Genomic DNA, 115,343 nt, shown 5'->3' on the forward strand with positions numbered 1-115,343 from the left:
CGCCGCCGACGCCCGCACGGCCGACCACCTGCCCAGCCTCGAGGCTCAGCACCACCGCCTGGCCGCTCGCCGTGTCGACCAGCCCCGTCGCGCCGGCATTGAAGCCCAGCGCATAGGTGGTCGTGCCGGCGCCATCGGCGCCATAGCTCGAGGTGAAGGCGCTGGCGAAGCTCGCCGTCGCATTCGTCGTCAGATCCGTCTCGTCGACGCTTAGCGACGGCAGCTTCACATCCGCCATCGCGACCGTCGGAGCATCATCGTTGAAGGTGATGGTCAGCGTGCCTGGCGCCGTCGAGCCATCGGCGTCGGTGATCACGTAGCCGAGGTTGACCGTCGCATTGTTCTCGTCGTTCGGACCCTGTGCCTGGAGCACGTTGTCGAGCAGCGTCACCGTGTAGGCGCCGGTGGCCGGATCGGTCACATGCACCGTGAACAGGTCGCCGCGTGGACCCGTCGCCGTCAGCGTGTCGCTGGCGGCGTTCCAGCTGTAGGTGACGTTCTCCTGGCCGACCGTCCCGCTGGTGCCGTCCAGCGTCGCGAACGAGAAGCCGTTGGAACCGGCGCCGTCGCCGCCGACGCTGCCGCCCAGCGTGCCGTTGTAGGTCGCTTCACTGGCGCTGAGCGGAACCTCGCCGGCATTGGCGTCGATGTCGCCCGCCGTGCTTGCCGCATTGCCGCCGGCCAGCCCGTCATCATCGACCGTGGCCGCCGCCGTGCCGGTCGTCGGATGGTTGGCGTCGGTCACCGCAAAGCTGATGCCGGCAGTCGCCTTGTCGCCATCGCCGTCCGTCACGGTATAGGTCGCCGAGGCCGCACCGGCCCCGATGACCGGACTGTTGGCCGTGAATGCATAGCTGCCGTCGGCCTTGACCTTTATAAAGCCGTCACCGATGTCGATCGCCTGCGAGTAGCCGTCGCCGCCAAAGACCAGGGCGGTGGCGCCAATATGCGTCACCGTAGCGCCGTCGGCGCCGGCGACGAAGTCCAGCGTGCCGGTGATGGTCGCGCCTTCAAGAACATTCTGCGAAGCCTCGGTCGTGGCCGTCGGCACATCGTCGACGATGTTGACCGACAGCGTGCCGTTGACGCTCTGCGCGTCCTGGTCGGTGAGCGTGACGGTGAAATTCTCGAACAGGCTGTTGGTGCCCTGGACGGCGGGATGCGCCTCATTGTCGAGGAGCGTGTAGGTGTAGCTCACCTGACCGGTCGCGGCGTCGTAGGCCGTCACCGTCAGCGTGTTGCCCAGCGCCGTCGTGAACGAGCCCGCCGTGAACACGCCATTGGTGATGAAATTGTGGCCGTCGATCGCCAGCGAGGCGATGCCATCGGGCGAGGAAATGGCAAAGGTGCCGCCTTGTGTGTTGCTTTCCTTGGAAGTGTCGGAGCCGTCCGACTCACCGGATCCACGGTTGGCCAGCAGGTCATTTTCGTTGACGACGACGTCGCCGCCACCGGCCGCCGGCGTCAGGTCGCTGATCGTAGGTGTCGAATTGCCGATCGAAATCGTCAACGTCGTGTGCGACAGGTCTCCGTCGCCGTCCTTGATCGTATAGGTGAACACGTCGTGGACGCCGCCAGGCGTGCCGGCATCGCGCACATAAGTGTAGGAGCCGTCCGCCTGCAGCGTCAGCGTGCCATAGGCGCCATGGATCGGCGTGTTCAGTGTGACCCCGCTGTCCAGATCGGCATTGGTCGTGCCGGCGGCAACGCCCGCAACCTTCGCGTCATCGGCGCCCTTGGTGTCGGCTCCTGCCGCATTGCCGTCGCTGCCGGCGCCGCTTATCACATTGCCGCCTATAGGCGCGTGCGAACCCGCCGCCACCGCGTCGGTGTCGGCAACTGCCGTCGGTGCGTCATCGATGATGTTGATGACCAGATTGCCGCCCGGGGCCGGATTGCCATTTGCATCCGTCACCGCGACCGGGAAGCTCACATTGGTGGCGTTGCCGGCGGTGTTGTCGAGAAGCGTGTAGGTGTAGTGGATGGTGCCGATACCGGTCGCCGCATCGAAGACATAGCTCGCCGTCAGCGAGCCGGTCCCATCGGTGAAGGTCTGAGCCACACCGCTCAGCACATGGCCGTCGAGCGAGACCACCGACACGCCGTCAGGCGAGGTGAAGCCGATGTTGCCCGAGGTCGTCTCCGACGACGCGGACGCGTCCGAGCCGGCGGGCTCGCCGCCACGCGCCGGCAGACCGGCCTCGTTGACTGTTGCCGAGCCTATGAGATCGATCGAGGGGGTGGAGTCTTCCTTTTCCGCAACGCCAATCGTCAGCTCGCGCCGGTCCAGCAACCCGAACTGCAAGTCTGTCGGGGGCAACAAGGCCGAAAGGCCGAACCCGTCACCGATGCCGCCGGGGGGGATTTCGAAATTCCCGCCTGCACTGGGTGGCGAACCGCCCGTGCCGGCCGACATGGAACCGTCGGCGCCGAAGGCAACGTCGACATGGCTTGCCTCGAGCGCGGCCAGCAACGCAACGCGCGGCACCTCGACGTCGCCGATGACGAAGGTCGGCACGTTCAAGGCGCCGTCCTTGATCACGATCACCGAGCCGTCGGCCTGCTCGAGCACAAGGTTGTGGCCGTCGACCTTGATGTTGTCGATGGAAACGTTGGACGGAAGTTTCACGATGTTGCTGGCGTCAGCCACATATTCATGGGGTGCCGCGGGTGCGTTCGCCGTCGCCGGCGCTTCCGGCTTGACAGGTGCTCCGCCGCCGACATCGACCGGCACCGGTTCGGCCGCTGCCGGCGCGGGCTGCTGGGTCGAAGTTGCTTGTGCGACCAGGATCTCTCCCGGCGATGCCTGACCATTGTGTTCGCTGGACGCGGAATGCTCGTTCAAGGAACCCGAAGAACTGTCCAACTCATTATTGGTGATCATTGCTGAAACCCCTCCGACATTTCCCGGCAAGAGACATTGGCCACTTCTGCTTTGCAACAACCCCGCAATCTGTTTCATATACTCCGATATGCTTGCCCCAGCATTTTTTACACGTTGGTAAACCTCGAACATATAACCTGATATATGCCGGCTTCTGCGTAGCGCGCCCGGTGGAGGTTCGACGCGGTCTCTTGGTAAATGGGAGTATAAAATCGAATAAAATTTTAAATAAAATAGACAAAGCCACTTGCCGTAAAGTTATCCACCTTCCTTTCCAATAATTTGAGACAAGATTGGTAGCGTCCACAGTCAAAGGTGGGCGTTATGAAAAAAGAAAAATCAGTTCTGGGAAAAACCAGGCTCAAGGTGCTCCTGCTGGCAATCGGCCTTGTCGGCCTGGCAGGACCTTCATTCGCAAGTGCCGTTTCCGGGGAGGCTGCCGCTATTGGCACGCCTCTGGAAAGGGTCCTGACGCCACCCTGCCTCGGCGGTGTTTCGCTGGCGAGGCCGCAGCCCTGGCAGCCTTTGGCGCCTTACCGGATCAGCATGGTTTTCGGCAGCTACGGCCCGGCATTTGCTGATCGCGGGGATGGTTCGTCAACGGCGCGAGCTGATGCCGGGATAGATCCGGTGCAGACGGCATCGATTATTCCCGGCGTATTCGGATCGGTCGCCTTGTCCATGCGCAATTTCCCCGTCTCGGCTCGTTGGGCACCCGTCTACCAGGCAATCACCAGTTGCTCGGCGGGCAGCGCCTGCGAGCGCAAGAGTGCGGCTTTTGCCAGCATGGTCTCCGCCGCCCAGGGCAAGGGATTCAGCGAGAAGCTATCCTTCGTCAACAGCAGCGTAAATCACCTGATTGCCTACAGGAAAGACAGCGACGTCTACGGCAAACTCGACTATTGGGCAAAGCCATCGGAAATTCTCGAACGGCGAGCCGGCGACTGCGAGGATTTTGCCATCCTCAAGATGACGGCTCTGCTGAGGGCCGGTATTCCAACGCAAAGCATGGCGCTCGTTGTTCTCCAGGACCGCAAGCGAGGCTTCTTTCACGCGGTGCTGTCGGTGAGCACAGGCAGCGGCACCTTCATTCTCGACAGCCTCAGCAACACCGTCGTGCGCGACAGCGATCTTCCCGACTACGTTCCGCTCTATTCGTTCAGCACGGACCGGGCCTGGATCCACGGCTCGAAACCGGGCGCAGCCCAGATGGCTGAGATCAAAGGCGGCTTCGCGACCGTTGCGCCGGGCGAAGGCGTTCAGCGATAGATTTTCCGGCAAGATCACATGTCGCCAAAAGTGACTTTGGGACAATGGTTTGCATGAAAACCAGAGCGCGAACGCTTCGGCTGCATCTAGGTCAAGGTGACGCGCCTTAGCCGCCGAAGACGAACGCCATCAGCAATTCCGGCTCGACCACCGGGGCTCGCACGACATTCAATTGACCCCGGTAGCGACGTTCACCGGCGCCGATGACAAAGCCCGTAGCCACCGGCGCTTGGCCATTGGCGTCGAGCCGCGCGAAAATGTCGGCTACATTGAGGTCCAGCGCCAGCTTGAGGTCATGGCGCGCATCGTCGTTTGGAGCTATCGGCAATTGACGCTTGACCAGTTGCTGGAACGGCGCGTTGAACGTCAGGATCTTCTTCGACGATGCCAAGGCAAAGGCCGGCGACGGGCAGGCGACCACTATGGCGTTGATGGTGTTGATCGAGGCAAGCCTTCGCAAGGTCAGGTTTTCCTCCCCCAATCCACGCATGCAGGCCACCCTGATCGCAGATGTCAGGTTACCTGTCTGTGCCTGACTTTCGGCGATCTCATCGATGAGCATCCCGATCGTGCACTTCCTGCTTTCGGCCATCTGCTTCAGCGTGACCCAGAAAGCCCGTTCCAAACGGATGCCGCGTCGTACGCCGCCGCGTGCCACAACCCGAAATTCCAGCCCAAAATCCTCAGCCGTGACAGGAGGCAGCAGCCGCTCGCGATCGGGAAGAGGAGAGCTGGCGCTACCGCTCACTCATCGCCTCCTGACGTGCCTTGTTGATCGGCTTCAAGAGGTAATTCAGGATCGTCTTGCGCCCGGTCTTGATGTCGACGGAACAGATCATGCCCGGGATGATCGAATAGGCCTTGCCGTCTCTCTCGAGTGTCGATTTGTCCGTCGACACGCGCACTTGGTAATAGGGTTCGCCTGTCTTCTGGTCGACCAGGCTGTCGGCTGTGATGTTGGAGACCTTGCCTTCGATGCCACCAAAGATCGAGAAATCGTAGGCGGTGACCTTGATGAGCGCGTCCTGGTCCGGCCGGATGAAGGCGACATCTCGCGGTGAAACCCGGGCCTCGACCAGAAGGGTCTCGGAGGTCGGGACGATGCCGGCCACGACCGCTCCAGGCTGGACGAAGGCGCCGACCGTGTTCAGCTCCAGCGTGTTGACAATCCCATCCACCGGAGACCGGATATCCGTGCGCGCGACCTTGTCGGTGGCGCCACGTATGGTCTCATCCACCACCGAGAGATCGGCCAGCGCCTCCGTCAGGTCGCTCAGGGCTTCCTGCTGCAACTGCAGACCTAGCTCGTCGACCTGAAGCTGGGCTTCCGTGATAGCCCCCTTGGTTTTCTTGATGGTTTCACCGGCGAGGTTCAACTGCCCTTGCAGTTCGGTATGCTCACGCTCGACGCGGATCTGCTCGGTCCTCGCCATCAGCCCCTTCTTGACCATGGAATCGACCAGCTCCTTTTCCTGGTCGCTAACAGCCAGGTTCTTGGTGAGACGATCGAGATTGGCGGTGGCTTCGTCCAATTCATTCTGGCGCTGATCGAGGCGCGACTTGAGAACCGACAGCTTGACTTCGAAGTTTTCGCGGCGCGCGACGAGCAGCTTCTGCTCGTTTTCGCAGATTTCCGGCGCTGCCTTCTGGATCTCGGGCGGACAGGGAAATGCGCCTTCGAGATTGCCGCTCTGCTCGAACTGGAGCCGCGCAATGCGCGCCTGCAGGGCTCGCGCCTTGGCCTGCTGCTCACCAAGGCTGGAGGTGTTGAGCGTGTTGTCGAGACGGATGATGAGATCATTCTTCTTGACGACCTGGCCAATCGTAACTGCGATTTCCTGGACGACACCGGCTTCACTCGCCTGAATGATCTGGGTCTTGGAAGCGGGTATCACCTTGCCGTCTCCCCGCGCGATCTCATCGACTTCGGCAAAGGCTGCCCAGGCGACAAATACAACGAAAAGCGCTCCTATGATGAATATGGACGCCGACGCAAAGAGCGGCGGCCGATCTTCCCTGGCAAGCATTTCCTACGCCCCAACGCATTGGATGCATTCAATTTGTTCGATCAGGCGCTTGTTTTCTGCAACGCCTGTATAACCTGGTCCTTCGGTCCGTCAGCAACGATCTTGCCCTGTTCGATAACGATCAGGCGGTCGGCCAGTTCTAGCATGCTGAAGCGATGTGTGGAGACGATCAGCGTGGTGTCGCGGTCAAAGGCGACCTTGAGCTGCTTTATCAACTGGCGTTCCGATGCGAGATCCATCGAGCCCGATGGTTCATCTAGAAAGACGATTTTCGGCTTGGTCAGCAGCAGGCGTGCGATCGCCACTGTCTGCCTCTGGCCGCCTGAAAGATTGGTGCCACGCTCGCCGACACTCATGTCGTAACCACGCGGATGGCGTGAGACGAAATCGTCGACGCCAGCCGCCTTTGCCGCGTCGATGATCTGCTCATCGGTAGCCTCCGGGCAAGCCATCAGGAGATTTTCCTTGATGGTCCCCGAGAACAGATCGCCAGCCTGCGCAACGATGCCGACAGCGGCCCGAACTTCTGACGGGTGATACTGGCGAATATCGATCCCATCCAGCAGCAGCTCACCGGAGGTCGGCAGGAACAGCCGGCCGACCAGCCGACCCATCGTCGTCTTTCCCGATCCTATGCGACCGATGATGCCGATCCGCTCTCCCGGCTTCACCGTGAAATTCAGACCGGTCAAAACCTCGTTTTCCGCGCCGGGATAGACAAACCCGACATTCCTGAACGCCATCGCCCCGTTGCGAATGGGTCGGTTGACGAAACCCACCGTGTCCGGCCGGTCCTCCGGTTGCTCCATGATCGAGTTCACCATCCTCAGCGAGAGCATGGCCTGGCGAAACCGGGACAGCGTGATGGCGATCTGGCCGAGCGGAGCCACCGCCCTGCTCGCCAGCATGACCGTTCCTATGATTGCTCCTGTCGAAACATGCCCTTCCGAGAAGGCGTAGGCGCCGGCCACCACCAGGGCGACTGTCACCAGCTGTTGTATCGACTGGGTTATGTTGCCTGCGGCCGCCGAGAGTTGCTTGATCTTCTCGGACGTGTTGGCGGCGTTCTTGGAGTGCTCTCCCCATTTTCGCAGCAGATACGCCTCGGCGCGCAGCGACTTGATCGTCTCCAGCGTCGAGATGGATTCGACCAGCAAGGCCTGGCGTTGCGAAGCTTCGTTCATCGAGGCGGCGACGCGCTTGCCGATGCGGCGCTGGGTAATCAAGCCGACGATGACGGACATCACAAAGGCCAGCGCCGGTATGATCACCAGCCAGCCGCCTATCGCATAGATGACGAGAAGAAAGACGAAGACGAATGCCGTGTCGATGAACACGCTGATGGTGTTCGAGGTGAAGAACTCTCTGACGAACTCATATTGCGTGACCCGGTTTGCGTATTCGCCGGTCGAGCCGGGACGCGCCGACAGTGACGAGTTCAGCACTTTTTCGAACAGAAGATACGATATCCGAAGATCCGCCTTGCGCCCGGCATAGTCGATGAGGGAAGCCCTGGCCGTCTTCAAAAGCAGATCGAACAGGATGACGGCGCCGATGCCGATGGCCAGAACCCACAGTGTGGATATTGCCTTGTTCGGCAGGATCCTGTCGTAGACGTTCATCGTGAAGATGGGTGAGGCGATGGCCAGAACATTGATGAATATCGCAGCAAGGACGACTTTCGAATAGGTGCGCCAGAAGGCGCCCATCGTCCCCGTCAGCCAATGGCGCCTTTCGATCTTCTGTGCGGAGCCGACCTTCATCGCCTCGGTGGCATTGGCATAGGTGATCGAGAAGGACGCGCCGCCGCTGATATAGCTGGCAGCCAGCTCGGATCTGCTGATCGTGGTGCGGCCGTCTTCTTGGGGCGCAGTCAGGTATTCGCCCGCTTCAATCTCCGCGAGCAGGGCGACAGGCAGCTGGCTGGCGCGAAACAGAATGGCGGGCAGATCGACGCGCCCGCGCAGGAAATCGCGATGACTGACGTCCTTGACCTCGAGGCCGATGCGCTCGGCAAGGTGCCGAATATCCTCTACCTCAATTCGCGTCTCTGAAATCGGCACCCCGGCAAACAGCACTGTCTCGGCGCTCGGCCTGCCAAGATAGCCGGCGACCGCTGAAAAGCAGGCTTTGAATGCCTCCTTGGGGGAGAGGATGTTGGGTTGCTGGTTCACGATATGCCCGTAAGGACCCTCGCTGGACCCTGCACCGTCCTACTTCTTCCTCACTGGCGCAAGGATATCGAAAGGCAGGTCGTTCTTCTGCTCCGATGGCGTCCGCGCATAGGTCTCAGTGTCCGCGGTTTCTGGTGCGTTGAACTCGGATCGTGCATAGGCCGTCGCTTGCTTTGCCGGCTGAAGACCCATCGTTTTCAGCAATTGACCTGTCGCGGCCAGAAGCCGGTATTGGGCGAATAGCGATGCATAGGATGCTGTGTCCGCCAGCGTTGCCGTGTTGAATCGCGTATTCTGCGCATCGAGCACGTCGAGCAGCGACCGTTGCCCTACCTTGAATTGCTCGCGGTAGGACGAAACCAGCTTTTCACTGGAAGCGGCCTGCAGCCTCAGCGTCTTTGCCAAGTCGGCTTGCCGGAAACGGCGATCCCATGACGTGCGGACAGCCTCCTCGATTTCACGCAAGACCTGGTGATAGGCAAGCCGCTGTTCGCTGGCACGGCGGATCTGCTCCTGTTCATTGGCCTTGTCTATGCCGCCTCGATACAGGTTCCAACGCAGCACCAGACGCGCCTGCAGGTCACTGGCGTCGCCATTGTCGCCGTCAATATCATACCCTCCCCTGGCACGGCCTTCGGCCAAAACTTCGGGGCCGTATTTCGCCCGGGCCGCATCCACCATGGAAGCAGCAGCGGCGATATCGCTGGTGGCCATATGAACGCGTGGATTGTTCTGTCGTGCCAGGCCCAGCGCATCGTCAAGTGACCTCGGCAGTGCGGCGGCGACATCACCGGGCCGCGAAGCATTGACCAGCGGTTTGCCGACGGTCTTGAAGAACCGGATCCTAGAGGCTTCCAGTTCTTCGCTCGCCTCCTGCATGCGTGCCTGGGCTGCGAACAGACGCTCTTCGGCCTGCTGCCGGTCGGCCTCGTTCAGCGCCCCGCCCGAGATGCCTTGCCGGATGTCGCCGAGTATCGCCTGATGGAAACCGAGGTTCTTCTTGGCTTCGGCGACGATCGAAGCCTGCAGCATGTATTCAAGGTAGTCTTGGACGACCGACAGCCCGATGAATTCCGAGCGTTCCAGCACCCGAAAGGACGCTCCGTCGACCCGCGATGCCTGGCGGTTCAATTCCGCCCGCCGCGCGCCGCTGTCAAACAGCTTCTGTGTGACCACCAGATCCGCTTCCGCCGGATAGAGCGAATCGTCCTCTATCGACAGTGCGCGCCGGGACGTATTGTCGAGGCGACGAACTCCAGCCGATGCCTCGACATCGACACTGGGAAGATAAAGGCCCTTGGCCTGTCGCAACTCGAACTCGATTGCTTCGCGGTTTTCAATTGCCTGTCCAATCTCGGGATTGGATTCCACCGCGACAGCCATCGCCTCCTTGAGCGTGAGCGCATGAGCACTCGCGCAAGTCAGCATTGTAGCCGCCATCAAAAGACCAAGGCGCTTGCCGACGGCCGAGATGCTTGTCTTATTCATATAACCCACCCTAAAGTTTCCCCCAGCACCCTTATTCGAGAGCGCTACGCCAAGCCAAGGCCTGCCTCCGAGAACTATCCACAGTTTCACGAAATGTGTGAGGAATTATTGAATTAGCTCCTGCTAAATCGATGATTCAGGCGACAAGATTGTTAGATGTAGCAAAAATGGCACATAAGCATAGACCCCCTGCGATCGTATCCTGACGCTGTCAGTTGGGAAAAGGACCAAAAACGGAAGGTGGTTAACCAAGGCAGGGAGAATCAAGCAGGGATAGCCGCTATTTGCGACCAAACCGAAGGCAGATCGCTATTGCGGCAATCTTTTCGGGGGATCAAGGATTGCGACGGCGCCGTGAACTAGATGTTCTCGCGGGTGTAGATCTCGAAGGGCAGGATCGTCGTGAAGTTGCCGCCTTCGTTCGGGGCCGAGACGGCGCGGACCATGCCGGCCAGCGCTTCTTGTGCGATGCGCGCCAACGGGTGCGAAATGACGAAGGTCAGCGTGCCGTCGAGAAGTGCGGCGCGGGTCGTGTCCATCAGTTCATAGCCGACGACCACGACGCTGCCGGCCCGCCCGGTGGACCGCAGCGCCGCTATGGCGCCGGTGATGCCGCCGCCGGCGACATAGAGGCCAGACAGATCCGGATTTTCGTTCAGCAGTTTTTCGGTCATCTCCTGCGCGATGGCGCTGGACTCGAAGGTCAGCAGCGGCTCCAGCAGCGAGAAGCCAGGAGCATGTTCGCGGAAATAGGAACGGAAGCCGCTTTCGTTCATCTCCTGGCAGCGGTAGCGATGGTTTCCGACCAGGATGCCCAGTCTGCCGGGCGCCCGGCAGACATGCTCGAACACCCAGGCCGCGGTGCGCCCGACCTTCCAGTTGTCCAGGCCGATATAGTTGATATGGCCGGTCGCCGAGATCTGCGAGATCAGCGCAAAAACCGGCACGTTGCGGGCCTGCAGCGCGTCCACCGCCTGGGTGACCAGAGGATGGACCGCGGCAACGACGCCGACGGCGTCGCATTCGGCGCCCAGTGCCAGCATCCGCGAGGCGACGTTCTGCGGCGACAGATCGTCGAGAAACTCAGTACGCAACTCTATTTCGCAGTCGGGCATCTTTTGGGCCGCAAGGCGCAGTGCCTCGGCCATGTTGCGGTAGAAGGCTCGGCCGGGCTGGTGCAGCAGGAAACCCAACCGGTAGCGCGGCCAGGCGGCCGCTATACGGCTGCGCAGCGCGCCCATGCCGTAGAAACCGATCTGCTCCGCCGCCAGCATGACGCGCTCGCGCGTGCCCTGGCGCACGGCGCCCGAGCCGCTCAGCACCCTATTGACGGTGGCCACCGAAACATTGGCCTCGGCGGCAACATCCTTGATGGTCGGCCGCTTGTTCTGATCCATTTCGTGTCATCAGCCTATAGCAATTGATACGAAAATATCATTCATCAGGCAATGCTGAGACGAATGATACAATTAATTTGGAATAAGCATTCTATTCTTGATTCATTTTGGATCAAGATGTTTATCTCGGGAAGAAGCAAAGAAGGCGCAAGCACCGCCAGCCCAGGGATAGAAGCAGCACAGCGCAGACAAGGTTCTGACCCTCCGCCCGACGGCGGTGCGAGGCAGCGTGCGCGTGCGAGCCATCCCAGGCACTGCGGGTGGAGGATCCGGGATGGACGATCTCAAATACGGCGTGCGCGACAAGCGCGGCGACTGGAAGCCGAACGGGCGCATCGAGGCCGTGCCGTTGTGGAACTGGCCACCGAGGCTGCCGAAGATCCTGGCATGGTTGCCCGGTTATATCTGGCCGTGGAATGCCTTCCACATGGCCACCGCCCTCCTCTACTGGTTCTATGTCGTCCCCGGCGTCGAGACGATGAAGACGCTGAGCTGGGGTTGGGCGCTCTGGCTCTACGCCGTCAACGCCGGGGCGATCCTTGTCTTCTACGGCATTTTCGAGCTGCGCTATTACGTCAGGCGCGCGCAAACGACACGCTTCAAATACAACCACAAATTCCCCGCCGATGCGCCTTCCGACGTGTTCTGGTTCCAGAGCCAGAACCTCGACAACTTCCTGCGCTCGTTCTTCATCACCATCCCGCTATGGACGGTGGTCGAAGTCATCTTCCTGTGGTGCTTTGCCAAGGGTTACGTGCCATGGGTCGGCTGGCAGGACCACCCCGTCTACCTCGCCGCGCTGGTGCTGGTCGCACCGGCGATTCACGAGGTGCATTTCTTCTTCATCCACCGCCTGATCCACTGGGGTCCGCTCTATCGCTGGATCCACTCCGTCCACCACAATTCGATCAACCCGTCGCCCTGGTCGTCGCTGTCGATGCACCCGGTGGAAGGGTTCCTCTATCACGCGGTCGCCTTCTGGCATCTGCTGATCCCGTCCAACCCCATCGTTGCACTGTTCCAGCTGCACGTCGCCGGCTTTGGTGCCGTCAACGGCCATCTCGGCTTCGAAAAGCTGGAACTCACGCAGGACACAGCCGTATCGAGCCACGCCTACGCGCATTACCTGCACCATAAATATTTCGAGGTGAACTACGGCGGCGACGGGCTGATCCCGCTCGATAGATGGTTCGGCACCTTGCACGACGGCACCAGAGAGGGCGACGCCATGATGGACGCCCGGTTCCAGAAAAAGAAGCAGCGCATGAACGCCAGGGCGTGACCGACGCCGGGCGAAGCATTGATCACGCGACGCACCGGGAGGGGAGCGTCGGGACGAAGTTTTCCAATCCGTCTGATGACGGCAACCGGGAGGAAATGAAATGAACCATATAACGAAGCTTTTGACGGCGGTGATGACGGCAGCTGTGGTGGCGACAGGTTCCACAGCCGCAATGGCCGATGGGGCGAAGATCTTCGTCATCGGCGGCAAGGCGGACGACCCGTTCTGGTCGAAGGTCAAGAAGGGTGCGGACGACGCCGGCAAGGTCGCCGAACTGACCGGCGGCTCGGTGACCTGGCTCGGCCCGCAGAACTACGACAATCTCGGCCCGGACGCCGCCAAGCTGATCCGCACCGCGCTCAGCCAGAAGCCGAGCGCCATCGTCGGGCCGGACTGGGTACCCGAGGCCATGGACGACGCCTTCAAGGAAGTCGTTGCCGCCGGTGTTCCGCTCATCATCTACAATTCCGGCGGCATGGACGCAGCCAAGCGGCTCGGCGCCATGAACTATGTCGGCAACGAGGAATACGCGGCCGGTCTCGGTGGCGGCGCCTATTTCGGCAGCCATGGCGCCAAGAACGTGCTGTGCGTCAACACCTTGCCGGGCTCCACGAACACGGAAGACCGCTGCAAGGGCATCGCCGACGCCATCGCCAAGAGCGGCGGCAAATCCACCCAGCTGCCGCTGCCTTCATCCAGCTTCGGCAACCCGACCGCGGTCGCCGAGGCGATCAAGGCCGCCGTGCTGAAAGACAACACCCTCGACGGCCTCATCACCATCAGTGCCGGCGACGCCAACAGTGCGGCCAACGCCATCAGCCAGGCCAATCTTGGCGACAAGGTCAAGCTCGCGTCGTTCGACATGGACGAAACCGGCCTGCAGCGCATCAAGGACGGAACGCAGATGTTCTCGATCGACCAGCAGCCTTACCTGCAGGGCTATCTCGCGGTGTCGCTGCTCAACGGCTTCGTCAACTATGGGCTCGACCTGCCGACGAAGCCGGTGCTGACCGGACCGGGGATCGTCGATGCTGCCAACGTCGGCGCGACGATGGGTGGTGCGGCGGCCGGCGCCCGCTGATTGCGCAAACCGAGTGTCCGGCCCGCCGTGGGCCGGACATCGCCGGCCGGCGCCCCTCCGAGGGCCGCGCCAGGCACCCCCATTGTTCAAGCCAGGGACCACTTCGATGACATCCCAAGCCCATGACCAACCTGCCGTGGTAGCGACTGCGCTACCCGCCCCGCATTCCTCGATGCCCTCGATCGGTAGGCTCGTGCGTCGCCCAGAGGTCGGCTCGCTGATCGGCATGATCGCCGTGCTGGTGTTCTTCTCGATCTTCGGCGGCGCCAACTTCATGTCGGCCGGCGGTGCCGCGAGCTGGCTCAACGTCGCCTCGGAACTCGGCATCATCGCTCTCCCGGTGGGGCTATTGATGATCGCCGGACATCTCGATCTCTCGGTCGGCTCGATGATCCCCGCCAGCTCGATGACCATCGCCATCATCTCGGGCCACTACGGCCTGCCGATCATCGTCGGCATCCTCGCGGCCCTCGCCCTTGGCCTCATCGTCGGCTTCATCAACGGGCTCCTGGTAATCCACACCAAAGTGCCGTCCTTCGTCGTCACACTGGCAACGCTGTTCGCGCTGGCCGGACTGACGCTCGGCCTTTCGATCATCCTGTCCGGCAGCACCAGTGTCGCGCTGAAGAGCGGGCCGATCGCCAAGCTTGTGTTTGGCGACTATCTCGGCGGCAAGTTCCAGGTGACCCTGTTCTGGTGGATCGCCATCGTCCTGATCGTCGGCTTCATCCTGAACTTCTCGCGCTTCGGCAACTGGATCCTGGCCATGGGCGGTGACGCGGTCAGCGCCCGCAATGCCGGCATCCCGACGGACCGGGTCACCATCGCGCTGTTCATGAGCAGCGGCCTGTGCGCCGCCTTCGTCGGCATGTCGCAGGCGATCCTCTACAACAGCGCCCAGGTGGCTGCGGGGCAGTCCTTCATCTTCAACTCGATCATCGCGGTGGTCATCGGCGGCGTGCTGCTCACCGGCGGCTATGGTTCGGTGGTCGGCATCGTGCTTGGCACGCTGACCTTCTCCATCGTCAACCAGGGCATTTTCTACACCGGCTTCGACGCCAATTGGGCAAGCCTGATCATCGGGGTCCTGCTGCTGGCGGCCGTGCTGATGAACAACACCTTCCGCACCATGGCGCTGACCTACGCGCCGCGCACCAAATCGAGGGTTCGCTCATGACCCCGCCCCTGCTCAGGCTGACCGGGATCAACAAGTCGTTCGGTCCGATCGACGTGCTTCACGACATTTCGCTGGAGGTCAACAGAGGCGAGGTGTTGTGCCTGCTCGGCGACAATGGCGCCGGCAAGTCGACGCTGATCAAGATCCTGTCCGGCGTCCACAAACCGACATCGGGCACGATGGACATGGATGGCAAATCCGTCGCCTTCGACAGCCCGCGCGACGCCAGCGACCACGGCATCGCGACGGTCCACCAATTCGGCGGGACGTTCCCGCTGATGAGCATCGGCCGCTCCTTCTTCGTCGGCGCCGAGCCGACACGGCGCTGGGGACCGCTCACCATCTACGACCGCAAGCGGGCCAACGAGATCGCCGTCACCGAGATGCGCCAGCTCGGCATCACCCGCATCGACGACGGCGATCGCCTGGTCGGTGGACTGTCCGGTGGTGAGCGGCAGGCGCTGGCGATCGCGCGCGCCGTGCATTTCGGCGCCAGCGTGCTGATCCTCGACGAGCCGACCGCCGCACTTGGCGTCAAGGAGGCGGCGCATGTCCTGCGCATCGTCCTGCAGGCACGTCGCAAGGGCATCGCAGTCATCTTCATCACCCACAATGTCGTTCATGCCCTGACCGTCGGCGACCACTTCGCCGTCCTCATCAGGGGCGCCAAGGTCGCCGACTTCCGCAAGGGCGAGAAAAGCCGTGAAGCGATCACCGACCTGATGGCAGGCGGCGAGCAGATGGCTGAACTCGAAGCCGAGATCGAGAGCTTCTCGGCGGCTGACGACAGGCATGCGCCGCATGGCGCAAGCCATGCATGAACCCAGTGAAGACGCCCATCTCCTCCTCCCGGGCATCTTCCTGTGCGGCCGGCGGAACACGTGGTTCCGCCGGCTGTCTTTTCGACCAACCCAAGAACAGACTGCAGGGCGACAATGGCAAGGTGGATTGATGCGTGTGCAGCCGATGATATCGAGGAAGAGGACGTTATCCGCTTCGATCACGATGGCCGGACATTCGCCATCTACCGCAGCCCCGACGATGCGTTCTTCTGCACCGACGGGCTGTGCACGCATGAGAAGGTGCATCTGAGCGACGGGCTGGTTATGGAATACAGGATCGAATGCCCCAAGCATAACGGCGTGTTCGATTACCGGACCGGCGAAGCGCTGCGCGCACCGGTCTGCGTGAACCTTAATATCTACAACACCAAGGTCGAGGACGGCCGCGTGTACATCGAGGTCTGACATGTCCGATCCCTTCACCCTTGCGGCTTGCGCCGAGATGCTCTGGCGCGACCGGCCGATGGAATGGCGCGTGCGGCGCCTGACCGAAATGGGCTTCCAGGTCGGCCTCTGGAACTGGCCTGATCACGACCTCGCAATGCTCGAGAAATCCGGCGCGACCTTCTCGATCATGAACGGCTATCTGCGCGGCCGTCTCTCCGATGACGAGGGCGCCGCGGAACTGCTGAAGACGGCAAACGAGACGGCGGCGGTCGGCAAACGCCTCGGCGTCGCGCGGCTCAACCTGCACGGTACCGGGTTGGGTGACGGCGGCCTGCCGGTCGCACCCCGCGAGACCGTCACCGGCGCGATGTGGCTCAAGGCACACGACACGCTGAACCGGATTGCGGATCTCGCCGAGTCGGAAGGCGTGACATTCACGCTGGAGAATTTGAACCTTCCGGTCGACCATCCCGGCGTGCCTTTTGCACGAGCCGAAGACACGCTTGCGCTAGTGTCGAGCGTCAACCGGCCGGGCCTGCGCCTCAACCTCGACCTCTACCATGCGCAGATCGGCGAAGGGAACTTGATCGCGCTGTGCCGCGCCTGCCTGCCATGGATCGGCGAAGTCCAGGTGGCCGACGTGCCCGGCCGAATGGAGCCCGGCACGGGCGAGATCAACTATCGCGGCATCGCCCGCGCGCTGAAGGACATGGGCTACCGCGGGCCGGTGGGCATGGAAGCGTTTGCCTCGGGTGATCCCGAGCCGGCACTGCAGGCCTTCCGTGAAGCTTTCACCGTCTGAGGAACAAGAATGGTCACCAAGAGCAGCCGTCCCACCGTCGCCGACATCCGCGCCATGAAGGGCCGCGGACAAAAGATTTCCATGCTCTACGTCACCTCTCTCGAAGAGGCGGCGGCAGCGGATGCGGCCGGCATAGACATGCTTTCGATCGAGGGGCGCTTCTTCTCGCCCGAGATGCGCGAGGCGGCCGGCCGATGCTTCGTGCAGGTCGGGCTGCCCTACGGTCCCGCCGGCAATCTGGTCACCTCGGAGGATTATCTGAAAACCGCCTACCAGTTCATGCGCATCGGCGGCGACTGTTTCTACTGCGCCGCCTCGCTCGATATCCAGAAGGCGCTCTGCGACAACGCCGTGCCGGTCGTCGCCCATGTCGGCCTGATCCCCTCGCAATGCACCTGGACCGGCGGCTTCAAGGCCGTCGGCAGGACGGCCGAGAGTGCGCGTGCGGTGTGGGATCACGTCAAGCGCCTGGAGGCCATTGGCTGCTTCGGCGCCGAGCTGGAGGTGGTGCCCGACCGGGTTGCCGATCTGATCACCAAGAATACGCCCATGATCATGCTCGGCATGGGCGCCGGGCCGCATGCCGACGCGCAGTATCTTTTCAGCGAGGACGTGCTCGGCCACACCGCTGGCCACAGGCCGCGCCACGCCAAGACCTACCGCAACTTCGCCGCCGAATATGAGCGGCTACAGCGCGAGCGCATCGCCGCCTATCGCGAGTTCATATCCGACGTGCAGACGGGCGCCTACCCCGAGCCGCAGCACGTGGTCCCCGTCACCGACGACGAGCTTTCTGCTTTCAAGATTGCCCTGGGTCTTTAGTGATTTGCCTAGATGGAGCGGATAATCATTTGTCCGTCGGGCGGCAATCAGGCACATCCCAGTAGGGCGGATCACCGATTGCAGTGATCAGACATTCCGCGAACGCCTTGAGCTTGGCCGATGGCGGCGGTCCTTCAGGATACGCGATATAGATGAATTCGCCTTCGGCCTCGACGCCGATACCGACGACCTTGAGTTCACCGGTTCTGATCGCTCCTCCGGCAATGAATGTCGGCAGCAAGGCTATTCCTAGACCCGCGATCGCAGCCTCACGCATGACGTCACCATTGTTGACGAGCAACCCGATCCGACCCCGGACAATCGCAGCGCCGTCGGGGCTGGGAAAGCGCCAATCGGCGACGCCGCGATGGGTGTAGAAAATGCCCCGATGGCTGGCCAGGTCAGCCATTGACGTAGGCGCACCGTTCCGGGCGATATACTCCGGCGACGCGACGAGAACGCGTCGGCTCGCCGCGAGGCGCCATGCTATCAGCCGCGAATCCTGGATCGCACCGTGTCGCACAACCGCATCGTAACCATCTGCAGCGGCATCGGCGCGCCGGTCGTCGAGATCGAGCGTCAGTTCGATCCCTGGATGGCGCGCCAGGAAAGGGTAAAGCGCCGGCCCGAGATGCATGCGTCCAAATGTGACCGGCGCGGAGATACGCAGCGGCCCGACCAGTTCGCCGCGTCGTTCCGCCATGTCGGCGCCGGCGTCCTCCACTTCCCTGACGATGCGGCGCGCTCGTGCGAGGAAAGCTATCCCATCCTCCGTCAGGGTAAGTCTGCGCGTCGTACGATGCAGCAATGTCGTGCCCAGGCTTCTTTCGAGCTCGGCCAAACGCTCGCTCACCACCGATTTGGACAATCGTTGACGCCGGGCAGCTTCGCTGATCGAACCCGCTTCCGCGACGGTGACGAACGTGCCGATGCCTTCAAGCTTCATGATTGTCCGCATTTTCCGAAATCGAGTTCCCGAATTATATGGCTAACCAGAACGAAAGTCCTGCGCCATACTCAAACAAGGTACAGATGATGGTCACGAGACTGGGACCAATTGGCGGAGATTAAGAGATGTTCAGGTTCCTGCTTGGCCTGTTTGGCATGCTTGTGATTTCATTGCCTGCCGCAGCGCAGGTTCAATCGTTGCCCCCTGGCTTCCAGACGCAGGATATCAAGGTGGGTGACGTGACGCTGCATGTCCGTGTGGGCGGACAGGGCTCCCCGGTGGTTTTGATACATGGTTTCGGTGACACCGGTGATATGTGGGGGCCGCTGGCCACCGAACTGTCCCGCGATCACCGGATCGTCATTCCGGATCTGCGGGGTATGGGTCTGTCGTCCCATCCAGTCGATGGCTACGACAAACGGACACAGGCGGCCGACATCCGCGCAATTCTGACCGCGCTTGATATCGACCATGCCATCATTGTCGGGCACGATATTGGCACGATGGTCGCCTACGCCTATGCGGCACGTTATCCGGACAAGACCGAAAAGCTGGTGGTGATGGACGCGCCGGTTCCCGGCATTCCGCCCTGGGATGAGGTCGTGCGCAGCCCGGCGCTGTGGCATTTCGATTTTGGCGGGCCGGATGCAGAGCGGCTGGTGGCGGGACGTGAACGCATCTACCTTGATCGTTTCTGGAACGAATTCGCAGGCGATCCGTCCAAGATCAACGAAGCAACGCGTGAACACTATACCAAGTTCTACGCCCTTCCGGGAGCGATGCGCTCGGCCTTCGCGCAGTTCCGCTCTATCCGGCAGGACGTCGAAGACAACAAGGTATCCATGATGACGAAACTCACCATGCCAGTGCTGGCAATCGGCGGCGAAAAATCCTTTGGAGCAACCGAGGCGGTCGTCATGCGCAATGCCGCGACGGACGTGACCGAAGTCGTGGTACCCCATTCGGGACATTGGCTCATGGAAGAGCAGCCGGAGGCCACGATCGCAGCCGTGAGGACTTTTCTCGACCGGAAGTGAGGCGCACAAGTCTTCGCCCGGCGAGTTCCTTGGCTTGATCCTCAATCGTATCGCCCTGACTGACAGAAAGATTCCGAAGCCGGTAAAAGCAGATGGAGCTCCCAGCCTGCCGCTCCGTACCGAGACAATTCAGATAGTGCCCTCGGCTACGCCGCTCGCAACGGTTGCAGACACTTACCCGGTAACGCCGATCCGTGGGTTCGCCCCCCACGCCGGGGCCGCATTGCCTTCTGCAACCGCTCGCTGGATAGTCCCGGCAATGTTCGAGACTCTAGCGACTCACTGGCCCCAAATCCTTGCGATCATCTCGGTGGTGATGGCGACCGTCGGCATCATCCACGTCGTCATGACCAAGGAAGATGTCCGCGCAGCCACCGGCTGGGTCGGCGTGATGGTGCTGTCGCCTATCATAGGCGTGCTGATCTATGCCGTCGCCGGTATCAACCGCATCCGTCGCGCCTCGATCAGCGCGCAGCGCCCACTTACCGGCGGCGCGGTGTCCGCCAAGCATGAGCGCGACTTTGTCGCCGAAGAGGCCCTGATCGTCGAGCGATACGGGCAGCGGTTCACCGGTCTGCGGACACTGGGCGACAGGGTGGCGCGGCGCGCGCTCCACCCTGGAAACGCAATCGATGTGCTGGAGACAGGCGACGAAGCCTATGCCGCCATGTGCGCGGCGATTGACGGCGCCGAGCGCAGCATCCTGCTCGAGACCTATATTTTCGACAATGATGCCGTCGGCATGCTCTTCGTCGAGGTGCTCGCCGGCGCCGTCCGGCGCGGCGTCACGGTCCGCGTGCTGATCGATGCCGTCGGCGCCCGCTATTCCGTGCCGAGCATCCTGGGGCATCTGCGCAGCGCCGACATCACCGCCGATGTCTTCAACGGTAACATCGTCATGGGCCTGCGCCTGCCCTACGCCAATCTCAGGACCCACAGGAAGATCCTGATCATCGACGGTAAGGTCGCCTTCACCGGCGGCATGAACATCCGCAAGGGCTTCTCGGCCGAGTTCGCCGGTTCCAACTGCGCCAGGGACACGCATTTCCGGGTCACTGGTCCGGTCGTCGCCGATCTCTTCTCGGTCGCCGCCGAGGATTGGCGCTTCGCGACCGACGAACCGTTGAAGGGCGATGCCTGGCGAATTGGGCCGCTGTCGCCTGCGCCCGGCCTGCCCATGCTGGTGCGGGCGGTCGCGTCCGGCCCGGACGCCAGCATCGAGACCAACCACAAGCTGCTGATCGGCGCGTTCTCCGTCGCTCGCAAATCGATCCGCCTGATGTCGCCCTATTTCCTGCCGGACCGTGAACTGATCAGCGCCTTGGCCACAGCTGCAAGGCGCGGCGTCGAAATCGACATCGTGGTGCCGGCGGTCAACAACCTTTTCCTTGTCGACCGCGCTATGACGGCGCAGTTCGATCAGCTGCTGAAGAACTATTGCCGCATCTGGCGCACGAAGGGACCGTTCGACCATTCGAAGCTGCTTTCGATCGACGGCGTGTGGGCGTATGTCGGCTCTTCCAACCTTGACGCCCGGTCGCTGCGGCTGAATTTCGAGATCGACCTCGAGGTCCTCGACGCCGGCTTTGCCAGCGAGATCGGGGCACGGATCGGATCGGCGCTCGCCACCGCAGTGCCGGTGACCCTCGACGCCTTGCGGGCCCGACCTTTCCTAATCAGGCTGTTCGACCGGGTATTGTGGCTCGGTTCGCCCTATCTCTAGCCAAGGTTGGCGCGTGTGAAGCCTGCCTGTCATGGAATATATGCCGACGGCGCCTATTTTGACTGTAGCCCGGTTCCGAATTGAAGCCAGCGAGGACGAGCAGCACGGATATGCACAGAACTGGACGCAGCCTTCCGGCAAGCATGCTTCTATCCATTCGCGACCGCAGGATGCGGAAGGCAAACGCCGGTGCGCCCAAGCGGACAGGCACAACCGGAACGCTGGTTGCCTCCTACAACGTCCACAAATGCATCGGCCTCGACAGGAAGTTCGATCCCGACCGGACCAGCCGCGTCATCCGCGAAATCGATCCTGACGTGATTGCACTGCAGGAAGCCGACAACCGCTTCGGCGACCGTGACGGGCTTCTCGACCTGTCTCGCCTGGAACATGAAACCGGCCTGGTACCGGTGCCGATTGCAGCCAATGGCAAGGGGCATGGCTGGCATGGCAATGTCCTGCTGTTCAAGAAGGGCGTCGTCCGCGACGTGCATCAGATCAGGCTGCCGGGGCTGGAGCCGCGCGGCGCCGTGGTGGCGGAGATCGATCTGGACGGAAATCGGACCCTGCGCGTCATCGCCGCCCATCTCGGTTTGCTGCGCCGGTCCCGTTCGCAGCAGGCCCGCGTCGTGCTGGATATCATGAACAGCCCCGATGCCACGCCGACGCTCCTGCTCGGCGATCTCAACGAATGGCGGCTCGGCAACCGCTCCGCGCTGAATACGCTGCATGTCACCTTTGGCCCGCTGCCGCCGGCAGTGCCCACCTTCCCGTCGAACCTGCCGCTGCTGGCGCTCGACCGCATCATGGCCAACCGGCACGGCATGATCTCGGCCGTGGAGGCGCATGACACGCCGCTTTCGCGGGTAGCGTCCGACCACCTGCCGCTGACGGCATTTGTGCGCCTGTAAGGCAAATTGTCCCGCCTATGACGGCCAACCTGGCGTCCACGGCTATGAAAAGCGATATTGGAACGCTAAGTCTTCCCGCGAGTTCATAAGATTGAACCTAGGAGGACAAGATATGAAAAACCTATTCCTGGCTTCGGTGATGGCATTGGCCGCAACGGCCGCCGTCATTGCGCCAACGCAAGCCGCAAGCTTGATTATCCAGTCCGACGACAACCAGTACTCATCGGACGATCAGCCCGACAACGGTGGCCAGATCATCATCCGCCGCCATCATGACCGTCATTACGATGACAACCAATATGGTGACGATCAGAACGACGGCGCGCAGTTTGGCGACTATCAAGGTGGTGAGTATCGCCGCCACCACCGGCGCGATTACGATAACCAGTATGGTGACGACAGCGTACAGTTCGGTGATTACCAGGGCGGCGAATATCGCCGCTACCACCGGCATCACCGCTGTCATATCGAACTGGTCAGGACCTGGCGCCACCACCACAGGGTGATCGAGGAAGTCCGCGTCTGCGGTTGATCTCGCCCGGAACAACCGGTCGGCACAAGCCGGCCGGTTTTCGCTTTGCCTCATCGGCCGATGATCAGCTGACGAAAATAACGCTGCCATTCGAAGTCGGTGATTTGCGACGGCATCGAACTAGCCGTCGGCGGCGGCCTGCTGATGCGCATGTAACAGGCGCGCCGGCCGTCATGACGCGACAGCAGAAACAGCAGAAACCGAGGCGAAAGACCGGCCGGCATGGCCGGTCAAACCTGTCCAACTGTTAATTCGACTTGGGTCGGTTTCGGCCATATTGGTTGATGGGGGTGAGAGATGCCGCCATGGACCAGCAGTTGGAAATACCCCTGCAGACGCCCCTGCAAACGAATGTCGCGCAACGCCGTTCGCGTGGCTGGATCCCGTGGCTGATCTTTATTGCAATTGTCGCCGCCACCGGCACCTATCTCTACCAACGCCCGCATGTCGAGGCCAGGCAGCCCGGTGGCAGAAGAAACGCGCAACCGATGTCGATCGGCGCCGCCACCATCGAGAAGGGCACGATAGACGTCACCCTCAACGCGCTTGGCACGGTGACCTCGCTCTCCACCGTCACGGTCAAGCCGCAGGTCATCGGCCCGCTTGTCCAGGTGAACTTCAAGGAGGGTCAGGACGTCGCCAAGGGCGATCTGTTGGCTGAGGTCGATCCCCGTCCCTACCAGGCAGCACTCGCCCAGGCCCAGGGCCAGCTGGTGCGCGACCAGGCGATGCTGAAGGACGCCCAGCTCGACCTTGCACGAGACAAGACATTGGTGACCCAGGGCGCGACGACGCATCAGACGCTCGACGCGCAGGTCGCCCTGGTTGCGCAGGACGCCGGCTCCATCCAGGTCGACCAGGCCTTGGTTCAGACCGCGACCCTCAATCTCGACAATTGCCGCATCCTGGCGCCGGTCGACGGCCGCGCCGGCTTGCGCCAGGTGGATGAGGGCAACTACGTCACGCCGGGCGATGCCAACGGCATTGTCGTCATCACAAGGCTGCAGCCGATCAGTGTCCTCTTCACCGTGCCCGAGGACGACTTGCCGGAGATCGCACAGCGCCTGCAGCAGGGCGCCAAGCTGCCCACCACCGCCTTCGACCGCGCCGGCAACAGGAAGCTCGCCGACGGCCAGCTTGAAACCTTCGACAGCCAGATTGATCCGAGCACCGGCACCATCAAGCTGAGGGCGGGTTTCGCCAACGAAACGCGCATTCTCTATCCGAACCAGTTCGTCAACATCGAGCTGCTGGTGGACGAGCACAAGGACGTGGCGATCGCCCCGATCGCTTCGATTCAGCGCGGCCAGCCCGGCACCTTCGTCTATCTGGTCAATCCCGACAGCACCGTCTCCGTGCGCAAGGTCACGCTTGGCGTCACCAATGGCGAGCACGTCGAGATCCTGGCGGGCCTGACCCCCGGCGACCGCATCGTCGTCGACGGCGCCGACAAGCTTCGCGACGGAGCCCATATCAACCTGCAACATGACGGCCAGACACAGGCTCCGGCACAGACAGCCCCGCAGGCCTCGGCGCCTGCACAGGCAGGGACAGCGCCTCAACCGCAGGCGCAGCCACCCGATCAGCCGGTGTCCGCGACGCTGAAGCCGGACGACACCGGCAGGCACAAGGGCCAGGGCCGCAAGCATCGCCATGCGGAGTCCGGGCAGTAGCAATGAGCCCGTCGCGAGCCTTCATTCTGCGGCCGGTGGCGACATCGCTGTTCATGGTCGCCATCATGCTGTCAGGCCTGCTGGCTTACCGCTATTTGCCGGTCTCGGCGCTGCCCGAGGTCGACTATCCGACCATCCAGGTGCAGACCTTCTATCCGGGAGCAAGCCCGGACGTCATGACATCCTCGGTCACCGCCCCACTGGAGGTCCAGCTCGGGCAGATTGCCAACCTGAACCAGATGAATTCGGTCAGTTCGGCCGGCTCCTCGGTCATCACGCTGCAGTTCAGCCTGGCGATCTCGCTCGATGTCGCCGAGCAGGAGGTGCAGGCGGCCATCAACGCCGCCGGCAATCTGCTGCCGGCCGATCTGCCGGCGCCGCCGATCTACGCCAAGGTCAATCCGGCCGATGCGCCGGTGCTGACGCTCGGCCTGACATCGGACACGATGCCGCTGCGCGATGTGCAGCAGCTTGCCGACACAAGGCTGGCGCAGAAGATCTCGCAACTGGCAGGCGTCGGTCTGGTCAGCCTTAGCGGCGGCCAGCGCCCCGCCGTGCGCGTCCAGGCCGATCCGCGCAAGCTCGCCGCCTATGGCCTCAATCTCGACGATCTGCGCACCACGCTGGGCAGCGCCAACGTCAACACGCCGAAAGGCAATTTCGACGGGCCGTCGCGGGCCTACACCATCAACGCCAACGACCAGCTGAAAAGCGCCGAGGAATACCGCTCGCTGATCTTCGCCTACAAGGACGGCGCCCCGGTGCGGCTGAGCGATGTGGCAACGGTGGTCGACGCCACCGAGAACAACAGGCTGGCGGCCTGGATGAACAGCACGCCGGCCATTATCGTCAACATCCAGCGCCAGCCCGGCGCCAACGTCATCGAGGTGGTCGACCGCATCAAGGCGCTGCTGCCGCAATTGCAGGCCTCGCTGCCAAGCACTGTCGACGTCAAGGTGCTGACCGACCGTACCACCACCATCCGCGCGTCCGTGCGCGACGTCGAATACGAACTCACGCTCGCCGTCATCCTCGTCGTGCTGGTCATTTTCGTCTTCCTGCGCAGCGCCCGTGCGACGCTCATCCCGAGCCTCTCGGTCCCGCTGTCGCTGGTCGGCACGCTGGGGGTGATGTACCTGTTCGGCTTCAGCCTCGACAATCTCTCGCTGATGGCGCTGACCATTGCCACCGGCTTCGTCGTCGACGACGCCATTGTCGTCATCGAAAACATCGCGCGCTATGTCGAGGAGGGTGCGACGCCGCTGCAGGCGGCGCTGAAGGGGTCGCAGCAGATCGGCTTCACCATCATATCGCTGACCGTCTCGCTGATCGCCGTGCTGATCCCGCTGCTGTTCATGGGCGATGTCGTCGGCAGGCTGTTCCGCGAATTTTCCATCACGCTCGCCACCACCATCCTGATTTCCGCCGTGGTGTCGCTGACGCTGGTGCCGATGGCCTGCGCCAAGCTGCTCAAGCCGTTGTCGGCGGTGCGCGAGAACGCCCTGCAGCGCGCCAGCCGCGACTTCTTCGACTGGGTGATCAGGGGTTACGGCCGCGCGCTGACCTGGGTGCTCGACCGGCAAACGCTGATGCTTCTGGTGGCGGCGGCCACGCTGGTGTTGACGGCAGCACTCTACGTGGTCATCCCAAAGGGTTTCTTCCCGGTGCAGGATACCGGCGTCATCCAGGCCATCACCGAGGCGCCGCAATCGGTGTCCTATGCCTCGATGGCCGAGCGGCAGCAAGAACTGGCGGCGATCATCCTGAAAGACCCCGATGTCGACAGCCTGTCATCCTTCATCGGCGTCGACGGCACCAACACCACGCTCAATGTCGGCCGCATCCTGATCAACCTCAAGCCGCATGAAAAGCGCACCGCCGACATCACGCAAGTCATAGCAAGGCTGAAGCAGGCGACCGCCGCCACGGCCGGCGTCACCCTCTACATGCAGCCGGTGCAGGACCTGACCATCGACGGCACGGTCAGCCGTACGCAGTATCAATTCGTGCTGCAGGACGCCAATCCAGACGAGCTGACGCTATGGACGCCGAAGCTGCTGGCCAGGTTGAACACGCTGCCGCAGATCGCCGACGTCGCCAGCGACCTGTCGGATGCCGGGCTCGCCGTCTTCGTCGACATCGACCGCGACCAGGCGGCGCGCTTCGGCATCACGCCGGCGACGATCGACAACGCGCTCTACGACGCCTTCGGCCAGCGCATCGTCTCGACCATCTTCACCACATCCAGCCAGTACCGGGTCATTCTCGAAGCAGATCCCTCTTTGCAGGATTCGCTCAACGCGCTGTCCTCCGTCTACCTGCCGTCATCGAGCGGCGGCAGTCCGGTGCCGCTGGCCGTGGTCGCCAGCACTCACGTCGCCACCGCACCGCTGCAAATCTCCCATATGGGGCAATTCCCCGCCACCACAGTGTCGTTCAACCTGGCACCCGGCGTGTCGCTTGGCGAAGCGGTCACCGCGATCCAGCAGGCGCAAAGCGACATCGGCATGCCACTCAGCGTCATCACCAATTTCCAGGGAGCGGCGCGCGCATTCCAGGCTTCGCTCGACAACACGCTGTTCCTGATCCTGGCGGCGGTGATCACCGTCTACATCGTGCTCGGCGTGCTCTATGAGAGCTTCATCCACCCGATCACCATCTTGTCGACACTGCCTTCGGCCGGCATCGGCGCGCTGCTGGCACTGATGATCGCCGGCGAGGACCTGACCATCATCTCGATCATCGGCATCATCCTCTTGATCGGCGTCGTCAAGAAGAACGCCATCATGATGATCGACTTCGCGCTCGACGCACAGCGCAACGAAGGCAAGGCGCCGCGCGAAGCCATCTACCAGGCCTGCCTGCTGCGTTTCCGCCCGATCCTGATGACGACGCTGGCGGCGATGCTGGGCGCGCTGCCGCTGATGCTCGGCACCGGCGTCGGCTCGGAACTGCGTCATCCGCTGGGCCTCACCATCGTCGGCGGCCTGCTCGTCAGCCAGTTGCTGACGCTGTTCACGACGCCGGTTATCTACCTCTGGTTCGATCGCCTTGCCGCCCGGCTGCGAGGCGTCCACACCGACCTTCCGCCTGCGTATGGTGCGGACGCCGCGCCATGAACCTGTCGGCTCCCTTCATCCGGCACCCGGTCGCAACGACCTTGCTGACCTTCGGCCTGCTGGCGGCAGGACTGGTGGCGTTTCCGCAATTGCCGGTGGCGCCGTTGCCCGAGGTCGACTACCCCGTGATCTCGGTGCAGGCGTCGCTGCCGGGCGCCAGTCCGCAGGTCGTGGCAAACACGGTCGCCAGCCCGCTCGAACGGCATCTCGGCGAGATCGCCGATGTCAACGAAATGACGTCGTCGAGCAGCGTCGGCAGCGCGCACATCACGTTGCAGTTCGGCCTCGACCGCGACATCGACGGCGCCGCGCGCGATGTCCAGGCGGCGATCAACGCGGCGCGCGCCGACCTGCCGTCGAGCCTGCATTCCAACCCCACCTATCGCAAGGTCAATCCGGCCGACGCGCCGATCCTCATTCTCACCCTCACCTCCGACACTCTGTCGAAGGGGCAGCTGTACGATGCCGCCAGCACCGTGCTGGCGCAGAAACTCTCACAGGTCGATGGCGTTGGCGAGGTGTCGGTGGGCGGCAGTTCGCTGCCGGCGGTGCGCGTCGAGCTCAATCCGCAGGCGCTCTATGATTACGGCATCGGGCTGGAGGATGTGCGCGCGGCCCTCGCCTCGGCCAACGCCCACAGCCCCAAGGGTGCCATCGACGTCGGCCCGCAGCGCTATCAGATCTACGCCAACGACCAGGCCAACCATGCGGACGCCTATCGCTCGCTGGTGGTGGCCTATCGCAACGGCGCCCCGGTGCGGCTTTCAGACGTCGGCCAGGTCAACGATTCCGTCGAGAACATCCGCAATGCCGGTCTTGCCAACGGCAAGCCGGGGGTGTTGATCATCCTCAACCGCTCGCCCAATGCTAACATCATCGCCACGGTCGACCGCGTAAAGGCGCTTATGCCGTCGCTGCGCGCCTCGATCTCGCCGGCCATCGATCTGTCGCTGGCGGTCGACCGCTCGACCACCATCCGCGCCTCGCTGCGGGAAGTCGCGCAGACGCTGATGATCGCCATCGGCCTGGTGATCCTGGTCGTCTTCGCCTTCCTGCGCGATCTGCGTTCGGCACTGGTTCCGATCGTGGCGGTGCCGGTGTCGCTGGTCGGCACGCTGGGCGCCATGTACCTGCTCGGCTTCAGCATCGACAATCTGTCGCTGATGGCGCTGACAGTGGCCACCGGCTTCGTCGTCGATGACGCCATCGTCGTGCTCGAGAACATCTCCCGCCACGCCGCTTCCGGCATGGGCCGCATAGAGGCGGCGATCAAGGGAGCGCAGGAAGTTGGCTTCACCGTGCTGTCGATGAGCCTTTCGCTGATTGCCGTCTTCATTCCCATCCTGCTGATGGGCGGCATCATCGGCCGGCTCTTCCGCGAGTTCGCCATCACGCTGTCGGCCGCAATCCTGGTCTCGCTCGCCATTTCGCTGACCACCACCCCGATGATGTGCTCGATCCTGCTGCGCGGCGAACGGGATCGCAGCCATGGCTGGCTCTACCGGTTCAGCGAGCGCGTCTTCGACGCCATGCTGAGCGGCTACCGCCGCTCGCTCTCCTGGGCGCTGGACCATCCGCTGCTGATCATGGCGGTGCTCGCGGCGACGCTTTGCCTCAATGCTTATCTCTACATCACCATCCCCAAGGGCTTCTTTCCGCAGCAGGATACCGGCCGGCTTGTCGGCTCGATCCAGGCCGACCAGGCAACCTCCTTCCAGCTGATGTCGCAAAAACTCAGCCAGTTCGCCGGCATCGTCAGCAAGGACCCTGCCGTCGATGCCGCTGTCGGCTTCACCGGCGGCGGCCAGACCAATTCCGGGTCTATGTTCGTGTCGCTGAAGCCGCTGGCCGAACGCAAGGTTTCCGCCGACCAGGTGATCGCCCGGCTACGGCGCGAACTCGCGGTGGTGCCGGGCGCCACCCTCTTCCTGCAGGCGGTGCAGGATATCCGCGTCGGCGGGCGTCAGTCGAACGCGCAGTACCAGTACACGCTGCAGGGCGACAGTTTCGACGACCTCGCGCAATGGGCGCCGAAACTCGCGGCGGCACTGCAGACCGAGCCGAAGCTGACCGACGTCAACAGCGACCAGCAGAACAAGGGCCTGGAGGCGGATATCGTCATCGATCGCGACACCGCGACGCGCCTCGGCATCACCGTCGGCCAGATCGACAACACGCTCTATGATGCCTTCGGCCAGCGCCAGGTTTCCACCATCTATGTGGCGCGCAACCAGTACCACGTCATCATGGAGGTGGCGCCGCAATACTGGCAGAACCCCGAAGCGCTGAAACAGGTCTATGTCAGCACGTCGGGCGGATCGGTGCATGGTTCGCAGGCGAGCAATGCGGTTGCCGGTACATTCGTCGCGCCGGGACAGTCCGGCAGCGCCGCGGCCGCAGCGACGGATGCCGCGCGCAACCAGGCGACCAATTCCATCACCAGCACCGGCAAGACTACCGCATCGACTGGATCGGCCGTCAGCACCGGTGCCGAGACGATGGTGCCGTTGTCGTCGGTCGCGAGCTATGGCCCCGGCAGCACGCCGCTTTCGGTCAACCACCAGGGCCTGTTCGTCGCTACCACGCTGTCGTTCAATCTCGCGCCGGGCGTCGCGCTCAGCGACGGGGTCGCGGCCATCAACGCGGCGGCGGACCGCATCGGCATGCCGGCCACCATCCACGGCAGTTTCCAGGGCACGGCCCGGGTGTTCCAGGATTCGCTCTCCGACCAGCCGCTGCTCATCCTTGCTGCGCTCATCGCCGTCTATGTCGTGCTCGGCATCCTCTACGAGAGCTACGTCCACCCGCTGACCATTCTCTCCACGCTGCCTTCGGCCGGCGTCGGCGCGCTGCTGGCCCTGTCGGCCTTCGACATCGAATTCAGCATCATGGCGCTGATCGGCATCATCCTCCTGATCGGCATCGTCAAGAAGAATGCGATCATGATGATCGACTTCGCGCTGGCCGCCGAGCGCAACGGGAACAAGTCGGCGCATGATGCCATCTACCAGGCGTGCCTGCTGCGCTTTCGCCCGATCATGATGACGACCATGGCGGCACTGTTCGGCGCCGTGCCGCTGGCCATCGGCCTTGGCGAAGGCAGCGAACTGCGCCAGCCGCTCGGCATCGCCATCGTCGGCGGCCTGGTGTTGAGCCAGACCCTGACCCTCTACACGACGCCGGTCATCTACATCTATGTCGACCGCTTCGGCTGCTGGTGCCAGAGGCTGCGGTCGCCAAAGTGGCGCCCCTGGCAGCCCGGTGCACAGCCGGGAGAATGAGAAACCGGCCGCCGCCCAAACTCCTCTCTGCGATCAACGGCCTGTAACCTGGCCCGCCTCGGCCTGTTCTCCATGCCTGTGGACCGGGATGGAACGTCTGGACACAAGCGGCGAACGCTGAAAATGTGGTTACGTCGTCTGGGTTGCAGAGGCTCGCTCGGAACACAAGGAGGATGGCGCTGAATCTGGAAGACATTGCCGGCCATCCGGCCCTGCATCGCCATGTTCAGGCACAGTCGCTGGCGCTGATCCACATCTATGAAGAGAGCCCGCGGCTGGCTTCCATTTTCGCCACGCAGCAGCGTTGGCTGATGGGCCATGTCGGACTTGCCATGCATTTCAGGCGTGACCCGCACGATCGCAGCAAGGAACTGACGGTGTCGCGTTTCATCGAGGTCGTGCACCAGCACGCGGTGGCCAGCCGCAACACCGCTGACGCTTTCATCAAGGAGATGCTGCACTACAACATCGCCGAATATGTGTCGGGCGGCGACGGGCGCACGCACCCCCTGCAGCCGACGGCGGCCACCGTGCAAACCTTTACCGGCTGGGTCCTTGCCCATCTGCAGACGCTGGATCAGCTCGACGGCGGGGATCGCCTGACGAGGTTCCTGGGGCGGCCCGAGATGGTTGCCAGGCTGCAGCCTCTTGTGGCGGACGGCCTGCTTTCCTCCAAGCCGGTGCGCGAACCCAACCAGACCTTTTCCCTGTTCATCTGGCTCAACAATGGCGGCATCGTCATGGACTGGCTGATGTCCGGCATCGATCCCGATCATGCCGGCCTGGACCGCATTCCGACCAGCGTGGTTTCGATCGGCGAGTTCGCCAGATGGCTCAAGCTCTCGAGGACCCATCTTGCGCGCAAGCTGCGCGCGGCCGAGAATCTCGGCAGCATCGGCTGGCTCGGCCCGCGCGGCCATTCGGTGATGTGGGTGTCGAAGACGTTCTTCCAGGAGTACATGACCGTCCAGGCCGCCAAGCTGGCCATTGTGGATGCCGCTTTCAACGCCTGTTTTCCGCCAAGCGAGGCCCGCCGACCATTGCCGTGACCCAATGCATATTGCCCAAAAGTGGCCCCGGTTTTTGGGACAACGACATGCATAAAATCAAAGACCTAAAGCGCGTCGCTTGAATCCGTTCAAAAACGCGACGCGCTTTAGGCCTGCCCAGGGAAATCGTAGATCATGCACCAAACCCACGATGCTATGAACCGGCACCGGCGGACTGCTTCTGGACACAGAAGCGGAAGGCTGAAAATGTGGTTGGGTCTTCGCAGCCGTCAGGCCGAATCGGAGCAGGGGGAGAATGGCGCTGACCTCGGAGCTTATTGCCGGCCACCCGGCATTGTATCGCTGTGTCCGTGCCCAGGCGCAGGCGCTGATCCAGGCCTACGGAATGAGCCCTCGGCTCTCGTCGGTGTTCGCCACCCAGCAGCGTTGGCTGATGGCGCATATCGGCCTCGCCTTGCATTTCAGGCGGAAGCCCGATGACTACCGCAAGCAACTGACGGCGGCACGTTTCATCGACGTGATCCGCCAGAACGCCGTCGCCAGCCGCAACACCGCTGACGCCTTCATCAAGGAGATGCTGCATTACAATTTCGTCGAGCTTCTGCCGACGGCACAGGACGGCCGCATCCGCCCGATACAGCCCACAGTAAACACGCTGGAGACGGTCGCCGGCTGGATGATGGCGCATCTGCACACGCTGGACAGCCTCGACGGCGCGAACCGTCTTGCGACGTTCCTCGAACGGCCCGACGCGCTCGCCAGGGTGCAGCCGCTGGTGGCCGACGGCCTGGTCTCCTCCAACCCCGTCCGCGAGCCCAGGCAGACCTTTTCCCTGTTCACCTGGCTCAACAATGGCGGCGTCGTCATGGACTGGCTGATATCGAGCGTCGATCCCGATCATGCCGGACTTGATCAAATCCCGACCGGCATCGTCTCGATCGGCGATTTCGCCAAATGGCTCAAACTGTCGCGAACCCATCTGGGGCGCAAGCTGCGTGATGCCGAGGACCTCGGCAGCGTCGGCTGGCTCGGCCAACGCGGCAATTCGGTGATGTGGGTGTCGGCCGATTTCTACCGCGAATACATGACCGCCCAGGCCGTGAAGCTGGCCATCATCGATGCCGCCTTCGTCGATGCCTTCGGCTTGCCGGCTGGCAGATGATCGGTGCAGCATCCCCCGTGCGGGGGATGCATGGGAGCCCCGGCGTCCTTAATCGATGTCGAACGAAACGCCCTGCGCCAGCGGCAGTGCCTTGGAATAGTTCACCGTGTTGGTGGCGCGCCGCATATAGGCCTTCCACGCATCGGAGCCGCTCTCGCGACCGCCGCCGGTTTCCTTTTCGCCGCCAAAGGCACCGCCGATCTCGGCGCCCGACGTGCCGATATTGACGTTAGCAATGCCGCAGTCCGAGCCGTCGACACCGAGGAAGCGCTCGGATTCCTGCAGGTCGCGGGTGAAGATCGACGACGACAGGCCGGCGCCGACCGCGTTGTGCTCATCGAGCACGGCGTCGAAATCCGAATATTTCATCACATAGAGGATCGGCGCGAAGGTCTCCTCCGTCACCGGCGAAACCTGTTTCGGCATTTCTACCAGCGCCGGATGCACGTAATAGGCATCCGGATGGCCGTTCTCGACCCGGGCGCCGCCGGTCACCTTGCCGCCATGTGAACCTGCCTCCTTCAGCGCCTTCTGCATGGCGTCGAAGGCAGCCTTGTCGATCAGCGGCCCGACCAGTGAAGAGGTCTCCAGCGGATTGCCGACCGAGACACTTTCGTAAGCCTTCTTGAGACGTGGAACCAGGGCGTCATAGACACTGTCATGCACGAACAAGCGCCGCAGCGTCGTGCAGCGCTGTCCCGCCGTGCCCATCGCGCCGAAGGCAATCGCGCGCAGCGCCATGTCGAGATCGGCGGTCGGGCAGACGATGCCGGCATTGTTGCCGCCGAGTTCGAGCACCGCGCGGGCAAAGCGCTTGGCCAGCCGCGGGCCAACGTCGCGGCCCATGCGCGTCGAGCCGGTGGCCGATACCAGTGGCACCTTGGGATGATCGACCAGGATCTCGCCGACCGCGCGGTCACCGATCAGCACCGGCGCCAGGCCCTGTGGCGCGTCGGTGCCGAAACGCTTTACCGCGCGGGCAAAAATCGCTTCGCAGGCGAGCGCCGTCAGCGGTGTCTTCTCCGACGGCTTCCACACCACCGCGTCGCCGCAGACCAGCGCCAGCGCTGCGTTCCACGACCACACCGCGACCGGGAAGTTGAAGGCGGAAATGACGCCGACGACGCCGAGCGGATGCCAGGTTTCCATCATGCGATGGCCCGGGCGCTCGGTGGCGATGGTCAGGCCGTACAATTGCCGGGACAGACCGACGGCGAAATCGCAGATGTCGATCATCTCCTGCACTTCGCCAAGTCCCTCGGACGGGATCTTGCCGACCTCGATCGAGACCAGCCGGCCAAGCTCGGCCTTGTGCGTGCGCAGCTCCTCGCCGAGCAGCCGCACCAGCTCGCCGCGCCGCGGGCCCGGCACCATCCGCCACGCCTGGAACGCCTTGTGCGCGGCATCGATGGTCTTGGCCGCGTCGGCCGGCGAGATCGTCTTCAGCGCCGCGATCTGCTCACCCGTCACCGGGCTGCGCACGATCAGGTCGCCGCCAACAAGCGCGTCCTTGGCCACACCCAGTTTCGCCAGCAGCTCGGCCGTTTCCTTCGCTATGGTCATTTTTTGTCCCTTTCAGATCCCGTCGCCATCATATGGCGCCGGATCAAGCCTTGCGCCATGTCGCCTGCGTGCCGAAAAGACACCTCAGGCACTGTCATGGCGTGGCATTACTCGTTCCAGGGGAAAATCGCCACCCCGGCATGGTCCAAGCCGAGAGCAGACCGTTGAACCAGACCAAAAGTCAGTCATTTCGCCGTGCGGGCAGGTCCCCGTACCGCACCGTCTTTCATCAGCCGGTCGATATGCATGCGGATATGGGCGGCTTCCGCGGCCGTGTTGGCGAGCGCGATGGCGCGGTCGAAGGCGACACGCGCCTCTTCGCCCCGGTCAAGCTGCATCAAAAGGCCACCCTTGAGGCCGAAGAAGTGGAAATAGCCGGAAAGCCTCTGTTCGAGCGGCTCGATCATGGCAAGCGCTTCCGCCGGTCCGCGCACCTTTGAGACCGCGACCGCGCGGTTGAGCGTGATCACCGGCGACGGCTGCATCTGTTCGAGCAGGCCATAGAGCAGGTCGATCTCCACCCAGTCGGTGTCCTCGGACTTCTCGGCCCGGGCGTGCAGCGCGGCAATAGCGGCCTGCACCTGGTAGGGGCCGGGTTGGCGATGGCGCAGCGCCTTGTCGACCAGCGCCAGCCCCTCGTCGATCATCTTGCGGCTCCACAGGCTGCGATCCTGATCCTCGAGCAGCACGATCTCTCCGTCTTCATCGAAACGGGCCGGCGCGCGCGCATGCTGCAGCAGCAACAGCGCCGTCAGCCCCATGATCTCCGGCTCGGTCTGGAACAGCCTGAGCAAAAGCCGCGCCAACCGGATCGCCTCCTCGCACAGCGGTGCGCGCGCCGGCGCCTCGCCGCTGTTGGTCGAGTAGCCCTCGTTGAAGATCAGGTAGACCATGGCGGCGACAGCGGCGAGCCGTTCCGAGCGCTCGACCGCGCCCGGCGTCTCGAACGGCACGCCGGCGTCGGCAATGCGCGCCTTGGCGCGGGTGATGCGCTGTTCCATGGCGCTTTCGCCGACCAGGAAGGCGCGCGCGATCTGCTTGACGGTGATGCCCGAGACGATGCGCAGCGCCACCGCGATCTGCTGCGTCGGCGACAGATCGGGATGACAGCAAATGAACAGCAGCCGCAAGATGTCGTCGCGGTAATGCGCGCCGTCCAGCCGCTCGGCCATATCGCTCTCGGCATCTTCCAGGTCGGAGATCTGGTCTTCCTCCGGCATCGGCGCCTGCTTGGCACGCTTGCGTACCGCATCGATGCCGCTGTTGCGGCCGACAAAGATCAGCCAGGCCGCCGGATCACGCGGTGGCCCGTTCTGCGGCCAGTTCTTCAGGGCTCTGAGACACGCATCCTGGAAAGCTTCCTCCGCCGTATCGAGATCGCGGAAATAACGCAGCAGCGCGCCCATCGCCTGCGGACGGGCGGTGTTGATTGTCGAGCTTATCCAGGCGAGTTCGGTCATGCGGGAATCTTGTTGGTGTGAAACATCTGAACCGGCCGAATCTCGTAGGAGCCGCCGCTCGGGTTGACGTCGGACAGTTCACGGGCGAACTCGACAGCCTCGTCGAGATCTGCGCATTCGAGCGTGTAGAAGCCGAGGAATTGCTCCTTGGTCTCCGCGAAAGGCCCGTCGATGACGACGGCTTCGCCCTTGACCTTTCTCAGCGTCGTTGCCGCCGTGGTCGGCAACAGCCGCGCCACTGGGCCAAGTCGTCCGGCCTGGACGTACTTTTCCTGAACGTTGAGAAGCTTGCCTATGACTTCATCGTCCTGCGCCTTGCTCCACGAGCTGACGACGTCTTCGGAGGCATAGCAGAGGATTGCGTAGAGCATGGTTGGTCCTTTTCTCTGTCAAAGGACGAAACACTAGGACCGATCCCGACACGACGTCGATAAAAAAATCTGGGTGCCGCGCATTTGGCAACCGCCCTTGCCGCCGGTCAGCTTTCGCACACCTTCAGCCATCTCAGCACGAGAGCTTCCTCGCCATCGAGGCCGTCTATCGAGCTCTTATGCTTATTGGCTTGCCCCATTTCGTCGAGCAATCGTCCTTGCGACCAGGCCTCGAACACCTGCGGATGGATATAGCATTTGCGGCAGACGGCGCGCGTATTGCCCAGCCGCTCGGCGACCTTGTCGACGACGCTGTTCATCACCCGCTTTTGCTGCGCCTGGCTTTCCGGCAATTCCGTCTGCGCAAACAGTGACGCGGCGTGGATGGTGCCGCCCCAGGTGCGGAAGTGCTTGGAGCTGAACGCATCGCCAACGGCCTCCCTGATATAGCAGTTGACGTCCTCTGAACGGACCGGCCGCCTGTTGCCGTCTTCGTCGAGATACTGGAACAGTTTTTGGCCGGGCAAGTCCTGCGCGCCGCGCACGATCCTAGCGATGCGGCGATCGACCAGTTTGAGCTTCCACTCCTTGCCGGACTTTCCCTTGAAGGCGAAGCGCAGGCTTGAACCGACGATGTCGACGTGGCGGTCGCGCAATGTGGTCAGCCCGAAACTGTTGTTGTCGCGGGCATAGGCGGCGTTGCCGACGCGGATCATCGTGTTGTCGAGCAGCCAGACGACGGCGGCGACGACACGCTCGAGCGGCAGGCCGCGACGGCGCAGATCGCTGTCGATCCGGCGCCGCAGGGCCGGCAGACTTTCGGCAAAGGCGACAAGGCTAGAATATTTGGCGCCGTCGCGTTCTTCGGCCCAATGCGGATGGTAGCGGTACTGCTTGCGTCCGCGCTGGTCCCTGCCGGTCGCCAGGATATGGCCGTCGGCGTCCGGCGAAATCCACACATCCGTCCAGGCCGGCGGAATGACGATTGCCTCGATGCGCGCCCGCGTGACGTCGGGAACTGGCCGCCCGTCCGGTCCCTTGTAGGAAAAACCCTTGCCTGCCTTCAGCCGCCTTATGCCGGGCTCGGCATCGCTGACATAGGTAAGCGATGCATGATCGGCCGAGGTTTGCGCCCCGTTCTTCGGCACAGCATCTTCGTCAGCCGGCCGGCCGTGCGACGATCCGGATTTTTGCAGCATGTCTGCTCCACGCAAATATCCGTAGATAAGCTGCGGGCCGATTGCTGGTTCCAAAGGTCGTGCGAAAAGCCGGCGACAGCGCTGGCGCCGAGCCTGCTTTCAGGCTTTTTCGAGCACGACCGGAATGACGTCGACAGCCTGTTCGCCGACCTGTCCGCCGGTGGTCTTGAGCACGCCGACGATCGGCGCCACGTCCGAATAGTCGCGGCCGTAGCCGACGGTGATGTGGTCGTTGCTGGCCCGCATGCCGTTGGTCGGATCGAATTCCTGCCAGCCGGCGTCTCGCCCACACCAGACCTTGACCCAGGCATGCATGGCATCGGCGCCTTCCAGCCGAGGCTTGCCCTTCGGCGGGATGGTGCGCAGGAAGCCGCTGACATAGCCGGCCGGAATACCGAGTCCGCGCAGGCCGGCGATCATGATGTGCGAAAAATCCTGGCAGACGCCGCGCTTCAGCCTGAAGGCGTCGCTGGCCCGGGTCCGCACCGTCGTCGCCTCGCCGTCATAGGTGAAATCGCGATGGATGCGATTGCACAGGTCCATCGCCGTGCCGGCGGCGGAGCCGCCGACGCTGCCTTGCGCATAGAGGGTGATCGCACCATCGAGGCCGGCATGGGTGCTGCCCGTCAGGAAATGATGCGGTGCATCCGACGCCAGCGACCGCACCGCTGCGAGCTCCTGCCTGAGCCGGCCGATATCGGGCGACACGTCGAGCCCGGGCTCGGGCCGCGACACCGATACGCGTGCGCTCATCCGGATGTCGAGCGCGTCATGCGCGTCGCGAAAGGCGATCGAGGTGACGTTGTTGCCGAAGAAGTCCGAAAAATCCGAACGCTCGTTGGGCGCCGGTGCGAAGGACAATGACGCGGCGATGACTCGCTGCACGCCGGAAATCGTCGATGGCAGCACGCGTATCTGGTGGCGGCCGCCGCCCGCCGCCGCGGCATAGTCGTAATGGAGATGGAGCCGGATGTCGTAAAGCATGCGCTACTTTTCTTGTCTTGGCGCAGGGTCTTGTCGCAAAACCATGTGACCCTTTTGCGGAACCTGCCTAGCCGAAATAGGCTTTGGCGAGGCTGTTGTAGAGGCCGCCGATTTCATAGGCGAGATCGTCCAGCGCCTTGGCCGTCATGTCCGAAGGCTCCTTGATGGCGATCTGGGTGTTGAGTTGCAGGATCTCCTTGGCCGCCGGCGACATGTGCCCCTCGCCGCCGAGCGACGGCAACAGGCCGATCTCTGCCTTCAGCCTTTCGAGCTGGAACAGGATGGAGCGCGGATTGAGCGGGTCGAGCGCCAGGAGATCGACCACCGTGCGCCGGCCGGCCTGCACCGGATATTGCCGGCGGTGGGTCATCACGCTGTCGCCGATCTCCAGCATCATGTCGAGCGCGCCGTCCGGCGCCTTGGCGCCGGTCAGCCGGGACAGCGTGCGGGCGATCTGGATGCCGCGCTCCAGCCGCCGGCCGATCTCGAGGAAACGCCAACCGGCGAAGCGGTACATGTTCTCATGCAGCAGGCCGGAGAAGCCGGCGAGCTTGCGCAGGATGACCGTCATGGCCCGTGTCGCGTCGTCGCCGGGCGCCACCGTGGTTGCGAACTGATGGATGGTCTTCGACAGATCCTTGAGCGCCAGCCAGCCATCGGGTGAGAACCGGTCGCGGATCTGCCCGGCGCTGTAGACGGCGCTATCCAGCGTGCCGATCAGTCCCGACGGGATCGCCGTCTCGACGTCGATGCCGAAAGGTTCGAGATAATCCCTGATGTCGGCAAGCAGCGGCATGTCCGGATCGGAGGTCTCGGCGAGCCGCACATGATAGGCGCGCAGGATGCGCACCGTGTCTTCCGAGCGTTCGATGTAGCGGCCGAGCCAGGTCAGGTTTTCCGCTGCCCGGCTGGGCAGGCTGCCCGGCCTGGTGCGGATGAAGCTGTCGCCTTCTTGCGGCAGCAGCGTCTCGCGCTCCACCGGTCTGTCGCTGACCACCCAGACGTCCGCCGCCTGGCCGCCACGCTGCATGGCGATCGCCGTCGGATCGAGCGACAGGCCGACGCGGGCAAAACCGCCCGGCATCACCGTCCAGCCCTCGGGCGTGCGCGCCAGATAGACGCGCAGGCTCGCCGGCCGTGGCTCCAGCCAGCCGCCGACAAAGACCGGTGTCGTCGAAAGCGTCACCGCTTCCTGGCCGACGAAGGCGCCGCCTTCACCTTCGATGCGCGCCACCAGCTCAGCCCGCTCCCCGGCGGAAAGCGCCGAGCCGAGCTTCGTCTGGTTGTCATCCTCGAAGGCAAGCCGTGTCGATAGCGCCGGACCGATCACCATGCGGTCGATATTGGCCAGCACATGCGCGCGTTCCGTCGCCTGCCCGCACCACCACGTCGCGACGCTCGGCAGCAGCAATTCCTCGCCCCGCAAGGCGCGCGAGATCTTGGGCAGGAAGGCGAGCAGCGCGCGTGTTTCCATCAGGCCGGAGCCAAGCGCGTTGACGGTCGCAACCGCGCCCTGGCGGATCGCCTCGACAAGGCCTGGCGTGCCGATCTGCGAATCCGGGCGCAGTTCGAGCGGATCGGCGAAGGCAGCGTCGAGCCGCCGCCACAGCACGCTGATCGGCATCAGGCCGGAGACCGTGCGCACCATCAGCCTGCCGCCGGAGACGGTCAGATCCTCGCCTTCGAGCAGCATGATACCGAGATAGCGGGCGATATAGGCGTGTTCGTAATAGGTTTCGTTGAGCGGCCCCGGCGTCAGGATGGCGACACGGCCGTCGGTTTCCTTGGCCATGCCGATCAACGCATCGCGAAAACGGCGGAAGAAGCCGGCAAGGCGGTGCACATGCATCTCGCCGTAGATATCGGACAGCGCGCGTGTGGTGGCGACACGGTTCTCCAGCGCAAAGCCGGCGCCAGATGGCGCCTGGGTGCGGTCGCCCAGCACCCACCATTGGCCATCGGGCCCGCGGCCGAGTTCGAACGCGCAGAAATGCAGGAAATGCCCGCCAGCCGGCCTGGTGCCGACCACTGGCCGCAAATATTCCGGGCTGGCGGCGATCAGCCCCGCCGGCAGGATGCCCTTTTCGACCAGCCGGTTCGGCCCGTAGATGTCCGCAATCGTCTCTTCGAACAGTTCGGCGCGCTGCACCAGGCCGGCGCTGATCGCGGCCCACTCGCTGTCCTCGATAAGCAGGGGAATATGCGCCAGCGGCCATTCGCGCTCATTGGCGCCGGCCTTGTCATAGACGCGGTAATAGACGCCGGCGTCGCGCAGATACTGGTCGGCGCGCGCGAAGCGCTGGCCAAGCTTTTCAGCCCCAAGTTCGTCGAGCGCCTCGATGAAGTGCTTCCAGACCGGACGGGGAGTGCCTGACGCATCGACCATCTCGTCGACGACGCCGTCGATCGGCTGGTAGTGCTCCAGCAGGCTGTGGATCTGCGGCTTGCCGCGTACCCTTTTGTGATTCCCCTTTGCCATCGTTGATCAGAGTCTTGCCGGCCGCCGAAGGTCAAGCGTCATCGGGAAATCTTCCGCCGGTTGTTCCTCACGCAGCACATAGAAGGACGGCGTATGGCCGCGCGGTTCGAAGCGGGCGAGCCGCCGTGCCTCCGCCTCGTTGCCGTTGACCGGGAAGGTGTCGTAGTTGCGCCCGCCCGGATGCGCGACATGGTAGACGCAGCCGCCGACCGCGCGGCCCGACCAGCGGTCATAGATGTCGAACACCAGCGGCGTGTTGACCGGCAGCGCCGGATGCAGTCCCGAAGCCGGCTGCCACGCCTTGAAGCGGACGCCCGCCACCGCCACTTCGCGGTTGTCGGTGACCTTCATCGGCACGATGCGGCCGTTGCAGACCACCGCATGACGCTCGGGGTTCAGCCCCTCGGTCTTGACCTGCAGCCGTTCGACAGAGGAATCGACGAAGCGCACGGTGCCGCCGATCGCCCCTTGCTCGCCCATTACGTGCCAAGGCTCGAGCGCCTGCCGCAGCTCCAGCTTGATGCCGGCATGCTGGACCTCGCCGCAGAACGGGAAGCGGAATTCGAGCTGGGCATCGAACCATTCCGGACGGAACTCGAAGCCGCTGAGCTTGAGATCGTCGAGCACGTCGAGAAAATCCGCCCAGACATGGTGCGGCAGCATGAAACGATCATGCAGCGAGGTGCCCCAGCGCACGAAGCGGCCGTCGAGCGGGTTTTTCCACGCGCGGGCAATAATGGCACGGACCAAGAGCTGCTGCGCCAGGCTCATGCGCGCATTGGGCGGCATCTCGAAGCCACGGAACTCGACCAGGCCGAGCCGACCGGTCGGCCCGTCCGGCGAAAACAGCTTGTCGATGCAGATTTCCGAGCGGTGCGTATTGCCGGTGACATCGGTCAACAGGTTGCGGAACAGCCGGTCGACCAGCCACGGCAAAGGTGCGGCGCCCCGGTCGGGATGCGGTACCTGCGCCATTGCGATCTCGAGCTCATAGAGCGAGTCGTGACGCGCCTCGTCGAAGCGCGGCGCCTGGCTGGTCGGGCCGATGAACAGGCCGGAGAACAGGTAGGACAGCGACGGATGCCGCTGCCACTGCAGCACGAGGCTCTTCAACAAATCGGGCCGGCGCAGGAACGGGCTGTCATTGGGTGTCGCGCCGCCGACCACGACATGATTGCCGCCGCCGGTGCCGGTGTGGCGTCCGTCGATCATGAACTTGTCGGCGCCAAGCCGGGTCTGCCGCGCTTCCTCGTAGATCGCTGTCGTCGTCGCCACGCATTCCTGCCAGTTGGCGGCAGGATGGATGTTGACTTCGATGACGCCGGGATCGGGTGCGACGCGGATGACGTTGAGGCGCGGATCGTGCGGCGGGCCATAGCCTTCGATATGCACCGGCAGGCCGATGGTCCGCGCTGCATTCTCGGCAGCCGCCACCAGTTCAAGATAGTCTTCGAGCGCCTCGACCGGCGGCATGAACACGCAGAGCCGACCGTCGCGCGGCTCGACCGAGAGTGCGGTGCGCACCGCGCCGCCGATCTCGGTGATTTCCTGCTCGACCCGGTCCTGTTGGCCGCTTGCCGCGGTGAACGACACCGCCTGCTGGCGGCGCGCCATTTCATCGGCGCCTTCGAGTTCGGCCGGAGCCGCTACCGGCAGGATCGCCTCGCGCGCCGGCAGCGGCCCGCGCGGCAGCGACGGATCGACCGGCACGATGTAGGGGAACTGTGCCGGCGGCACATAGGGAAGCGTACCGAGCGGCAAGCGATAGCCGACGGGTGAATCGCCCGGCACCAGGAACAGCCGGCCGCGCCGCGTCTTCCACTTTTCCGAACGCCAGCGCGGTCCCGACGCCTGGCTGTTCCAGCGCTGCACCGGCAGTACATAGCCGGACGGCTTGGTCAGCCCGCGTTCGAAGACTTTCGCCATGCGGCTGCGCTCTTCCGGATCCTCCAGCTTGGAGTTGGAGGGATCGACATTGTCCGGCAGCTTGCCTTCCTTGAGCAACCACTCGGCCGGATCCTCATAGGCTTCGCTGACCATGGATTTTTCGATGCCGAGTTCGCCGGCAATCGCGGTCAGCAGGCTTTCGGCCTGTTTGGGCCCGACATCGGCCGCGCTCTTTTCGCGCGCGATCAGCGACGGGTCGCTCCACACCGGCTCACCATCGGCGCGCCAGTACAGCGAGAAGGTCCAGCGCGGCAGGCTCTCGCCCGGATACCATTTGCCTTGGCCGTAGTGGAGAAAGCCGCCCGGCGCGAAGCGCTCGCGCAACCGTCGGATCAGCGCATCGGCCTTCTCACGCTTGGTCGGTCCGACGGCGGCGGTGTTCCACTCTGCGGATTCGAAATCGTCGATCGAGACGAAGGTCGGCTCGCCGCCCATCGTCAGCCGCACGTCACCTTCCGCAAGTGCTGCATCGACCTTGTTGCCAAGTGCATCGAGCGCCTGCCAGCTTTCATCCGAGAACGGCTTGGTGATGCGCGGATGTTCGGCGATGCGGTCGACCCGCATCTCGAAGCCGAAGTCGACATTGGCAAAGCTCGCCATGCCGGAAATCGGCGCTGCATTGCGGAAATGCGGCGTGGCGGCCAGCGGCACATGGCTCTCGCCGGTGAGCAGGCCGGAGGTCGGATCGAAGCCGATCCAGCCGGCGCCGGGAAGATAGACCTCGCACCAGGCATGCAGATCGGTGAAGTCTATCGCCGTTCCCGGCGGTCCGTCCAATGCGACGAGATCCGGCTTGAGCTGGATCAGATAGCCGGAGACAAAGCGAGCGGCGATGCCGAGATTGCGCAAGATCTGCACCAGCAGCCAGCTTGAATCGCGGCACGAGCCTTTTTTCGCGGCCAGCGTCTCTTCCGGCGAGAACACACCGGTCTCCATGCGCACGATATAGGCGATTTCGCGCTGCAGCCGGGCATTGAGATCGACGAGGAAATTGACGGTGTTCTTTGCGCTGCGGTCGATGGTCCCAAGCAAGGCCGAAAGCAGCGGACCTGCCGGCTCCGGCGTGCGGTAGATGGCGAGATCGTCGCGGATCTCTTCCGGGTACTCGAACGGAAACGCCTCGGCCGATGGCTCGACGAAGAAATCGAACGGATTGTAGACAGTCATGTCGGCGACGAGATCGACCTCGATCTTCAGTTCCGTCACCGGCTCGGGAAAAACGAAACGGGCGAGGAAGTTGCCGTAGGGGTCCTGCTGCAGATTGACGAAGTGGTTCGCCGGTTCGACCTTCAGCGAATGGCTCAACACCTTGGTGCGGGAATGCGGCGCCGGCTGCAGCCTGATGATCTGCGGCCCGAGAACCACCGGCCGGTCATATTTGTAATGGGTAAGATGGTAGACAGCTGCCAGAATTGCCATGGGGCCCCGGAATTCAGCGTTTCAAACGAATTCGCTGAACCCTGACACAAATGGCGGCCATTCTCCAAGCAGAGATGTTGCGGTGCACCTAATTTAAGCAGGTGTGCCGGCTTAGAAAAACGCCTGCAGGCCCGTCTGCGCCCTTCCCAGGATCAATGCATGCACGTCATGCGTGCCTTCATAGGTGTTGACCGTCTCCAGGTTCTGCGCGTGGCGCATGACGTGGTAGCCGATCTGGATGCCGTTGCCGCCATGCATGTCGCGGGCCTGGCGGGCGATGTCGAGCGCCTTGCCGCAATTGTTGCGCTTGACGATCGAGATCATTTCCGGAGCCATCTTGCCTTCATCCAGCAACCGTCCGACGCGCAGGCTGGCCTGCAATCCAAGCGCGATCTCGGTCTGCATGTCGGCGAGCTTCTTCTGGTAAAGCTGCGTGCCGGCCAGCGGCTTGCCGAACTGCTTGCGGTCGAGGCCGTACTGGCGGGCGCGATGCCAGCAATCTTCTGCGGCACCCATCGAGCCCCAGGAAATGCCGAAGCGGGCGCGATTGAGGCAGCCGAACGGGCCTTTCAGTCCGGAAACATTGGGCAGCAGCGCGTCCTCGCCGACCTCGACGCCTTCCATCACCACCTCGCCGGTGATCGAAGCCCGCAGCGACAGCTTGCCGCCGATCTTCGGCGCCGAAAGCCCCTTCATGCCCTTTTCCAGCACGAAGCCGCGGATCTGGTTGTCATGCGCCGATGATTTCGCCCAGACAACGAACACATCGGCGACCGGCGAGTTGGAAATCCACATCTTCGAGCCGGAGAGCCTGTAGCCATTGGCGGTCTTCTCGGCGCGCGTCTTCATGCCGCCCGGATCGGAGCCGGCATCCGGCTCGGTCAGGCCGAAACAGCCGATCCATTCTCCGCTGGCAAGCTTGGGCAGGTACTTCTTGCGCTGCTCATCCGAGCCATAGGCGTAGATCGGATACATCACCAGCGAGGACTGCACGCTCATCATCGAGCGGTAACCCGAGTCGACACGTTCGACTTCCCGCGCCACCAGCCCGTAGGTCACGTAGTTGGCGCCAAGCCCGCCAAACTCCTCGGGAATGGTGATGCCGAGCAGGCCGGCGTCGCCCATTTCGCGAAAGATCGCCGTGTCGAACGTCTCGTTGAGATAGGCGTCCTCGATCCGCGGCGCGAGCTTGTCAGCGGCGAAGGCCGCGGCACCATCGCGCACCATGCGCTCGTCTTCCGAAAGCTGGTCCTCGATCAGGAACGGGTCTTCCCAGACGAATGCATTCTTGTCGGCGGCCATGGCTCTCTCCCAACTGATGCAGGTCGCCCAAAAGTGTCAGCGGTTTTGGCATGACGACATGCATGAAGCAAAATCTTGGCCCGGCTTATCGACCCGCGGCCTGAAAAAATCAAACGAAATTGCTTCACCGATCAATGAGCGTTAGTAATGGATCATGAGTGTCCAGCGCCGCCTTCTACCCAACACAAGTGCCCTTGCCGCCTTCGAGGCGGTGGCCCGCCTCGGCAGTTTCACCGCCGCCGCCCAGGAACTCGACCTGACCCAGGGCGCGGTCAGCCGGCAGATCAGGCTGCTGGAAGATCAGTTCGGCCGCCGGCTGTTCGAACGCGACAGCCGCAATGTCAGGCTGTCGACGGCAGGCGAAATCTATGCCGACGCGGTACGGTCGGCGCTTGGCCAATTGCGTGACGCCGCCCTTGGATTGATGAGCAATCGGCATAGTGGCATCCTGAACCTTGCCATCTTGCCGACCTTCGGCACGCGCTGGCTGATGCCGATGATCCCCGATTTCGTCGAAAAAAATCCCGATATCACCATCAACTTCGTCACCCGCGTCGGCCGCTTCGACTTCGCCCGCGAGCGGCTGGATGCCGCCATCCACTACGGCCTGCCGGACTGGCCGGAGGCTGACTCGACGCTCTTGGTACGCGAAACGGTGGCACCGGTCGTGTCGCCCGAGTTCCTCGCCGGCCGCGCCATCGCCGCACCGGCCGATATCGGCCGCTTGCCGCTGCTGCACATGGCGACGCGCCCCGGCGCCTGGACCGAATGGTTCGAACACCAGGGCCTGAGCGCGCCGACCGGACCGGGCATGCAGTTCGAACAGTTCGGCACCGCCGCCCAAGCCTGCATGGCGGGGCTCGGCGTAGCGTTGCTACCGCTGATCCTCATCGCCGGCGAATTGCAGCGCGGCCAGCTGGTGCCGGCGCCCGGCCAGCCGATGCAAAGCCGCAGCGCCTACCATCTCGTCGTCCCGCACGACAAGCGCGGCCACCCGCCGGTCGCCAGCTTTCGCGACTGGCTGCTCAATCACCTGACCAGGTAATTACTTCCGCTTCAGCGCATCGGCCAACGCTGCGCCGAACGCCCCTTGCTGCGCGGGCCGTTCCGGCTGGCGCTGCGGCGCAGGCGAACGCGGCGCTGGCCTGCCGCCGCCAGTGTCGCGCGGCCCGCTGCGCGATGCACCACCTTCTCCGCCATCCCTGCGCATGGAAAGGGCGATGCGCTTGCGCTTGATGTCGACATCGACGACGCGCACCTTGACCACATCACCAGCCTTGACCACCTCATGCGCGTCCTTGATGAAACGGTCGGCCAGCTGCGAGACATGCACCAGCCCGTCCTGATGCACGCCGATATCGACGAACGCACCGAAGGCGGCGACATTGGTGACGGTGCCTTCCAGCAGCATACCGGGCTTCAAATCCTTGATATCGTCGATGCCGTCGGCGAAGGTCGCGGTCTTGAAACCGGGGCGCGGATCGCGGCCAGGCTTTTCCAGCTCCGCCAGGATGTCGCGCACCGTCGGCAAGCCGAAACGCTCATCGACGAAGACACGCGGATCGAGTGCCTTGAGCACGGCACTGTCGCCCATCAGCGAGCGCACGTCGCGGCCGCAGGCGGCGACGATCTTCTTGGCCACGCCATAGGCTTCCGGATGGACTGACGAGGCATCGAGCGGCTCGCTGCCATTGGCGATGCGCAGGAAACCGGCGGATTGTTCGAACGCGCGAGGTCCAAGGCGGGGCACCTTGAGCAGATCCTTGCGGCTGGCAAAGGGTCCGGTCGCATCGCGATGCGCGACGATAGCGTCGGCCAGCGATGCGCCAAGGCCCGAAACGCGCGCCAGCAGCGGCGCCGAAGCGGTGTTGAGATCGACGCCTACGGCGTTGACCGCATCCTCGACCACCGCTTCCAGCGAGCGGCCAAGCCGGTACTGGTCGACATCGTGCTGGTACTGGCCGACGCCGATCGACTTGGGCTCGATCTTGACCAGTTCGGCCAGTGGATCCTGCAGGCGCCGGGCGATCGAGACGGCACCGCGCAGCGACACGTCGAGACCGGGAAATTCCGCCGCCGCCGTCGCCGATGCCGAATACACCGAGGCGCCCGCCTCGCTGACGATCACCTTGAGCGGCTTAGGCCCGCCATCCGCCGGCATATCGGACAGCATGTCGGCCACCAGCTTTTCGGTTTCGCGGCTGCCGGTGCCATTGCCGATCGAGATCAGCTCGACCTTGTGCAGGCGAACGAGTTTGGCCAGCTCCGCCTGCGTGCCGCGCACATCGTTCCGGGGTGGAAACGGATAGACGGTCGCCGTCGCCAGCACCTTGCCGGTGCCGTCGACCACCGCCACCTTGACGCCGGTGCGGATGCCGGGGTCGAGCCCCATCGTGGCGCGCGAGCCGGCGGGGGCGGCAAGCAGCAGATCCTTCAGGTTGCGGGCAAAGACATGGATCGCTTCCTCTTCCGCCCGCTCGCGCAGGTCGCGCATCAGGTCGAGCGTCAGGTGCAGCGACAGTTTTATCCGCCAAGTCCAGCCCGCCACCTCCATCAGCCAACGGTCGCCCGGCAGGCTGCCGCCGATGGCATAGGCGTTGGCGATCATGCGCTCGACCGGCTTCACCGGCGACGTGTCATCGGCATCGACCTCGATGTCGAGCGACAGCACCTCTTCATTGCGGCCGCGCAGCATCGCCAGCGCGCGATGGCTTGGCACGGTCGACCAGCGCTCGACATGGTCGAAATAGTCCGAGAATTTCGCGCCGGCCTCCTGCTTGCCGTCGACCACCCGGGCGCGCATGAAGGCGCGTTCCTTCATGTAGGTCCGTAATTTGCCGACCAGGTCGGCATTCTCGGCGAACTGTTCCGACAGGATGTCGCGCGCGCCCTCGAGTGCCGCCTTGGCGTCGGCCACCTCATCGGTCAAATAGGTCAGCGCCAGTTCGGCCGGGACCAGCGACCGGTCGGCGAGGACGGCTTCGGCCAGCGGCCCCAGCCCGCGCTCCCTGGCGATTTCGGCCTTGGTCCGGCGCTTCGGCTTGTAGGGAAGGTAGATGTCTTCCAGCTCCGCCTTGGTGGTGGCGGCGACGATCTTGCCTTCAAGCTCGTCGGTCAGCTTGCCCTGCTCGCGGATGGAACCAAGGATCGTGTCGCGGCGCGCGTCGAGCTCGCGCAGATAGGCGAGACGCTCCGAAAGCAGGCGCAGCTGCGTGTCGTCCAGCCCGCCTGTCACCTCCTTGCGATAGCGGGCCACGAATGGCACCGTCGCGCCCTCGTCGAGCAGTTCGATCGCCGCGGCGGCCTGTTCGGGCCGCGCGGTGATCTCGGCCGCGATGATGGCTGCGATACGCTTGATGTCGGATGCCATGTCGTTCCTGCTCTCGTCGAAAAGAGCGGCGACCATAGGCGCAGACGTTCAGTCCGCCAACCGCCGCGTTTTCATCAGCCCGGCGGGTCCACAGGAAAGCGCGCGGCAATTGGCGGGTAGGAGATTAGACCATCCGGCTCATCGCCTCGAAGAAGGCAACGATCTCGATATCGAGCGGATCGTCGACCGGCACCGGCTGCGACGACATCTTGGCGATCACCACTTCGGTCCTGGGATCGACATAGAGCCACTGGCCGTGGATGCCGATGCCGCAATAGGCGCCGCCCGGCAGGTCCGTCTGGTACCATTTGTTGCGATACCGGCCCTTGGGGAACAGCGGCAGCATCGCGCCACGCTGCCAGGCTTCCGAACTGCCGCCGGTGGCAATCGTATCGCGCACCCATGCCTCCGGCACGACGCGGCGGCCATTGGCCGTGCCGCCTTGCCGCATCATCTCGCCGACGCGCGCCAGGTCGCGCGGCGTCACCGAAATGCCGCCGGCAGTGCGCGCCGTGCCTTCCATGTCGACACCGATCGAGGCTTCGTTGACGGCGCCGAGCGGCAGCCACAGTTTCTCGCGCATCAGGTCGGTGAAGCGCTGGCCCGAGGCACGTTCGAGCAGGATGCCGAGCAGGTCGGAATTGGGCGAGCGGTAGCGGAAGGTCTGGCCATGCGGCTCGGCAAGGCGCTGCAAGGTCAGGATGAATTCGCGCAGGCTTTCCGTGCCGCCGCCCGGATTCCACAGCGTCGCCCGGCGATAGCGGGCAAAGGCGCTTTCCGGATCGAGATAGGCCTCTTCGAAGTCGAGGCTGACGCTCATGTCGAGCACATGCCGAACGCTCGCGTCGGCATAGGCCGAGCCGGCGGCCTCCCGAATGTAATGCGTCACCGGCGCTTCCGGATCGAACAAGCCCTCGCCTTCCAATATGCCGGCGACAATGGCGGTCAGCGACTTGCTGATCGAAAAGATGATGTGGCGGGCGCCGAAATCCATATGCGGCGCGAACCAGTCGCCGACGACCGTGCCGCCCTTCATCACCGTCAGCGCGTCGGTGTTCGAGCGTGCGAGAAAATCAGCCACCGTCTCGGGCGCGCCGGCGATCGTGACCTTGTTGCCCAGCAGGCCGCTGATATCCCGCACCGGCGCCTCGACACCACCCGGGGCGGCGGCCACGGGCGCAGTCGGTACCAACTCGCCGAGATTCTGGAACGACCAGCGGTTGAACGGGTTCTCGCGCCAGTTGGCGAGCAGCACCTCATTGCGGCGGAAGCCGTAGCGGATCTCGAACGCGGTCTTGCCGGCCATGGCGTTTCCTTCCGGATTTCTTTGGGTTTCTAGGGGCTGTTTCGAAAGTCGCTCGGCGATGGCCGCTGGAGTGGGTTTCCAAACAGCTTCTCAGTCGAGTGCCGCGGCGATGGCGTGCACGGCCTTCACGGTCGCCACCGAATAGGCGACATTGCTGAAATCCGGATAGGTCGAAAGCTTCACCACGACCATGCTTGTGTTCCAGTCGATGTGGATCATCTGGCCGAACACCCCCCGGCACATCAGCGCGCGCGAGCGCGGATCCTCGATCCAGAACTGATTGCGGTAGCTGCCTTCGGGCAGACTGGGATTGAAGTCCGGCCCGTGCCTGCCGTTGCGCGTCGCCTCGATCCAGTCGGCCGGCACCACGCCGCCGCCATTGTCGAGGATCAGTTGGCCGAACCGGCCATAGTCGCGCAGCGTCGCGTTGAAGCCGCCATCGGCGACCGCATAGCCGGCACTGTCGACGGTGAAACAGGCGCTTTCATCAGCGCCGAGCTTTTGCCAGAGTTCTTCCGAAACCAGTTGCGGCAGACGCTTGCCTGTCATCCGCTCCATGATGAAGGCGAGCACATCGGTCTCGATCGAGCGATATTCGAAGGCCGCGCCATGCGGGCGGATCGTTTCCGTGAGGCCGAGGATCAGCTCGAACATATGCGAGGGCCAGCGAAAGGCCGGATCGCTGTCCGGCGGCACCGGTTTCCAGCCGGTCGCGACATCGACCTGGCCGATGTCCGAATAGCGGTCGGTATATTCCTCGGAAAAACGCACCCCGCTGGTCATGTCGAGTACATGCTGGACACTGGCTCCCGCCCAGCCGGTGACGCTCAGTTCCGGCAGGTAGTCCGTCACCGGCCTGGCCGGATCGATCAGGCCGCGCCCGACCAGTATGCCGAAAACCGAGCCGGTGACCGACTTGGCCATCGACTGCGACAGGTGCAGCGACCGCTCGCCCATGCCGTTGAAATAGCGCTCATAGGCTATCCTGCCGTCCTTCAGCACCAGGAAGCCGTCCGTATAGGTCTCGTCGAGCAATCCGGCGAGCGTCGTCGGCTGGCCCGTGCTGTCCTCGACCGCCTGTCCGTCGAGATCGACTTCGGCGCGTTCGAAGCGATGGCGATGGCCATTGCCGCGCCAGACTTCGGCGGTCGGCAGAATTTCCCTGATGTGCTGGAACGCCCAGCGGTTCCATGGCGGCCGGTCCCAGTCGAGCTTCGGTGGCATCATGGCGGGCGGCGAGCCCTGCATGATCGGCGGTCGCGGATCGCTGTTGCGATAGGAGTCCATGAAAAGCTATTCCCGGAAAAGAAAAGACCCGGCGGCGTGCCGCCGGGTCCGTCATGCAGCGATTACTTCTGCAGTTCGGTCCAGATCTTCGTGTAGAGTTCCTGCGTTTCCGGCGCGCACATCTTCTGGAATTCGCCTTTCGGCTTGGCGTCGGCCGGAATGACGACTTCCGGCGCGTCCTTCATGTCAGCCGGCATGTATTTGTCCGAGCCGGTGATGGCGTTGGCGTAGCGGTGGAAGGCCGAGAGGCCAGCCGCGTTTTCCGGATCCATGATGAAGTTCTGGAACAGCTTGGCGTTCTCGACGTTCTTGGCGTCCTTCAGGACGACGACATTGTCGCTCCACAGGCCAAAGCCTTCCTTCGGATAGTTGTAATGGATGGCCGGGTTGGCCAGACGCTGGCGCAGCGCCGAGCCGTTCCAGTCGCTGGTCGCCTTGAAGTCGCCGGGTACCATCTTTTCGATGGTGTTGTATTCCATCGCGATCCAGTTCGGCTTGGCCGCCACCAGCAGGTCGCGCACCTTCTTCAGCACCGTCTTGTCGTCGGTGCATTGCTGGCCGCCGACATATTTGATCGCCGCGAAGATGACATCGTTCATTTCAGGAACGACGTTGACCTTGCCCTTCAGCTCGTCGGGCGTGTTGAAGACGATGCCCCACGTATCGGCCGGCCCCTTGTAGGCATCGGTGTTGACGACGACGCCGATCGTTCCCCACGCCCACGGCACCGAATATTTGCGGCCCGGATCGAATTCAGGATTGGCCCATTCCGGCGCCACGTTCTTGAAGTTCTCCATCTTGCCCGGATCGGTTTCGAGCAGGAGGCCTTCCTTGATCCAGATCGGCACGTAGGTCTGCGATGGCACGGCGATGTCGAAGCCGGTGCCGCCCTGCCGGATCTTGGCGAGCGCGGTGTCGTTGGAATCGTAGTCGGTGATGGTCACCTTGATCTTGTATTTATCCTCGAACTTCTTGATCACATCGGGGCTGGTGTAGTTGCCCCAATTGTAGATGTTCAGTTCGCCATCGGCGCGAGCCAGGCCCGTCGAAGCGAGCAACGCCAACCCCATGGCGGTCGCTGTTGTCTTCCAGTTCATCGTTCTAACTCCCATTGTTGGTTTCAGTTTCGTTTCCTGCTGACGAAGAAAAACAACGTGACGATCGCGACCGAGAGCAGCAGGAAAGCGGTCGATATCGCGTTGATCTCGGGTGTTACGCCACGGCGGATCTGGCCGAGCATGTAAGTGGGCAGCGTGTCCTGGCCACCGGATTTGACGAACTCGGTGATGACGACGTCGTCGAGCGAGATGACGAAGGCCAGCATCAGTCCGGCCAGCATGCCGGGCCACAAAAGCGGTAGCGTGATGCGGCGAAAGGTCTTCCACGGCGTCGCGTAGAGATCGGCCGCGGCGCGCTCCAGCGTCAGATCCATGTTCTCCAGCCGCGCCCGGATCGGCAGATAGGCGAAGGGAATGCAGAACGCCGTATGCGCGGCGATCAGGTAGCCGAGGCCGGAATAGCCGGTGAAGATCTTGATGCGCGAGAAGAAGATCAGCAACGCCACGCCGGTGACGATCTCGGGCACCATCAGCGGCTGGTTGATCGCCGCATATTTGAACGTCAGACCCGGATAGGGCGCCGTCCGCGTCGTGGCGAGCGCGGCCATGGTGGCGAAGATGGTCGAGAACACCGCGGCGGTGGCGCCGATCTGGAACGAACGCAGGGTCGCATCGATGACCTGCGTGTTCTGCCACGCCGACTGGAACCATCTGAGCGAGAAGCCGCCCCATTCCGATGTCGAGTTCGCCGCATTGAAGGCATAGACGACCAGCACGATGATGGGCAGGTAGAGCAAGACGAAGCAGGTCGCCGCGATCGCGGTAAAGCCCGGCTGATGCTTGATGGAGAAATTGCTAGCCATGACGCACCCCTGACGTTCCGGCATTGCGCACATAGGCAAGCAGTGCCACCATCACGATGATCATGACGGCGATCGACAGCGCTGAACCGAGCGGCCAGTTGCGGCCTTGGCCGAACTGCAATTCGATAAGGTTGGACAGCATCATATTCTTGCCGCCGCCAAGCACGCTTGGTGTCACATAGGCGCCGAGTGCTGGAATGAAGACCAGGATGGAGCCGGCGATGACGCCGGGTTTGACCAGCGGGAAAATGATCTTCCGCAGCACCTTGAAGCGTGTCGCGTAGAGATCGTAGCCCGCCTCGACCAGCCGGAAATCGAGCTTCTCCATGCTGGCGTAGATCGGCAGCACCATCAGCGGTAGATAGACATAGGCCATGCCGATCAGGATCGCCGTATCGGTGAAGAGGATCTGGATCGGTGCAGAGATGATGCCGAGCTTGAGCAGGATCGTGTTGACGATGCCTTCGTTGCGGATGATCTGCAGCACGGCAAAAGTGCGGATCAGAAGGTTGGTCCAGAACGGAATGGTGATCAGGAAGAGCCAGAGATCCCTGGTCTTTTCGCTGCGTGTCGCCATGAAATAGGCGGTCGGGAAACCGAGCGCCAATGTGGCGAGCGTGGTCACCACGGCAAGCTTGATCGAGCGCCAGAAGATGGTGACATGCGCTGCCGCGAGAGAAAGCGTATCGTCAAAAATGTCGCGTTCCATGAACACCGACAACCAGGCATCGGATGAAAACTGCCACTTCACGTCGCCATAGGCGCCGGGCGTCAGGAACGAATAGACAAGCACGATCAGCAACGGGCCGGTCGCGGCGAGAAAAATGACCAGCAGTGCTGGGGCTGACAAAAGCCAGCGGTCGCGGATATCGCGCCGCTCTGCTGCCTTGGCGACTTCCTCTGCGGTCGCCATCGTCAGTCCTTCAAGACCTGGGCGGCGTCGCCGCCAATCAGGATGCCGACCTTGCCACCCTGGACGATACCGTCGCCGGTGCCACGGCTGTTCTGGCGCCGCACGATGAAGGGCTCACCATCGGCGAGGCGCAGATGGAAATGCGTGTCGGTGCCGAGATAGACGATGTTCTCGACCGTGCCTGACAGCGAAGCGCTGGGGCTTGCGGCGCTCAACTGCGCATGTTCGGGGCGCACGACGATGGTAACCTTGCCCTTGGGAACCAGGCCCTCCGGCAGCGAGGCCGGGATTTCCGTGCCCGACGACAGTTTTACCGTCGCGCGGCCTGCCGAGACACCAACCACCTCGGCCTTGAGGAAGTTCGACTCGCCGATGAAATCGGCGACGAAGCGTTCCGACGGCCGGTCGTAGATGTCGCGCGGCGAGCCGACCTGCAGGATCTTGCCTGACGACATCACCGCGATGCGGTCCGACATGGTCAGCGCTTCCTCCTGGTCATGGGTGACGAAGATGAAGGTGATGCCGGTCTCGTGCTGTAGCCGCTTCAGCTCGATCTGCATTTCCTTGCGCAGCTTGTAGTCGAGCGCCGACAACGGCTCATCGAGCAGCAGCACTTTCGGCTGCGGAGCGAGCGCCCTTGCCAGCGCCACACGCTGCTGCTGGCCGCCGGAGATCTGGCTGGTGCGGCGCGCGCTGAGCGCTTCCATCTTGACCAGCTTCAACATCGCGTCGACGCGCGCCTTGATCTCAGCCTTCGGCTTGCCCAGCATCTCCAGGCCAAAGCCGATATTCTCGGCCACGGTCATGTGCGGAAACAGCGCATAGGACTGGAAGACGGTGTTGACCGGCCGCTTGAACGGCGGCAGCGGCGCGATGTCCTGACCGTAAAGCAGAATTTCGCCGGCGGTTGGAAAGTCGAAGCCGGCAATCAGCCGCAGCAACGTCGTCTTTCCGCAGCCCGACGGGCCGAGCAGCGTAAAGAACTCGTTTTCGCGGATGGATACCGAGACCGTATCGAGGGCAGCGACTTGCCCTTCTCCTGATCCGAAAATTTTGCTTACTTTGACAACTTCAATCGCATTCCGATCCGGTTTGTCCGGCACGATTACGCCTCACTGTTGACCCCGCTCTTGCTGGCGGAATTTTCCCCTGTTCGATGTGAACACAAGGCCGGTATGTTGGCAAGCCCGGCACTGAATCACAGTTCAATTCGTAATTTGGCTAGCAAGCCTCATGCCACAGTCAGGCCTGATAGGTGATCTTGCCACCGCAGATCGTCGTTACCGGATGCACCTTGTGCAAAGCCTCCGGCGCGGTCGCCTCGATATCGGCCGAGAGCACCACCAGATCCGCCATATAGCCAGACTTCAGCATGCCCTTGTGGTGCTCGGCGAATTCGGCATAGGCGCCTTCGACAGTGTAGCCGGCGAGGGATTCATGCAGCGAGAAACTCTGGTCCGGGTCGCCTTCTGCCCACGGTTTGCGCAACACTGCCGCCTGGATGCCCAGGATCGGATCGATCGGCGACACCGGCCAGTCCGACGCGAAGACCACGCGCGCGCCGGCATCCTTCAAGGTCCGCCAGGCATAGCTCAACGGCCACCGCGCCGGCCCGATGCGCGATACGGTCGGCTCCAGCGGAAAATCCATGGCGCCAGGCGGGTGCGGCGGCTGCATGGAAGCGATGACGCCGAGTTCGGCAAAGCGCGGAACGTCGGCGGCGGTGGTGACCTCGATGTGCTCAATCCGGTGGCGGCTGTCGCGCTTGCCATTGGCCTTCTGCGCCGCTTCGTAACCGTCGAGCACCGCGCGCACGGCGCCGTCGCCGATCGAATGCACGGCGATCTGCAGCCCGCGTTTGTCGACGGCGACAGCCAGGTCGATGAATTGTTGCGGCGTGAACAGCGGCTCGCCGACCCAGTCCTGACGGTCGGCATAGGGCTCGACCATGACCGCTGTCCAGGAATCCAGCACGCCGTCGTAGAACACCTTGACCATGCCTGACGACAGCCACTCGCTGTTGTAGCGCTCGGCCATGTCGGACGCCTTGTCGAGCATGTCGAGCGTCATGAAATTCTTGTAGTGGAACGGTATCTGCACGCGGCAGGGCAGCCCTTCCTCGGCTTCGATCTCGGCCAGCAGCTCGAGCTGATAGAGATTGCCGTCCATGTTCTGGATCGAGGTGATGCCGTGGCGCGCGCACCAGGCAAGCCCGCGCCGCATGATATCGCGGTCGGCGGCCCGCTCGGCCGCGGTCGGCATCGGATCCGGCTCGCCGCCTGTGGCCAGGCCCAGCCGCACCCGGCTTTCGCCGGCAAGGTCAAGCACCGGACCGAAGGCTTCGCCCTCGCGCAATTCGCCGCCGGCCAGGCCATCATCGCCCATGACGATCTCGTTGCCCGGGCCGAGCGTGCGCCCATGCAGGATGCCGGCCATTTCCAGCGCCCTGGTGTTGGCCCACATGGTGTGATGATCGGGCGCCGCCATGCAGAAGGGGCGATCGGGCAAAATGGCGTCGAGATGGTGTCGTGTCACCCGCTCGCTGCCGAGCACCGTGTAGTCGACGCCCTGCCCGACCAGCATTTTCGCATCCGGCTGGGTCGGCGCATAGTCGCGGATCGCCTTTTGCAGCGCCTCGAACCCGTGAATACCGGTGAGCTGGAGGTGGGCAAGTTCAGCCCCGCCTGAAAACAGATGCATATGGGCTTCGATGAAGCCCGGGATCACCGAACCGCCCTTGGCGTCGATGACCTTGGTGGCCGGTCCCTTGAGCTCTTCGATGGAGGCGCGGCTGCCGATGGCGATGATGGCGCCGTCCTTGACGGCAACAGCCTCTGTGACGGGATTGTCATGGTCCATGGTCAGCACGCGACCGTTGATGGCGATCAGATCAGCATTATGACCCGCACCCGTGACAGACATCGCGACTCCGCGCTTTTGACGACTGACTGAGACCGACAACCCTGTGCCCACGAGCGGCCACTCCACTGGAGCGGCGCTACGGACAAAAAACGATGCCAGCATGCTGTCTTCGAAATTCCCCTTGTTATCCCTGAAGACAGCGTGGATAAAGAATGCGACTGTTTATTCGCGTTTGTCAACATGCGGAATTTGGAATGTATTGTGGACAGCACCCTCCCCGTGTGTTGGGACCGGGCGGGGAACGGGGGCATCAGGCAGTGAAGCGCAGTCTCGACCGCAAAACCAGGATAGCGCTCGAACCGCGCAAGCAGCCGCGCCAACAACGGTCGAGCAAGGTGGTCGACAGGATTCTCGACGCAGCGCTGATCCTGACGCGGGAGCAAGGAACCAAGACGCCGACGACGCTCGCCATTGCGCAGCGCGCAGGCCTGTCGGTCGGTTCGGTCTACCAATACTTCCCCAACAAGGAAGCCATTCTTCTGGACCTCGCCCGGCGCTGGCTGTCCTCCTTTCCCGAAGTGATCGAGAAGCGCATCAAGGTCCCCCGGCCCACCAACCGCGAAGAATTCCGGCGCGAAGTGCGCAAGCTCTTTATCGACACGTCCAGTATCTATCTCGAGAACGCGACCCTGATGCCGGTGATCGAGGCCATTTCAGGCAATGCCGATCTCAGGCCTATCCAGGACGAATATGACGAGCAGATCATTGCGCTTTACGCCGCCTGGCTGCGGCATGTGAATCCTGTTCTCGAAGACAAGATCGCCAAACGGCTCGGCCTTGTGATGATGGAGGTCGGGCACGCCTGCCGGCTGGTCGGACTGAAGAGGGATCGCAGGACATACAACCTCATCGAGGACGATGTGGAAACCATGTGGCTCGCTCTGGTGAGCCCCTATCTCAACCTTGACTGATTTCGCACTTCGAGAGGAATTTCATGAAGACTGTCTATTCGCCGCTTCATGCTGGCCATGCCGGCCAGATGGAACTGGTCACCGCCGCGATCGTGCCGGGTTTCGAAATGCCCTCGCGGGCCGAATTCATCAAGGCGCGGGTCGAAAGCGAGAAACTGGGTCCGATCGTCCTGCCGCTCGAGCACGATCTTGTCGCCGCCAAGCGTATCCACAGGGCTGACTACATCGACTTCCTGCCGACGGTCTGGCCGCAATGGGTGGAAGCCGGCTTCAAGGGCTCGGCGATGCCCTTCACATGGCCGACCCGCGGCCTGCGCGGCGACGTGCCGCCAAAGCGCATCGACGCCCTGCTCGGTTATTATTCCTTCGATGCCGGCGCCACCTTCGTGGAAGGCACATGGGCCGCGATCAAGTCGTCCTATGACGTGGCGCTGACCGCCGCCGGCCTGGTCAAGGGCGGCGAGCTATCCGCTTTCGCGCTCTGCCGCCCGCCGGGCCATCATGCGGGAGCCGGATTCATGGGCGGCTATTGCTTCATCAACAACGCCGCTGTCGCCGCGCAATGGTTCCTCGACCAGGGCGCCAGCCGTGTGTCCATCCTCGATGTCGACTACCATCATGGCAACGGCACGCAGGAGATCTTCTATGACCGCGCCGACGTGCAGGTCCTCAATCTGCACGGCGATCCGATGGTAGAATATCCCTTTTTCCTCGGCCATGCCGATGAACGTGGTTCGGGCGCCGGTGAAGGCTTCAACATCAACTATCCGATGCCGTTCGGCACCGGCTGGGACGCCTGGAATGCCTCGCTTGAAGATGCCTGCGCCAGGCTTGCCGCTTACGCGCCGGACGTCGTCGTCGTCTCGCTCGGCGTCGACACTTTCGAGAAGGACCCGATCAGCCAGTTCAAGCTGAAGACATCGGACTATCCCAAGATCGGCCGCCGCATCGCCAGGCTCGGCCTGCCGACGCTGTTCGTCATGGAAGGCGGCTATGCCGTCGAGGAGATCGGCGTCAACGCCGTCGGCGTGCTGACCGGTTTCGAGGGCAGGTAAATGCCGTCGCCCCAAAGGCGTCAGCGATTTTGGGGCACCGACAGCAGAAGCAAAGCGAGGGACCGGGCGGCGGCGCTGCCGGGGTTCTCGCGATCAGGTTGCGGTGCCGGTGCTCGGCACGACCGCCGGTGCGGCTGCCTTGCGTGAGCGGCCGAAATAATAGACCGCCGCCGCCGCGATGACGCCGGCGGCCAGGATGCCCGCCGCCAGAACCGGCCGATACCAGAACCAGGCGATGGCGATCGTCGTCGTGCCGACCAGGATCGCCAGGAAGAAGGCGATGATGCCGGTGCCCATCCGCGCCATGCTGCCAAGGAACGGAATGACGTCGAGGATCACCCCGATCGGGCTGAGGAACAGGGCAAAGCCGATGGTCAGCAACAGCAGGCCGGCAGCGCGCAGCAGCCAGGTGATCAGCGTGTTTGCGCTGACGGCTTCGGCAAACATCTTGTCGGCCGGGACAGTGCCGGTGTCGACCATCAGCAATTCGTCGCCGGCCACCGTCTGGTAGGGTACGAACCGGCTGCCGGCCTGACGTGCCACGATGCTGACCACGCCGAGCGGCGCCAGTTCGTAGCCGATGCGGTAGTCGCCCAGCGCCGGCGTCGTCGTGTCGACGCCGAGATAGATCTTGCCGTCGACGATGTTGAGCGGCCTGGCGCCGGTATAGGCGGCCTTGATCGCGGCTGACTGACTGGCCGACAGCGAATAGTCCTTGTCACCCTCGATGCGATCGAGCACCGGCTGATCGAGCGTGAAAGCACTGAGCTTGCCTTCCGGAATCTGGAAGGTCCGGCTGTGGATCGCCATCGGCGGATTCTGGTGGCCGTCCGGCTTCTTGAAATCCGAGGAGTCGATCTGGCTGTCGTCCCACACCTTCGAATAGCTGTAGGTCGTGACCGTCTCTTCGCCGCCGCCAAGTTTCTTGGTGGTCTCGGATTTGGACTCTTCCTTCCACTGGTACATCTCGACGTCGCGCGACAGGCGCAGCCCTTGCGCCGCGATACCGAAATCCGGATCGGACAGGCCGCTGTCCGCCGTCACCGGCCCGCTGACATGCACCAGCCTGCCGTCATTGGCGGCGTCGACGCTGTCGGCGCTGACAGAGACCACGGCGCCAGCCCCTTCGGCGAGCGAGCGTGCCGTCTGCACCGCGCGGCCCTCGTTCCAGAACAGGCCGATCACCATCAGCACGATCAAAAGCAGGCCGAAGATGACACCACCGACCGCGCGCTTGATCCGACCGAACCACGAGACGGATGTAACTTCCCGAAATGAATCGCTCATCGTTTCCCCCGAAACCAACAGTGCCAAGATTTGCGCGCGGCCGGTGGCCGCGCATTGAACCGATCAATCGGCGTGGATTTGCGCACCGCAATCCTTGGCCGAAGCACAGGAATGCACCGCCCGCGTCGTGCCGCCGTCGCCGACCCGCCATGGCGAGGCGGACAGCGGCGCTTGCTGCTTGCCGCCGAAAAGGTCAAGCGCCCGCATCGCCGTCTGCTCGCCTTCCGCGTCGCGCTTGACGATCTCGACATTCCTAAGGCCGATCGTGGCAAGCTGCGGCATCACCACATCCGGGTCGCCTGCCACCACGATCAGCGACGGATCGAGCGAAGACAGTGCCAGCGCCTGCTTCTGCACCGCACCGAGCGTCAGTTGGGTGCGCGCCGTCATCCGGCTCTGCTGGTCCTCCAGCGTCGAACCGGAGCCGACGGCACCGATCAGCGAACCGAACAGCCCTGCCGAAGTCTCCGCCGATCCGGCCAACGCCCGGCGATAGACCGTCACCGTACGGTCGACCTCGTCCTGCGCCACTGGCAAGGTGGTCAGGCCGGCAAAGCCTTTCAGGATCTCGGTGATCGCCGGACCGGTGTTGGCCCGCTCGACGGTGGTTGCCACCACCAACCCGGAACCAGCTTTCATCGGGCTCAGCAGATAGCTCGACACGCCATAGGAATAGCCTTTCTCCTCGCGGATCACCGAGTTCAGCCGGCTGGAGAAATCGTCGCCGAGCAGATTGGCGACCGCGGTCGATTCCGCGCGCTCGCCCTCGTCGGTGCCGGGCGCCGGCCGCGCCACGAACAGCGCCGACTGGCTGGCGCCGGGCTCGGGCACCAGCAGCACTTTCTGGCCGCCATTGAAATGCGCCCCAGGCGATGGCTCGACCGCATAGCCGGCGGCGTCATCCGCCCACGTGCCGAACGCCTTTTCGAGGCTTGCTGCAACCGTCGCGACAGGCATCGGACCGACGCTGTAGAACGTCACTGCCTTCGGCGTGAACTCCATTTTGAAGGCGGACCTGGCATCGTCGAGCGAGATCGAGGCCAGCGCCTTGGCCGACCAGTCGATCGCGGCCTTGTCAGGCACCTGTGGAATCAGCGCCGCCTTGGCCGCGCGGCCGGCAACGCCCGGCAGGTCCGCCTCGCGGCCATTGAGCCAGTCGACGGTCTGCGCCATCAGCACGCTCCAGTCGGCGTTGTCGAAACGCGGCTTCAGCACCGCATCGGCAAGCAGACCGACACCTTGGTCCAGTTTTTCCGGCGGCACGCCGAGCGTCATCGCGGTGGTCAGGTATCCGGCCTGATAGCCGACGCTGGCACCGATATCGCTGGTCGCCTTGGCGAAGTCGGCCGAGCCGCGCTCGCCGGCGCCACGCGTTGCCATGCTTGCGGCAAGCTCGAGCAGCCCTTCCTTGCCTTCCGGCACACTGTTCCAGCCGCCGTCGGCGCTGGCCGCCACATAGACCATCGGCGCTTCCGGCATGGTGTAGTGGACGAGCTTGATGCCGTTCGACAGCGTCGCCGTTTCCATGGCGGGCAACGCCGCCGAAGGTGCCTCGCCGGCCTGGTGCTTCGGAATATCGATCGCTGCCCGCTCCGGCGCCGTGAACGGCAACGGCGTGCCGGACGATCCGATCAGCGCGTCGGGGTAGCCGCCGCGCGGACCCGGCTTCAACACCAGCACGCTTGCATCTTCCGGCCTCAGCAGCCGCTTCATCGTTGCTTCGACATCAGCGACGCTGGCATTCCTGACGTGCGGATCGTCGACCAGCGCGCTTTGCGCGTCGCCGAGAATGTCGGCGTTGTAGGAAACCGTGCCGGCGCGATCCTTCAGCGCTTCGCTGCCGAGCCGCGTGGCCAGCAATATCCCGTTGCGCGCGCGTTCGACATCGGCCGCATCAAGCGGCATCTTCTGGAAATCCGCGAAAGCGGCTTTCATCGCGCCTTCGAGCGCTTCGGGCGTCACGCCTGCCGCCGCGCCGGCCTCGAAGGTGAAGCGGCCGCCAAGCAATCCGCCGGTCCAGCTCGCGTTGGCATAGGTGGCGACGCCCTGTTCCGAGACGAGGCGATTGCGCAGGAAGCCGTATTCGCCATTGCCGAGCACTTCGGCAGCGATGCTGAGCGCGCCATTGTCTGGCGATTGCGCCGCCGGGCCGCTGAAGCCGACCACGATGACGGGGCTCGGCACACGGTCCTCGAGCACCAGCTTGAGTCGCGCCTGCGTCGGCTCGGGCACTGCTGGCCGAGCCACATCGGCGCCGCTCGGCACCCGGCCGAACGTGTCGGCAATCAGCGCCTTGGTGTCATCGACCTTGAGGTCGCCGACCAGCACCAGCACCGCATTGTTGGGCAAATAATAGGTGTTGAAGAAACCGCGCACGTCGTCCAGCGTCGCCGCGTCGAGGTCGGCGACCGAGCCGATGACCATGCGGCTGTAGGGATGCGGTTTCGGGAACAGCCCTGACCAGAAGGCCTCCCAGCCGGATGCGCCGGCCTTGTCCAGCACGTTCTGGCGCATCTCGTTCTTGACCACCGAGCGCTGCAGGTCGAGCTTGGCCTGCGTTACCGAACGGCCGAGATTGGCCATGCGGTCGGCTTCCAGCGACAGGATCATGGGCAGCGACGACGACAGCCCGTCGACATAGAACACGGTGCCGTCCTCGGTGGTCCAGGCATTGATTTCGTTTCCGAGCGCGGCATGGGCGCCGAACACGTTCGGCCAGGCCGGCGTGCCGGAAAACATCAGGTGCTCGAACAGATGCGCGAAACCCGAGCGGCCGGCGGGTTCATTCATCGAACCGACGCGGTAGCGCAGGTTCATCACCACCTTCGGCGCCCGATGGTCAGGCACCAGCACCACCTGCAGCCCGTTGTCGAGCGCATAGGTGACAACAGGCTCGGCCTGTGCGGGAGCTACCGCCCACGCACCGATCAAGATCGCAAGCATCACCGTGAACGCCAGGAAAACCCGCTTCATGATCACCCCCCCAATGCCGATGGCCGCGAACAAGCGCTGCCCATCTCGCCCAGTCCGACCGAAGGGACGCCCATCCCTGCCGGTCAGCGGAAACCTATCGGAATCGATCGGCCCTCGATATGCCAACTTAACAACAGCGTCTGGCTTTTTCGTGTCGGCGTTTCCATGACCCAAGGGTGGTGAAAGGGCTTGGGAGTCCGCCTCTGAGTCGCATGCGAGTCCATCGGATTCGATTTTGTCAAATCGCGTTTGATGTCAGATTCAACTGCGGGTAGATTAGACCCGAATCAGCCGGTCCTAGGGGGGCGCGGCAACCACCCAAAGTCTCTTGTTCCGGAGTTTTCCGGCACCAGACGCGGACGGCTTCGCGTTCCCTGAATGGATTCGGATCTGGTTGGCGCAGCCCTGCGCCAAGCGTGTGTCTTCGTCAAAGTAATGCGTATTCAGGTTCGGCGGCTGGCACCCAGCATCCGGACAGCAGAAACGATTCCGGCCAAAAGCAACAAGAATGAGCAGTCCCGCCGCGCTTCTTCAATCCGATACATTGGGCTCGCGCCTGACGTCGCGCGGTGATCTCACAAGCTTTTTCATGCAGCTGACCGCCGAGATCGGCGCCGACAGCTACATGCTGGTTGCCATTGTCCACGACCAGGACCGCAACGATGCTCGCATCGTTTCGTCCAACTGGATTTTCGACGCCATCGAGCTGATCGGCAAGCGGCTGATCGCCGGGCTTGCACAAGGCGCGCTCACCGTTGCGCCCGGCATCCGCCCGAGACCGCTGGTGGCATCGCAGGCGCCCGAGACGAACGGGTTGATCACCGGCGAGGAGGCCCGCCTTCTCGATGTGCTCGGTCATGCCGAGGTCTATTCACTCAAGCTGAATGTCGGCCGCCAGCGCCTGTTCGCTCTGTTCTCGGCAGCGACTGTTGGCAGCATCGACCAGCCGGCGCTGATGAGGGCGCAGCTGAAATGCTGCTACGCGCTTTCGCACATCCCGCAGCTGATTGCCGCCGCCGCCATGCAGGATCCGCTGTCGGACCGCGAGCGCGAATGCCTGTTCTGGGTCTCCGAAGGCAAGACCACCGACGAGGTCGCCGTCATCCTTGGCGTCTCCTCCAACACCGTCAACAGCTACATCACCCACGCCATCCAGAAATTCGCGGCCAGCAACCGCGCGATGGCCATCGCCACGGCGATCAGGAGCGGCATCATTTGAAACAGGCCGATATCAAGGAGGCTGCCGAAGCCCTTTTCAACGAGCAGCGCAACCCGTTCGGCGCCTTCACGCTCGGCTCCGAGACCCATCACGCCGTCACCATTCCAGACGCCGTGCGCCGCTGCCGCTGGATCGCCGTCGACATCAACGCCTCGGCCTTCGGCCTGTTCTTCGTCAGCCCGTCGGCCGAACGGGCACGGCTCGTGCCTTGCCTCGATTCCGACTATCCCGGCATTTCGGTGGCGACCAAGTTCATTTCAGGCGCCAATGGCGAGGAGATCGTGCGCCACACCCGCAACTCGACGGAACCGCGCTGGTGGACCGACGACGGCATCGCCGCCATGGCGGAGACGTTCGGCAATCTCGCCTGGACCGAGCAGATGGCACCGCTGGCGCCTGGCACGAGCGGCATCGCCTTCCCCGTCCATGCCGAGCGTGGGCAATGCGGCCTTGTCGTCTTCCTGGGGTCCGAGATCGTCCTGCCGCAGGACGCGCTCTACGAGATCCATGCCCGCTGCTTTTCACTGTTCGCCGCTGTCGCCCTCATGCGCCCAAGCGATACCGGCCGCATGCGCGCGATCTCCAAGCGCGAGCTCGAATGCCTGAAGCTGACCGCCAATGGCAACACCAGCGAGGAGATCGCACGGCTGCTGAAGCTTTCGGTGCACACCGCCAACCAGTACCTGACGCAATCCACCCAGAAGCTCAACGCGGTCAACCGCAACCAGGCGGTGGCCAAGGCGTTGCGGCTGGGACTTATCGAATAGGGCAATTCGAGGATCTTGCGGCTAATGCATGCCGCTCAAAAGTGGCCCGGTTTTGGGAAAACGACATGCATGGAAACAAAGGCTTAAAGCGGCTCGCATGAGTCCGTTTGGACGAGACGCGCTTTAAGGCTCGGAAGCGGCCGATGTTCAGCGAAAGGCCAGCGGCTCGACCCTGCGGATGCGCGCCTGTTCGATCACCGCCTCGAGCAGGGCCGTGTTGTGCTCAGGGTCTTCGCCCGGCTTCTCGAACGAGACATAGTTGACCACCACGGAGGCACCGTGCTCGCTCAGCGTCAGCTGGAAATAGACGGTGACACCCGGCGGCCTCAACTCCAGATCGAGCACGATGCGCGGGCTGCCCGTCCAGTCGACATGCGCCTCGCCGCCATGGCCGAGCCGCAGCGTACCTGGCATGAAGAACAGCTCCACCGCCGAATCGACCAGATCCGACAGGCACGCGAAATGCTCCAGCCGGATGAAGGCGATGTAGTCGGCGACATCGATCAGCCGGAGTTCCCCCACCACTTGCTCGATGGCGCTGGCGACGATGATCTCGCGGGAGTTTGCGTGCGGTTGCCGGTTCATGAAATCTGTCTGCGCTCAGCCTTTTTCGAGTAGACGACCCGCACCAGTTCGGCGACGGCCTGATAGAATTGCGACGGGATCACATTATCGACCGAAACTTGCTTGTACATGGAGCGGGCGAGCGCCACGTCCTCGAAGATCGGGATGTTGTGTTCCCGCGCGATCTCGCGGATTTTCAGCGCCACCAGGTCCTGTCCCTTGGCCAGCACGATCGGCGCCGAATCCTCGTCGCGCACATATTTCAGCGCAATCGAGAAGTGGGTCGGGTTGGCGATGATCAGCGTCGCGCGCGGCACCGCCGTCATCATCCGTTTGCGCGCCCGGTCGCGCGCCAGCGAGCGCAGCCGCGACTTGACGATCGGGTCGCCCTCGGACTGCTTGAACTCGTCCTTGACCTCCTGCTTGCTCATGCGCAGGTCCTGCTTCCAGTGGAAGCGCGACCAAACGATGTCGACCGCCGCGATCAGCCCCATGACGAAGACGATCGCCACCAGGATGTCGACGGCGATGCCACGGATGACGAGCCCGAAGGCGACCGGATTGGTGATCATGCCGGCGAGCAGCTTGCGGTGGTCTTCCGACAGCGTGAAGCTCAGCACGACGATGGCGAAACCGACCTTGCCGAGAGCCTTCATGAACTCGACCCAACCCTGAATGCCGAACAGCCTGTTCCAGCCCTTGGCAATCGAGATGCGCGAGAGTTGCGGCCGGATCCGCTCGCCGACGAATTGCGGCATGTTCTGGAACACCGAGGCTCCGACACCGGCAACGCTCAACAGCACCAGCAGGCTGACGATGGCGCGGCCCACCTCCAGGAGGACGATCTTGTAGAGCGCGATGACGTCGGTCTCGGTGTCCATCGGCCAGGCTTCCGGCTTCTCCAGGAACATCGACAGAAACATGCCGAGATCGATGATGGCGTCCTTGGCGTAGAAGACAGTGAACACCAGTATGGCGACGAAGGATGCCAGCAGCGCCGTTTCCCGCGAATGGGGCAGCTTGCCCTGTTCGATGGTGTCGCGGATCTTCTTTTCCGTCGCCTCTTCGGTTTTAGAATCCTTGTCGACCGCGTCAGCCATGTCGCGGTCTTAGGCGGCGTTCTGGGTCGAGGGAAGTTCGAAGGCGCCTTCGCGCGACAGCCGGATCGTCGTCGACACGATCGACTTGCGCGCTGCCATGATGTCGGCAAGGGCAACGCCCTCCGACCCTTGTCCGAGCTCGGCTTCGATCATGCGCCGCGACCGCGCGCCGATCGCCGACAGCGCCGCCTCGGCAAGCGCGGCCGAAGTGCCGCGCAAGGCCAGCGTGACCAGTTCGGTCGACAGCCCGTCGAACAGCAGCACCCGCGCTTTCTGGGTCAGCAGCGGCAAATCGTCGAAGGCGAACAGGCGAGCGCGGACGCCGTCGAGATCGGGCGTGCCGGCGGCTTCCAGGTCCTGCATGACCTCCTCGAGCAGCGGCTTGTCCAGTTCGTTGAGAACGCTGGCGACGCGCGCCTGCCCGGCCGACGTGTCCTTGGTCGAGGTTTCCGTCAGCACGCTGCTGCGTAGCCGGTTTTCGACGATCCTGGTGGCGGCGTCCGGAACATTGGCCATCGTCACCATGCGCTTGATGATTTCGCCGCGCGTCGGCTTGGTCAGCGTCAGAAGCACACTCGCCGCCGCTTGCGGCGCCAGCTTCGACAGCACCATGGCCGCGGTCTGCGGATGTTCGCCGGCCAGGAAGGCGCCAAGCCGCGCCGGTTCGAGCTTTTCGAGCTCGGGCCAGATCGGCAGCGGGGCTTCAGGCGCGACTTCGAATTTCTTGTCGCCCATGATCGCGCTCATCTCTTCGGGCGAGAGCGATTCATTGAGGATGGTGTCCATCCTGTCGGCCGAATCGAGCAGTCCCGCCCCTTCGGTGAACTCGGCTTCGAACTCGGCGACGATGCGCTCGAGATCGCTTTGCGGAATGGTCCGCAGCAGCCGGGCGCCCTCGATCAGCGCCTTCAATTCTTCCTGCTTGAAGAATTTCAAGAGACGGCTGGCCGACGGCTTGCCCATCGCCACCAGTATGGCGGCCGCCTTCTGCGCGCGGGTCAAGGTCACCGGCGTCGTCATGCCTCTCGCCTCCGCTGCCACCGGCAAGCCCCGCAATCCATGTCTAGGCGCCCTTCGTGCCGGCGATGATTTCGGTCAGCCTGATGCCGAAGCGCGACGGATCGCTTTCCAGCACGGTGATCTCGCCGCGTGCGATCTTGCGGCCGTTGACCACGACGTCGACAGGTTCGCCGATGCGCCGGTTGAGCGCCACCGTCGAACCTTTCTGCAGCGCCATCAGGTCGGAGACCGGCATCTCGGTGCTGCCGAGGATGATCTGGACATCGACGGGGATGTTCATGATGACGCTCGAATTGGCACCGGAAGCGGCCCGGAACGCCGCATCCGGGCGCTGCTCCTCTTCATGCAGGACCCCGCGCAATTCTTCGATGGCGCGGTCGAGCTGCTCGTCGGGCTGGTCGAGGTCGGCTTCCGCCTTGGTCTGGGCCATGAATCGTCTCCAAATGCTCAGGCGCGTCCGGCGGCAGCCGGCATCAGCCCGTCGATAAAATCCTGCCCGGCATCGTAGGGATGCCTGATTCGGACGGTGTAATTCTGACCCAGTTTGCCGAACTCGCATACGAACAGGGTCTTGCCGCGCGCGCTGAGACGCGCCTGCGACTGTGCCGTTTCCTCGAATTCGATGACCTGGCCGATTTCGAAATCGGCAAGGTCGCCGAGCGTCAGTCGTGCAAGCGGCATGGTGGCCTCTAGTGCCACCGTGGATCGCATCACTTCTTCCGAAAAGCGCGCGCGCCAGCTGGCGCTGTGATCGTCCTGGCTGACACCGGCGGCGCTATCGCGGCTGGCCAGCACGATACGCTGCGGCATCGTCACCGTGACGGTGCCGCTATCGGCCGGCGTCGAGATGCCAAAGACGATGCGGACTGCAGCGCCGTCGCGCAGCACGTGCCGTTTTGCTTCGGTGCCCGACATCGCCCGCGACACGGGCAGGCGCAGATCGAGCGAGCGCCGTCCGGATCCGTTCAAGGCCTGTGCGACCTGCTGGAACACCATAGTCGAGACATCGACCTCGATCTGCGACAGATCGCGCTCGATCGGCGATGCCGGCATCTCCGGGTCGCCGCCGAACAACGTACAGACCGTGATCGCGATCGCCGACGCATCGATCACCAGGGTCATGGCATCGGACGACGTGGCTGATGCGACGATGGTCATGGCAAACGTATCGCCGGCATGCGAGCGCGCCTCCGCGACGCGGCTGATCTCGACGGCCCTGAGATCGACGGTTACCGGAACGCCAAGCTCACTGGTCAGGCTCTTCTGCAGCAGCGGCGCGGCGCGCTCGGCCATGCCCCGGCCGGTGCCGATGACCTGGGCGGCCTCGCCGCTGTCGCCGACCAGGCGCTCGATGATCAGCGAGCGGGCTTCCGAGGGGCTTCCCGGGCTTGTCATGACAATGCTGGGACCGATCTCTGGCGCATCGTTCAGGCAGCCTTCTTCTCGGCGGTGCCGGTGTTCATCGTGCTCTGCTCGACGGCGTCGATCGTCGGCCGCTCATAGGACGAGATGGTCTTGCGGCCAAACTCGATCGCCACCTGCGGCAGTGCGCCGTTCATGTAGGCCAGCAGCGTCTGCTTGACGATGATGTAGAGGCGGTTGTTCTTCTCGCGCACGGTCTTGATCTTGGTGGCGACCGGCCCGACCACCGCATAGGACAGGAAGATGCCAAGGAAGGTGCCGACCAGGGCCGCGCCAATCAGGCCGCCGAGGATTTCCGGCGACTGGTCGAGCGCGCCCATCGCCTTGACCACGCCAAGCACGGCGGCGACGATGCCGAGCGCGGGCAGGCCGTCGCCGACCGCCACCATCGCGTGATAAGCCTTCATCTTGTCGGACTTGATGGTCTGGATTTCCTCGTCCATCAGCGCCTCGATCTCGTGCGAGCGGGCATTGCCGATGATGATGATGCGGCAGTAATCGCAAATGAAATTCATCAAATCGTGGTTCTTGAGCACGGTCGGAAAGGCCTGGAAGATCGCCGATTCCTCCGGATTGTCGATATGCGCCTCGACCTCGCTGCGCGATTTTGAGCGCAGCTCGCGCATCAGGCTGTGCAGCACGCCGAGCGTTTCGAGGTAGTTCTGCTCCTTCGGCACCGCCTGCTTGAACGCCTCGAGGATGGCCTTGCCGGTATCCTTGACCGTCTTCATCGGATTGGCGACCAGAAACGTGCCGAACGCGGCGCCGCAGATGACCACGGCTTCCCACGGCTGGACCAGAACATGAAGATGGCCACCCATGGCCATGAAGCCGCCAAGCACGCAGCCGAGCGTTACCACCAGTCCAATCAGAATGCCCACAACAGGTCCTTCCGCATTTCACTTCGGAAGCAAGGGATAGCCCTCGTGCCTTGTGTGAGGCTTGAATCCAGGCCGCTGGATTCGATTCAGTTTCGCGCAAGGAAGTGGGGGTATTGTGCCGGCATAGCTTCGGCCGGAGGCACGTCTTTGCTTAATACCTTTACCAGCTACCAGCTCATCACCAAGGACATTTCGAAGTCGCTCGACAGGATCGAGCAGCAGCCCGTGGTCGACCGCGATACCAAATATTATCTCGCCAACATCACCAAGGTGAAATCGATCGACGATTTCGTCAACAATGATCGGTTGTTCAAATATGCCATGAAGGCCTACGGGCTCGAGAACATGGACTACGCCAAGGCCTTCATGGTCAAGGCGTTGAAGGAAGGCGTCTCCGATCCCAACAGCTTTGCCAACAAGTTGACCGACAAGCGCTACGCCGAGTTCGTCAGCGCCTTCAACTTCGCCGCCAACGGCGCCGATGCGACCATCTACAACAAGACGCAGCAGATGGTGACCAAGAATTACGCCACGCAGGCGGCAATCGCCGGCCTCGATCCGAACTCCGCCTATGTGAAGGGTGAGACGACATATTATCTCGCCAACATCACCAAGGTGAAGTCGATCGACGACCTGATGTCGAACAACCGGCTCTACACCTACGCGCTCGCGTCATTCGGCCTCGATGCGGCGACGCAGGACAAGGATCTCATCAAGCGGGTTCTGCAGGGCGGCGTCCGCGACCCCGACAGCGTCGCCAACAAGATGACGGACAAGACCTACGCAGCACTCGCCTCGGCCTTCAATTTCGAAGCCAATGGTGAGAATGCCACCACCATCGTTTCGGCGCAGCAGCCGACCGTCGACAAGTACATGCGCCAGACGCTGGAAGAGGATGCCGGCAACACCAACCAGGGTGTGCGGCTGGCGCTTTATTTCGATCGCAAGGCGCCGACCATCACCAGCTGGTATGACGTGCTGGCCGACACAGCCCTTGCCAGCGTCGTGCGCACCGCGCTCGGGCTGCCCGATTCCTTCGCCACCGCCAACATCGACAAGCAGGCGCAGCTGTTCGAGCAGAAACTCGACATCTCGGACTTCACCGATCCCGAGAAGCTCGGCAAGTTCCTGACCCGCTTCACCAGCATGTACGAGATAAACAACCCGACCTCATCGGCGGTCAGCTCGGCCAGCGTGCTGTTTGCCCAGCCGATCACGGTCGGCATCTCCACCGACCTGATGATGGCCATGCAGAAATTGAGGTTCTGAGACCATCATGCGGGACAGCCTGTACGTCGCCCTTTCCTCGCAGATCGCGCTCGAGCGTCGCCTCGACACGATCGCCGACAACGTCGCCAATGCCTCGACGATCGGCTTTCGCGCCACCGGCGTGAAATTCGAGGATGTCGTCTCCGGCACCGGGCCGAAGTCGGTATCCTTCGCGTCTTCGGGCAAGACCTATCTTTCCGGCGCGCACGGCGCCTTGACCGAGACCGGAAATCCGTTCGATTTCGCCATCCAGGGCGATGCCTGGTTCGCCATCGATACGCCGGTCGGCACCGTCATGACCCGCGACGGGCGCTTTTCGATGAACGAGAATGGCGAGCTGATGTCGATCGAGGGCCACCCGGTGCTCGATGCCGGCGGTGCGCCGATACAGCTCGACCCCCGCAACGGTCCGCCCAAGGCCGGGGCCGACGGTTCGCTGCGTCAGAACGATCAGCTTGTCGGCTCCATCGGCCTCTACAATTTCGATCCCGGCGAGAATTTCGTCCGCTACGGCAATTCCGGCATCATTCCGGCGCGCACGCCGGAGCCGGTCACCGATCGCTCCGATACCGGCATCGCCCAGGGTTTTCTCGAAGAATCCAACGTCAATCCGGTGCTGGAGATCACCCGGCTGATCCAGGTGCAGCGCGCGTTCGAAAACACCGCGGCCCTGATGCGGCAGACCGACTCCTCCACCGACGAGGCGATCAAGACGCTCGGCTCGAAATAGTCCATGTCGCTCGACCAGCCATCCCTGCGCGCACCCGAAAGACAGCTCCAGCCGGCTCCGGAAGACCGGCTTGCCGCGCTGGAACGGGTATGGCGACGATTCGCCGGCACCGAAGCGCTGCTCAAGCGCGGCGGACGCGTCGTCGAAGTCACGTCCACGCACTACAAGGTGCGCGGCCTTTCCGACTTCGCCAGGCTCGGCGACATCGTCGAACAGCGCGGCCATGCCGGCGCACGCCGTGGCGAGATCGTCAAGATCAGCCGTGACGAGGTCGTCGTGGCACCCTTCGAACGCAGCGCCGATGCCGGCATCGGCGATGCAGTGTTCCGCCGCGGTCCGCTGGCGGTGGCGCCGCACGCCTCATGGCGCGGCCGCACCATCGACGCGCTCACCAGGGCGATCGATGCCGGCCCCTCCCTCGTCAGGGGTGACGACACGCCGATCGGCACACGGACCACGCCCGGCGCCATGGCGCGGCAGCGCGTCGGTACCGCCTTCATGACCGGCGTCAAGGTCATCGACATCTTCACGCCGCTTTGTTTCGGTCAGCGCCTCGGTGTCTTTGCCGGCTCCGGCGTCGGCAAGTCGACGCTGCTCGCCATGCTTGCCGGCGCCGACGCCTTCGACACCGTGGTCGTGGCTCTGATCGGCGAACGCGGCCGTGAAGTCCGTGAATTCCTCGAGGACACGATCGGCGACAGCATGGCCAAGACCGTCGCCGTCGTCGCCACCAGCGACGAGAGCGCCATGATGCGCCGGCGTGCACCGGACACCGCCATGCGCGTCGCCGAGCATTTTCGCGACCAGGGCCACCGCGTGCTTCTGGTGCTGGATTCGATCACCCGCTTCGCCCATGCCTTGCGCGAGGTGGCGACAGGAACGGGCGAGCCGCCGGTCGCCCGCGGCTATCCCGCTTCGGTGTTCACCGAACTGCCCAAGCTGCTCGAGCGCGCCGGACCGGGCGCCGAAGGCCCCGGGGTTGAAGGCAGGGGATCGATCACCGCCATCATTTCCGTGCTGGTCGACGGCGACGACCACAACGACCCGGTCGCCGACTCCGTGCGCGGCATCCTTGACGGCCATGTTGTGCTCGACCGTGCGATCGCCGAACAGGGCCGCTATCCGCCGGTCAATCCGCTGTCGTCCATATCGCGTCTTGCCGGCAAGGCCTGGAGCGCCGAACAGCGCGCGCTGGTGACAAGGCTGAAGTCGATGATCGCCCGCTTCGAGGACACGCGCGACATCCGTTTGCTGGGCGCCTATCAGGGCGGCGTCGACGCCGAGCTCGACATTGCCGTGCGCCAGGTGCCGCTGATCTACGAGGCGCTGACGCAATCGCCCAAGGATCGTCCGTCCGCCGAACCGTTCTCCGATCTCGCCCGTCACCTGAAGGGTAAGCTGAATGCCGATGCAGGAGACTGAACGCCAGTACACCGAGCGTATCCTGCGCGAAATGATCGCGGAGGCCAACGCTGCGGAACAAGCCAGGGCTGACGAAGCCAGATTTGCCAAGGCAAAGGCTGCCCGCGCCATAGCAGCGAAAGCCGAGGCTGTTCTAGCCCGGGCCGCCAAGCCAATCCTGCCCAGGGCTGCTAAGCCAATTCTGCCCAGGGCTGCCAAAGCCGAGCCTGTTCGGTCCAAGGCTGCTGAGCTCGCCCTGCCCAGGGATCCCCAGGCGGAGGCTGGCGAGATGACCCAAGCCAGCCGCGAGTCGCTGATCGACGGCCTGTTCCCCCGCACCGAATGGCCACAGCCGCCAAAGGCACAGTTTCCAAGGCTGAAAAAACAGTCTGACCGCCGCAGCGATTTCGTCGTTGCCGCGCTCGGCCTTACACTAGGGCTGATCTGCGCCCTGTTTCCCTGGTACATCTTCTTCAACCAGGAACAGTTTGGCGTCCAGGCGATCAAGTTCGGCGGCACCGGCACCAATTCGGGACGGGCGGGCGGCGGCGTGGTCGCCGAACGCAGCGCGCCGCTGACGGTAAAGGACGTTCCGGCGGCCAATCTCGATCTGTTTGCCACGGGAACGGTGCAGGATGACGCCAATCCCGCGCCTGCGCCCGACGAGCAACCCTTCCCGGCCGACGCCGCGAAATTCCGCATGGTTCATGTCGCCAACGGCCGCGCCATGATCGAGGACGATGCCGGACTATGGATCGTCCAGCGGGGCTCGATATTGCCCGACTCCAGCCAGGTGTCTTCCATCGAGCAGCGCAACGGCAAATGGGTCATGGTCACCAGCACCGACCAGGTGATCGAACTCTCCAGGTAACGCCCCGTCTCGGGCGTCCGGTCATCCGCAAGGTCCGCGCAAGACTGGCGGCCTAGTCTTCGGGAACCCGCCCGGAGATTCCCATGGAGCCCGTTTCCCTTTTCGATCTCGCCGCCAAGCAAGCGCAATGGCTTGCCGTGCGCCAGTCCGCTATTGCCGGCAACATCGCCAACGCCAACACGCCGGGCTACACGGCAAACGATGTCGAGCCGTTCGAAAAAGTGCTCGACCGCACCGCGGTGTCGCTGCAGGCCACGCAGGCCGGCCATCTCGGCAACGCCGCGACCAATGCCGGCTTCACCGTCAAGCCGCAGGAAGATGACGGCGTTATGATGCCGTCCAAGAACTCGGTCGTGCTGGAAGATCAGCTGATGAAGGCCGGCGAAGTGCGCCGCTCCTTCGAGCTCAACACGGCGATCGTCAAGGCGTTCCATTCGATGATGATGATGGCGGTGAAGAGCTGACCATGGACGCGCTGATCTCAGCCCTCAAAGTCGCAGCATCCGGCCTCGGCGCCCAATCGGAGCGCTTGCGTGTGGTTTCGGAAAACCTGGCCAACGCCCAGTCGACCGGCACGACGCCAGGGTCCGATCCCTATCGCCGCAAGACCATCAGCTTCGTCTCCGAGCTCGACCGGACCTCCGGCAGCTCGACGGTCGAAGTGAACTCGATCGATCGCGATCCAAGCGACTTTCCTGTCGAGTTCCAACCCGGCAACGAGGCCGCCGACGACAAGGGCTATGTCAAGATGCCCAACGTCAACGTGCTGATCGAAATGGCCGACATGACCGAGGCCAACCGTTCCTACGAAGCCAATCTCCAGGTCGTCAAGCAGGCGCGCGACCTGATTTCCATGACCATCGACCTGATGAGGAACCAGTAATGATCAGCGGTATCGGAGCCCTTCAGTTCAAATCCTCGGTCGGCGGCGACGACACGGTGACAAGCCTGCTCCAGGGCGGCGCGACACCCTCGGCCGGCGGCAATATCGGCACCTCCTTCGCCGAGGCGCTGAGCCAGGCGGCCTCCAAGACCGTCAGCACGATGGAGAATGCCGAGCAGGTATCGGTGCAGGCGCTCAAGGGCGACGCCGACACCCGTCAGGTGGTCGACGCCGTGATGAGCGCGCAGCAGGCGCTGCAGACTGCCGTCGCCATCCGCGACAAGGTGGTTTCCGCCTATCTCGAAGTCAGTCGAATGGGCATCTGAGGAACTCCGCCATGAAAGCACTCGCCATCGCCGCCACTGGCATGAATGCCCAGCAGACAAACCTGGAAGTCATCGCCAACAACATCGCCAACATCAACACCACCGGCTACAAGCGCGCACGCGCCGAATTCTCCGACCTGCTGTACCAGGTCGACCGCACGCAGGGCGTGCCCAACCGCTCCAATACCTCGCTGGTGCCGGAGGGCGTCTCGATCGGCCTCGGCGTCAAGACGACGGCCGTGCGCAACGTCCACACCCAGGGCGAACTGACCAGCACCGGAAACAGTTTCGACCTGGCGCTGACCGGCAGGGGCTGGTTCCAGATCGAAGGCGCCGACGGCGGCACGCTCTACAGCCGCGCCGGCGCCCTCAACACCAACGCCACCGGACAGCTGGTGACGGTGGACGGCGCCAGTGTCATTCCGGCAATCACCGTTCCCACCGACGCCGTTGAGGTTATCGTCAACAAGACCGGCCAGGTCTTCGCCCGCATCGATGGCCAGGCTGACCTGCAGAACCTCGGCCAGATCCAGATCGCCAATTTCGCCAACGAAGCGGGTCTCGCCCCGCTCGGCGACAATCTGTTCCAGGAAACCACGGCTTCCGGGCCGGCGAATGTCGGCGTGCCGGGCGATCCCGGCTTTGCCACCATCCAGCAGGGCTATCTCGAGGCCTCCAACGTCGACCCGGTCAAGGAAATCACCGAGCTGATCTCAGCGCAGCGCGCCTATGAAATGAACTCCAAGGTCATCCAGGCCGCCGACGACATGGCCTCGGTCGTTTCCAAGAACATCAGGTAGGGATGATGGCCATGCCGATCTCCTGCTCCGCATTCCGCCGCACCGCGCTTGTCCTTACGCTGGTGGCCGGCTGCATGCCGGCTTTCGCCCAGGAATCGGCAGATCAATCGGCGGACCAGTCGGCCACTCAGATCGCCAGCAACCAACCTGCCGGCGAGGTTGTGTTGATCCCCAACCGGGTCATCTATCCCGGCGAGACCATCGAGCTTGGCGCGCTCAAGCGCGTGACCCTGATCGCCGGCAAGCACAAGCCGGACGCGGTCGCCACCCGGGCCGAGGAACTCGACGGCAAGGTCGCCAAGCGCACGCTTCTTCCCGGCCGCTACATCCCCTCCGCCGCCGTCCGTGAGGCCTGGCTGGTCGAACAGGGTGCGTCCGTGCAGGTCTTCTTCATCGCCGGCGGATTGACGATCTCGGCCACCGCGGTGACGTTGCAGCCGGGTTCCGCCGGCGACCTTGTCAAGGTCCGCAACGTCGACAGCGGCAAGATCCTGTCCGGCACGGTGATGGCGGATGGGACCATCCAGGTCAGCGCTTCATGACGCGCGGACTTGCTCTGATCCTGGCAGCCGTGCTCGGCCTGCAGCCGGCGCTGGCCGACGGCCTGACGCCCAAGGCCAAGCGCGAACTCGCCGCCAAGAATGGCGGCGTCTACGACGATCCCGAATACAATCCGGCCACCACCAGCCGCATGTTCCGGGTTTCGTCGGGGCCGAGTTCGCTGCCGCCGGGCCAGGTCGCCTCGCGCATCAAGGACATCGCCCAGCTGCAGAGTTCGCGCGACAACCAACTGGTCGGCTACGGCCTGGTCATCGGGCTTGCCGGGTCGGGCGACAGCCTGCGCAACTCTCCGTTCACCGAACAATCGATCCGCGCCATGCTCGAAAATCTCGGCATCGCCACCGAGGGCGGCAGCGCACGCGCCAAAAATGTCGCCGCCGTCATCGTCACCGCCAACATGCCGCCCTACGTGCAGTCGGGCGCCCGCATCGACATCGACGTCTCCTCGATGGGCGACGCCACCTCGCTCGCCGGCGGCACGCTGATCATGACGCCTTTGAAGGCGGCTGACGGCGAGATCTATGCCGTCGGCCAGGGCTCGGTCATCGTTTCCGGCTTCACCGCCAAGGGACAGGCCGAGCAGCTGACGCAAGGCGTGCCGACTTCCGGCCGTGTGCCGAACGGCGCCATCGTCGAGCGCGCGGTCCAGGCCGAGTTCGACGATCAGGCGACGCTGACCCTGCAATTGCGCAACCCCGATTTCTCGACCGCCATTCGCATCGCCGACGCCATCAACGACTACACCAGCCAGCGCTTCGGCGCGCGAGTTGCGGCCGAGCGCGATTCCCGCACCGTGCAGATCAGGAGGCCGAAGGGTGTTTCGGCGGCCCGCTTCTATGCCGAGATCGAAAACCTGGTGGTCGAATCCGACACCCCTGCCCGCGTCGTCATCGACGAGCGCACCGGCACCATCGTCATCGGCAACGACGTCAAGATCTCGCGGGTTGCCATCAGCCACGGCACGCTCACCGTGCGCATCACCGAAGCGCCGCGCATCGTCCAGCCCGAGCCTTTCTCCAGGGGCGAGACGGCCGTCGAGCCGTTCACCGCGATCGACGCCAGCCGGCCCGATGCCCGCGTCGCCGTGCTTGACGGACCCGATCTCGAAACGCTCGTTTCCGGCCTCAACCGTCTCGGCGTCAAGCCGGACGGAATCATTGCCATTCTGCAGGGCATCAAGTCGGCCGGCGCCCTGCAGGCCGACCTGGTTCTGCAATAGGCGATGCCGATGACGCGCTCCCTCTCACGCCAAGAAAGACGCCGCGCCGCCGCAATCCTGTTCGCGGCCAGTGTTGTCGCCATGTCCTTAGCCGCCGGCACGGCGCGCGGCGAAGAAACGGTTCGCCAGGTCCTGCCGGGCGCGCCGGCGGCCGAGCCACCGCAGCAATTGACACGGGAAAAGGCGCCTGATCAAAGCGAGATCGAGCGCTTCTGCTCCAACATCGCCGACGCTGCCCGCGACCGCCGCTATGCCTTGCAGGCGGAAGAGATGAAGCAGCTGCAGGCCGGCATCGACCAGCGCATGAAGGCGCTGGAGGAGAAGCGGGCCGAATACGAGACCTGGTTGAAGCGGCGCGAGGTTTTCCTGGCCCGCGCCGAGGACGGCGTCGTCCAGATCTATGCCGGCATGAAGCCCGACGCCGCCGCCGAGCGGCTGGCCATCGTCAATGCCGACCTGGCGGCGGCCATATTGATGAAGCTCGATTCACGCAAGGCGAGCGTCATCCTCAACGAAATGGACCAGAAGGCGGCGGCAACGCTCACCGGCATCATGGCCAGCGCAGCCCGAAGGGTAGATCCGTCATGATCCGCAAGTTGCTCGTCGTGTGCGCGGTCGCCGGGCTGTCCGGTTGCGGGACCAACCTGAAGGAGGTCGGCAAGGAGCCGGCCTTGTCCCCGGTCGGCTCCGGCATCGACGGCGGCAACACCTCGTCCCTCTATCGCTATCCGCAAACGCCGCCCACGCCGGTCAAGAAATTCTCCTTGTGGGATGACCGCCAGAGCCGGCTGTTCACCGACCCGCGGGCGCTGTCGCAGGGCGACATCCTGACCGTCAAGATCAAGATCAACGACAGGGCCAACTTCAAGAACCAGAACGACCGGAGCCGCACCGCCAACCGCAAGCTCGGCTACGACCTCAGCGCGCAATGGGACAACTGGAGCACCGCCGGCAAGGGCGCCGGCGCTCTCAGCTCCACCACGGACACGACGGCCGACGGCGAGATCAAGCGCTCGGAAACGCTTGAACTCAATGTCGCGGCCATCGTCACCGATGTCCTGCCGAACGGCAATTTGATGATCACGGGATCGCAGGAAGTGCGCGTCAATGCCGAGCTCAGGGTGTTGACCCTCGCCGGTATCGTGCGGCCGGCCGATATCGGCGCGGAGAACACCATTCCCTACGAACGCATTGCCGAAGCACGCATCTCCTACGGCGGGCGCGGCCGTATCACCGAGGTCCAGCAACCTGCCTACGGCCAGCAGATTCTCGACCAGGTCCTTCCGTTCTAGGATTGGGGAACACGGCACCGTGGCAAACGTCGAACAGGTCCAGCCGCGCAAGGGTCCCTCCTTTGCCATCCAGGCCGTCATGCTGCTTGTTGTGACCGCAGCCGCCATCGGCATGGGCTGGATGTCCGGCGGCTATCTCAAGGGCGTCGGGGCACCGGCGTCGGTGCCGGTCGCGCCCGAGAACGAAGGCAAGACCGCACAGCCCGCCGCGGCCGGTGAGCCAGGCGTGGGGCCGACGCTCGTCGTGCTGGCGCCGATCACCACCAACATCGCCTCGCCTGCCGATACCTGGATCAGAATGGAAGCGTCCGTCGTCTATGACGGGCCGCAGCCCCAGTCCATGACGGATGACATCCACCAGGACCTTCTGGCCCTGGTGCGCACCTTGAAGATGCATCAGATCGAGGGTGCCAGCGGTTACCAGCACCTGAAGGCCGATCTCGAGGAACGCGCCTCGATCCGCAGCCAGGGTCACGCCAAGCAGATTCTTATCAGGACATTGCTGCTCGAATGAGAAAGTTCCTTCTCGCCACGGCGATGATCGCCGCCGCCACCTCCGTCGCGGCGGCGCAGCAACTCGACCTCGGTGGCATCGGCAAGGCCGATGGCACCACCGTCGGCTACATCATCCAGATGTTCGGCTTGCTGACGGTGCTGTCGGTGGCGCCGGGCTTGCTGATCATGGTGACGAGCTTCACCCGTTTCGTCATCGCCTTCTCGATCCTGCGCGCCGGCATCGGCCTGCAGTCGACGCCCGCCAACCTCATTCTCATTTCACTGTCGCTGTTCATGACCTTCTATGTCATGGCGCCGACCTTCGATCAGGCCTGGAACACCGGCGTCAAACCGCTGATGGACAACCAGATCACCCAGACCGTAGCCTTCGACAAGATTTCGGATCCATTCCGCACCTTCATGTTGCGCAATGTGCGCGACAAGGATTTCGACCTCTTCGCCGATCTCGCCCGCGAGCGCGGCCAGACCGTTTCGCGCGACACCGTCGACCTGCGCATCCTGGTGCCCGCCTTCATGATCTCGGAAATCCGGCGCGGCTTCGAGATCGGCTTCCTGATCGTGCTGCCATTCCTGGTCATCGACCTGATCGTCGCCACCATCACCATGGCAATGGGCATGATGATGCTGCCGCCGACAGTGGTGTCGCTGCCGTTCAAGATCCTGTTCTTCGTCCTGATCGACGGCTGGAACCTGCTTGTCGGCAGCCTGGTGCGCTCCTTCAACTGAGCGCTTGCAGCTAATCCCTGGCGGCTGGTCGCTATCGCGGTTCCCCAGCGCAGAATTCAAGCAATATATTTTCGATTAACCGTCCGGTTTAGCCCTTTGGTAGGGACTTGCCCGCATATTCGCTCGCAGATGGCGGGTGATCGATTTCGAAGATCATTGGCATGATGCCGCACCGTCATACCGGGAGACCCGGTATGTCAAAAAAAACCTGTAAAATCAAGGTACGAGTACCATGTCCAGCATCATGACGAACTCCGCCGCGTTGACGGCTCTGCAGAGCCTTAACGCCACCAGCAAATCCCTCCAGGACACCCAGGCCCGCATCTCGACCGGTTACCGCGTTTCGCAGGCCTCGGACAACGCCGCCTATTGGTCGATCGCCACCACGATGCGCTCTGACAACCAGGCAATGTCCACGGTTTCGGACGCACTCGGCCTCGGCGCTTCGAAGGTCGACACCGCCTACACCGGCATGAACAGCGCGATCTCCACCATCAACCAGATCAAGGCCAAGCTGCTGGCATCCTACGGCCAGACGGACGCCTCGAAGGAAAAGACCCAGGTCGAAATCGCCGCCCTTCAGGACCAGATGAAGTCCTTTGCCACCGGCGCCACCTTCTCAGGCACCAACATGCTGTCCGTAGACAGCGGCGCAACAGCCACGACAGCGGCCGATGTGAAGATCCTTTCGGCCTTCAACCGTGACGCCGCCGGTGCGTCTTCGATCTCGACGATCGACGTCAAGGTGGAAAACATCAAGCTCTATGAAGCTGGTACCACCGCGACACTCAACAAGGGCATCCTGGACTCGCAGCGCACGGGCTCCACCGGTGTGGCCACCCTCACGGCCGTTGCCGTGACCCTGGGCGCCGCCGCAACGGCCACCGACACCTACTCAGCCGCCAGCCTGAAGATCTTCGACACCGCAACGGGCAAAGCCGCGGGCGACGATCAGATCAAGCAGATGATGACCGTCATCGACTCCGCGCTCGCCGACATGACCAACGCCGCCACCACGCTCGGCGCCGCCAAGAGCAGTATCGACCTGCAGAAGACCTTCACCTCCGACCTGATGGACTCCATCGATCGCGGTGTCGGCCAGCTCGTCGATGCCGACATGAACAAGGAATCGACCCGTCTGCAGGCCCTGCAGGTCCAGCAGCAGCTCGGCGTCCAGGCGCTGTCGATCGCCAACGGTTCGTCGCAGTCGATCCTGTCGCTCTTCCGCGGCTAATCACCTTCGCCTGATCACAGTTCGCACTAAACATCGGGCCGCGCCAAAAGCGCGGCCCGATTTGCGTTTGCTCGACTTGCCCTTGCAAGCCTCGCACAATGCTCGTTCCTTAACTCTCAAAGGCCAGCTTTTAACAGGCTGTTAACCATGCCGCGCTAGTTATGGTTAACCAATAGCTTACGACCGTTGGCGAATCGGTCCGACCGGCACGATGCCACCCGTTGAACAGGCCTGTCCGGCATGTCTGAGCATGTCGGTTTTTGAGAAGGAGCGACTTTCTTGGCGAGCATCATGACAAACGCTGCGGCGTTAACCGCACTTCAAAGCCTCAGCGCCACCAACAAGTCACTCGAACAGACGCAGGCTCGCATCTCGACGGGCTATCGGGTCTCGCAGGCCTCGGACAACGCCGCCTACTGGTCGATCGCCACCACGATGCGCTCGGACAACTCGGCCCTGTCGACGGTGCAGGATGCACTCGGCCTCGGCGCCTCGAAAGTCGACACCGCCTACACCGGCATGAACAATGTGCTGACCACGATCGGCCAGATCAAGACCAAGCTGCTTTCGACCGTCGGCCAGACGGATGCCGCCAAGGCGAAAACCCAGACCGAGATCAATGCGCTTCAGGCGCAGATGAAGTCCTTTGCCGATGCGGCGACCTTCTCAGGCTCGAACTTCCTTGCGGTAACCTCCAAGCAGACTGCCGTCCCCAATGATGGCGTCCAGGCCGACTCCCAGATCGTGTCCTCGTTCAATCGCTCCTCGTCGGGCGCCGTCTCGATCGGAACGATCGACATCGATGTCGAGGGCACCAAGCTTTTCGACTACGGCCTTGCCACCGAGGTCAAAAATCGCGGCACCCTCGATCGCCAGACTTCGATTTATGCCACGGGAGCCGCCCAGACCCTGTATGACAACGCCTATGCGACCGCACTCGCTGGCGGAGCAACGGACATCGCGGCAAATACTGCTGGCCAGGCGGCGGCGGGAGCGGTCGTCCCCAAGGTCGACAATATCTCCGCCTACAACCTCGACATCACCGCGGCCGGCGTAACCGACGACATCATCACCCAGATGGTGACCAGGATCGACAAGGTCATGGCGCAGTTGACCGATTCCGCAACCATCCTCGGTTCGGCCAAGAGCAGCATCGACCTGCAGAAGACCTTCACCCAGAGCCTGATGGACTCCATCGACCGTGGTGTCGGCCAGCTCGTCGATGCCGACATGAACAAGGAATCGACCCGGCTCCAGGCGCTGCAGGTTCAGCAGCAGCTCGGCATCCAGTCGCTGTCGATCGCCAACAGCGCTTCGCAGAGCATCCTGTCGCTGTTCAAGAACTAGTCGCGGGCGCCACCGGCACCGTCCTTTTCACACTCCGATTGACGGGCCGCGCCACAAGCGCGGCCCGATTTCATTTTCGCACAAGCTTCGAAGACTACTGTTCCGGCGGACAGTCATGCTGGGAGTCGTCGAACCGTGCCGGAACAGATCCAGAGCATCATCTCGAATCTTCGCGGCTTTGGCGTCAAGCGCCTTGCCATGCTGGCTGGCATCGCCGTTCTGGTGATGGGCGTCATCGGCATCGCCTCGGTCTATCTCAACCGTCCCGCCTACGACACGCTCTATGTCGGGCTCGACCGCGCCGACGTGAACCAGATCGGCCTGGTGCTGGGCGAAGCCGGCATCGGCTTCGATGTGGGCGCCGACGGAACCTCGGTGCTGGTGCCGGCCGGCACAACCGCGCAGGCGCGCATGCTGCTTGCCGAAAAGGGCCTGCCGACCAGCGCCAATGCCGGCTACGAACTGTTCGACAATGTCGGCTCGCTCGGCCTCACCTCCTTCATGCAGCAGATCACCCGCGTGCGCGCGCTGGAGGGCGAGATCGCCCGCACCATCCAGTCGATTTCAGGCATCAAGGCGGCGCGCGTCCACATCGTCATGTCCGAACGCGCCAATTTCCGCCGCGACGAACAGCAGCCTTCGGCATCGGTGGTCATCCGCTACGCCGGCATCGACGCCGAGAAGAGCGCCATGTCGATCCGCCATCTCGTCGCCGCCGCTGTCCCTGGCCTGTCGGCCGACAAGGTGACCGTGCTCGATTCCAGCGGCAATCTGCTGGCAGCGGGCGATGATCCTTCCAACACCAGCGCCGCCCGCACGCTCGGTGTCGAGCAGACCGTCGAGGCGCAGATCGGCGACAACATCCGCCGTGCGCTGACGGCCTATCTCGGCCCCGACAACTTCCGCGCCAGCGTCAAGGCCGAGGTCAACACCGACACCCGCCAGACGGAAGAAACCATTTTCGATCCGAATTCACGCGTCGAGCGCTCGGTGCAGTCGGTGCGCGCCAACGAAAACAACAACCAGAAGCAGGCCTCGACCCCAGCCAGCGTCGAGCAGAACCTGCCCGAGACCCAGGCAACCGCCACCGACGGTCCGCAATCCTCCTCGCAGAACGACCGCAAGGAAGAGATCACCAACTACGAGATCAACTCGAAGAAGATCGCCACCGTCTCCAACGGCTACACCGTCACCAAGATGTCGATCGCCGTCGTCGTCAACCAGCAACGCCTGGTGACCATCCTCGGCAAGGACGCCACGCCGGAGCAGATTGCCAAGCGCGTCGCCGAGATCCAGAAGATGGTGACCTCGGCCACCGGCTTCGACGACAAGCGTGGCGACGTCATCGACGTCTCTGCGGTCGAGTTCATCGACGGGCTGGACGGCGAGGCGATCCCGCAGGCTGGGATGCTCGATTCCATCGGCCAGCATGCCGGCACGCTGATCAATGCCGGCGCCTTCATCGTCGTGGTGTTCCTGGTCGCCTTCTTCGGCCTGAGGCCGATGGCGGCGGCGCTGACGGCAAAGGCGACGCCGGCCCTGGCAGGCCCCAGCTACGAAGACGTCCAGCGCTCGCTGCCGACACCCGAAGCAAGCGCAAACGCCGAAAGCGCTGCCATCGGCGCCTTGCCCGGTGCGCGCCCCGGTCCCACGCCGCTCGACGATCTTCGCCAGAAGATCAGGCCGGCGCCGCAGGAACGGCTTGCCCGAATGGTCGACCTCAACGAGGAGCGCACCGCGCAGATCCTGCGCAAATGGGCCGCTCAGGAAGTCGCGGCTTAAACCATGCCCTCCGTAGCCCTTTTCGACCTTCTGCCTGATTTCGGTAGCCGCACGCAACGTGCCGGCCAGCCCCGGGCCGTGGCGGATCCCGAACACAAGCCCGACGCGCCGGCGCCGCAAGCCGATATCGGCACGCTGATCGCGGAAGCGGTTGTCCAGGCTGAGGCGGCACTCGAGGCACGCCTGTCGATTGCCCATGAAGCCGCGCTCGAAGCCGAACGCCAGGCCAATGCCGAGGAAGCAAGGGTATTTCTCGAAAGCCTCGGCGACGATGTCGGCAAGGCGGTCTCGTTGCGCATCGATGCCATGGAGGCGCGCGTGACCGGGCTGGTCGCCGCCACCGTCGCCCGCATGATCGGCGGCATCGTCAGCGACGATCTGCAGAAACGCTCGATCGAGGCGCTTGCCGGCGCCATAGGCGAAGCGGTCGGCGATGCCGAAGCCGTGCGCATCGCCGTGCGCGGCCCGCTCTCGCTGTTCGAAACGCTGAAGGCATCGCTCGGGCCCCGCGCCGCCAATCTCGACTTCACCGAGACACCAGGCTTCGATCTCACGGTCGCCATCGACGAGGCGGTGTTCGAGACGCGCATGGCCGAATGGTCGACGACCCTTTCCGAGGTCCTGGCATGAGCGTCGCCGATGCCGGACAGGTTCACCAGGAGATCATCATCGTTCGTCGAGGTCACGACGACCATGACGATGCCCACCATGGCGGCGTCTGGAAGATAGCCTTCGCCGACTTCATGACGGCGATGATGTGCTTCTTCCTGGTCATGTGGCTGATCAATGCCGCCAACGAGCAGACCAAGGCAGCCGTCGCCAGCTATTTCAACCCGGTCAAGCTGGTCGACCGCAATTCGAGCCGCAAGGGTCTGGAGGATCTCGGCGACGGTCCGCGCGCGATGGGGACGACGGCCGACAACCCGCAGAAGGCGACCAACAAGGCGGGCCAGGACGGCGATGGCTCCGCGGACCGCAAACAGGAGAAGCAGGAACTCCCGCAGGCGGAACACTCCGACGAGCATCTGTTCGCGGACCCCTACGCGGTGCTTTCGGAAATCGCCACCGATACCGGCGTCATGCAGAATGTCAGCCAGAAGGGCGATGGCGGCGCCCAAGCTGCCGGCCCGGCGACCGGCGCTTCCGGCGGCGCCTCCTATCGCGATCCCTTCGAGCCTGATTTCTGGTCGCAGCAGGTGGCGGCGCCCGGCGCCGAAGCCAGTGCCCAGCGAGCCAAAATCGAGGGCGATGCGGTCAAGCCCGGTGACAAGGTTGCCGAAACGCAAGTGCCCAAGGTCAAGGCCGTGCCACCAGTCGCGGCCGCACCGCTCGAACCGCCGGCAGAGGACGCGACCGGCAAGCAAGCTGCGAGCACCGACGCGGCAACGACGAAGGCCGGCGACACCAAGCTAACAGGCACGAAGCCTAGCGACGCGAAGCCAAGCGACGCGAAGCCGGGCGAGACCAAACCAGACGACACCAAAGCCACGGACGCAGCCAAGGCCGAGGCCAAGGCGCAAGAGGAAGCCCAGCCCGACACCGGAGAGAAGGCGCCGACCGCCGCCGCCGTCAAGGCTGCGGCCGACGTCAAGCGGCAGTTGGCCGATGCCTTCAAGCCCGGTGACAAGCTGCATGACGGCGTCTCGGTGGAAGCCACCGACAAGGGCGTCGTCATCTCGATCACCGACCAACTCGACTTCGGCATGTTCGAGGTCGGTTCGGCGCTGCCGCGCCGCGAACTGGTGCTGGCGATGGAAAAGATCGGCCGCATCGTCAACAGCCAGAAGGGCACCATCAGCATCAACGGCCACACCGACGCACGGCCATTCCGCAGCGACAGCTACGACAATTGGCGGCTGTCGACGGCGCGCGCGCATTCCGCCTACTACATGCTTGTGCGCGGTGGAGTCGACGAACGCCGCATCACCGAAGTCGCCGGTTTCGCCGACCGCCAGCCCAAGGACCCGGCGAATCCATTGGCGGCAGTGAACCGCCGCATCGAAATCCTGATGGCGGCCGGCGGATGAGGCGGGCGGCCGTCACCAGCCGGTTGATTGGCCTGTTGCTGCTGGCCGGCGGATATCCGTCAGCCGGCTTCGCCCAGGACGCGTTGCAGCCGTATCAGCTGGTGCGCTCGCTGCAGCTCATCCAGGACCGTATCGCCGCTGGCGATCATGCCGCCCTGCCGATGCAGGCCAAGCTGCTCGAGATGGTGGATGCGCGGCTGCGCACGGCGGATGCCGAGGATTTCAAGGATCCCAAGAACTTTCGCGCCCTGCTTGTCTACGGCATGAGCGGCGGCAATCCGGTGACTGTCGAGGCCGCCACGTCGCGCGCCACGACGGACCCACAAAGCCTTGCCGTGGCCAAAGGGGTTATCGACTATCTCAATGGCCGGCCCGGCGAGGCGATCGAAGCGTTGAAGCCGATCGATCCGATGACGCTGCCTCCCGACCTAGGCGCCTTCCTTGCCCTGGTCAAAGGCTCGCTGCTTGCCGGCGACCAGCCGGCTGCGGCGCTCGGTTTGCTCGACGAGGCAAGATTGCTCAGCCCCGGCACGCTGGTCGAGGAAGCAGCACTACGCCGTTCGGTCGGCATTGCGGGCGCGCAGGGTGACGCGGCACGCTTCGCACGCGCGTCGACCCAGTATGTCGAGCGCTACCTCTATTCGCCCTACGCCAGCCAGTTCGCCGACTCCTTCGTCTCCGGCGTCATCGCGCTGCACATGTCGATCAGCCAGGACAAGCTGGCCGACATCACCTCGATGATGGATCCCGAGCGTGAGAAGGTGATCTACCTGCGCATCGCCCGCCGTGCCGCAATCGACGGTCTGAACGACCTGTCGGCCTTCGCTTCGGCGCGAGCCGAGCAGGGTCGCGACGGCAACACCAACCAGGACGATCCGCGCGCCCTGCTTTACGCCAGTCTTTCCACCGTGACCTCGGGCACCATCGAAGACGTCCGCGCCAATCTCGGCAAGATCGACCGCAGCAAGCTGTCGGAAGGCGACCGCGCCTTGCTTGACGCCGCCCAGGCCATCGCCGGCGAAGTCGTCGCCCCGCCCGCCCCCCTCCCCGAGGAAAAGCCAGTTGTCGCGGCCGAGCGGCCGCCAGCGCCCGAAACCGTCGCGGCGCAAGGCGCCGACGCCAGCGGGCTACCCCCCGTCGAAGGCGCCATCGCCGAGCAACCCGCCGTCGCTGCCGCCTCCGGCGGACCGGTCGCCAGTGTTCCGGAGACGCCGGCGGCTGCGGTTGCACCTGCCGATGCGGCGACCGTCGTGCAGGCGTCGGCGCCATCGCCCGCGGCCAGTCCCGAGCCCACCGACCCGACCGATGCCGCCATGAACAAAACACGTCGACAGCTCGACCTGATCGACCAGATGCTTGGAGCCGCCCCCAAATGACCACCAGCCTCGGCTCGGCCTTGCCAGGATTTGCCACCGCGCGCGCAACATCGGAGCAACCGGCGGCGAACGGCAAGAAGGACAACGCAGGCTTTGGCAAAATCCTGCATGGCGAGGCCAGTCCGGCCCGCCCGGAACGGCATCCGACGACCGAGGCGGGATCGCGCGAGCAGCGCTGGGGCAAGCTCGCCGCCAACCTTGCCGGGCATGGCGGCAAGGCCGGCCCGACATCGGCCGATCCCGGAAAGATCGTCTCGGCCAAGTTGCCGGCCGTGAAGAGCGGCGAGGACGATTTGGAAGCCAAGGACGATTTGGAAGCGAAGTCGCACAAGGACGATGCCGACGCCGAAGAGACGGCGCCTGACGCGGATGCGGTCCCGCTTCAGGACCATCTGCCGCTGCTTATCGCGTTCCATGACCTGCGCCATTTCTCGACATCGACCAAGGCAAGCGGGCGCGACACGGCTAACGGCGAGAGCCCACCGGACCCGGCGCTCAACGCGCAGGCTCCGCTCCCAAAAACCTATCGGTCGAAGTCCACGGCCGGAAACGAAATCGTCGAAACCAAGTCGAAGCCGGAGCAGGTGTCGATCGTCGACGGGCCTTTGACAGAGCTTGATGGCCAGCCGCCGAGCGCTGCCGGCGTTGCCTCCGGCGCGCCGAAACGCGACACCGTCGTAGCGGCCCAGAAGCTGCCGGACGCCACAACCGCCGATGTGCCCGGCGTGCAATCGAAACACGCCGCGCCGGCGATGAAAAGCATCGAGGATGTCCAGTCCTCGTTACGGCCCGAAGCCGGAAAACAATCCCTGTCCGCCACACGCATCGACGTCGTGTCGCAACAGAGCTTCCCGGCGCCACCGCAAAGTCCCATCAGCCAGGCAGCCCTCAATGTGGTCAACGCCATAGCCGCCGATGGCGGCCCGCAAAAGGCCCTTCCAGCCTCATCCGCGGCCACCCAGCTGGGCAGCCCTGTTGCCGTTCCGACACATGTGTTGAAGATCGAACTTCACCCCGCCGAACTCGGCATGTTGACGGCCAACCTTCGCCTCTCGGGAGAACAACTTTCGATTGAATTGAAGCCCGCAACACACGACGCTTATCGTCGTTTGTCCGCCGACAGCGAGGCCATCGCCAAATCGCTGCGCGGGCTCGGCTTCGAGGTTGACAAGGTTACGATCCTGCAACCTTCGGTAGCGGTTCCTGCTGCAACCCGCACCGATGCGACCGCCCCTTTGCCGAGCGCGTCGGGCCGCGATCCGTCATCCTTCCAACCTAGAAACCCGGGCAGCGGCAACAGTGGAGCGGGTGGTCAGCAATCGGGTCAGCAATCCGCAGGAAACCGCAATGATGACGCGCAGGACTACGGCCGCGGCACTTCACCTTCTCGCGAGCGCGCTGGCGGCGATATGTTTATCTAGCGCAGCAGGCGCTGCCGCTGCCGCCACCAACCCTTGCGAGCCCGAGATCCTGCGTGCCGCCGATCGCTATGGCGTGCCCGCCGGCATCCTCTATGCCGTGGGCCTGACGGAGACCGGAAACAAGGGCAGCCTTCAGCCCAACGCTTTGAATATAGAAGGAAAAGCGGTCTTTCCGAGAAGCCGGGCCGAGGCCCTTGCCGCCTTCGCCAATGCCCGGCGCGAAGGCAAGACGCTCATCGATCTGGGCTGCATGCAGATCAACCATCACTACCACGCGTCGCATTTCCGCAGCGTCGAGGACATGCTCGATCCGCGTCAGAACGTCGACTATGCGGCGCGCTTCCTGGCCAGCCTCCATGCCCGTCACGAGACCTGGTCGATGGCAGTCGCCCGCTATCATGCCGGTCCCGACAACGATCCGGCGCAGAAGATCTATGTCTGCCGCGTCATTGCCAACATGGTCGCCACCGGCTTTGGAAAATGGACCGCGAACGCCCGCGGCTTCTGCAACCCGTAGGCGTATCTTCGGCATCCAATACGCCGTTCGCGCCGTCCCGGGTTGTCGCTTTGACTTGGCCGGAACTTGCCGCCGAAAGCATATCTGGTTGCAGGCTAATGCAACCGGCGCGATTCCAGACTCCCAAGAAACTAGCTACAAGAAATGACGGTTGTTCAGGATTCTCGCCAGCGGATACGCCTTTTCTCACGGGGCAAATGATTTGATTCGGAGGCGGGCCGATGATTGTAATCGTTGACGAGCGCGAGCTCGTAACAGAGGGATACAATTCACTTTTCGACCGTGAGGGTGTCGCCTGCGCGGGCTTCGCGCCGGGCGAGTTCGGCGAGTGGGTAAGCTCGGCGGCGGATACCGACCTGAGGTCGGTTCGAGCCTTCCTGATCGGCGACTGCCGCGAAGGCTCGATCTCTCCCCGTCAGATCCGCGACCGCACCGGCGCACCGGTCATCGCCTTGAGCGAACAGCACTCGCTGGAAAACACGCTGCGGTTGTTCGAGAGCGGCGTGGACGACGTCATTCGCAAGCCCGTCCACATCCGCGAGATCCTCGCCCGCATCACCGCCATCCGCCGCCGCGCCCAGGAAGATGTCGCCTACACCGAGATTGGCGCCATGCGCATCTTCATGGATGGCCGCGATCCCGAGATCGACGGCCAGCCTTTGCCCTTGCCGCGCCGCGAGCGACGCATCCTCGAATATTTGGCCAGCAATCGCGGCCGCCGGGTCACAAAGACCCAGGTTTTCAACGCCATCTACGGCATCTTCGACGAAGAGGTCGAGGAGAACGTGGTCGAAAGCCACATCAGCAAATTGCGCAAGAAGCTGCGCGAGAAGCTGGGCACCGACCCGATCGATTCCAAGCGCTTCCTTGGCTACCGGCTCGTCTTCTGATGCAGCCCCGCGCCAGCCTCGCGCAAGACAGGATGCGTAGCCTCGTAGCCAGTGGCATCCGCATTGGAGCCAGCGGCATCCACATTGGGGAGACGTTTCGATGAGCCTCTACGGAATGATGCGGACCGGCGTTTCCGGCATGAATGCACAGGCAAACCGGCTGTCCACCACGGCCGACAACATCGCCAATTCCGACACCACCGGCTACAAGCGGTCCTCCGCCGAATTTTCGTCGCTGGTCATGCCGAGCACGGGCGGCGCCTACAATTCCGGCGGCGTCACCACGACGATCCGGCAGGCGGTCAGTGATCCGGGCGTGCTTCAATACACGACCTCGGTCTCCGACCTTGCCGTCAACGGCGACGGTTTCTTCGTCGTTCAAGATCCAAGCGGAACACCTTTCCTGACCCGAGCCGGCGCCTTCGTACCGGATGCGGAGGGCAGACTGGTCAACGCGGCCGGCTTCCAGCTGATGGCCTACAGCTACGCCAACGGCGTGCCGGCGGCGACGGTGAACGGCTTCGAGGGACTGACCCCGGTGCTCATCTCCGACCAGGGGATGACGGCAACGCCGAGCACCCAGGGTACCTACAGCGGCAACCTGCCGGCAGGCGCGACGCCGGTCGCCGCCGGCAATCTGCCCACCACCAACGCCGCGGGCGCGCAGTACACGTCGAAATCCTCGATGGTCGCCTACGACAATCTCGGCAACAAGAAGCTGCTCGACGTCTATTTCACCAACACCGGCGCCGGCACCTGGCAGGTGGCGGTCTTCGATCAGTCGAAGGCCACCGCCGGGACGTCTTTCCCTTACACCGGCGGCGCATTGGGCTCGGCCAACCTGACCTTCGACACCACCACCGGCAAGCTCACCGGCGCCGTCAACAGCGTCGGCCTGACGGTGCCCGGTGGCGCCGCCTTTTCGCTGGACCTGTCGGCATTGACCCAGCTCGGCGCTGGATTCACCGTTTCCGATGCCCAGGTGAACGGCAACGCACCGAGCACCATCGACAAGATCCAGATCAGCAAGGACGGCACCATCTCGGCGCAGTACAAGGACGGCTCCACCAAGGCGCTCTACAAGATCCCCCTGGCCGACGTGCAGAGCCCGGACCAGCTCAACGCTCTGCCAGGCAACGTCTACGCACAGGGCACCGAATCCGGCGCGGTCCGTATCGGCTTTGCCAATGAGGGCAAGGCCGGCTCCATCATCTCCGGCGCACTCGAGAATTCCAACGTCGATATCGCCGAAGAACTGACCAACATGATCGCGGCACAGCGCAGCTACACCGCCAATTCGAAAGTCTTCCAGACCGGTTCCGATCTGATGGACGTCCTTGTCAACCTGAAGAGATAAAACGGGCACTCCCCGTGAAAGACCCGCATGTCGTTGTCCACTGCACTGAGCATCGCCCAATCGGCGCTTATGAACACCGCGCGGCAGACCAGCGTCGTCTCGCGCAATGTCGCCGACGCCGACAATCCGGACTATTCGCGCCGCCAGGCCGTCGTACCCAGCACGGCGCCGGGCGCGCGTTCGGTTGATATCCGGCGCGCCGCCAACGACCTGCTGTTCCGCCAGAACCTCAGCGCGCTGTCGGCCTGGAGCGGCCAGAACGCGCTCTACAGCGGCATGGATCAGCTGGGCGTATCGGTCAATGGCGTCGACAATGCGTCCTCGCCCTCGACCGCGATCGGCAATCTGCAGCAAGCGCTGCAGCTCTATGCCACCTCGCCGTCCAACCAGAACCTCGGCGCCAGCGTCGTCGACGCCGCCAAGCAGGTCGTGCGATCCCTGAACGAGGGCTCCACGGCGATCCAGGATTTCCGCACCCAGACCGACGGCCAGATCGCCACCGCGGTCGACGACCTCAACTCGCTGCTCAGCCAGTTCCAGGATGCCAACACCGCGGTCATTTCCGGAACCCGTTCCGGCACCGATGTCTCCGATGCACTCGACCAGCGCGACGCGCTTTTGAAGAAGATCTCGGACTATATCCCGGTCTCGACCTTCACGCGCGGCGACAATGACATGGTCGTCACCACTGGCGACGGCACGACCCTGTTCGAAACCATTCCGCGCACGGTCAGCTTCGCGCCGTCGGCCGGCTACACCGCCGGTGCCGCAGGCAACGCGGTCTATATCGACAATGTGCCGATCTCGGCGGGAGCCGGCGGCAACACCAGCGCCAGCGGCAAGCTCGCCGGCCTGCTGCAATTGCGCGACAGTGTCGCCTCGACCATGCAGAGCCAGCTCGACGAAACCGCGCGCGGTCTGATCACGGCTTTTGCCGAAACCGCGCCTGCGCTGCCCAATGCAGCCGGCCTGTTCACCTGGTCCGGTGCGCCGGCGGTGCCGGCAGCCGGCACGCTGGTCAACGGCCTTGCCGGATCGATCAGCGTCAATGCGGCGATGGACCCAAGCGCCGGCGGCAATCCGACGCTGCTGCGCGATGGCGGTGCCAATGGTGCCGCTTATGTCGCCAACACCGGCGGCGGCGCCTCCTATTCCGACCTTCTGGTCGCCTATGGCGACCGACTCGACAAGCCGATGGCCTTCGACCCGGCCGCCGGGGTTTCGGCAACGTCCAGCGTTTCCGACTACGCGGCCAACTCGATCGGCTGGTTCGAGGGCGTGCGCCAGCAGGCATCGACCGCCTCCGACGCCAAGGAAGCGCTGGCATCGCGTAGCGCCGAGGCGCTGTCCAACGCGACCGGCGTCAATGTCGACCAGGAAATGTCGCTGCTGCTCGACCTCGAACACACCTATCAGGCATCGGCCCGGATGATGAAAACCGTCGACGACATGATGACGGCCTTGCTCAACGCGGTGGGATAATCCATGACTTCAGTCTCGTCAGCCGCCATATCGAACGCCATGCGCTCCCAGCAGATGCGCATGCAGGCCGAGCTTGTCAAAGCCACCAAAGAGTCCTCGACCGGCAGGGTCGCCGATGTCGGCCTGGCTCTCGGAGCGCGCACCGCGCAGTCCGTCACCTTCTCGCGCGATCTCGACCGCCTCAACGTCATCATCGACTCCAACGGCCTGGTCGGCTCCCGCTTGTCCTCGACGCAGACCTCGCTTAGCCAGCTCTCGACCGCGGCGCAGTCCTTTCTGTCCGCCCTGACCACCGCGTCATCGAGCGATTCTTCCAACAGTCTCACCCAAGCGTCGGGCAAGGCGACCATCCAGCAGCTGACCTCGATCCTCAACACCAGCGTCAACGGCGAGTACCTGTTTGCCGGCACCAACACCGACGTCAAGCCGATCAACGACTTCACCGCGGCCGGCTCGCCCGCGAAGGCGGCCTTCGATGCCGCCTTCGTCGCCAATTTCGGTTTCACCCAGGATGACCCTGCAGCGGCCAACGTCACCGCCACCCAGATGGACGACTTCATCACCAACGACGTCGTGCCGCAATTCATGGGCGCGGGCTGGCAAGGCAACTGGTCGAACGCCACCGACCAGCAGATCGTCAGCCGCATCGCCCTGAACGAAACCACCCCGACTTCGACCAGCGCCAACAGCGACGGCATCCAGAAGCTCGCCATGGCGGCGGCCATGGTCTCCAGCCTGATGTCCAGCAACATCAGCCAGGCCGCGAAGAACAAGGTCGTCAGCCGCTCCACGGCACTGGTCGGCGAAGCGCTGAGCGGCATTGGCCAGATTCAGTCAGAGACCGGCATCGTCCAGAAGCGGGTTTCCGATGCGAACGACCGCATGAAAACGCAGGTCGACCTTTTCGAACGGCACATTCTCGATCTGGAAGGCGTCGATCCGGCCGAGGCCGCGACCCGAGTTGCCGACCTGACACAGCACATCGAAACGTCCTTCGCACTGACCGCGCGCCTGCAGCAGCTCAGCCTGTTGAATTACCTGACCTGACAACGCTTAACGGAACGGTAGAGCCCCACCGATGTACCAATTCTCCTACGCCGATATCCAGAGCACCTCCGTCGCCGACGCCAAGGACCGGGAGCGGGAGCTCCTGACCCGTTCGATCGACATGCTGTCGGCGGCGGCCGCCGCCGGCCTCGGCTCGATGGAAGCGGTCGAGGCGCTGCATTTCACCAACCGCGTCTGGACCGCCTTCGTCGAAGATCTCGGCTCCAGCGACAACGCCCTGCCCAAGGAACTGCGCGCCAACCTCATCTCCATCGGCCTGTGGCTGCTGCGCGAGGCAGAGGACATTCGCCAGGGCCGCACCAACAATTTCGAAGGGCTGATCGAGGTGTCCCAGATCATCAGGGACGGCATTCAATGACCAACACGTTGAAGATATCGCTGAAGCCGAACGAGAAGATCTACATCAACGGCGCCGTTATCCGCGTCGACCGCAAGGTCACCGTCGAATTGATGAACGACGTGCAGTTCCTGCTCGAAAGCCATGTGATCCAGGCCGAAGACGCCTCGACGCCGCTCAAGCAGCTGTATTTCATCCTGCAGGTCATGCTGATGAATCCGGCCGGCGCGGCCGAGGCGCGCGACATGTTCCGGCGTTCGCTGCCGCTGCTGCTGGCAAGCTTCGAGGACGCCCAGATCTGCGCTGGACTGAAACAGATCGACCGCATGGTCGGCGAGGATCATATCTACGAGGCGCTGAAGGCCATCCGCGCGCTCTATCCGCTCGAACGCCGCGCGCTTGGCGACAATGACTATGTTCCGGGTGCTGCGCGCCCGTTGGCTGTGGGAGCACGATACTGATGAACGTGGACATGACGACGACGATACCGACTGGCGCCAACCAGGCCAGCCAGCAGACCTCGAAGACAGCGGTCGACTACCAGTCGTTCCTGAAGCTTCTGATCGCCGAGATGAAGAACCAGGACCCGACCAAGCCGATGGATTCGACGCAGTACGTCGCCCAGCTCGCCACCTTCTCGCAGGTCGAACAATCGGTGCAGACCAACACCAAGCTCGACCAGATCATGTCGTCGTCGGCGCTGTCGCAGGCCGATGCGCTGATCGGGCGCTCGATAACCTCCGCCGACGGCAAGACGACGGGCACGGTGGCGTCGGTGCGCCTCGCCAGCAGCGGCCTGATCGCGGTGCTGCAGAACGGCACCGAGGTCGCGGTCGGCCCGGGCGTCTCGATCAAGGCCGCGAGCTGACGCTTCCGGCAGGGCCAGTCCGATGAACGAGGCCGACGCTCTCGACATCGTCCAGTACGCGGTGTGGACGGTGCTCACTGCGTCCGCTCCGGTGGTGCTGGTCGCGATGGCGGTCGGCATCGGCATCGCCCTTATCCAGGCGCTGACGCAGGTCCAGGAGATCACCTTGACCTTCGTGCCCAAGATCGTCGCCATCATGCTGGTGGTGGCACTAACCGGCCCCTTCATCGGCAGCCAGATATCGGCCTTCACCAACGTCATCTTCGAGCGCATCCAGAACGGATTCTGAGCAAGCCGACGAAAGCCGCGCAGGTCCGTGCCGAACCATCGGGATCCTTGACCGGCGCGGAATGGAGACGTGGACCGCCTCTATCCCATTGTTGGACCATGATCTTTTTCGAAAGGTGTTCGCCCTTTCAACCGCCATGCCCTACTTTCGGCAAATGATCTGAGCAAACGGATCGTCTGACGAGCAGGCACGACATGGCAGGGACCCACCGATGATTGACGAAAAGCCGGAAAGCGAGAGCGTTTCGGCGCTGGCGCCCTTCCGGCACGGCATTTTCCGCGCCGTATGGGCCGCAAGTCTCGTCTCGAATTTCGGTGGCCTGATCCAGGGCGTCGGCGCCGCCTGGATGATGACGACGATCGCCACCTCGTCCTATCAGGTGGCCCTGGTCCAGGCTTCGACCACCTTGCCGATCATGCTGTTTGCGCTCGTCGCCGGCGCCATCGCCGACAGTTTCGACCGGCGCAATGTGATGCTGGTCGCCCAGACCTTCATGCTGGTAGTCTCGGTGCTTCTGACCCTGTTCACCTATGCCGGCCTGATGACGCCGTGGACGCTGCTGGCCTTCACCTTCCTGATCGACAGCGGCACGGCGCTCAACAGCCCGTCCTGGCAGGCCTCCGTCGGCGACATCGTGCCCCGCAACAAGGTGCCGGCCGCCGTCGCGCTCAACTCGATGGGCTTCAACCTGACCCGCAGCGTCGGCCCGGCGATCGGCGGCATCATCGTCGCCGCCGCCGGCGCGGCGGCGGCCTTCGCGGCCAACGCGGTGAGCTATATCGGCCTGATCGTCGTGCTGGCGCGCTGGAAGCCGGACCTGCCGGTCTCGACCTTGCCGCGTGAGTCGCTGGGCGCGGCCATGGGCGCCGGCCTGCGCTATGTCGCCATGTCGCCCAACATCGGCAAGGTGCTGGTCAGGGGCGCGGCTTTCGGCTTCAGCGCCGGCGCGGTGCTGGCGCTCTTGCCGCTGGTGGCGCGCGATGTCGTCAAGGGCGATGCCCTGACCTACGGCATCATGCTCGGCGCTTTCGGCATCGGCGCGGTCGGTGGCGCCTTGATCAGCGTCAGGCTGCGGCAGCTGCTGTCCAGCGAGACGATGGTGCGCTCAGCATTCGCCGGCTTTGCCGCCTGTGCCTTCAATGCCGCCGTCAGCCATCACGCCTGGCAGACGTCGCTCGGCCTGCTTGTCGGCGGTGCCTGCTGGGTGATCGCCCTTTCGCATTTCAACGTCACCGTGCAGATGGCGACACCGCGCTGGGTGGTCGGCCGGGTGCTGTCGGTCTATCAGACCGCGACCTTCGGCGGCATCGCGCTCGGCAGCTGGATCTGGGGCGTCGTCGCCGATGCGCATGGCGCCGAAACCGCGCTGATCGCGGCCAGCATCGCCATGCTGGCTGGCGGCGCCATCGGCTTCTTGCTGCCGCTGCCGCAGCAGCAGGTGCTCAACCTCGATCCGCTCAACCGCTTCAAGGAGCCGCACCTTGCGCTCGACCTGAAGCCGCGCAGCGGTCCGATCGCCATCATGATCGAATACATCATCCGCGACGAGGACGTGCCGGAGTTCCTCGCCACCATGGCCGAACGCGGCCGCATCCGCCGCCGTGACGGCGCCCGCAACTGGACGCTGGCGCGCGACCTCGAAAATCCGGCGATCTGGATCGAGCACTATCATACGCCGACCTGGCTCGAATATGTGCGTCACAATGGACGCATCACCCATGCCGACGCCATCATCGGCGACCGCTTGCGGGCGCTGCACAGCGGCGACGAACTGCCGCGCGTGCGCCGCATGATCGAGCGCCCGACGACCGCGGGCACGGCGCTCGTGATGGCCAAGGGACCGATCGAGCACTAACCGGGCCCACCTTTGGGCGGCATGCACTACCCTTCGCCCGACAGGTCCCTGCGCGCCTTGTCGAGTTCCTCGGCATAGCGCCGCATCAGATGGCCTTCGGTCAACAGTCCCAGCACGATGCGGTCAGCGAAATCCTCGACCACGGCGAGCTCTTCAGCGCCGGCGCGCTGGAAGGTCTCGGCGGCGGACTGCACGTTCATGCTCGGCACCAGCACCGCGTCCTTGTACTTGGCAAGATCGCGCACCGCCACCTCGCCATCGGAAGGATCGCTGTGCAGCTCGGCCACGATCAGCACGCCGACATAGTGATCGCCCGCGTCGACGGCAATGATGCGCTGGGCCGAACCGAGCGGCACTTGACTGCGGAAGGCCGCCAGCGTCGTCGAGGCATGGATGGTCTTGATGTCCTTGCGCATCATCGAGCCGACGGTGAGGCTGCGCATCCAGCCGACGTCGTGGGCGCTGCGGATGGTCTCGCCGCGCAGATGGAAGCGCCATGTCGAGAAGGAGTAGCCAAACGTCTCGCGCACCAGGATGGCCGACATGATCGAAGCCGCCAGCACGACACCGGTCAGCGTCAGGTCGCGGGTCGATTCCAGCGCCAGGAAGGTCATCGTCAGCGGGCCGCCGACGACGCCGACGGCGAGCGACGTCATGCCGACGACGGCGGCAACAGCGGGATCAATGCCGGTGGCCGGCGAGACAAGCGCCATCACACCGGCAAACGCCTTGCCAAGCAGTGCACCGAGGAACAGCGAGGCGAAGAACAGCCCGCCGCGAAAGCCCGAGCCCAACGAGATGGCGGACGCCGCCAGTTTCAAAACGAAGACGCTGGCCACCACAGCCAGACCGTAGTTCATCGCGAATTCGCGATGCAGCGCGCCATGGCCGCTGGACAGGACTTGCGGCGTGATTAGCCCAAGCAGCCCGACGATGACACCGCCAATGACGGGGCGCAGCGACGCATCGATCGACAGCCTGGCAAAACCGCGTTCGATGAGCGTCACCAGATGCATGATGGCGATCGAGGCCGCACCGCCGAGCAGGCCGAGCAGCAGGAACGGCACGTACTGGCTGGCGGTCAGCGCCGGCAGGCCCGAAAGCTCGAGCGGAAACGGCACGCCGCCGAACACTTCCGCCGTCAGCGAGGCTGAGATCGCGGCGGTCATGACAGGCGCGACATTGGCGACCGAATAGATGCCGATCACCAGTTCGAAACCATAGAAGGCGCCCGTCAGTGGCGCATCGAAGGCGGCGGCGATGGCGCCGGCGGCGCCACAGCCGACCAGGATGCGGACATCGTTGCGGCGCAGCCGGAAGATGCCTGCCAGCCGCGACGCCAGGCCGGACCCGACCTGCGTGTAGCCGGCTTCCAGCCCGACCGAGGCGCCGAAACCGCTGGAGATCATCGTCTGACCGGCGATGATGAAGGTGTCGGTGAGCGACATGCGCCCGCCATAGAGCGCGTTGGCTTCGATCGGGTCGATCGGCGTGCGGAATTTGCGCAGTCTGAGCCAGATCACCGTCAGCCCGAGCAGGATGCCGCCGATCGCCGGTATCAGCGCCTGCATCGGGTTGGCGAGCGAGAACATGCCGGAAAGCCGGCCACCGGGCTGAACGCCGAACAGCAGCCCGTGCAGGTCCTGCACGATCTGGCTCATCGCCGTGACAAGGATGCCTGCCATCACCCCGACGACACCGGCCAGGACGACCACGGCGATGCCGCGCGCCTCGAGCAGCGGCACCGATCTGATCAGCACCGAGCGCAGCCGGCGGGCGTAGACTTCGCTGTGGTTTCTGGAAAGCACCGGGGCGGCTCGCCGATATCGGAAGAGGCAGTGGAAAGCCCGCCTGATACGCCCGGCGACACGGCATGGCAACCACATTGGCGACAGACAAGGCGCCATTGTGGCATGGGGCGACCGGCTGCGGCCGCGGCTGGCTCTGTTGGAACGCGAACGGCTGCCGCTGGCTGACAGATCGATCAGGTCGGCTTGGGATCGCCGGCCTCATAGAGCACCAGATTGCGCTCGCCGATGCCAAGTGCCGGCCAGCTCGCGCGCCAGTCCGCAAGGTGCCGCGAGCGGAAATGCGCGTCGAGCGCTGCCCTGTCGCTCCAGACCTCCGTGACACTGATGAGCCCGGCATCGAACACATCCTGCGCATAGGAATATTCGAGGCAACCGGGCTCGGCGCGGCTGGCTGAGGCCATGCGCTCCATCGCGGGCTTCGCTTCCCCGAGCTTTTCCGGCGGCAAGCGGATGGTGCCGATGATCAGGAGCATGGGATTTCCTTTTTGGAAGCGGCGGTCGAGAGCCCAGTAGCCAGTCTCCCACCCTCGCGCAAGCTTGGCCGGTTAGGCTCACAAGGCTGCCGCGCGGGCAGGCTTGGCATTTTGGGGACGACATGGCGATCAGCGAAAGCATCCAGCCCGGCGCAGTGGCCAAGAACGGCCGCGACGTCTTCTTCGCCATCGGCATCGTCATCATCCTGGCCGTGCTGTTCCTGCCGATCCCGGCCTTTCTCATCGACATCGGCCTCGCCTTCTCGATCGCGCTTTCGGTGCTGATCCTGATGGTCGCGCTGTGGATCCAGCGACCGCTCGATTTCTCGTCGTTCCCGACCGTTCTGCTCATCGCCACCATGCTGCGGCTGTCGCTCAACATCGCCACCACGCGCATGATCCTGTCGCATGGCAATGAAGGCACGCACGCGGCCGGCTACGTCATCGCCGGCTTCTCCAAGCTGGTGATGGCCAGCGACTTCGTCATCGGCCTCATCGTCTTCATGATCCTCATCGTGGTGAACTTCATCGTCATCACCAAGGGCGCCACCCGTATCGCCGAGGTCGGCGCCCGCTTCACCCTCGACGCCATCCCCGGCAAGCAGATGTCGATCGACGCCGATCTCTCCGCCGGCATGATCAACGACAAGACAGCGCAACTGCGCCGCCGCGAGCTGGAAGAGGAATCCTCCTTCTTCGGTTCGATGGACGGCGCCTCGAAATTCGTCCGCGGCGACGCCATCGCCGGCCTCATCATCACCGCCATCAACATCGTCGGCGGCATCGCCATCGGCTATATCAGGCACGGCATGGGCATGGGCGAAGCCGCCGACGTGTTCATCAAGCTGTCCGTCGGCGACGGCCTCGTCACCCAGATCCCGGCGCTGATCGTCTCATTGGCTGCCGGCTTGCTGGTGTCCAAGGGCGGCACGCGCGGTTCGACCAACCAGGCGGTGTTCGGCCAGCTCGGCGCCCATCCGCGTGCGCTCTATGTGGCGGCATCGCTGCTGGTGCTGCTCGGCCTGATGCCCGGCCTGCCGCTGTTTCCATTCTTTGCGCTGGCCGCTGGCATGGCCGGCCTCGGCTACATCATTCCGATGCGCCACAACCGCGCCGTCGCCGYCGCCGAAGCGATCAAGGACCAGGAGAAGGCGACCAAGGTCGAAGAGGAAAAGAACTCGGTCAAGGCATCGCTCGCCACCGCCGAGATCGAGCTGCTGATCGGCAAGCAGCTGTCGACGCGGCTGCTGGTGTCGCATCAGGAACTGGTTTTCCGCATGTCCAAGATGCGCAAGAAGTTTGCCACGCAATACGGCTTCGTCGTGCCGGAAGTGCGGGTTGCCGACGATTTCGCCATCCCGCCGAAGAGCTACCAGATCAAGGTGCACGGCACCGTGGTGGCCGAATACCAGATGCGCGTCGGCGAGATCATGGTGCTGCTCGGCAACCGCGATATTCCCGAAATACCGGGCGAGGAAATCCGCGAGCCGGCCTTCGGCATGCGCGCCTATTCCGTGGTCGAAACCTTCGCCGAAGACCTGAAGCGCGAGAACTACACCTTCGCCGATAACATGTCGGTGCTGCTCACCCATCTCTCCGAGGTCATCCGCAACAACCTGCCGCAGCTTCTGTCCTACAAGGACATGAAGGCGCTGCTCGAGCGGCAGGACCAGGAATACCGTAAGCTCGCCGACGAGATCTGCACCACGCACATCTCCTATCCCGGCCTGCAGGCGGTGCTGAAGCTGCTGCTTGCCGAACGGGTCTCGATCCGCAATCTGCATCTGATCATCGAGGCTATCGCCGAGATCGCGCCGCATGTGCGCCGCACCGAGCAGATCGTCGAGCATGTCCGCATCCGCATGGCGCAGCAGATCTGCGGCGACCTCTCGGAAGGGGGCGTGCTCAAGGTGCTGCGCCTCGGCAATCGCTGGGACCTCGCATTTCACCAGAGCCTCAAGCGCGACGCCAAGGGCGAGGTGCGCGAGTTCGACATCGATCCGCGCCAGCTGGAAGAGTTCGGCCAGGACGCGACCAAGGCGATCAAGAAACATCTGGAAGCCGGCGAGCGCTTCGTGCTGGTCACCGCGCCCGACGCCCGCCCCTATGTGCGCATGATCATCGAGCGGCTGTTCACCACGCTGCCGGTGCTCAGCCACGTCGAGATCGCCAAGGGCGTCGAGATCAGGGTGCTCGGGACCATATCGTGAGCGTTCTCTCGCAAGGCGTCGTCATCGCGGCGTTCCTCGCCTTCTGCCGCATCGGCGCGTGCTTCATGCTGATGCCCGGCCTGTCCAGCGCCCGCGTCCCGGTCCAGGTCAGGCTGTTCGTGGCGGTCGCCGCCACTGGCGGCCTGCTCGCCTTCCTGTGGGACCGCATCTTTCCCTTCGTCGATCCGCGACCGCAGATCCTGGTGCCGATGATCATCTCGGAACTCCTGGTCGGCGGGCTGATCGGCGCCATGACCAGGCTTTACATGGAAGCCTTGCGCTTCATGGGCTCGGCCATCGCCATGCTGATCGGCTATGGCGGCACCGGCGGACCGGCGATCGAGGAGCCGGAACCGCAGGCAGCGCTTGCCGCCATCATCTCGTTCTCGGCCCTGTTGATGCTGTTCGTCTTCGATTTCGACCACGAGATAGTGCGCGCGCTGGTGACCTCCTACACGGTCGCGCCGGTCAACATCTTCTTCAACCCGCAGGCCGCACTCGTCGATGTCACCGACACGGTATCGGACACGTTCTTCCTGGTCATCCGCCTCGGCAGTCCGTTTGTCGCTTATGCCATTCTCGTCAATCTGACGATCGGCTTCGTCAACAAGCTGACCCCGCAGATCCCGATCTATTTCATCTCGCAGCCCTTCATCATCGCCGGCGGCATGATCATCTTCTACTTTGCCGTCGGCACCATGCTCTCGCTGTTCGTCGCCGGCTTTGTCGACCTGACATTGGCACGATAGCCATGAGCACGCGCAGGGACCGCCTGAAGAAACTGGTCAAGGTGCAGGAGCAGCTGAAGGCGCTGCACGAAACCCGTCACGCCACCTTCCTTGCCGCGGCCGGCGCCGCCGAGACCGAAGCCCGGGATCTGGTCGGGCATTTCGACCGGGCCGATTCCCTCTCCGGCGTGTTTCCCGATCTCTACCATCGCCGCATTGCCAGCGCGGTCGGGCGCCAGGAGGCGAGCCTCGAAAGCGCCAGGCAGGAAGCCAGCCTCGTCGCCGCGGCAACCGCCCGCACCAACATGGTCGAACGCGCCTACAAGGACGTGCGCAACCGCGACGAGCGCGAACGCTCCGACCGCGAGCGCCTCGACCTGATCGCGCAGAAGCGGAGCGCAGAGTAGTGCCGGGGTGCTGATAGTTGGCCCAAATCTGCCAGACTAATCCTCTCAATGTCCGGAATTACGGTTGCGAAGAGCGCCCATCCGCCTGCTGCGGGAATTGCCGGTCGACGTTCATGCTAACTTCAGTGACCAGCTTGCGGCGAAGAGCCATAGTGTAGTCGTTTGGCCCCTTCGGCGTTATGACAAAAGCTTGGGATCCGCCAATGACGAATTTGGCAAAATAGGATGCCAATGGTTGGTCGGGATTCTCATCTTCCGTTGGAATGGCGATCGCGTTGATCGTGTATCCCTTGGCAATGGCGTTCAGCCTGCTCGGCTGAACGGGAAGTCCGTCGTTGTTCTCACCATTGGAAGAGATGTCGATTACTTTCTTGGCCGCCTTTCCAGGAAACTGGTCGAGCAGAAGACTTCCGACGTCGATGGCCGAGGAAACGGATGTTCCGCTTCGTCCTCTGCGAATATTGCCGGTATCGCCTCTCTTGTTGATCACCGACGCAGCCGCCTTGGCATCTTCCAGCCCGCAGATGCTTGTCCATGGCAGCACCATGCGTGTGTGCCCCGGGCTCGACCATTCAAAGTAGGCCACGCCGATGCAGCCAACATAATTTCGGGTGATGGCCGCGATGATCTCGGGCGAAGTGAGCGCTGCGGCATGTCCCTCCCGCTGCAGGTCAGCAATCTCCGGATCAATCGAAGACGAGTAATCGACTGCGAATACGACAGCAACATCAACATTGGCGGCATGTGCCTGCAGCCCCCAAAACACCGAGGCGACAAGCGTTCCCGCCAGTCTCAAATATGAGCTGGCCCGCTTTGCCAGCGCTCTGACCGTCGGCATCAGAATGCCGCTGCGTATCACTCGCGCCAGAAAGCTTGCCAGCGCCACCATTACAGTGCCCTCGCGACAGGTCCGGCCGCCGACCGAGACCATGGGCCCTGTGCTGAGCGGCGGTCCGCTTGGCAACACGTTCGCATCACCGCTTAGGCTCATCACGTTCCTCCATTGGATCTGAATTGGCAGCGGGACGATGGCCCGCCCAGGCCGCAGGCGCCGCGGCAAAGGCAGGGGCCACGTGGAAGGGCGGAATCGGGCCGGTCAGCAGGGGCGCGCGCGCCCGCGGCGTTCGGTTCGACATTGCGACGGACAGGATCGCACCGAGAATGATCGCGGCGCCCAGTGCGCCTGCGGGTGAGTTCCGCTCACCGAGCAAGATCGCCGCGCCTAGAGCCCCGAAGACGCTTTCGGCACTGACGATCACGGCGGCATGGCTAGCGGAGGTAAAGCGCTGTGCGGCAATCTGTATGCCGAAAGCGATCGCGGTGGAGAACACGCCGAGGACCGCCAGTTCCGGGCCGGCTGCAAATGCCGCGGCCAGTGAAAGGTTGCCTTGCATTGCCCCGAGCGGCAGGGCGAAGGCGGCGGCGCCGAGGAACTGTGTCGCCGCCGCGGTGAACGGCCGCGCATGGGTCTGCATGTGCCGGCCGAGCTCGACCATCCAGAGCGCATAGCAGGCAGCCGACAGGATGGCGGTGAGATCGCCGCTGCTGAGACTGGCGAACCCGCCGGACAAAAGCAGAGCACCGACCATGGTCAGCCCGGCGGCGGCTGCAAGACTCGCTGTCGGACGTTCGCCGATGAGCAGCCAGGCGGCCAGTGGTGTCATCACAGTTGCGGTGCTCACCAGGAAGCTTGCATTTGTGACAGTGGCGCCGAGATAGCAAAGCTGCTGAAGCGTGATGGAGATGGCAAACAGCGCACCCACCCTGGCCAGGCTGGAGAAATGGCCCGGCCCGGCAGGCAGTCGCCTTTCGGTCAAGACAAAGGGCAGCACCAGCAGCCCACCGATCAGGCAACGCAGGCCGACGGCACTCAGCGCGTCGAGATGAACAAGCACTGTCTTTTGCGCGACATTGCCCAAGCCCCATAGAGCAGCGGCAAACAGCAGCAGCAAATTGGCCCTAAGCTTGGACATACACCGCATCCCTCGGACTAAAGCCCGTCGCGGTTTGCGATGGCTCCAGCCACTTCAGGGCGCCCGGTTCGGTCCGCTACGACCGGTGTTTCGTTCAGGTGCCCCTACTTAAGCGATGCCTTAATTGATCTGCCGTCACAGGAGCGCTTGAATGCGTGGTTCTACCGGTTGCGAAGCGTTAGTTTTGAGTTAGGATTTCGTCAGGCTGGGAAGCTTTTAAGAAAATGCAAAGTGAGGACAGCGTCGCCGCAAGCAAAATCTCACTCTTCGGCGGCTTCCGGATTGAAAAGGAAACTGTCGGTCCACTCTGGTTGACCGGGAAGCGGGGCCCCGCGATCATTGCCTATCTGGCCCGCTGCCCGGGCATGGCGGCGACAAGGGAAAGACTGGCTGATCTGCTATGGGGCGATAGCGACAGCGAACACTCGCGCAACAGCCTGCGGCAAACCCTCAGCGTTCTACGCCGTGATCTATCACGGGCGGGTGTGGATATCGTGCATTCCCGGAGGGAGTTGATCGGCCTCAGGCCGGATGCGGTTCGAGTTGACGTCGAGGAGTTTGAATCCGGGCTCTCCGCGCGTTCCGCGCCGGAACTCGAGACGGCTCTGGCGCACTACACCGGACCATTTCTTGATGGGGTTTATCTGGGGAGCAACGCTTTCGACGACTGGGCGGCGGCTGAACGCGACAGGCTGCTGGGCCGCGCGCTTGAGTCCTTCGAAAAACTCGCCCGCCTCGTGGACACAGAGGCCGGACTCGCCCTGGCGGATCGAGTTCTGGCCATGGAACCGACGCGGGAGGAGTCCTATCGGCTCAAGATGGAATTGCTCGCCGCGTGTGGCCAGCGCGACAGGGCGATAAGGACGTATGAGGCTTGCAGGAGCATGCTGAAGAAGGAGTTCGGCGTTGAAACCAGCCCTGAGACGCGGGCGCTTTGGCAATCCCTGCTATCTGCCGCCGACACGACGTCAAATCTGCAACCGGCAAATGGTGCTCCGGCCGGCCAGCGCCCCGGGCGCCCCTCCATCAGCGTTGCCGACTTCGTCAACCTGACCGGAAAGCGAGGCGACGACTTTTTCGCCAGGGGGCTCGTCCAGGACATAACCACGGCCCTCTCCGAGGTGGCCGACTATGTCGTGCTCTCCGCGCTTCCGTCCAAGGACAAGAGCGGCGATGAATCCCAAACGCCGGGAATGCTCCGGGCGCGATACATGCTCAGCGGCAGCATCCAGCGATCCGGCAACGGGCTGAGGGTGAACGTCCAGCTTGTCGATGCTGGCAGCGGCCACAATGTCTGGGCCCAGAAGTTCGACGGCCACTCGGAGAACGCGCTCGAATTCCAGGACCGGATCGCACAGTCGGTTGTGCTGGCTGTGACCCTCGAACTTCAACTGACCAACTGGAAGGTTCGCGACAAGAGCCCGCCGGGCGCCCCTGAAGTGCGCAGGTTGGTGAACGAAGCTCTCATGAAGTATTTTGAGATGACCCGGGACTCACTGTTGGTCGGGATAGAGCTTGCCGAGAAGGCCATTTCGGTGGGACCCGACAACGCCCGTGCACAGCGGACGCTTTCGATCGTAATTTCCATGGGCATTGCGTTTGGCGCACTGCCTCGCGAGCCAGGGCAGATCGAGCGTGCGGTTGAGCTTGCGGAAGCAGCGGTACGGGCAGTGCCCGACGACGAAATTGCCCGCTGCATCCTGTCATTCGCTCTCGAAAGTTCCGGCCGAATCGACGAGGCGATCGCCGAATGCCAACATGCGATCAGCCTCAACCCAAGCTATCCGAGTGGCCACGGCGATATTTCGATGCTCTTTGCGTTGCGCGGACAGGTTAGTGAAGCAGTGCGTGAGGCCAACGAGGCAATCCGGCTCGGCACGTATGACGTCATCGACTTCTGGCGTCACCATGGCCTGGCTGTGGCACTGTTCGCCGCCGGAGACGACCGGCGGGCGCTCGAAGCCGCCCGCAAGGTGGTCAGGACAAAGCCGGGCTTCGTTCGTGGCGCCCTTTATTGGGCCGCGGCCGCTTCGGCAACCGGAAACAACGAAGAAGCGACACGGGCCATCCATCATTGCCTGTCACAGCTTCCTCATCTCAACCTCGGTAATGTCTGCCCCGGCTTTGTGCCACGCTATGTGAAGGATCATCATCACGCGAGATTCCTTGAAATGCTGTCGAGGGCTGGCCTTCCTGCTTCCTAGTGGAACCTGGCTACGCGACCGGGATCGTGGCGGCCATCTCGCAGCCGGATTCAGCCCGCGTGCTTGGAACAAATGACGGGCCAGACTGTTCACCTCTGATACGACGCTGACGTGCCCGCTGGGTAAGCGGCGATCTTAAGGAGTTCTCATCATGAACATGTCGTCCACGTTTCGTTCAGTCGCGTTTGCCGCCATCGCCACTGCGGGCGTAAGCCTTGCCAGCGCCGCGCATGCCGACAGCGGGACGATCCGCTTCTCCGTCTACAAGGCTGCCTTCTTTGTGGGTGGCTCTGGAGGCGAAGGCACGCTGACCTTCCATGGCCGCCGCTATCCCGTCTCTGTCGGCGGCATCTCAGGCGGCCTCGCCTTCGGGGTTTCCAAGACCTACTTCCAAGGTACCGTTCGCCACATTCGCCGCGTCCGGGATGTAACGGGGGTCTATGGGGCGGCGGGCGGTGGCGGTGCGCTCGGCAAAGGGGCCCAGGTGATCGTCATGACCAACGACAAGGGCGCCCAACTCGAGCTCACCGGCAAGCAGGTAGGCATGCAGGTCAACGCCGATCTCAGCGGTATGGCCATTACGGTGAAGTAGGACGTCGCTCCGTTCGGCGTCCCTGCGGTCGGTTCACTACGCTGCATACAACGGTAGGCTTTCTAGCCATGCCATTTAGGAAGCCGACGTTCCGCTTTCGGCCAAAACCGCGACGTCCGAATGGTGGCTTGGCGATGTCGGCAGTTGGCGACGGGACCAAGAAGCATGCCTGCGTTCCACCAATGCCCGCCGCGCAAGCCTGCCACAAGCTTGTTGAGGCATGGTCTGGCTAAGGAAAACCGATAAAAGGCGGACTTTCTTGGCGATTTCTCCACCCAGCGACATCGTTATGGATGTGGCCCGAGCCGTCGACCCGACGGACATCGAGGCCGCCCGTGCCGCGCTGACCAAGCGCGCGGGTGGTGCTACCGGGACGTTTTCGGTCGACACCGCCGCTTCGGTCGATGCCGGCTCGATCCTGTCGCGGGCCACCGCCGACAAGGCCGCGACGACCGACCCGGCCAAGAAGTTCAAGAAGTTCGAGGCGATGGTGCTGCAGACCTTCATCCAGAACATGCTGCCCAAGGACACCGAAGGCGTCTACGGCAAGGGCCTCGCCGGCGACATGTGGAAATCGCAGCTTGCCGAGCGGGTGGCCGACGTGATGGCCGAACGCGGCGGCATCGGCATCGCCAAGTCGATGCTCGCCGACCACTATCTCGAAGGCAAGCGCGTCGTGCCGGTCGGTCCGGTTTCGGGCGGGCCGGAAAAGACCGAGATCGATCAACAGAACAGCCTGTCGACCTCGCTGGTCCACGAATTGCAACGCAAGGCGGCCCGGTCGATCACCGGTGACGACATAGCCATCAAGACAGACATCAAGATCTAGGAATGCCCCCGAAACCGGCAGTCGGTTTTGGGAAGGATCATGCCAAAACACTGAGACAGTGCGTATCCGAGTTCAATCTAACCAGACCGGGATTCTCATGGCCGACTTTTCGGAATTCACCGCCAACCTGCCAGCACGCACGACCGCGTCGGAAGCGCCGATCCCGTTCGCGCGCCCGGGCAACCTTGCCGCCATCATCGGCCGCATCGAGGAAGTGGTCGAGGAAGAGACGGCCGGCATCCGCAACGCGACCAATTATGATCTCAAGGCGTCGAACGCCCGCAAGAGCCGCTATCTCTACGAACTGACGCGCGCCATGCGGGGCGGCAGCGAAGCCGAATTCCTCGAACAGCACCGCGAAGGCCTGACCCGGCTGCGCCATAAGCTGGCCAAGAACGAGGCGGCGATCCTGGCTCACCTCAGCGCGGTCAACGAGGTTGCCAGCCTGCTGCGGCACGCCATCCAGCGCGCGGAAACCGACGGCACCTATTCCGCCGGCGAGTTCGGCTGGATGAAGGCATGATGCCGAACACTATGCCCAGCCAAAAAGATAGTGCCGCTTTCCCATCGCCAGGAAATGACAAGGCCTGATGCTCAAGGTCATCGCTATCGCCGTCTGGATCTGCGCCGCCACGCTCGGCGCCGTGTTCTATTCGTTCCAGGCAGCCGGCGAGCGCGGTGTCGGCGAGACACCGAAGCCGATGCTGGGTGGCCTGGACTACGTCAAGACCGACATCATTTCGGTACCGCTGATACGCGATTCCCAGATCGGCGGCTATTTCCTGACCAAGCTTGTCTACACGGTCGAGCCCGAGCAGATAAAGAAGCTGTCCATTCCAGCGGAAGCGCTCATCACGGACCAGGTCTATACCTACCTCTATTCCAATCCGCAGATCGACTTCACCAATAAGGCGACGATCGACCTCGATGCCTTCCGCGCCGCGATCCGAGATACCGTCAACACCCGTGTCGGCGCCACTCTGGTGCATGAGGTTCTGATCGATCAGGTCAATTTCCTGAGCAAGGACGAAATCCGCGACAACTGGCTGCGCCGCAAGAAAAGCGAGACGGCAGCGGAAATGACCAAGGCATTCAAGGAACATTGAGCTGCCCGGCTCGCCGTTGCGCCTCTCGCCGAGACGTCATCCGCTGCGGCGATAGGAACCAGCCACCGGAATCCGCGTTGACGTAAACGTCAACCCAAAGCTATATGCGACCGTGATCGCGAAAGCGCGCGGCATGGAGCTTCGAGCGCCGCTGCGCGACAGATGCAACAGACAAGGAGAACAGCGTGAGCGTTCAGGAGATTGCAGAGAAGATCAAGTCGCGCGTGGCGAGCAGCGGATTCGATCGTTCGGTGAAATTCGACACCGGCGCCGATGGCGTCATCGTCATCGATGGCACAACCATTTCAACCACTGACGGACCCGCCGATTGCACCATCAAGCTCTCGCTCGACGATCTGGATTCGCTGATATCGGGCGACCTGAACCCGACCATGGCTTTCATGACCGGCAAGATAAAGGTCGAAGGCGACATGACCGTCGCCATGGCGCTCAGCCAGCTGATCGGCTGACCGCTTGTGAGCCGCACAAAACGCCGCCCGATGGGCGGCGTTTTTGTTTTGAGCCGCAGCCGAGTGGCCCTTCGGGCAGCCCTTGCAGCTCAGGCCGCCGACGTCAGCTGCTGCGCCTTCAGCTTGCGCCCCGCCGCCTTCAGCGTGCCGTGTACGCCGTCAAGCGCGCCGTCGACCAGTTCCAGCGCCAAAAGGCGGTGCCGCTCATAAGGGCCGGGCATGGCGAGCGAACCGGTCCTGACGGCCGAAAACCCGAAGCGTCCGTAATAGGGCGCGTCGCCGACCAGCAGGATCGCCGCATGGCCAAGCCGCGCCGCCTCGGCGATGGCATGACGCATCAGCGCCGAGCCGATGCCGGCACTCTTGAGCGACGGTTCGACGGCGAGCGGACCAAGCAACAGCGCTGCCGGACCGCCCTCGCCCAGCCTGACATCCCACAGCCGCACGGTGCCGGCGACGGCGCCGGATGCATCACGAGCGACGAAGGCCAGGCCTTCCGAGGGCCGGCGGCCGCGCCGCAGCTTCTCCGAAGACTTCTTCCTGCGCATCGGACCCATGGCGTCGTCTAGCAGCGCTTCGCGCGCTGCAACGTCGGCTGAGGTTTCGGCGACGATGGCAATGGCGCGGGCACTCTCCCCCACAAGGGGGGAGATCGGCCAGACGCCCTCATCGATGAAATTTGCAATGTCCATTTCCGCAATCCCTAGCGAGCGGAGATCTGTCCCACAGGCGAGCCCGGGTGGACGCCAGACGCCCACCTGGGATGATCTGAGCGGCTCTTGCGAACCGTCAGATCACGTAGGATCGGAGAGGCTCGAAGCCGTTGAAGGCGACCGCCGAGTAGGTGGTCGTGTAGGCGCCGGTGCCTTCGATCAGCACCTCGTCGCCGATGGTCAGCGACAAGGGCAACGGATAAGGCGTCTTCTCGTACATCACGTCGGCGGAATCGCATGTCGGGCCGGCGAGCACGCAAGGCGCGGTCTCCGTGCCGTCATGCGCGGTGACGATCGGGTAGCGGATCGCCTCGTCCATCGTCTCGGCCAAACCGCCGAACTTGCCGATGTCGAGGAACACCCAGCGCACATTGTCGTTGGCGGCCTTCTTCGAGATCAGCACGACTTCCGACTTGATGACGCCGGCATTGCCGACCATGCCGCGGCCCGGCTCGATGATGGTTTCCGGAATGGCATTGCCGAAATGCTTGCGCAGCGCCGAGAAGATCGCCTGGCCATAGGCCTTGGCCGCCGGCACGTCACGCAGGTAGCGCGTCGGGAAGCCGCCGCCCATATTGACCATCTTGAGCACGATGCCTTCCTCGGCCAGCGTCGCGAACACCGTCTTGGCGTCGGCCAGCGCACGATCCCAGGCGGTCAGGTCGGTCTGCTGCGAGCCGACATGGAACGACACGCCATAGGCGTCGAGGCCGAGCCCCTTGGCATGGCGCAGCACGTCGACGGCCATCGCCGGCACGCAGCCGAACTTGCGCGACAGCGGCCACTCGGCGCCCTCGCCGTCGGTCAGCACGCGGCAGAACACGCGCGCGCCGGGAGCGACGCGGGCGATCTTTTCGACCTCTTCGACGCAATCGACCGCGAACAGGCGGATGCCGAGCTGGTAGGCGCGTGCGATGTCACGCTCCTTCTTGATGGTGTTGCCGAAGGAGATGCGGTCCGCCGGCGCACCGGCGTCCATCGCCATCTCGACTTCGGCAACGGAAGCGGTGTCGAAGGACGAGCCCATCGCAGCAAGGAGGCGCAGGATTTCCGGCGCCGGATTTGCTTTCACCGCATAGTAGATCTTGGAATCGGGCAGCGCCTTCTCGAAGGCGCGGAAATTGTCGCGCACGACATCGAGGTCGACGACGAGGCAGGGGCCGGTCGGACGTCGGGTGGCGAGGAAGTCAAGGATACGCTGGGTAGCCATCGGGGTCTCTCCATCAGCGCCTTTCGGCGCGCAATAAGGCTGCGGGACGCGGGCTGTCGGCCTCGCGAACACGCGGTGGACAAAGGCGGGACGGAAATCCATGGAACCAGCCGGTGGAGACCCCGGAACCATGAAACGCCGTCTCGCGGCGGTGAACCTTGGCCTTGCCCGGCCTCGGTTCGCTTTGTCTGCCTTGGCTTGGATGGGAGACCCGTCCGCACTGCCGGCAATGAAGGTGTGCCTCTTCAGTAACCCCGGTCTTTGGACAACCGGCAGAACACCAGAAAGGCCCGCACCGTCGTTGCTTCAAGGTGTCCTCGGTCTGGCGGTTGGCCGCTAAACCGACTGGAGGGGTTGGCTCCAGTTACCTTACCGATTTCCCTCACCATTCGAGGATCGGCGGACACCCACAGGCACGTGCGACTTTGGGCAAGCGCGATATAAGAGCGTCGGCTTTCACAATCAATAAAAATCGCATCCAAGGTTGTAAAATTTCTGGCATCGAACAATGTTGGTGCAATCGTATCCGGATATCGAACGATGCCAGGCACGCACGGCCCCCTCAACGCCTTTCTCGACGTTCGCCAGATGCCGGTGGCACATGCCGAGCTAGGACCGCTGGCCGGCTTGCGGCTGGCCGTCAAGGACATCTACGACGTCGCCGGCTACCGCACCGGTTGCGGCAATTTGCAGAAATTCGCTGAAAGCGACGCCGCCTCGCGCACCGCGCCGGCCGTGCAGATGATTCTCGATGCCGGCGCGCGCTTCGTCGGCAAGACCCAGACCGACGAACTTGCCTTCGCGCTGTTTGGTCAGAATGCGCATTTTTCGTTTCCGGTGAACCCGGCAGCGCCCGACCGCGTTACCGGCGGCTCGTCATCGGGGTCGGCTGCGGCTGTAGCTGGCAGGCTGGCCGATATCGCCACCGGCTCCGACACCGGCGGCTCGATCCGCGCGCCGGCGAGCTTTTGCGGGTTGATTGGGCTGCGCACCACGCATGGCCGCATTTCGCTCGACGGCGCGATGAAGCTGGCGCCGAGCTTCGACACGTTCGGCTGGTTCGCCGACGATATCGAGACCTACGAGACAGTGGGCAAGCTGCTGCTTGGCCGCGACCCGCACCAGCAAGCGTTGGAGCGCCCGCTGGCGCTGGACTGGCTGGATGGACTCGTCGCCCGCCCTGCACTTGCCGAATATGCTGAGATGAAGGCGCTGGCGAGCAAGGTTTTCGGCACGCCTGCGACCCCGGCGGTGCCCTTCGCCTCGTCTCCGGACGAACTCTACTGGTGCTTTCGCCGGCTCCAGGCCAAGGAAGCCTGGACGGTGCATGGCGCGTGGATCACCAGTGGCGAGCGCGACCTCGGCCCCGGCGTCGATGAACGTTTCGGCTTTGGCCGCGCGGTCGACGACCGCACGGCACAGGCCGAGACGGTGCGCCGGCTGACCTTCAGCGCCGAACTGAGTGCCCTGCTCGGCAAGGACGGCTTCCTTGTCCTGCCGAC

General features: G+C 63.6%; 100 protein-coding genes (1 of these 100 running past the window's edge). 63 read left to right on the forward strand and 37 right to left on the reverse strand.

What is annotated here, in order from left to right; all coding sequences use genetic code 11:
- A partial coding sequence (locus AC1D2G_RS11910) for a DUF5801 repeats-in-toxin domain-containing protein (RefSeq protein WP_477414137.1) occupies window positions 1–2,884 on the reverse strand: 2,884 nt, incomplete at its 3' end.
- A gap of 324 nt (window positions 2,885–3,208) precedes the next feature.
- Between AC1D2G_RS11910 and AC1D2G_RS11915 the strand changes: the two genes are divergently transcribed.
- Entirely contained in the window at window positions 3,209–4,153 is a 945-nt protein-coding gene (locus AC1D2G_RS11915) for a transglutaminase-like cysteine peptidase (protein ID WP_477414138.1), read from the forward strand.
- A 106-nt stretch (window positions 4,154–4,259) separates the two neighbouring features.
- Here AC1D2G_RS11915 and AC1D2G_RS11920 read toward each other — a convergent pair whose 3' ends face one another.
- From AC1D2G_RS11920 to AC1D2G_RS11940, 5 genes are all read right to left on the reverse strand, one after another.
- Window positions 4,260–4,901 (reverse strand): ribbon-helix-helix domain-containing protein, encoded by a 642-nt coding sequence (locus AC1D2G_RS11920; RefSeq protein ID WP_477228085.1) that lies wholly within the window; start codon window positions 4,899–4,901, stop codon window positions 4,260–4,262.
- Window positions 4,891–6,180, reverse strand: a complete 1,290-nt coding sequence (locus AC1D2G_RS11925; RefSeq protein WP_477228084.1) for an HlyD family type I secretion periplasmic adaptor subunit — start codon at window positions 6,178–6,180, stop codon at window positions 4,891–4,893. Before AC1D2G_RS11925 ends, AC1D2G_RS11920 begins: the two co-directional genes overlap by 11 nt.
- 41 nt (window positions 6,181–6,221) lie before the next feature.
- Window positions 6,222–8,354: a type I secretion system permease/ATPase gene (locus AC1D2G_RS11930; RefSeq protein WP_477414140.1), complete on the reverse strand. Its 2,133-nt coding sequence runs from the start codon at window positions 8,352–8,354 to the stop codon at window positions 6,222–6,224.
- A gap of 39 nt (window positions 8,355–8,393) precedes the next feature.
- The gene (locus tag AC1D2G_RS11935) at window positions 8,394–9,842 is read right to left on the reverse strand and encodes a TolC family protein (protein ID WP_477228082.1); all 1,449 of its coding nucleotides are present in this window, start codon (window positions 9,840–9,842) and stop codon (window positions 8,394–8,396) included.
- A gap of 359 nt (window positions 9,843–10,201) precedes the next feature.
- Window positions 10,202–11,239, reverse strand: a complete 1,038-nt coding sequence (locus AC1D2G_RS11940; protein ID WP_477414142.1) for a LacI family DNA-binding transcriptional regulator — start codon at window positions 11,237–11,239, stop codon at window positions 10,202–10,204.
- Window positions 11,240–11,513: 274 nt separating this feature from the next.
- Here AC1D2G_RS11940 and AC1D2G_RS11945 point away from each other — a divergent pair, with 274 nt between their 5' ends.
- The 7 genes from AC1D2G_RS11945 to AC1D2G_RS11975 all read left to right on the forward strand — a co-directional run bounded on the left by AC1D2G_RS11945 (window position 11,514) and on the right by AC1D2G_RS11975 (window position 17,632).
- On the forward strand, window positions 11,514–12,521 hold the full coding sequence (locus tag AC1D2G_RS11945) for a sterol desaturase family protein (RefSeq protein ID WP_477414144.1): 1,008 nt from the start codon (window positions 11,514–11,516) through the stop codon (window positions 12,519–12,521).
- A 100-nt stretch (window positions 12,522–12,621) separates the two neighbouring features.
- Window positions 12,622–13,602 carry a sugar ABC transporter substrate-binding protein gene (locus AC1D2G_RS11950; RefSeq protein ID WP_477414146.1) on the forward strand — a complete coding sequence of 327 codons (981 nt, stop codon included), beginning with the start codon at window positions 12,622–12,624 and terminating at the stop codon, window positions 13,600–13,602.
- 172 nt (window positions 13,603–13,774) lie between these two features.
- Window positions 13,775–14,779: an ABC transporter permease gene (locus AC1D2G_RS11955; RefSeq protein WP_477414573.1), complete on the forward strand. Its 1,005-nt coding sequence runs from the start codon at window positions 13,775–13,777 to the stop codon at window positions 14,777–14,779.
- Entirely contained in the window at window positions 14,776–15,600 is an 825-nt protein-coding gene (locus tag AC1D2G_RS11960; RefSeq protein WP_477414148.1) for an ATP-binding cassette domain-containing protein, read from the forward strand. The genes AC1D2G_RS11955 and AC1D2G_RS11960 overlap by 4 nt, the downstream gene beginning before the upstream one ends.
- Before the next feature lie 114 nt (window positions 15,601–15,714).
- Window positions 15,715–16,026 (forward strand): MocE family 2Fe-2S type ferredoxin, encoded by a 312-nt coding sequence (locus tag AC1D2G_RS11965; protein WP_477414150.1) that lies wholly within the window; start codon window positions 15,715–15,717, stop codon window positions 16,024–16,026.
- Between the two features lies 1 nt (window position 16,027).
- Complete coding sequence (locus AC1D2G_RS11970; RefSeq protein ID WP_477414152.1) at window positions 16,028–16,810, forward strand: TIM barrel protein; 783 nt, start codon at window positions 16,028–16,030, stop codon at window positions 16,808–16,810.
- 9 nt (window positions 16,811–16,819) lie between these two features.
- A complete protein-coding gene (locus AC1D2G_RS11975) occupies window positions 16,820–17,632 on the forward strand; it encodes a 3-methyl-2-oxobutanoate hydroxymethyltransferase (RefSeq protein ID WP_477414154.1) in 813 nt (270 codons plus the stop codon).
- A gap of 25 nt (window positions 17,633–17,657) precedes the next feature.
- Here AC1D2G_RS11975 and AC1D2G_RS11980 read toward each other — a convergent pair whose 3' ends face one another.
- The gene (locus AC1D2G_RS11980; protein ID WP_477414575.1) at window positions 17,658–18,581 is read right to left on the reverse strand and encodes a LysR family transcriptional regulator; all 924 of its coding nucleotides are present in this window, start codon (window positions 18,579–18,581) and stop codon (window positions 17,658–17,660) included.
- 125 nt (window positions 18,582–18,706) lie between these two features.
- Here AC1D2G_RS11980 and AC1D2G_RS11985 point away from each other — a divergent pair, with 125 nt between their 5' ends.
- From AC1D2G_RS11985 to AC1D2G_RS12025, 9 genes are all read left to right on the forward strand, one after another.
- Complete coding sequence (locus tag AC1D2G_RS11985; protein WP_477398416.1) at window positions 18,707–19,618, forward strand: alpha/beta fold hydrolase; 912 nt, start codon at window positions 18,707–18,709, stop codon at window positions 19,616–19,618.
- A gap of 259 nt (window positions 19,619–19,877) precedes the next feature.
- Window positions 19,878–21,341, forward strand: coding sequence for a phospholipase D-like domain-containing protein (locus AC1D2G_RS11990; protein WP_477414156.1), 1,464 nt, complete (start codon window positions 19,878–19,880; stop codon window positions 21,339–21,341).
- 110 nt (window positions 21,342–21,451) lie between these two features.
- Window positions 21,452–22,252, forward strand: coding sequence for an endonuclease/exonuclease/phosphatase family protein (locus AC1D2G_RS11995; protein WP_477306711.1), 801 nt, complete (start codon window positions 21,452–21,454; stop codon window positions 22,250–22,252).
- A 112-nt stretch (window positions 22,253–22,364) separates the two neighbouring features.
- Window positions 22,365–22,784: a hypothetical protein gene (locus tag AC1D2G_RS12000; RefSeq protein ID WP_095084469.1), complete on the forward strand. Its 420-nt coding sequence runs from the start codon at window positions 22,365–22,367 to the stop codon at window positions 22,782–22,784.
- Between the two features lie 305 nt (window positions 22,785–23,089).
- A complete protein-coding gene (locus tag AC1D2G_RS12005) occupies window positions 23,090–24,457 on the forward strand; it encodes an efflux RND transporter periplasmic adaptor subunit (protein WP_477414158.1) in 1,368 nt (455 codons plus the stop codon).
- Between the two features lie 2 nt (window positions 24,458–24,459).
- Window positions 24,460–27,576 carry an MdtB/MuxB family multidrug efflux RND transporter permease subunit gene (locus tag AC1D2G_RS12010; RefSeq protein ID WP_477414160.1) on the forward strand — a complete coding sequence of 1,039 codons (3,117 nt, stop codon included), beginning with the start codon at window positions 24,460–24,462 and terminating at the stop codon, window positions 27,574–27,576.
- On the forward strand, window positions 27,573–30,857 hold the full coding sequence (locus AC1D2G_RS12015) for an efflux RND transporter permease subunit (protein ID WP_477414162.1): 3,285 nt from the start codon (window positions 27,573–27,575) through the stop codon (window positions 30,855–30,857). The genes AC1D2G_RS12010 and AC1D2G_RS12015 overlap by 4 nt, the downstream gene beginning before the upstream one ends.
- Window positions 30,858–31,030: 173 nt before the next feature.
- Window positions 31,031–31,906, forward strand: coding sequence for a hypothetical protein (locus tag AC1D2G_RS12020; RefSeq protein ID WP_477414164.1), 876 nt, complete (start codon window positions 31,031–31,033; stop codon window positions 31,904–31,906).
- Window positions 31,907–32,162: 256 nt separating this feature from the next.
- Window positions 32,163–33,029, forward strand: coding sequence for a hypothetical protein (locus AC1D2G_RS12025; protein WP_477414166.1), 867 nt, complete (start codon window positions 32,163–32,165; stop codon window positions 33,027–33,029).
- A gap of 48 nt (window positions 33,030–33,077) precedes the next feature.
- Here the strand turns inward: AC1D2G_RS12025 and amaB are convergent, their stop codons facing one another.
- From amaB to AC1D2G_RS12065, 8 genes are all read right to left on the reverse strand, one after another.
- Complete coding sequence (gene amaB, locus AC1D2G_RS12030; RefSeq protein ID WP_095084475.1) at window positions 33,078–34,592, reverse strand: L-piperidine-6-carboxylate dehydrogenase; 1,515 nt, start codon at window positions 34,590–34,592, stop codon at window positions 33,078–33,080.
- 185 nt (window positions 34,593–34,777) lie between these two features.
- Window positions 34,778–36,052 (reverse strand): RNA polymerase sigma factor, encoded by a 1,275-nt coding sequence (locus AC1D2G_RS12035; protein WP_477398430.1) that lies wholly within the window; start codon window positions 36,050–36,052, stop codon window positions 34,778–34,780.
- Entirely contained in the window at window positions 36,049–36,423 is a 375-nt protein-coding gene (locus AC1D2G_RS12040) for a YciI family protein (RefSeq protein ID WP_095084477.1), read from the reverse strand. The genes AC1D2G_RS12035 and AC1D2G_RS12040 overlap by 4 nt, the downstream gene beginning before the upstream one ends.
- A gap of 107 nt (window positions 36,424–36,530) precedes the next feature.
- Window positions 36,531–37,622 (reverse strand): DNA topoisomerase IB, encoded by a 1,092-nt coding sequence (locus AC1D2G_RS12045; RefSeq protein ID WP_477414168.1) that lies wholly within the window; start codon window positions 37,620–37,622, stop codon window positions 36,531–36,533.
- Window positions 37,623–37,721: 99 nt separating this feature from the next.
- On the reverse strand, window positions 37,722–38,606 hold the full coding sequence (locus AC1D2G_RS12050; protein ID WP_477414170.1) for a transglutaminase family protein: 885 nt from the start codon (window positions 38,604–38,606) through the stop codon (window positions 37,722–37,724).
- Window positions 38,607–38,673: 67 nt separating this feature from the next.
- A complete protein-coding gene (locus AC1D2G_RS12055) occupies window positions 38,674–41,085 on the reverse strand; it encodes a circularly permuted type 2 ATP-grasp protein (protein WP_457153363.1) in 2,412 nt (803 codons plus the stop codon).
- 6 nt (window positions 41,086–41,091) lie between these two features.
- Window positions 41,092–44,451 carry a transglutaminase family protein gene (locus tag AC1D2G_RS12060; RefSeq protein ID WP_477414172.1) on the reverse strand — a complete coding sequence of 1,120 codons (3,360 nt, stop codon included), beginning with the start codon at window positions 44,449–44,451 and terminating at the stop codon, window positions 41,092–41,094.
- Between the two features lie 111 nt (window positions 44,452–44,562).
- On the reverse strand, window positions 44,563–45,753 hold the full coding sequence (locus AC1D2G_RS12065) for an acyl-CoA dehydrogenase (protein WP_477414174.1): 1,191 nt from the start codon (window positions 45,751–45,753) through the stop codon (window positions 44,563–44,565).
- Window positions 45,754–45,907: 154 nt separating this feature from the next.
- Between AC1D2G_RS12065 and AC1D2G_RS12070 the strand changes: the two genes are divergently transcribed.
- Window positions 45,908–46,798, forward strand: a complete 891-nt coding sequence (locus AC1D2G_RS12070) for a LysR family transcriptional regulator (protein ID WP_477414176.1) — start codon at window positions 45,908–45,910, stop codon at window positions 46,796–46,798.
- On the opposite strand, the gene AC1D2G_RS12075 is transcribed toward AC1D2G_RS12070, so the two are convergent.
- The 8 genes from AC1D2G_RS12075 to AC1D2G_RS12110 all read right to left on the reverse strand — a co-directional run bounded on the left by AC1D2G_RS12075 (window position 46,799) and on the right by AC1D2G_RS12110 (window position 57,472).
- The gene (locus tag AC1D2G_RS12075) at window positions 46,799–49,123 is read right to left on the reverse strand and encodes a Tex family protein (protein ID WP_477414178.1); all 2,325 of its coding nucleotides are present in this window, start codon (window positions 49,121–49,123) and stop codon (window positions 46,799–46,801) included.
- Between the two features lie 124 nt (window positions 49,124–49,247).
- Window positions 49,248–50,429 carry a serine hydrolase domain-containing protein gene (locus tag AC1D2G_RS12080; protein WP_477414180.1) on the reverse strand — a complete coding sequence of 394 codons (1,182 nt, stop codon included), beginning with the start codon at window positions 50,427–50,429 and terminating at the stop codon, window positions 49,248–49,250.
- Window positions 50,430–50,519: 90 nt separating this feature from the next.
- A complete protein-coding gene (locus AC1D2G_RS12085) occupies window positions 50,520–51,716 on the reverse strand; it encodes a serine hydrolase domain-containing protein (protein ID WP_477414182.1) in 1,197 nt (398 codons plus the stop codon).
- A gap of 62 nt (window positions 51,717–51,778) precedes the next feature.
- Entirely contained in the window at window positions 51,779–52,813 is a 1,035-nt protein-coding gene (locus AC1D2G_RS12090; protein ID WP_477414184.1) for an ABC transporter substrate-binding protein, read from the reverse strand.
- Window positions 52,814–52,836: 23 nt separating this feature from the next.
- On the reverse strand, window positions 52,837–53,637 hold the full coding sequence (locus AC1D2G_RS12095) for an ABC transporter permease (protein ID WP_477306677.1): 801 nt from the start codon (window positions 53,635–53,637) through the stop codon (window positions 52,837–52,839).
- Entirely contained in the window at window positions 53,630–54,550 is a 921-nt protein-coding gene (locus AC1D2G_RS12100) for an ABC transporter permease (protein WP_457152088.1), read from the reverse strand. The genes AC1D2G_RS12095 and AC1D2G_RS12100 overlap by 8 nt, the downstream gene beginning before the upstream one ends.
- A gap of 2 nt (window positions 54,551–54,552) precedes the next feature.
- Window positions 54,553–55,653 (reverse strand): polyamine ABC transporter ATP-binding protein, encoded by a 1,101-nt coding sequence (locus AC1D2G_RS12105; RefSeq protein WP_184876476.1) that lies wholly within the window; start codon window positions 55,651–55,653, stop codon window positions 54,553–54,555.
- A 139-nt stretch (window positions 55,654–55,792) separates the two neighbouring features.
- A complete protein-coding gene (locus tag AC1D2G_RS12110; RefSeq protein WP_477414186.1) occupies window positions 55,793–57,472 on the reverse strand; it encodes an amidohydrolase in 1,680 nt (559 codons plus the stop codon).
- 257 nt (window positions 57,473–57,729) lie between these two features.
- On the opposite strand from AC1D2G_RS12110, the gene AC1D2G_RS12115 reads away from it, so the two are divergent.
- Both AC1D2G_RS12115 and AC1D2G_RS12120 read left to right on the forward strand, forming a co-directional pair.
- Entirely contained in the window at window positions 57,730–58,383 is a 654-nt protein-coding gene (locus tag AC1D2G_RS12115; RefSeq protein WP_095084491.1) for a TetR/AcrR family transcriptional regulator, read from the forward strand.
- Between the two features lie 23 nt (window positions 58,384–58,406).
- A complete protein-coding gene (locus tag AC1D2G_RS12120; protein WP_477414188.1) occupies window positions 58,407–59,438 on the forward strand; it encodes a histone deacetylase family protein in 1,032 nt (343 codons plus the stop codon).
- 93 nt (window positions 59,439–59,531) lie between these two features.
- Here AC1D2G_RS12120 and AC1D2G_RS12125 read toward each other — a convergent pair whose 3' ends face one another.
- Together AC1D2G_RS12125 and AC1D2G_RS12130 are read right to left on the reverse strand one after the other, a co-directional pair.
- Complete coding sequence (locus AC1D2G_RS12125) at window positions 59,532–60,725, reverse strand: TMEM43 family protein (RefSeq protein ID WP_477414189.1); 1,194 nt, start codon at window positions 60,723–60,725, stop codon at window positions 59,532–59,534.
- A gap of 63 nt (window positions 60,726–60,788) precedes the next feature.
- Window positions 60,789–63,698, reverse strand: a complete 2,910-nt coding sequence (locus AC1D2G_RS12130) for a M16 family metallopeptidase (RefSeq protein ID WP_477414191.1) — start codon at window positions 63,696–63,698, stop codon at window positions 60,789–60,791.
- 508 nt (window positions 63,699–64,206) lie between these two features.
- Between AC1D2G_RS12130 and AC1D2G_RS12135 the strand changes: the two genes are divergently transcribed.
- Both AC1D2G_RS12135 and AC1D2G_RS12140 read left to right on the forward strand, forming a co-directional pair.
- Complete coding sequence (locus tag AC1D2G_RS12135; protein ID WP_477414193.1) at window positions 64,207–64,917, forward strand: helix-turn-helix transcriptional regulator; 711 nt, start codon at window positions 64,207–64,209, stop codon at window positions 64,915–64,917.
- A complete protein-coding gene (locus AC1D2G_RS12140) occupies window positions 64,914–65,684 on the forward strand; it encodes a helix-turn-helix transcriptional regulator (RefSeq protein ID WP_477414195.1) in 771 nt (256 codons plus the stop codon). The genes AC1D2G_RS12135 and AC1D2G_RS12140 overlap by 4 nt, the downstream gene beginning before the upstream one ends.
- Window positions 65,685–65,831: 147 nt before the next feature.
- On the opposite strand, the gene AC1D2G_RS12145 is transcribed toward AC1D2G_RS12140, so the two are convergent.
- From AC1D2G_RS12145 to motA, 6 genes are read right to left on the reverse strand one after another with little or no spacing between them, the layout of a single operon-like run.
- The gene (locus tag AC1D2G_RS12145) at window positions 65,832–66,269 is read right to left on the reverse strand and encodes a hypothetical protein (RefSeq protein ID WP_477306666.1); all 438 of its coding nucleotides are present in this window, start codon (window positions 66,267–66,269) and stop codon (window positions 65,832–65,834) included.
- Complete coding sequence (flhB, locus tag AC1D2G_RS12150) at window positions 66,266–67,348, reverse strand: flagellar biosynthesis protein FlhB (RefSeq protein ID WP_477414197.1); 1,083 nt, start codon at window positions 67,346–67,348, stop codon at window positions 66,266–66,268. Before flhB ends, AC1D2G_RS12145 begins: the two co-directional genes overlap by 4 nt.
- Before the next feature lie 9 nt (window positions 67,349–67,357).
- Complete coding sequence (locus AC1D2G_RS12155; RefSeq protein WP_457151605.1) at window positions 67,358–68,368, reverse strand: flagellar motor switch protein FliG; 1,011 nt, start codon at window positions 68,366–68,368, stop codon at window positions 67,358–67,360.
- 43 nt (window positions 68,369–68,411) lie between these two features.
- Window positions 68,412–68,798, reverse strand: coding sequence for a flagellar motor switch protein FliN (gene fliN / locus AC1D2G_RS12160; protein WP_184876493.1), 387 nt, complete (start codon window positions 68,796–68,798; stop codon window positions 68,412–68,414).
- A 17-nt stretch (window positions 68,799–68,815) separates the two neighbouring features.
- Window positions 68,816–69,763 carry a FliM/FliN family flagellar motor switch protein gene (locus tag AC1D2G_RS12165; protein ID WP_477414199.1) on the reverse strand — a complete coding sequence of 316 codons (948 nt, stop codon included), beginning with the start codon at window positions 69,761–69,763 and terminating at the stop codon, window positions 68,816–68,818.
- 32 nt (window positions 69,764–69,795) lie between these two features.
- Window positions 69,796–70,671: a flagellar motor stator protein MotA gene (gene motA, locus AC1D2G_RS12170; RefSeq protein WP_095084502.1), complete on the reverse strand. Its 876-nt coding sequence runs from the start codon at window positions 70,669–70,671 to the stop codon at window positions 69,796–69,798.
- Between the two features lie 147 nt (window positions 70,672–70,818).
- Here motA and AC1D2G_RS12175 point away from each other — a divergent pair, with 147 nt between their 5' ends.
- The 31 genes from AC1D2G_RS12175 to AC1D2G_RS12325 all read left to right on the forward strand — a co-directional run bounded on the left by AC1D2G_RS12175 (window position 70,819) and on the right by AC1D2G_RS12325 (window position 99,115).
- On the forward strand, window positions 70,819–71,940 hold the full coding sequence (locus tag AC1D2G_RS12175; protein WP_477414201.1) for a DUF1217 domain-containing protein: 1,122 nt from the start codon (window positions 70,819–70,821) through the stop codon (window positions 71,938–71,940).
- 7 nt (window positions 71,941–71,947) lie between these two features.
- Window positions 71,948–72,670, forward strand: coding sequence for a flagellar basal-body rod protein FlgF (gene flgF, locus AC1D2G_RS12180; RefSeq protein WP_477414203.1), 723 nt, complete (start codon window positions 71,948–71,950; stop codon window positions 72,668–72,670).
- 3 nt (window positions 72,671–72,673) lie between these two features.
- Window positions 72,674–74,092: a flagellar protein export ATPase FliI gene (gene fliI, locus AC1D2G_RS12185; RefSeq protein ID WP_477414205.1), complete on the forward strand. Its 1,419-nt coding sequence runs from the start codon at window positions 72,674–72,676 to the stop codon at window positions 74,090–74,092.
- On the forward strand, window positions 74,073–74,942 hold the full coding sequence (locus AC1D2G_RS12190; RefSeq protein ID WP_477414207.1) for a hypothetical protein: 870 nt from the start codon (window positions 74,073–74,075) through the stop codon (window positions 74,940–74,942). The genes fliI and AC1D2G_RS12190 overlap by 20 nt, the downstream gene beginning before the upstream one ends.
- Before the next feature lie 83 nt (window positions 74,943–75,025).
- A complete protein-coding gene (flgB, locus tag AC1D2G_RS12195) occupies window positions 75,026–75,406 on the forward strand; it encodes a flagellar basal body rod protein FlgB (RefSeq protein WP_477414209.1) in 381 nt (126 codons plus the stop codon).
- A gap of 2 nt (window positions 75,407–75,408) precedes the next feature.
- Window positions 75,409–75,825 (forward strand): flagellar basal body rod protein FlgC, encoded by a 417-nt coding sequence (gene flgC / locus AC1D2G_RS12200; protein WP_095084507.1) that lies wholly within the window; start codon window positions 75,409–75,411, stop codon window positions 75,823–75,825.
- Window positions 75,825–76,151, forward strand: coding sequence for a flagellar hook-basal body complex protein FliE (fliE, locus tag AC1D2G_RS12205; RefSeq protein WP_477414211.1), 327 nt, complete (start codon window positions 75,825–75,827; stop codon window positions 76,149–76,151). Before flgC ends, fliE begins: the two co-directional genes overlap by 1 nt.
- 11 nt (window positions 76,152–76,162) lie before the next feature.
- Complete coding sequence (flgG, locus tag AC1D2G_RS12210; protein WP_095084509.1) at window positions 76,163–76,951, forward strand: flagellar basal-body rod protein FlgG; 789 nt, start codon at window positions 76,163–76,165, stop codon at window positions 76,949–76,951.
- A gap of 5 nt (window positions 76,952–76,956) precedes the next feature.
- Entirely contained in the window at window positions 76,957–77,493 is a 537-nt protein-coding gene (gene flgA / locus AC1D2G_RS12215) for a flagellar basal body P-ring formation chaperone FlgA (protein ID WP_477414213.1), read from the forward strand.
- Window positions 77,490–78,731, forward strand: a complete 1,242-nt coding sequence (locus AC1D2G_RS12220) for a flagellar basal body P-ring protein FlgI (protein ID WP_457151594.1) — start codon at window positions 77,490–77,492, stop codon at window positions 78,729–78,731. Before flgA ends, AC1D2G_RS12220 begins: the two co-directional genes overlap by 4 nt.
- A 3-nt stretch (window positions 78,732–78,734) precedes the next feature.
- Window positions 78,735–79,319 (forward strand): MotE family protein, encoded by a 585-nt coding sequence (locus tag AC1D2G_RS12225; RefSeq protein ID WP_477306649.1) that lies wholly within the window; start codon window positions 78,735–78,737, stop codon window positions 79,317–79,319.
- On the forward strand, window positions 79,316–80,023 hold the full coding sequence (gene flgH / locus AC1D2G_RS12230) for a flagellar basal body L-ring protein FlgH (protein WP_477306647.1): 708 nt from the start codon (window positions 79,316–79,318) through the stop codon (window positions 80,021–80,023). Before AC1D2G_RS12225 ends, flgH begins: the two co-directional genes overlap by 4 nt.
- A 19-nt stretch (window positions 80,024–80,042) precedes the next feature.
- Entirely contained in the window at window positions 80,043–80,537 is a 495-nt protein-coding gene (locus AC1D2G_RS12235) for a flagellar basal body-associated FliL family protein (protein WP_477395410.1), read from the forward strand.
- Entirely contained in the window at window positions 80,534–81,265 is a 732-nt protein-coding gene (gene fliP / locus AC1D2G_RS12240; protein ID WP_095084514.1) for a flagellar type III secretion system pore protein FliP, read from the forward strand. Before AC1D2G_RS12235 ends, fliP begins: the two co-directional genes overlap by 4 nt.
- A 232-nt stretch (window positions 81,266–81,497) precedes the next feature.
- Window positions 81,498–82,499, forward strand: coding sequence for a flagellin N-terminal helical domain-containing protein (locus AC1D2G_RS12245; RefSeq protein WP_095084515.1), 1,002 nt, complete (start codon window positions 81,498–81,500; stop codon window positions 82,497–82,499).
- A gap of 279 nt (window positions 82,500–82,778) precedes the next feature.
- Window positions 82,779–83,846: a flagellin N-terminal helical domain-containing protein gene (locus tag AC1D2G_RS12250; protein ID WP_477228051.1), complete on the forward strand. Its 1,068-nt coding sequence runs from the start codon at window positions 82,779–82,781 to the stop codon at window positions 83,844–83,846.
- Window positions 83,847–83,981: 135 nt separating this feature from the next.
- A complete protein-coding gene (gene fliF, locus AC1D2G_RS12255; RefSeq protein WP_477414215.1) occupies window positions 83,982–85,628 on the forward strand; it encodes a flagellar basal-body MS-ring/collar protein FliF in 1,647 nt (548 codons plus the stop codon).
- 3 nt (window positions 85,629–85,631) lie between these two features.
- Window positions 85,632–86,258: a hypothetical protein gene (locus AC1D2G_RS12260; RefSeq protein ID WP_477414217.1), complete on the forward strand. Its 627-nt coding sequence runs from the start codon at window positions 85,632–85,634 to the stop codon at window positions 86,256–86,258.
- Complete coding sequence (locus tag AC1D2G_RS12265) at window positions 86,255–87,655, forward strand: MotB family protein (RefSeq protein WP_477414219.1); 1,401 nt, start codon at window positions 86,255–86,257, stop codon at window positions 87,653–87,655. Before AC1D2G_RS12260 ends, AC1D2G_RS12265 begins: the two co-directional genes overlap by 4 nt.
- The gene (locus AC1D2G_RS12270; RefSeq protein WP_477414221.1) at window positions 87,652–89,031 is read left to right on the forward strand and encodes a chemotaxis protein MotC; all 1,380 of its coding nucleotides are present in this window, start codon (window positions 87,652–87,654) and stop codon (window positions 89,029–89,031) included. The genes AC1D2G_RS12265 and AC1D2G_RS12270 overlap by 4 nt, the downstream gene beginning before the upstream one ends.
- Window positions 89,032–89,303: 272 nt before the next feature.
- Window positions 89,304–90,452: a flagellar hook-length control protein FliK gene (fliK, locus tag AC1D2G_RS12275; protein WP_477414223.1), complete on the forward strand. Its 1,149-nt coding sequence runs from the start codon at window positions 89,304–89,306 to the stop codon at window positions 90,450–90,452.
- Window positions 90,382–90,969: a transglycosylase SLT domain-containing protein gene (locus AC1D2G_RS12280; protein ID WP_477414577.1), complete on the forward strand. Its 588-nt coding sequence runs from the start codon at window positions 90,382–90,384 to the stop codon at window positions 90,967–90,969. Before fliK ends, AC1D2G_RS12280 begins: the two co-directional genes overlap by 71 nt.
- A 221-nt stretch (window positions 90,970–91,190) precedes the next feature.
- On the forward strand, window positions 91,191–91,859 hold the full coding sequence (locus AC1D2G_RS12285) for a response regulator transcription factor (RefSeq protein ID WP_111547800.1): 669 nt from the start codon (window positions 91,191–91,193) through the stop codon (window positions 91,857–91,859).
- Between the two features lie 100 nt (window positions 91,860–91,959).
- A complete protein-coding gene (locus tag AC1D2G_RS12290; RefSeq protein ID WP_477395394.1) occupies window positions 91,960–93,216 on the forward strand; it encodes a flagellar hook protein FlgE in 1,257 nt (418 codons plus the stop codon).
- A gap of 27 nt (window positions 93,217–93,243) precedes the next feature.
- Complete coding sequence (flgK, locus tag AC1D2G_RS12295) at window positions 93,244–94,698, forward strand: flagellar hook-associated protein FlgK (protein ID WP_477414225.1); 1,455 nt, start codon at window positions 93,244–93,246, stop codon at window positions 94,696–94,698.
- Window positions 94,699–94,701: 3 nt separating this feature from the next.
- The gene (locus AC1D2G_RS12300; protein WP_477414227.1) at window positions 94,702–95,745 is read left to right on the forward strand and encodes a flagellar hook-associated family protein; all 1,044 of its coding nucleotides are present in this window, start codon (window positions 94,702–94,704) and stop codon (window positions 95,743–95,745) included.
- 31 nt (window positions 95,746–95,776) lie between these two features.
- Window positions 95,777–96,124, forward strand: coding sequence for a flagellar biosynthesis regulator FlaF (gene flaF / locus AC1D2G_RS12305; RefSeq protein WP_477228045.1), 348 nt, complete (start codon window positions 95,777–95,779; stop codon window positions 96,122–96,124).
- Entirely contained in the window at window positions 96,121–96,564 is a 444-nt protein-coding gene (gene flbT, locus AC1D2G_RS12310; RefSeq protein ID WP_457150816.1) for a flagellar biosynthesis repressor FlbT, read from the forward strand. Before flaF ends, flbT begins: the two co-directional genes overlap by 4 nt.
- On the forward strand, window positions 96,564–96,971 hold the full coding sequence (gene flgD, locus AC1D2G_RS12315; RefSeq protein ID WP_095084528.1) for a flagellar hook assembly protein FlgD: 408 nt from the start codon (window positions 96,564–96,566) through the stop codon (window positions 96,969–96,971). Before flbT ends, flgD begins: the two co-directional genes overlap by 1 nt.
- Window positions 96,972–96,993: 22 nt before the next feature.
- Window positions 96,994–97,260: a flagellar biosynthesis protein FliQ gene (gene fliQ, locus AC1D2G_RS12320; RefSeq protein WP_095084529.1), complete on the forward strand. Its 267-nt coding sequence runs from the start codon at window positions 96,994–96,996 to the stop codon at window positions 97,258–97,260.
- A 211-nt stretch (window positions 97,261–97,471) separates the two neighbouring features.
- On the forward strand, window positions 97,472–99,115 hold the full coding sequence (locus AC1D2G_RS12325) for an MFS transporter (RefSeq protein ID WP_477228044.1): 1,644 nt from the start codon (window positions 97,472–97,474) through the stop codon (window positions 99,113–99,115).
- A 26-nt stretch (window positions 99,116–99,141) separates the two neighbouring features.
- Here AC1D2G_RS12325 and AC1D2G_RS12330 read toward each other — a convergent pair whose 3' ends face one another.
- Window positions 99,142–100,923, reverse strand: a complete 1,782-nt coding sequence (locus tag AC1D2G_RS12330) for a chloride channel protein (protein ID WP_477228043.1) — start codon at window positions 100,921–100,923, stop codon at window positions 99,142–99,144.
- Window positions 100,924–101,099: 176 nt separating this feature from the next.
- Window positions 101,100–101,399: a putative quinol monooxygenase gene (locus AC1D2G_RS12335; RefSeq protein ID WP_477414229.1), complete on the reverse strand. Its 300-nt coding sequence runs from the start codon at window positions 101,397–101,399 to the stop codon at window positions 101,100–101,102.
- 122 nt (window positions 101,400–101,521) lie between these two features.
- Between AC1D2G_RS12335 and flhA the strand changes: the two genes are divergently transcribed.
- From flhA to AC1D2G_RS12350, 3 genes are read left to right on the forward strand one after another with little or no spacing between them, the layout of a single operon-like run.
- Window positions 101,522–103,609, forward strand: coding sequence for a flagellar biosynthesis protein FlhA (flhA, locus tag AC1D2G_RS12340; protein ID WP_477414231.1), 2,088 nt, complete (start codon window positions 101,522–101,524; stop codon window positions 103,607–103,609).
- Entirely contained in the window at window positions 103,606–104,358 is a 753-nt protein-coding gene (gene fliR / locus AC1D2G_RS12345) for a flagellar biosynthetic protein FliR (protein WP_477228041.1), read from the forward strand. Before flhA ends, fliR begins: the two co-directional genes overlap by 4 nt.
- A gap of 2 nt (window positions 104,359–104,360) precedes the next feature.
- Entirely contained in the window at window positions 104,361–104,744 is a 384-nt protein-coding gene (locus tag AC1D2G_RS12350) for a hypothetical protein (protein WP_477414233.1), read from the forward strand.
- 58 nt (window positions 104,745–104,802) lie between these two features.
- Here AC1D2G_RS12350 and AC1D2G_RS12355 read toward each other — a convergent pair whose 3' ends face one another.
- Window positions 104,803–105,582, reverse strand: coding sequence for a DUF1194 domain-containing protein (locus AC1D2G_RS12355; protein ID WP_477228093.1), 780 nt, complete (start codon window positions 105,580–105,582; stop codon window positions 104,803–104,805).
- 136 nt (window positions 105,583–105,718) lie between these two features.
- Window positions 105,719–106,717 (reverse strand): DMT family transporter, encoded by a 999-nt coding sequence (locus AC1D2G_RS12360; RefSeq protein ID WP_477228040.1) that lies wholly within the window; start codon window positions 106,715–106,717, stop codon window positions 105,719–105,721.
- Between the two features lie 224 nt (window positions 106,718–106,941).
- Between AC1D2G_RS12360 and AC1D2G_RS12365 the strand changes: the two genes are divergently transcribed.
- The 6 genes from AC1D2G_RS12365 to AC1D2G_RS12390 all read left to right on the forward strand — a co-directional run bounded on the left by AC1D2G_RS12365 (window position 106,942) and on the right by AC1D2G_RS12390 (window position 111,918).
- On the forward strand, window positions 106,942–108,921 hold the full coding sequence (locus AC1D2G_RS12365; protein WP_477414235.1) for a BTAD domain-containing putative transcriptional regulator: 1,980 nt from the start codon (window positions 106,942–106,944) through the stop codon (window positions 108,919–108,921).
- Window positions 108,922–109,072: 151 nt separating this feature from the next.
- Window positions 109,073–109,513 (forward strand): hypothetical protein, encoded by a 441-nt coding sequence (locus tag AC1D2G_RS12370; RefSeq protein ID WP_477414237.1) that lies wholly within the window; start codon window positions 109,073–109,075, stop codon window positions 109,511–109,513.
- A gap of 220 nt (window positions 109,514–109,733) precedes the next feature.
- Window positions 109,734–110,342: a rod-binding protein gene (locus AC1D2G_RS12375; protein ID WP_477228037.1), complete on the forward strand. Its 609-nt coding sequence runs from the start codon at window positions 109,734–109,736 to the stop codon at window positions 110,340–110,342.
- 97 nt (window positions 110,343–110,439) lie between these two features.
- Window positions 110,440–110,865, forward strand: coding sequence for a hypothetical protein (locus tag AC1D2G_RS12380; protein ID WP_477228036.1), 426 nt, complete (start codon window positions 110,440–110,442; stop codon window positions 110,863–110,865).
- Window positions 110,866–110,932: 67 nt separating this feature from the next.
- Window positions 110,933–111,448: a hypothetical protein gene (locus tag AC1D2G_RS12385; protein WP_095084540.1), complete on the forward strand. Its 516-nt coding sequence runs from the start codon at window positions 110,933–110,935 to the stop codon at window positions 111,446–111,448.
- A 185-nt stretch (window positions 111,449–111,633) separates the two neighbouring features.
- Window positions 111,634–111,918 (forward strand): SCP2 sterol-binding domain-containing protein, encoded by a 285-nt coding sequence (locus AC1D2G_RS12390; protein WP_095084978.1) that lies wholly within the window; start codon window positions 111,634–111,636, stop codon window positions 111,916–111,918.
- 89 nt (window positions 111,919–112,007) lie between these two features.
- Here AC1D2G_RS12390 and AC1D2G_RS12395 read toward each other — a convergent pair whose 3' ends face one another.
- Entirely contained in the window at window positions 112,008–112,610 is a 603-nt protein-coding gene (locus tag AC1D2G_RS12395) for a GNAT family N-acetyltransferase (RefSeq protein ID WP_477414239.1), read from the reverse strand.
- 97 nt (window positions 112,611–112,707) lie between these two features.
- Window positions 112,708–113,841: an ornithine/lysine decarboxylase gene (odc2, locus tag AC1D2G_RS12400; RefSeq protein WP_095084541.1), complete on the reverse strand. Its 1,134-nt coding sequence runs from the start codon at window positions 113,839–113,841 to the stop codon at window positions 112,708–112,710.
- A 540-nt stretch (window positions 113,842–114,381) separates the two neighbouring features.
- On the opposite strand from odc2, the gene AC1D2G_RS12405 reads away from it, so the two are divergent.
- Window positions 114,382–115,343, forward strand: the 5' portion of a protein-coding gene (locus AC1D2G_RS12405) for an amidase (RefSeq protein ID WP_477414241.1). It continues 235 nt past the right edge of the window; 962 of the gene's 1,197 nt are visible here — the first part of the coding sequence; the start codon lies at window positions 114,382–114,384; its stop codon lies off the right edge, out of view.

The sequence above is a fragment of the Mesorhizobium sp. P2_C7 genome (genome assembly GCF_056404515.1).

Bases quoted from the DNA above. Each gene is read 5' to 3' on its own strand.
- AC1D2G_RS11915 (WP_477414138.1), top strand. From the start codon at position 3,209: ATGAAAAAAGAAAAATCAGTTCTGGGAAAAACCAGGCTCAAGGTGCTC.
- AC1D2G_RS11925 (WP_477228084.1), bottom strand. From the start codon at position 6,180: ATGCTTGCCAGGGAAGATCGGCCGCCGCTCTTTGCGTCGGCGTCCATA.
- AC1D2G_RS11935 (WP_477228082.1), bottom strand. From the start codon at position 9,842: ATGAATAAGACAAGCATCTCGGCCGTCGGCAAGCGCCTTGGTCTTTTG.
- AC1D2G_RS11940 (WP_477414142.1), bottom strand. From the start codon at position 11,239: ATGGATCAGAACAAGCGGCCGACCATCAAGGATGTTGCCGCCGAGGCC.
- AC1D2G_RS11945 (WP_477414144.1), top strand. From the start codon at position 11,514: ATGGACGATCTCAAATACGGCGTGCGCGACAAGCGCGGCGACTGGAAG.
- AC1D2G_RS11950 (WP_477414146.1), top strand. From the start codon at position 12,622: ATGAACCATATAACGAAGCTTTTGACGGCGGTGATGACGGCAGCTGTG.
- AC1D2G_RS11955 (WP_477414573.1), top strand. From the start codon at position 13,775: ATGCCCTCGATCGGTAGGCTCGTGCGTCGCCCAGAGGTCGGCTCGCTG.
- AC1D2G_RS11960 (WP_477414148.1), top strand. From the start codon at position 14,776: ATGACCCCGCCCCTGCTCAGGCTGACCGGGATCAACAAGTCGTTCGGT.
- AC1D2G_RS11965 (WP_477414150.1), top strand. From the start codon at position 15,715: ATGGCAAGGTGGATTGATGCGTGTGCAGCCGATGATATCGAGGAAGAG.
- AC1D2G_RS11970 (WP_477414152.1), top strand. From the start codon at position 16,028: ATGTCCGATCCCTTCACCCTTGCGGCTTGCGCCGAGATGCTCTGGCGC.
- AC1D2G_RS11975 (WP_477414154.1), top strand. From the start codon at position 16,820: ATGGTCACCAAGAGCAGCCGTCCCACCGTCGCCGACATCCGCGCCATG.
- AC1D2G_RS11985 (WP_477398416.1), top strand. From the start codon at position 18,707: ATGTTCAGGTTCCTGCTTGGCCTGTTTGGCATGCTTGTGATTTCATTG.
- AC1D2G_RS11990 (WP_477414156.1), top strand. From the start codon at position 19,878: ATGTTCGAGACTCTAGCGACTCACTGGCCCCAAATCCTTGCGATCATC.
- AC1D2G_RS11995 (WP_477306711.1), top strand. From the start codon at position 21,452: ATGCACAGAACTGGACGCAGCCTTCCGGCAAGCATGCTTCTATCCATT.
- AC1D2G_RS12000 (WP_095084469.1), top strand. From the start codon at position 22,365: ATGAAAAACCTATTCCTGGCTTCGGTGATGGCATTGGCCGCAACGGCC.
- AC1D2G_RS12005 (WP_477414158.1), top strand. From the start codon at position 23,090: ATGGACCAGCAGTTGGAAATACCCCTGCAGACGCCCCTGCAAACGAAT.
- AC1D2G_RS12010 (WP_477414160.1), top strand. From the start codon at position 24,460: ATGAGCCCGTCGCGAGCCTTCATTCTGCGGCCGGTGGCGACATCGCTG.
- AC1D2G_RS12015 (WP_477414162.1), top strand. From the start codon at position 27,573: ATGAACCTGTCGGCTCCCTTCATCCGGCACCCGGTCGCAACGACCTTG.
- AC1D2G_RS12020 (WP_477414164.1), top strand. From the start codon at position 31,031: ATGGCGCTGAATCTGGAAGACATTGCCGGCCATCCGGCCCTGCATCGC.
- AC1D2G_RS12025 (WP_477414166.1), top strand. From the start codon at position 32,163: ATGGCGCTGACCTCGGAGCTTATTGCCGGCCACCCGGCATTGTATCGC.
- amaB (WP_095084475.1), bottom strand. From the start codon at position 34,592: ATGACCATAGCGAAGGAAACGGCCGAGCTGCTGGCGAAACTGGGTGTG.
- AC1D2G_RS12035 (WP_477398430.1), bottom strand. From the start codon at position 36,052: ATGACCGAACTCGCCTGGATAAGCTCGACAATCAACACCGCCCGTCCG.
- AC1D2G_RS12040 (WP_095084477.1), bottom strand. From the start codon at position 36,423: ATGCTCTACGCAATCCTCTGCTATGCCTCCGAAGACGTCGTCAGCTCG.
- AC1D2G_RS12045 (WP_477414168.1), bottom strand. From the start codon at position 37,622: ATGCTGCAAAAATCCGGATCGTCGCACGGCCGGCCGGCTGACGAAGAT.
- AC1D2G_RS12050 (WP_477414170.1), bottom strand. From the start codon at position 38,606: ATGCTTTACGACATCCGGCTCCATCTCCATTACGACTATGCCGCGGCG.
- AC1D2G_RS12055 (WP_457153363.1), bottom strand. From the start codon at position 41,085: ATGGCAAAGGGGAATCACAAAAGGGTACGCGGCAAGCCGCAGATCCAC.
- AC1D2G_RS12060 (WP_477414172.1), bottom strand. From the start codon at position 44,451: ATGGCAATTCTGGCAGCTGTCTACCATCTTACCCATTACAAATATGAC.
- AC1D2G_RS12065 (WP_477414174.1), bottom strand. From the start codon at position 45,753: ATGGCCGCCGACAAGAATGCATTCGTCTGGGAAGACCCGTTCCTGATC.
- AC1D2G_RS12070 (WP_477414176.1), top strand. From the start codon at position 45,908: ATGAGTGTCCAGCGCCGCCTTCTACCCAACACAAGTGCCCTTGCCGCC.
- AC1D2G_RS12075 (WP_477414178.1), bottom strand. From the start codon at position 49,123: ATGGCATCCGACATCAAGCGTATCGCAGCCATCATCGCGGCCGAGATC.
- AC1D2G_RS12080 (WP_477414180.1), bottom strand. From the start codon at position 50,429: ATGGCCGGCAAGACCGCGTTCGAGATCCGCTACGGCTTCCGCCGCAAT.
- AC1D2G_RS12085 (WP_477414182.1), bottom strand. From the start codon at position 51,716: ATGGACTCCTATCGCAACAGCGATCCGCGACCGCCGATCATGCAGGGC.
- AC1D2G_RS12090 (WP_477414184.1), bottom strand. From the start codon at position 52,813: ATGAACTGGAAGACAACAGCGACCGCCATGGGGTTGGCGTTGCTCGCT.
- AC1D2G_RS12095 (WP_477306677.1), bottom strand. From the start codon at position 53,637: ATGGCTAGCAATTTCTCCATCAAGCATCAGCCGGGCTTTACCGCGATC.
- AC1D2G_RS12100 (WP_457152088.1), bottom strand. From the start codon at position 54,550: ATGGCGACCGCAGAGGAAGTCGCCAAGGCAGCAGAGCGGCGCGATATC.
- AC1D2G_RS12110 (WP_477414186.1), bottom strand. From the start codon at position 57,472: ATGTCTGTCACGGGTGCGGGTCATAATGCTGATCTGATCGCCATCAAC.
- AC1D2G_RS12120 (WP_477414188.1), top strand. From the start codon at position 58,407: ATGAAGACTGTCTATTCGCCGCTTCATGCTGGCCATGCCGGCCAGATG.
- AC1D2G_RS12125 (WP_477414189.1), bottom strand. From the start codon at position 60,725: ATGAGCGATTCATTTCGGGAAGTTACATCCGTCTCGTGGTTCGGTCGG.
- AC1D2G_RS12130 (WP_477414191.1), bottom strand. From the start codon at position 63,698: ATGAAGCGGGTTTTCCTGGCGTTCACGGTGATGCTTGCGATCTTGATC.
- AC1D2G_RS12135 (WP_477414193.1), top strand. From the start codon at position 64,207: ATGAGCAGTCCCGCCGCGCTTCTTCAATCCGATACATTGGGCTCGCGC.
- AC1D2G_RS12145 (WP_477306666.1), bottom strand. From the start codon at position 66,269: ATGAACCGGCAACCGCACGCAAACTCCCGCGAGATCATCGTCGCCAGC.
- flhB (WP_477414197.1), bottom strand. From the start codon at position 67,348: ATGGCTGACGCGGTCGACAAGGATTCTAAAACCGAAGAGGCGACGGAA.
- AC1D2G_RS12155 (WP_457151605.1), bottom strand. From the start codon at position 68,368: ATGACGACGCCGGTGACCTTGACCCGCGCGCAGAAGGCGGCCGCCATA.
- fliN (WP_184876493.1), bottom strand. From the start codon at position 68,798: ATGGCCCAGACCAAGGCGGAAGCCGACCTCGACCAGCCCGACGAGCAG.
- AC1D2G_RS12165 (WP_477414199.1), bottom strand. From the start codon at position 69,763: ATGACAAGCCCGGGAAGCCCCTCGGAAGCCCGCTCGCTGATCATCGAG.
- flgF (WP_477414203.1), top strand. From the start codon at position 71,948: ATGCGGGACAGCCTGTACGTCGCCCTTTCCTCGCAGATCGCGCTCGAG.
- fliI (WP_477414205.1), top strand. From the start codon at position 72,674: ATGTCGCTCGACCAGCCATCCCTGCGCGCACCCGAAAGACAGCTCCAG.
- AC1D2G_RS12190 (WP_477414207.1), top strand. From the start codon at position 74,073: ATGCCGATGCAGGAGACTGAACGCCAGTACACCGAGCGTATCCTGCGC.
- flgB (WP_477414209.1), top strand. From the start codon at position 75,026: ATGGAGCCCGTTTCCCTTTTCGATCTCGCCGCCAAGCAAGCGCAATGG.
- flgC (WP_095084507.1), top strand. From the start codon at position 75,409: ATGGACGCGCTGATCTCAGCCCTCAAAGTCGCAGCATCCGGCCTCGGC.
- fliE (WP_477414211.1), top strand. From the start codon at position 75,825: ATGATCAGCGGTATCGGAGCCCTTCAGTTCAAATCCTCGGTCGGCGGC.
- flgG (WP_095084509.1), top strand. From the start codon at position 76,163: ATGAAAGCACTCGCCATCGCCGCCACTGGCATGAATGCCCAGCAGACA.
- flgA (WP_477414213.1), top strand. From the start codon at position 76,957: ATGGCCATGCCGATCTCCTGCTCCGCATTCCGCCGCACCGCGCTTGTC.
- AC1D2G_RS12220 (WP_457151594.1), top strand. From the start codon at position 77,490: ATGACGCGCGGACTTGCTCTGATCCTGGCAGCCGTGCTCGGCCTGCAG.
- AC1D2G_RS12225 (WP_477306649.1), top strand. From the start codon at position 78,735: ATGCCGATGACGCGCTCCCTCTCACGCCAAGAAAGACGCCGCGCCGCC.
- flgH (WP_477306647.1), top strand. From the start codon at position 79,316: ATGATCCGCAAGTTGCTCGTCGTGTGCGCGGTCGCCGGGCTGTCCGGT.
- fliP (WP_095084514.1), top strand. From the start codon at position 80,534: ATGAGAAAGTTCCTTCTCGCCACGGCGATGATCGCCGCCGCCACCTCC.
- AC1D2G_RS12245 (WP_095084515.1), top strand. From the start codon at position 81,498: ATGTCCAGCATCATGACGAACTCCGCCGCGTTGACGGCTCTGCAGAGC.
- AC1D2G_RS12260 (WP_477414217.1), top strand. From the start codon at position 85,632: ATGCCCTCCGTAGCCCTTTTCGACCTTCTGCCTGATTTCGGTAGCCGC.
- AC1D2G_RS12265 (WP_477414219.1), top strand. From the start codon at position 86,255: ATGAGCGTCGCCGATGCCGGACAGGTTCACCAGGAGATCATCATCGTT.
- AC1D2G_RS12270 (WP_477414221.1), top strand. From the start codon at position 87,652: ATGAGGCGGGCGGCCGTCACCAGCCGGTTGATTGGCCTGTTGCTGCTG.
- AC1D2G_RS12280 (WP_477414577.1), top strand. From the start codon at position 90,382: ATGACGCGCAGGACTACGGCCGCGGCACTTCACCTTCTCGCGAGCGCG.
- AC1D2G_RS12285 (WP_111547800.1), top strand. From the start codon at position 91,191: ATGATTGTAATCGTTGACGAGCGCGAGCTCGTAACAGAGGGATACAAT.
- AC1D2G_RS12290 (WP_477395394.1), top strand. From the start codon at position 91,960: ATGAGCCTCTACGGAATGATGCGGACCGGCGTTTCCGGCATGAATGCA.
- flgK (WP_477414225.1), top strand. From the start codon at position 93,244: ATGTCGTTGTCCACTGCACTGAGCATCGCCCAATCGGCGCTTATGAAC.
- AC1D2G_RS12300 (WP_477414227.1), top strand. From the start codon at position 94,702: ATGACTTCAGTCTCGTCAGCCGCCATATCGAACGCCATGCGCTCCCAG.
- flaF (WP_477228045.1), top strand. From the start codon at position 95,777: ATGTACCAATTCTCCTACGCCGATATCCAGAGCACCTCCGTCGCCGAC.
- flbT (WP_457150816.1), top strand. From the start codon at position 96,121: ATGACCAACACGTTGAAGATATCGCTGAAGCCGAACGAGAAGATCTAC.
- flgD (WP_095084528.1), top strand. From the start codon at position 96,564: ATGAACGTGGACATGACGACGACGATACCGACTGGCGCCAACCAGGCC.
- fliQ (WP_095084529.1), top strand. From the start codon at position 96,994: ATGAACGAGGCCGACGCTCTCGACATCGTCCAGTACGCGGTGTGGACG.
- AC1D2G_RS12325 (WP_477228044.1), top strand. From the start codon at position 97,472: ATGATTGACGAAAAGCCGGAAAGCGAGAGCGTTTCGGCGCTGGCGCCC.
- AC1D2G_RS12335 (WP_477414229.1), bottom strand. From the start codon at position 101,399: ATGCTCCTGATCATCGGCACCATCCGCTTGCCGCCGGAAAAGCTCGGG.
- AC1D2G_RS12350 (WP_477414233.1), top strand. From the start codon at position 104,361: ATGAGCACGCGCAGGGACCGCCTGAAGAAACTGGTCAAGGTGCAGGAG.
- AC1D2G_RS12355 (WP_477228093.1), bottom strand. From the start codon at position 105,582: ATGCCGACGGTCAGAGCGCTGGCAAAGCGGGCCAGCTCATATTTGAGA.
- AC1D2G_RS12360 (WP_477228040.1), bottom strand. From the start codon at position 106,717: ATGTCCAAGCTTAGGGCCAATTTGCTGCTGCTGTTTGCCGCTGCTCTA.
- AC1D2G_RS12365 (WP_477414235.1), top strand. From the start codon at position 106,942: ATGCAAAGTGAGGACAGCGTCGCCGCAAGCAAAATCTCACTCTTCGGC.
- AC1D2G_RS12370 (WP_477414237.1), top strand. From the start codon at position 109,073: ATGAACATGTCGTCCACGTTTCGTTCAGTCGCGTTTGCCGCCATCGCC.
- AC1D2G_RS12375 (WP_477228037.1), top strand. From the start codon at position 109,734: ATGGTCTGGCTAAGGAAAACCGATAAAAGGCGGACTTTCTTGGCGATT.
- AC1D2G_RS12380 (WP_477228036.1), top strand. From the start codon at position 110,440: ATGGCCGACTTTTCGGAATTCACCGCCAACCTGCCAGCACGCACGACC.
- AC1D2G_RS12385 (WP_095084540.1), top strand. From the start codon at position 110,933: ATGCTCAAGGTCATCGCTATCGCCGTCTGGATCTGCGCCGCCACGCTC.
- AC1D2G_RS12395 (WP_477414239.1), bottom strand. From the start codon at position 112,610: ATGGACATTGCAAATTTCATCGATGAGGGCGTCTGGCCGATCTCCCCC.
- odc2 (WP_095084541.1), bottom strand. From the start codon at position 113,841: ATGGCTACCCAGCGTATCCTTGACTTCCTCGCCACCCGACGTCCGACC.